We start from the raw sequence: 97,409 nt of genomic DNA on the forward strand, positions 1-97,409 counted from the left end.
AAATAATTGAGATTTATGCTTTAAAAGGTCGAAGGGATTATCCATAAGTGTTTTTGTACCATCTTTATTTATACTAAAAAAGTTTCCTTCTTTGTCTACATAAGTTTTCCCTGAAATTATTGAAGCATCAAGTATGTATATTCCTTCATTAGTTAAGAGTACATGGTCATATTGTACCATTTCTCCTTCACATTCTAAGGTTATATCGTAGAGATATTTCAAATTTTTATTCATTCTTAATATATATTCAGCTACCTCGTAATCACCGTCGATTTTTGCTTTATATTTTTCGTAATCAAACTGAACCCACCTTTTTTTGCTTTCATTTGATAATTTATTAATTAAGTTTTCCATATCTTTTAAGGTTTTTAATCCCTTCTTGATATTATTTAATGCAATAGTATTTTTTTTGGCATTAAATAATAAAGAGGATGTAACTGTAAGATTATTTTTCTGATGATTATTTATATTTTCAGATATTATTTGATCTTCAATAGTTTCTTCAAGTGTAATAATTTTAGGCTCAGTTTTTTTACTCTTATTCTTAAATAAGCCAATAAATCTAACAAGACCGCTAGTTATAAATAAACATATCTTTTTTATAATAGATATAATTTTAGGTAGGATATATCCAATAATACTTAGTGCTATTAAAGCTAAGGGTATATATATAATTAAATAAGTCATTTATATCAACTTCCTTACTTTATCTACATAATATTGAATTTAAAATATCTTAATAATTATGTTAGTTCAATTATACTGCAATATATGAGGCTGTACAATGTAAATTCACCCTTCTTTTCACCCTAATACGCATTTATTTTGCCATAAAGCGCAAAATAAATTTAGTAATATAGAGGGAGGGTGAATTTGATGTTTAAGGTAATTAAAAGAAAAAAGATGATTTTTGTAGCAGTAATAACATTAGTAACATACATAATTAGTACATTTCTTTTTACCTCTCATAATATGGAGGTTGATGCAGTTACTTATTCCTATGGTTCTAGAGGTAGTGTAGTAAGAGAAATACAAACACGACTAAAGCGTTGGGGCTATTATAATGGAAGTGTAGATGGTATATACGGTTACGCAACTCTTGCAGCGGTAAAACAGTTCCAGAAAAAAAATAAATTATCTGTAGATGGCGTAGTTGGAAATAAAACCTTAGCCGCTTTAGGAATAAATACAGGAACAGCTTCCAAATCCACTGCAGCCACTAGCAGTACAAATGATCAAAACGTTTTACTTTTAGCTAGATTAATAAATGGAGAAGCAAGAGGAGAGCCTTATGAAGGTCAGGTAGCAGTAGGAGCTGTAGTTTTAAATCGTACAAGAGATCCTAGATTTCCTAATACTATAGCTGGAGTTATATATCAACCCGGTGCCTTCACTGCAATAGTAGATGGTCAAATACATGCAGAAATTCAACAAAGTTCTATAAATGCTGCTCGAGATGCCTTGAATGGATGGGATCCTAGCGGTGGAGCCTTATATTATTTTAATCCAGCCAAGACAACAAATAAGTGGATTTGGTCTAGACCACTTATTAAAGTAATAGGTAAGCATAGATTTTGTTCCTAATATTAAATGATAATTAATTTAAGAATACTATAATTACATGTTGACAAATGATTTAAAAAGCATATAATGTAAGTATAAATCGCAGTAAAATGCTCGGAAATACATTGAAGAAGGAGAGTAGCATAATTAGACTTTACAGAGAGGGAATAGTTTGGTGGAATATTCCTATTGTTCGGTTATGTGAAGTGCCCTTCGGAGTAGTGGACTGAAATTAAGTAGGGAACACCGGGGTCGCCCGTTATAGCGATAGAGCATAGCGTTACTTAGTAATTTGTGCTCGAAGGAGTGAGATTCTATATCTAATTAGGGTGGAACCGCGGAGTATTCAACTTCGTCTCTAAAAATGAGACGAAGTTTTTTTAATGGAATAGAAAAGGATAGCTTTCTATTTGAAAATCACAAGATTAAGGGGTGATGTTATGTTTAGTGATTTAAAGCAAAATATACAAGCTGTAAAGAAGAACGATCCCGCTGCTAGAAGTAGTTTTGAAATATTAATGCTTTATCCATCAATACATGCTATTATATTTCATAGAATTGCTCATTTTTTATATAAAAAACATTTATTCTTTTTAGCAAGATTAGTTTCTCAAATAAGTAGATTTATAACTGGAATAGAAATTCATCCAGGAGCTAAAATAGGTAAGGGTCTATTTATAGACCATGGAATGGGAGTAGTAATTGGTGAAACAGCAGAAATTGGAGATAATGTTACTATATTTCACGGTGTAACTTTAGGTGGTACAGGCAAGGATAAGGGTAAAAGGCATCCTACCATAGGTAACAACGTAATTATTGGTGCTGGAGCAAAGATTTTAGGTCCAATAAAAATTGGCGATGATGTAAAGATAGGAGCTAATGCGGTAGTTCTTAAGGATGTACCAGCAAATGCTACTGCAGTAGGCATACCGGCTAGAGTAATTTTAAAGAAGCCAAAGAACATTATAGCAATAAGCGACTATCGAGGAAAGGTAAGAACAATATATAATGAAATGATAATTTAGAAGGGGAAATCCCTTCTTTATTTCTTTACAGCTTTTCTAATAGACATTTTTTAGATAAGTAACTATAATAGATTATAGAATTACAACTGAAAGGTGGAATAACCATGATTTCCTCTAGAACTGCAAAATTAATAGGTTACTTACCTAAGGGAATGCTAAAGTATGTATCTAAAAAGGTTGTAGATAGGTATTTGAATAAGTATGCCAATATTAAGATATTAGGTAAAGAGAATATAGAAAATATAAAGGAACCAGTTATATATATAGGAAATCATCTTAGCAATTCTGATGGTTTAGTATTACAAAAGGTTCTTAAAGATAAAAATGTAACTTTTGTAGCAGGGATGAAGTTATCCAATAACCCTTTAACTAATATAGGTATGAGTATAGTTAAAAGCATAAGCATAAAGCCTAACTCTGCGGATAAAGAAGCTATAAATTCTATCATAAAGACAATAAAGTCTGGAGAAAGTATTTTTATTTTCCCTGAAGGTACTAGAAGTCGAACCGGTAGTATGATAGAGGCAAAAAAAGGAGTAGTACTTATTGCTAAGGTTACAAAGGTACCAATTATTCCTGTTGGTATATGGGGAACGGAAAAGTTAATGCCCATAAATAAAGAAGGAGATATGGGAGCAGAGAAATTTTATCATGCAGATGTAAATGTTTCTTTTGGTAAGCCTATTAGCATTCCTGAAAAAAATAAAGATGAAGATAAGCACCAATATAATGATAGAGTTTTGGAGTATTTAATGAAAAGTATTGCTAATTTATTACCTGAGGAATATAGAGGAGTCTATGGAGATAATAAATAGGCTAAAGTATTTTGTTAATATTTTATACATAAAAGTAGGACTGTCCATTAGTGTAAAAACAATAGTAGGACAGTCCTATTTCTTATAAGATAATTTATTTATTGTCACTGTTTTTTTCAGGAAAGATCCTTAATAGTAATTTTATCGTTAAATATATAATAAAAGTTACGATGAAGATTCCTGTCATTCCCATCCCCATAAGTTTTAAGGATTTTAAAAAGTTATCTTGTAGCAATTCAATTCACTCCTTTTTCTAATTGGAAAAATTATAATGCAGGTACTAAGGATAGTACTAATCCTCCTGCAATTACAGAAGCTACCTGTCCTGCTACATTTGCCCCTACTGCAAACATAAGTATGAAATTTTGGTTATCTTCTTTTTGAGCCATCTTTTGAATAACTCTAGCGGACATAGGGAAAGCAGAAATACCAGCAGCACCAATCATTGGATTAATCTTTTCTTTTCTAAATAGATTAATAAATTTAGCGAAAAGTACTCCGCCAATGGTATCAAATACGAAGGCCACTAGACCTAATCCTATTATTATTAAAGTATCTACAGTAACGAAACGTTCTGCTTCCATTGTGCTAGCAATAGTAATACCTATCAATATGGTAATTATATTTACAAGTTCATTTTGTGCTGTAGTAGATAATCTTTCTAAAACACCACATTCTCTAAGTAAATTTCCGAACATTAAGAAACCTATTAAAGCCACAGAATCGGGAGAAATAAGACCGGCTATAATAGTTATTAGTATAGGGAAAAGGATTCTAGTAGTTTTAGATACATCAGAGGCCTTGTATTTCATTCTAATTTGTCTTTCCTTTTTTGTAGTAACCAATTTAATAGCAAAAGGCTGAATTACAGGTACTAATGCCATATAAGAGTATGCAGCCACAGTTATTTGAGGCAAATACTTTGAAGCAAATTTAGTTGCTACGAATATGGATGTAGGACCATCAGCGGCGCCTATTATTCCAATAGAAGCTGCATCTAATATATTGAAACCAAATAGACTTGCTAAAGCTATGGTAAAGAATATACCAAATTGAGCAGCAGCACCAAACAAAAGCATGAATGGATTTTGAAGTAGCGGACCAAAGTCAATCATGGCTCCTATACCTATAAAAATCAGTAAAGGAAAGAGTTCACCATTGGCAATACCTGAATTAAAAAGTATACTTAGAGGTCCATGTTCACCTAAGACACCGGTAAAGGGTATATTTACCAGTATAGCTCCAAAGCCCATAGGCAGTAATAGAGATGGTTCGAAGTCTTTAGCTATAGCCAGGTAAATTAGTAAAGCTCCAATTGCCCACATAACTAGCATTTGCCAGCTTATAGAAGTGATCCCTTTGATCAAAACATCCATTTCTAATCCTCCTTGGTAAATTATCTTGTGTTATATTAATAAATAGTATTTACATAAAAAGTTAAAAATTTAACAATATCTTTTCACAAAAAATACATTTAAATAATATAGGGGAAAATTACAGACTGATTACAGTGACCATAAAAATCCTTAGGAAATCCCCTTTAAAAGACTATATTTCTATTCTATAATAATAGAAAATAGTTGTCAAAATATTAATAAACTTTAGGAGGAAAAATGAGGAGTAAAAAAGTAACTAGAGAAATTCTGGATAGCCTTTATGAGATGTATCCAGATGCCCATTGCGAATTGGAACACGAGAATCCCTTTCAATTGTTAGTGGCTACAGTATTATCCGCCCAGACTACAGATAAAAAGGTTAATCAGGTAACGGGAAGACTATTTAAGAAATTTAAAAGTCCACAGGATTTTGCAGAATTAGATTACAGTGAATTAGAAAAGGAAATTAAAGAAATAGGACTATATAGAAATAAAGCAAAAAATATAATAAATTTAAGTAGAGCATTGATAGAGAATTTTAATTCAGAAGTGCCTAGGACTCACGAAGAATTGATGACATTACCAGGAGTAGGTAGAAAAACTGCAAATGTAGTTTTAAGTAATGCCTATGGAATTCCAGCTTTGGCAGTAGATACTCATGTCTTTAGGGTATCTAATAGAATTGGACTAGCTGAAGCTTCTAACGTGGAAGAAACAGAAAGGCAGCTTACTAAGGCTATACCAAAGGATGAATGGATAAGGGCACATCATACTTTAATTTTCCATGGTAGAAGAATTTGCAAGGCTCAAAACCCTAATTGTGCGCAATGTGCCATTGCGTCTAAATGCAAGGAATATCTTAAAAATAACAAGAAAAAGTAAAGGAAGGATATTTTTTATTAAAGGAAGGAATATTGTAATTCCAATCCAGTTGTCATATTATATAATTATACTTTTAAATTCAATGTGTAATGAGGTGCGTTATGATAAAAGGAATATCAGCTTCCTGGGGATATGCTATAGGTACTGTATTTATAAAGGAAGAACCTAAGCTAAATTTAGATACTAAGTATGCATTAAATCTTGAGTATGAAAAAGAGAAGCTATTAAATGCTATAAACTTATCGAAAGAGCAGATTAGGGAGTTGAGAGAAAAGGTAGCAAAGGAAATTGGAGAAGATGAAGCTCAGGTTTTTGATAGTCATTATATCTTGTTAGAAGATCCAGATTTCCTTGATGCTGTGCAGAAGGAAATGGTGGGACATGGAAAATCTGCTGAAAATGCTGTGAACGATGTGATTAATAGCTACATAGATACAATGTCTATGCTTGAAGATGAATATTTAAAAGAAAGAGTGTCAGATATTAAAGATGTAGGCAGAAGGCTTATAATGAATATTACAGGAAATGTTTCTAAATCCTTTGCTAATATTAAAGAAAATACTGTAATAGTGGCCAGGGATTTAACACCTTCTGATACAGCCCAGCTTGATAAAGAAAATGTTATAGCTTTTTTAACGGAAGTAGGAGGACTTACTTCTCATACTGCTATTATGGCAAGAGCTATGGAAATTCCAGCGGTAGTAGGACTTAATGATATAGTTTATAAGCTACGAAATGGCGATAAGGTTGTTGTAGATGGTGTTGAAGGTGTAGTTATAGTAAATCCTGAAGAAAAGGTTATAGAAAGTTATAGGGAAAAAATAAAAGAGTTTGAAATAGGAAAAAGAAAACTTAAAGAATTAAAAAATAAAGTAATAATAGATTCCAAGGGAAAGCATATAGAAATATCCGCTAATATTGGATCTACAGAAGAAATGGATAAGGTCCTTGAATATGGAGCTGACGGTATAGGATTGTTCAGAACAGAATTTTTATATATGGATAGGGAGTTTATGCCTAGCGAAGAAGAACAGTTTGAAGCTTATAAAAAGGTACTTATAAAAATGGAAAATAAGCCAGTGGTTATAAGAACATTAGATGTAGGTGGAGATAAAAGTTTACCTTATTTAAAAACTCCAGAAGAGATGAATCCTTTTTTAGGATATAGGGCCATAAGACTATGTTTAGATCGTAAAGACCTATTTAAGACCCAACTTAGGGCTCTTTTAAGAGCATCTATTTATGGTAATTTAAAAATCATGTTTCCTATGATAAGCACACCGGATGAGTTTATAAAAGCTAAGGAAGTATTAACGGAATGTATGGATGAGTTAAAGCAGCAAGGAATTGAGTTTAAAGAGAATATTCCATTAGGAATAATGATAGAAGTACCTTCTGCTGCTGTACGAGCAGATGAATTTGCAAAAATGGTGGACTTTTTCAGTATAGGAACCAATGACTTGATACAATATACCTTAGCGGTGGATAGAACCAACGAAAAAATCTCACATTTATATAATACTATGGACTTAGCGGTGTTAAGACTAATAAAGTTTACTATAGATGCTGCTCATAAAGAAGGTAAGTGCTGTGGCATGTGTGGTGAGATGGCTGCAGATGAAAGAGCCATTCCTCTATTGTTAGAATACGGGTTAGATGAATTTTCTATGAATCCCGCATCTATTTTAAGAACTAAACAAATAATTCTTGACCATATTAATTTAATGAAATAATTTTCTCATAGTAAGAGAGAACTAAATTGGAGGTAAAACAATGAAAGTTGGAGTAATAATGGGGGGAATATCGTCTGAAAGAGATATTTCACTAAAGACTGGTAAGGAAATAGTAGATAATTTAAATAAGGATAAGTACGAGGTTGTACCAATTGTAATAGATAAAAAGGAAGACATTTTCTCAAAGGTAAAAGATATAGATTTTGCCTTGCTTGCTTTGCATGGAAAGTTTGGAGAAGATGGTACTGTTCAAGCGGTCCTTCAAACTATGAGTATTCCTTATTCTGGTTGCAACACTTTAACTAGTGCTGTATGTATGGATAAGGATATGACTAAAAAGGTTCTTAAGGCTTCAGGAATTAATACAGCAAAGTGGGTTATGGTTAACAAAGGAGAGGAAATAGATTATGAAGCTATAGAAAGTATTGGATATCCCTTAGTGGTAAAGCCTAACTGTGGAGGTTCTTCTGTAGCTACCGGTATTGTAAAGAATAGGGAAGAATTAACTAATCTCATTAAAGAAGCTTTAAAGTATGATAATGAAGTAATGGTAGAAGAATATATTAAAGGTGAGGAAATAACCTGCTGTATATTGGATGGTCAAGTGTTGCCTACAATAGCTATTAGGCCTAAAAATGAATTTTTTGATTTTACTGCTAAATATTCTGATGGTGGAGCAGATGAAGTAGTAGTTGAGTTAAAGCATGATTTGCAGAAGAAGGTTAATGAATTGGCCTTAGATTGTTGGAGAAGTTTGAAGTGCAGTGTTTATGCTAGAGTAGATATGCTTATTAAAGATGATGAGCCTTATATTTTAGAGCTTAATACTCTTCCGGGGATGACAAAAAATAGTCTATTTCCCAAGAGTGCTGCAGCAGTAGGAATGACTTTCCCAGAATTGCTAGATAAGATAATAGAATTATCCTTAAAAGAAAGAGGGTCTTATAAAATTTAAGACAAAAGTGGTGAACCTATGAAAATTGAGGAACTTGACCATATAGAGTGGAATGCTGAAGCATATGGATCATTTATCAATTTATTACAGTCACTTTCCGATGAAGCTTATGGAAAATTTAATTCTAGGATAATACCAGATATAGGCTTTAGCTATTATGTACGAATGCCTATGCTTAGAAAAATAGCGAGGAAAGTTGAAAAAAATAAGGACTTAGAAAGCTTTTATAATTTTGTTTCTGCAGGTAGTTCTTATGAGGAAAAGTTGCTTCAGGGCATGTTAATGTACAAAGTGAACTTCAAAAGTTTTTCCCATATGATGAGCAGTATAGATTGCTATATAAAGAAAGTTAATAATTGGGCTCTTTGTGATAGCTTTGTTTCTAATATTAGAAAATTAGTTGAAGGAAACAAGGAAGAGTTTCTTTCGGTAATTCCAAAGTATATAAAAAGTACTGAACCTTGGTCTGTAAGGTTTGCATTAGTAACCTTAAACAATTATTATACAGAGGAAGTATATTTAGATTTTATATTTGATTCTATTCAGAACATAGAAAATCATGATTATTATGTTAATATGGGGGTGGCTTGGCTTATAAGCACTTGCTACTTGGTTAATAAGGAAAAAACTAAGATTTTTATTCAGTCTGGTCAATTGGATGATTGGTGTATAAATAAAGCTATTCAAAAGATTGTTGAATCCTTGAGGGTATCCTTAGAGGAGAAAGAGGAGATTAAGAAGTTAAGAAAGAGTAAAAAATAGCAATGATCATTTAAGTAAAAATAATAATGATATGATAGGACATTTTTAGTAGAAATACTGAGAATGTCCTTTTTTAGTTTTAATAAGCTACTAAAAAATATAGAAAAAAGATTAAATAGTTAACTTATGGAATTATGATGGTAATAAGAAATGCAGATGAATGATGGATTTGTGCAATCAGTTTTTTATTTTATGTTATAAAGCTAAAGGAAATTACGGATAATATAAACAAGGTATCATTAATTTAAGTTCTGTGGAAAAGTGCAAAATCATTACATAGGTGGTGACAGAATGAAAAACAGAAGATGGTTACTAGGATTTTTATCACTATTTATTTTGCTTATGGTTACAACTGTAGGGTATATTTATTATTATGTAAGTAAGTGGGAAAATAAAATATATCCTAATAGCTATGTGGAAAATATTGATATTTCAGGATTGTCACTAGAAGAAGCGCAGAACTTATTGTCAAAAAATTACAATAATCTTTCTACTGAAAAAATTATTGCAGTATATGAAAAACAAGAGTATCCTATTTCTTTTAAAGATATGAAAATTAACATAGATGCGCCAAAATGCTTGAATAAAGCTTTTAGTTACGGAAAAGATAAGAATTTTATCAATAAATATATAGAGTTAAAAAGTAAGAAAAAGAAACAGTATAATTTAGAGTTTACCTTTGATGAAGCAGCGGTGAGAGAGTGTATTGAAAATATAAAAAAAGCTGTAGATATAGCTCCCCAGAATGCAAAGATAAAGATTGAAAATGGTACTCCTGTTGTAATAAAGGAAGTAGTTGGAAAAACCGTTGAAAAAGATATCCTTTTCAATGATATTATAGACAAGATAAGTAAATATGGAACTGGAGATAATAAAGTTACCATCACTGTAAAAACAGAGAATCCTACATTAAAGGCTGAAGATTTAAAAGATGTGAACTATAAAGTTTCAAGTGCTACTACGTATTTCTCTACAGAAACAAAAGGAAGGGCATATAATATAGCTTTGGCTGCAAGTAAATTAAATGGTAAAATCGTAATGCCTGGTGAAGAATTTAGCTTCAATAAGGAAACAGGAAAGAGAACCTTAGCTAATGGATTTAAAGGAGCACCGGTTATAGTAAATAGTAGGCTTGTTGACGGAGTGGCTGGAGGAGTTTGTCAAGTTTCTACAACCCTATATAATGCAGTTATTAGGTTAGGTATTAAATCTACAAGTAGAAGGAACCATTCTTTAGTACCGGCCTATATTGAGCCAGGCCTTGATGCTACAGTATCTGAAAGCATAGATTATAAATTTAAAAACACTTCAAAATATCCTTTGTATATTGAAGGTGTAACAGGAAAAGGAAAGATCACTATTAATATATATTCACATAAATCTCTTACAGAAGTACAATATAAGCTTTATTCAGAGATATTAGATGTAGAAGAACCAAAAATATATTACAATACGGTAGATTCCCTACCTAGTGGAACTATTAAAAAGGTTCAAGCACCGGTTACAGGGTATAAAGTAAATGTATATCTTATAGGTTATAAAAATGGGAAGGAAATATCAAGAGAGTTAATATCTAAGGATAATTATGAAAAGGTTGACGGAATTTATAATATAGGTTTGTAAATTACTGAACTTATTTTATATCATATAAACTTGTAATTAGCTTGATGTGGAATAATTAATATTGTCCGTATATGCGGTGCTTATCACAGAAGGAAGTACCGCATATACAGGACATACTAAAATAAGGAATAAAAAAATTGATTCAAAAAGAAGATTAAGTAAAAAATGGACAGGCAGTATTGTGATTACTTGATTATTTTTAATAATTTAAGTATATATACTTTGATCAAATTTATGTTAATGGTTTAAAATGCATAATATGATAAAATAATATAGTAAAAAGAAAAAATATGGTATAATGAAAAATATGCTAATATAATTTGCAACAAAGGAGAGTATTTTATGAAAGATACAAATGTAATTATACAAGAAATCTTATCTAATGTGGAAAAAGTAATAATTGGTAAGAGAGACTCTATTCTAGATATTATGAAAGGAATTATAGCTGGTGGACACATACTAATAGAAGATGTTCCTGGAGTAGGAAAGACCACTTTAGTAAAAGCTTTAGCAAAATCTTTAAATTTATCCTACAGCAGAATACAATTTACACCGGATTTGCTTCCTTCCGATATAACCGGTATATCTATATTCAATCAAAAGGAGATGCAATTTGAGTTTAGAAAGGGGCCCATCTTTGCCAATATAGTATTAGCAGATGAAATTAACAGAACTGCTCCTAAAACTCAATCAGCCTTGCTGGAAGTTATGGAGGAAAATCAGGTATCAGAAAGTGTACATACTTATAAACTAGAACAGCCTTTTTTTGTCCTAGCTACCCAAAATCCAATAGAGTATGAAGGCACCTACACTTTACCAGAGGCTCAGTTAGATAGATTTATGATCAAGGTAACCATTGGCTATCCTGACAAAGATTCAGAGGCTCAAATACTGGATTTATATAAAAACAGAAAACCTTTAGAAGAATTAGAAGCAGTGGCAGGAGCAGAAGATATTATTGCCTTGCAAAAGGCTTGTAGAGAAGTAATGGTAGCTCAAGAAATAAATAGATATATAGCTAATTTAGCAGAAGCTACAAGAACATCTAAGCTATTGAACTTGGGTATGAGTACTAGAGCAGCTCTAGCTCTTCAAAAAATTGCTCAGGCCTCTGCTTTAATTAACGGTAGAAATTATGTTGTTCCAGATGATGTAAAAGACAATGTTGCCTTGGTTCTTGCACATAGATTAACACTTTCTTCAGAAGCTAGAGCAAATAATTTTAACAGCGAGCAAGTAATTGCTAATCTACTTCAACATGTTCATGCACCAAAGGTGAATTAATATGTTTAGGATTAATGTGAGATTTGTAATATTATTATTATTTTCTTTTGCATTAGCTTTTACAGAAGGAGGACCTCTGTTCTATAGGTTTTTTTATTCAGTGGTGGCAATATTGTTACTTTCCATTATAGTAATAGTAATTAATCGTAGAAATTTAAATTTAGATATATTTTTTAATAGTAACAGATATAGCGCTGGAGATTCAGTTAGTTTTAGCATAGTGTTGAAAAATAAGAGTTGGATTCCAGTTCATTATTTGATTGTGAATAATTCTAGCTTAAAAAAACTTAGCCCTAGATACAATGGAGATGTGGTTTATATAGGCGGTAAAAAATCTAAAAAATTAAAATATGAAGTTCGCTTTAGAGTTAGAGGTAAATATGACTTCGGATCTTCAGAGCTTTCGTTTAGGGATACTGCTTCAATTATTAGAAGTAATAAGGTATATAAAAGTAAAGCAGTTATTCAAGTATATCCGAAGATTGTAAGTATTCCTTCAGATTTATTTAAAGGGGTCAATTTATTCAATAATTATAAGGTGAGTAGCTCTGGTATAGAGGATCCTTATGTTATAAAGGATAATAGAAAGTATAGAGAAGGAGATAATCTAAATCGAATCAACTGGAAGATTAGTGCAAAATACAATGAACTCTATGTAAAGAATAATGAAGTATTTGTCGGGGAAGAATTTAATGTATTTTTGGATATGAACAGCACAAATTATCAATATGATCTACAGGGAATTACCGAGGAGAAGTTAATAGATTTTTCTGCATCATTAATTTTTGACTTAATTAAGAAAAAAATAGTTTCAAAACTTTATATTAATGGAGAAAAATCCAAGGTATTTCTAATTAAAGATAATAATGATTTTTCTAAATTAATGGATTATTTTGTAGATAAAAAGAGCGATAGTAATGAATCATTTGTAAATTATTTAAAAGGATGTAAGGCTGAGATTAGAGCATTGAATAATATTGCCTTTATAACTTCTAGAGTGAATGATGAATTATGCGAATTTCTTTTAGAAGTAGAATTAAGGAAAAAAAATTTATTTGTTTTCTGTAATAAGATTGGTAGCGAAGATGAAGAGAATATTATAAAACTTACTAAGTTAGGAATAAAGGTATTTGATATTTCTAAATTCGTATAGATATGAAAACAGCAATTTATCTTGCTATTATTTTTGCTTAGAACAAAAATGTGGTTGCTGGTTATCTATAAAAAGGATGTGATTAAATGGAGTGGTTTAAGCAGCATATAGTAGGTATATTTGTACACTATATAAATATACTTTTTATATTCATTCTTATGACTATCTGCTATCGAATAGATGACTTTAACTATCTTTACATAACTTTGATTTATGTAGCTGTTATCATGCTCTATCTTTTTTTCAATGGAGTCTTAAATACTGCCTTTAAGAAATTTATATTTTTAGCTATTCTTTTTACTGCCTTGGTGATTTTTGCTTTTATCTTTAAAGCATTTATAATGGATTTCTTTTATCAAAAGATTATATATAATATTGGAATAATTAACAATAAATTATATGATGGCCAAGTTACCTTTTTTTATATGTACAGACCTATAATAACTGTTGCATTACCAGCAATATTAATTGTTTTATTCATTTTGTATGAACATAGAGTTACTAATGGCATACTCCTATTATCTTTATCAGAAATGATATTTTTTTGGTATTTGGAATACAAAAGTGAAGTAACAGCTATGATACTTCCCTTTACCATCATTTTTATAGGTACTTATATGCTTAACAATTATAAAAAGAGTGAAGTGCAATTTCAAAAAAAGGGTATATACTCTTCTATTGATGGTAAAAAATTATTTATAAATATTCTTGTATTTACTATTGTTGCAAGTATTATATCTTTACCTTTGCCACAGGAAATAGAAGGTAAAGATAATTTATCTATATTAAAGGCTTTAGATAAAAAGCAACAGGCCTCTAATGGTTTAGTTAATGTAGAATCTGCTACTAAGGGAGTTTTTTCCTTGGGGCAAACCGGTTATTCAAATACAGAGAAAAAATTAGGTGGACCTATACAGTTAAATAAAACTTTAGCTTTTAAAGTTAAAAGTGATAAGAGCTACTATTTAAAAGGTGATGTAAAGGATGAATACACTGGCTTTTCTTGGAGAAACACCATTGAAGATTTGCAAGCTTTTGAATCAAATATTAGTCCTGAAGTAGAAAAAGCTAGGTACAGCAATTATACCTCAAATCTCTTTCCTAGTACGGAGTTAAAGGAGCTTACAATTTATCCTGCTAATTTAAAAACTACATCCTTTATGGTACCCATGTATACAAATTACATTAATTATAGTAAGAAAGGTATAATTGTTGCAGAAGATAGAGCCATATTTATGGCTAATGATACCATAAAAAACGAATATACGGTGCAATTTTATGATGCAGATTTTACGAATTTAAAACAGGATTATTACGGATTATACTATTTTCAGAATGAAAACTATCAAAAATATTTGCAACTACCGGAAGGTATTACTGAAAGAACAGCAGATTTAGTATATAACCTAGTAAAGGATTGTAATACTGTTTCAGAAAAGGTTGAGAAGATAAGAAATTATTTATCTGAAAACTACACTTATACTTTAAATGCTTCCCAATTGCCAGAAGGAAAGGACTTTGTTGATTATTTTTTATTTGAAGATCCAAAGGGATATTGCGTTCATTTTGCCACTGCTTTGACAATTATGTATAGAATAGCAGGTATACCTGCAAGATTTGTAGAAGGCTATAAGATGAATGATGCAACAATAAAAAATGGATTATATAATGTTACTAACGATACCGCCCATGCTTGGGTTGAGTATCTTGTAATGGATGACGTATGGGCAATAAGTGATTGTGCTCCTACAGCCTTTGAAGAAAACTTACGTACACAGGAGCAAGAAAATCAGCAGAATGAAGAAAAACCAGTAACAGATATTAATACACAAACAAAGAAAACAGAAAATATTACAAGTACTATCAACAAGAATAATACTAAAGATGAAAAAAATAATACTATTACCTTAAAGATAGGCTCTAGAATTATATATATTGCCATCACTGTACTAGTCTTAAGCCTTATATTATTAAGAATAGCATTTTCTAATAGCAGAAAAAGAAAAATGTTAAACAGCGAAAGTACAATTCCTTTATACAGCTATGTTTTAAAGAGATTGAAACGCTACAAAATAAAGAAGGATCCGGCCTTAACGGATAAAGAATTTGCTCAGCGGCAAGAAAAAGAATTGCAAGAAATATTGCTTCCGCTAACCGAACAAGTATATGTTGAATTTTACGGCGGTATAAAGAACAAGAAATTCGAAAAAAGCAAGACTTACTATAGTTTTGAGCAATATTTGAAGAAAAAAGAGAATAATCTAAAGTATTTTTTAAAAAAAATTTTTTAGTGTTGTTTTTTTAGCATATGTTTTATACTTATTTGCGTAATACAGGCAGACACATTAGATACAGGTTCTAGTTCCGTTATAACGCTGAAAAATCAATAATTTATATTAGATTAACATTGGAAACTTTAAAAACCCACATAAGATTTTTAGCAGAAATGCTAATTGTCTGATGTGGGATTTTTTTATATAGGAAGGTGAAAATATGATTCATATTAAATCAAAAGGAAAATTAAACTTAATGTAGAATTTTATAAACTTTACATAGATTGAGGTGAATATATGGAAAGTAAGTATAATATGCAAAAAGAAAAATTTATAGCTAAAAACTTTTATGAAAGAGAAGAAGTTCAATATGATGTGTATGAAAGTTTAGAAAGTCATGAACGAGATTTTGAAGAAATAAACGGAATAAGAACATATTATAAGTTGTGTCCTCCACAAATTAATAATTGAAACACTTAAATTGTAAAGCTGATACTATAATTAGTATCGGTTCTTATGTTTGATAATGTAAGAAAATAATTTTATATAAGATAACTTATTGTTTTTTTTACGTTAATAATGTAATATAAGAGTAAATACATCAAAAGTCTTACGTTGGTTTTGCAAAAAAATCTAGCGTGGGATATTGATTACAGGCGGATATGGCGGAACTGGCAGACGCACTAGATTCAGGTTCTAGCGGGAAACCGTGCAGGTTCAAATCCTGTTATCCGCACTGAGAATAAGGCTTTCAGCAAAAATGCAGAAAGTCTTATTTTTTGCCAAAAATAGGATAGATACAAAAAAATGAATTATTTAAATAAAATACTATTCAAACATATAAGCTATATGATAAAATATAAATTATTATAACTACTTATACTTCTTGTATGTTTAAAAAATCGTTTAAAGGAGTAAGGATGTGTCATTAACGTGAGGTTAAGAATAAAGAATAAAATAAGATTCTGTATATCTATGTCCATATTATTTATATTACTTGTATTAGCTTTTAACGGTTGTAAGCGTTTTATTAATAAAATAGTAGCCTCTGAAGTTATAGAATCCAAAAAGACAGTTTCTAACAAGAATAAGACCGGAGAAGGTTCAATTAATATTAGTGATTCTGGTAGTATCTCCTTTGAGGAGAATGATTATTTTAAAAAGTACATAATTAAATTAGTGGACAAGGAGCATTATAAAGGTTATAAAGAGGATAGTAATTGTATTTATTTAGATTTAGTTAATGTAGATAAACATCAGTTAAATTCTAATAGTTTTAAGGAAGTAGATAAAAATATATATTTATCTAAATTAGATGGAAGTACTACTTTGACTGTAAAGAAGGAGTTTTCGGAGAATAATTTTGTTTTTCTTAATCAGCTCACTGATGAGTTATTGGTTTTAGTAAGTAAGAAAGAGAATCCTTTTACCCATACTGTTATAGTAGATGCTGGTCATGGTGGCGGAGATCCAGGAACAGAGGCTTATGATAATAGCTTTTTGGAAAAGGAAGTAACTTTGAAGATAGCACTAGAAATAAGACCCCAATTAATTTTCAATGGTAAGAGAGTAGTAATGACAAGGGATAAAGACTTAGCAGATAATGAATATTTAGCTCTTCAAGAAATTGTTGATATTGCTAATGAAAACAATGGGGATGCCTTTGTTTCAATTCATATTAACTCCTACGATAAAAGTCAAGCATATAATGGTATAAGCGCTTATTATACTAAAACAAATGTTGTGCCTCAGGAAAGCGAGGCTATGGCTAAAAAAATTCAAGAGAAAATTTTAACTTCTGATAATTGGAAGGATAGAGAAGTAAAGTCTGAGAATTTTAAGGTAATAAAATCAGCAAAAATGCCTGCAGTTTTAGTGGAATGTGGATTTGCCAGCAATCCAGAGGATGTTAAAAGACTAAATGATAACAAGGTTTTGAACAATCTTGCCAGAAATATAGCAGCAGGAATAATAGAATATTTAGAAGGTAAATAATAAATTAAAGTCGCCTAAAAAGGGCGGCTTTAATTTATAGAAAGTAAAATTTTAAGTTAAATATTGCGTAGTTATTTTAAAAATTGCTAATATTCTATAATAAGGAGGTATATAAATATGAAATATAAAATGCTTTGTGTGGATATGGATGGTACATTATTAAATAATAAAAAAGAAATTACTGATAGGACTAAGATAGCTTTGAAGAAGGCAGAGGAGGCCGGTGTTAAGGTTGTTATTGCCACTGGAAGGCTATTTACCTCCGCTTATTATTATGCAGATTTAGTAGGATTGAAGACTCCTATAATTTCTGCTAATGGAGCATTTATTAGAGAAAAAGATAAAAACCAAGTTATATATGAAGCTTTATTAGGAAAAGAAAATTGCTATAGAATTTTAAATATAATTAAGTCCTATGGGATAATACCTAACTTTCATACAGCAAACACCATTTTTACTGAAAGGAATAATGCCCATGTTAATAATTATATAAAAATAAATGAAAAGCTTAAAGAAGGTAATAAAATTCAAATTCAGTTTGTAAAGAATTGGAAAGATGTTTTTGAAAAATATCAAAGTAGCATTTTAAAATGTATTGCCATTGATGAGGATTTGGATAAGATTCAAAAAGCAAAAAGGGAACTGGCTGACTGTGATGGCCTAGAAACAGTAAGTTCTTCAAAAGATAATTTTGAAGTGATGTGTCAGGGGGTATCCAAGGGGAGAGCAGTAGAAATGTTAGCAGCTTATTATAATATTCCAAGAGAAGCAGTGATTTGTGTTGGAGATAGCGAAAATGATATATCTATGATAGAATTTGCTGGACTTGGTGTAGCCATGGGAAATGGTGATAAGGAAATAAAGGATTTAGCCCAATATATAACCTTATCCAATGAAGAAGATGGTGTAGCTAAGGTTGTTGAGGAATATATATTATAGAAAAAATCATTGCTTTACTAATTAGCAGTTATGAGGTAATATATGAAGAGTAATAATAATTGTATTATAATGTGAATAATTTGGAATTATTAACAGCAAGGAGGTGTTATGGTTGAATTTAAACATAGTTCTATTTCAACCTGAAATACCGCAGAACACAGGTAATATTGGTAGAACATGCGTCCTAACAGACTCTACTCTTCATTTGATTAAACCTTTAGGGTTTAGTATTGATGATAAGCAGGTAAAAAGGTCAGGGTTAGATTACTGGCCACAACTTAAATTAGAAATACATGAGTCTTATGAAGAGCTTAGACAAAAGTATCCAGATGCTACTTTTTACTTTTCAACTACAAAAGCAACTAAGAGATATACAGAAGTGTCTTTTAAACAAGGAGATTTTATTGTTTTTGGACGTGAATCTTCTGGTTTGCCAGATTATATCCGTGAAAGCAATAAAGAAAATCTCATTAGATTGCCTATGCTTGAAACCAGTACACGTTCATTAAATTTATCAAATTCAGTTGCAATCATGGCTTATGAAGCATTACGACAAATGAATTTTCCAAATATGAAATAGGGGGGAACAAATGGCCAGTATTATTATTACAGATTCAACTTGTGACCTTACATTAGAGTATGTTCAAGAAAATGCTGATATTCTTGATATTTTGGGTATGCCAGTTAATGTAGACGGTTGCGAGTATCTGGACGATTTTGGTAAAACTCTATCACATGATGAATTTTATGCTAAACTAAGATCCGGTGTTATTCCTTCCACTGCGCAAATTAATGTTTTTAGATTCAAGGAAATATTCGAAAAGCATTACAAAGCTGGCAATTCTATAATATATATAGGCTTTTCTTCTGGAATGAGCGGAACTTTCAACAACTCCTTGCTTGCTCGTCAAGAAATATTAGAGGAGTATCCAGATGCGGATATTACTGTTGTAGATTCTTTATCTGCCTCTATCGGTCAAGGAGTATTAATAGTAGAAGCTATTGATTTATTAAGACAGGGGAAATCAAAAGAAGAAATTGTGGAGTGGATAGAGAGTAATAAATTAAGATCTAATCATTGGTTTGCTGTAGATGATCTAAAATATTTGAAAAAGGGTGGTAGAATTTCAGCTACTACAGCAGTAGTAGGAACAGCTCTAAATATAAAACCTATATTAACTGTTGATTATAGCGGTAAATTAGTACCTTACAGTAATGTAAGGGGAAGAAAGAAATCTATGAAGTTTTTAGCTGATAAAGTTCATGAACATATGGAAAATATAGAAGAAAGAACTTTAATTATTGGGCATGGTAACTGTCCAGAAGATGCACAAATGCTTAAAGAATATATACTTGAAGCATGCACACCAAAAAAGATACTGATATCAGAATTATCAGCAACAATAGCTTCTCATGTAGGACCTAATATGATAGCTACTGCATTTGTAGGAAGTCCTAGAGAAGTGAAATAATTAATATTAATTAGGAATCATAAATAATTATAAATTGTTAATTAATGGCTGTATTTAGTTTTATGGACTAGGATGCAGCCTTTCTTAGTAGAAATATATTTCTCATAATGAAAGAACCTTGGATTTACTTTTACTATTGTTTGAAATTTATTTCATTTTTTTTTAAGTGAGTATTTACATTTTAATGAAAAGGTGGTATAATAACTTTAACAACAGCAAAGGCGCTGTAGGTTATAAAACCTGCGGCGCCTTTGCTTTTTTGCTTTATTGCATTGAACGAATGTCAAAATAATACCTTGCTAAGTGTAATTCTAATTTAAAATTACACTGCTAAAGGGGAATTTAGATAAGGGGGACTATGAAATATGTACGGAATAGGTTTACCGTCAGCGCAAGGATTATATGACCCAAGTAATGAAAAGGATAGCTGTGGAGTTGGATTTGTAGCAAATATTAAGGGGGAGAAAAGCCATGGTTTGGTAAAGAAAGCCTTGGAGGTACTTAACAATCTTACCCACAGAGGTGCTGTTGGGTCTGATCCTAAGACAGGAGATGGAGCAGGAATTCTTACGCAGATTCCAGACGAATTTTTCAGAATATGCAGTGAGAGCTTAGGAATTAAGCTTCCGAAGGCACCTAACTATGGTGTAGGTATGGTGTTCCTTCCAAGAGAACCCGCTGCTAGATTACAATGCGAGGGGATTTTTGAAAGAATAATTGAAGAAGAAGGTCAAAAAGTTCTTGGTTGGAGAGATGTTCCAGTAGATAACAGAGTAATTGGAGAAACAGCCAAGGGTACGGAGCCTACCATTAGGCAGGTTTTCGTAGAAAGTACCTGTGGTTCTCAAAGAGAATTTGAGAGAAAGCTTTATATTATTAGAAAAAGAACTGAAAATGAAGTAAATAAGCTTGTTAAAAGAGGATCAGAGTATTTCTATGTTTGTAGCTTATCAAGCAGAACAATTGTTTATAAAGGACTTTTTGTAGCTCAACAAATTAAGAGCTATTATATAGATCTGGATGATATTAATTTTAAAAGTGCTATAGCTGTTGTGCATCAGAGATATAGTACAAATACCTTCCCTACTTGGGGATTGGCTCAACCCTTTAGATTTTTAGCTCACAATGGTGAGATAAATACAATAAAGGGTAATAGAAACTGGATGCATGCCCGGGAAGGTGTTTTAGAGTCAGATGTTCTTGGTAGTGATATTAAAAAGCTTTATCCAATAATAAGTAGGACTGGTAGTGATTCTGAGTCCTTAGATAACATTTTCGAATTGTTAGAATGTGATGGAAGAAGTATGTGTCATGCTATGATGATGCTTGTCCCAGAAGCTTGGAAGCATGATGATAAAATGGAGGATTACAAGAGAGCCTTCTATGAATATCATGGTTCTTTAATTGAACCTTGGGATGGACCGGCTGCCATAGCATTCTCTGACGGTGTACAAGTTGGTGCAACGGTAGACAGAAACGGTTTAAGACCAGCTAGATATGTTGTAACTAAAGATGGATTAGCAATTTTAGCTTCTGAAGCTGGCGTGCTAGATATAAAACCGGAAGAGGTTGAGAGAAAAGGTAAGCTTAAACCAGGCAGGATGTTTCTTATTGATACAAAAGAGGGTAGAATCATTGAAGACGAGGAAATAAAAAAGACAATTTGTACAAGTAAGCCTTATGCAGAAATGATTGCTAAGAATAAGAGTAGACTTGAAGATTATCCAAAGGTTGAGGAGGAGCAAATTACTTGCAGTAATGATTTGAAAGAAAAACAGGGAGCCTTTGGATACACTCTTGAGGATTTAAATATTATTTTATCAACTATGGCAAAGACTGGAGCAGAACCTATAGGCTCCATGGGAAATGATACCCCATTAGCGGTATTATCTAATAAGCCTCAGCTTTTATTTTCATATTTTAAGCAACTTTTTGCACAGGTTACAAACCCTCCAATCGATCCAATAAGAGAAGAACTGGTTATGTCACTAATGAACTACATTGGTTCTCAGGGGAATATATTAAATAAAGAAATTTCTGATAACCCCTTTATAGAAATAGAAAGTCCGGTGCTTAGTGATAGTGACATGGCTAAGATTAAAAACTTCAAAGATAAAAACTTTAAAACTACGGTTATACCTATAACCTTTAAATATGATACTGGCATTGAAGGATTCAAAAAAGCCTTGGATAAGATTACTGAAAGAGCATCCAAACGTATAAAGGAAGGTTACAATATCATTGTTCTTAGTGACAAGAAGGTGGATGCTTATGATGCCGCTATACCTAGTTTATTGGCAGTGGCAGCATTACAGCAGTACTTAATAAGAGAGCAAACTAGGACAAAGGTATCCATAATAGTTGAAACTGGAGAAGCTAGAGAAACAATGCATATTGCTCTTCTATTAGGTTATGGAGCCACTGCAGTTAACCCTTATCTAGCCTTTGAGACTATTGAACAAATGATTAAAGATGGGGACATCCAGGGAGTTACTCCAGAAAAGGCTAAGGAAAATTATATAGAAGCTATAAATCATGGTCTTTTAAAGATATTATCCAAAATGGGTATATGTACAATTCAAAGTTATCACGGTGCTCAAATTTTTGAGGCTGTGGGACTTAATAAAGAATTTATAGATGTTTACTTTGAAGGTACTCCATCTAGAGTAGGTGGTGTAGGTTTAGATGTAATTGCAGAAGAGGTGCTTATAAGACATAGGAATGCTTATAACAATTTAAGAAAGCCTCTTAGAGAATTGGAGACCGGTGGTCATTATGCTTGGAGAAAGGATGGAGAGTTCCACCTATTTAATCCAATGACTATTTCAAAGCTCCAAATTGCAGTAAGACAGGGCAAATATGATGTGTTCAAGCAGTATACAGATCTTGTTAATAATCAATCAGAAAATCTCTGTACTTTAAGATCTCTTTTAAAATTCAAGAAGGGCAATCCTATTCCTATAGATGAGGTTGAACCGGTAAGTGAAATAGTAAAGAGATTTTGTACAGGAGCAATGTCCTTCGGCTCTATTAGTAAGGAAGCTCATGAAACTATAGCAATAGCTATGAATAGGCTAGGAGGAAAGAGCAACTCCGGAGAAGGTGGAGAAGATTTTGCAAGATATATAATTGATGAAAACGGAGATAACAGAAAAAGTGCTATTAAGCAAATAGCTTCAGCTCGATTTGGAGTGACAACGGAATACCTAGTTAATGCTCAAGAGTTGCAGATAAAGATGGCTCAAGGAGCTAAGCCTGGTGAAGGGGGCCAGCTTCCAGGTAGAAAGGTAGATGAGGCTATAGCAAGAGTTAGACATTCCACTCCTGGTATTGACCTTATATCACCACCACCTCATCATGATATTTATTCTATAGAAGACTTAGCACAGCTTATATTCGATCTTAAGAATGTAAACTCCTCAGCAAGAATCAGTGTAAAGTTGGTTTCAGAGGTTGGTGTAGGAACTATAGCAGCAGGTGTTGCTAAGGCCCATGCAGATGTAATTCTAATTAGTGGTTACGATGGTGGTACTGGAGCTTCTCCTATATCTTCCATAAAGCATGCAGGATTACCTTGGGAGCTAGGATTAGCAGAAACTCACCAAGTATTGCTTATGAATAATCTTAGAAGCAGAGTTCGTCTACAAACCGATGGACAGTTGAAAACTGGTCGCGATATAGTAATCGCCACATTGCTTGGTGCTGAAGAATTTGGTTTTGCTACAACAGCCCTTGTAGTTATGGGATGTACAATGCTTAGAAACTGCCATATGAACACCTGTGAAATGGGTATTGCAACTCAAGATCCTGAACTAAGAAAGAAATTCAGAGGAAAACCAGAACATCTCATTAATTTCTTCACTTTCCTTGCCATGGAAGTTAGAGAAATCATGGCGGAGCTTGGCTTTAGAACTATAAATGAGATGGTAGGAAGAGTAGATATGCTTGAAGTAAACAAGGATATCAATCATTGGAAGGCTAAGCAGTTGGATCTTTCAGCAATACTATATAAGCCTGATGTTCCTACTAGAATAAAGCCTTACTGTGTAATGGCACAGGATCATGGATTAGAAGAGTCAATAGACTATAAGTTAATTCAGATTGCAGGACAGGCTCTAGAAAGTAAAACTCCTGTATCAGGGGAATTTGAAATAAAAAATACAAATCGTTCAGTGGGAGCTATGCTTAGCGGTGAGATTGCTAAAAGATATGGTCATGAAGGTCTTCCAGAGGATACTATAACCTTCCAATTTAAAGGTTCAGCAGGACAAAGCTTTGGTGCCTTCGGAGCTAAGGGGCTAACTCTAATTCTTGAAGGAGAAGCTAATGACTATGTAGGCAAAGGCTTGTCTGGTGCTAAGTTAGTGCTTAAGACACCAAAAGAGGCTACCTATGAGCAAGATTTAAATACTATAGCAGGAAACACTATCTTGTATGGAGCTACCAGTGGTAAGGTTTTTGTTAATGGATTTGTTGGTGAAAGATTTGCGGTAAGAAACAGTGGTGCAGAGGCTGTAGTAGAAGGTGTTGGCGATCACTGTTGTGAATATATGACCGGAGGAAGAATAGTTGTCCTTGGAAAAACTGGAAAGAACTTTGCGGCTGGAATGAGCGGTGGTATAGCTTATGTTCTTGATGAAAATGAAGAATTCTCCTATAAGTGCAACATGGAATTTGTTGAAATTGAAGTTCTTCAGGAAGAAGATGATATTAAAGCGGTATATGATATGATAAGCGAGCATTACAAACTCACAGACAGCAAGAAGGCAAAGAGAATTCTAGATCATTGGCAAGAGTATATAGGTAAGTTCAAGAGAATCATTCCAACAGCCTATAAGCAAATTTTAAATGCAAGAAAGGCTGAAAGTGCAGACTTACAAGCTAAGGAAAAGGTAGGTGCTTAATATGGGTAAGGTAACTGGCTTTAAGGAATATAAAAGAGAAGTTTCAGCAAAGCGACCTGTGGAGGAGAGAATAAAGGATCATAAAGAAATTAAAATAATGCTTCCTGCAGACAAGCTTCAGATTCAAGGTGCCAGATGCATGAATTGTGGAACTCCATTCTGTAATTATGGCTGTCCTTTAGGCAACCTTATACCAGATTATAATAACATGGTATATTTGGGACAATGGGAAAAGGCTTATAAAAGATTATCCTTAACCCATCCTTTTCCGGAATTTACCGGAAGGATTTGCCCAGCACTGTGTGAAGGTTCCTGTACTCTTGGGGTAAACAGTGAGCCAGTGTCTATAGAGGATATAGAATTATCTATTATTGAAAAGGCTTATGAAGAAGGCTGGGTTAAACCAGTTGTTCCAAAATTAAGAACTGGCAAAAAAGTTGCGGTAGTAGGTTCTGGCCCCTCCGGACTTGCTGCCGCCTACAAGCTAAACTCCTATGGACATAATGTAACAGTTTTTGAAAAAGAGGATGAAATAGGAGGTTTGTTAAGATACGGAATTCCTGATTTTAAATTAGAAAAGAGATATATTGAACGTAGAATAGAAATTCTAAAGGAAGAGGGAGTAGTTTTTAAAACTAATTGGGAAATAGGAAAAGATTATGGAGCTAATCAGCTTAAGGAAGAATTTGATGCTGTGGTTCTTGCGGGAGGTTGTCAAGTTCCAAGAGATCTTAAGGTGGAAGGTAGAGAACTTGAAGGAGTATATTTTGCAATGGAATACTTGACAGAGCAAAATAGAAAGAATGCAGGAAAGGCAGTTAAATTCAAGGATATTGATGCAAAGGGGAAAGTTGTCGTTGTTATAGGTGGTGGAGATACTGGTTCCGACTGTATTGGAACGGCTAAAAGACAAGGAGCAAAGGAAATTTATCAATATGAAATAATGCCAAAGCCACCAGTAGAGAGAGATGATACCATGCCTTGGCCAGAGTATCCAAGGACCTTAAAGACTTCTACCTCCCATGAAGAGGGCTGTATAAGAGAATGGTGCATCACCACAAAGAAACTTGAAGGAAAGGGCGGTAAGGTTACTAAGCTACATGGAGCTCGAGTACAATGGCAGAAAGATGAGAAGGGCAGATTTACAATGACTGAGATAGAAGGCAGCGAATTTGAGCAAAAAGTAGATTTAGTGCTCATTGCTATGGGATTTACTAATCCAATTTATGAAGGAATGCTTAAAGAACTTGATGTAAAACTTGATGAAAGAGGTAATGTATTAACAGATAATAAGTACATGACCTCCATAGAAGGTGTTTTTGCAGCAGGTGATATGAGAACGGGACAGTCTCTAGTAGTAAAAGCTATTAGTGAAGGGTTAAAGGCTGCAGAAGCTGTAGATGAATATCTTATGAAGTAAATTTATGAAATATTAATTAAATAATGAAGGTTTTGAGAAATGTCAAAAGTTTCTGTAAAAATAACCTTCTAGATATATAAAAAAGGAGTGAAAAGAAATGGCTAAAATTACAATTCCAGAAGGTTATAAGCCTTTGCTTAACCTTTATGAGACTCAAACCGCTATCGGAAAGCTTAAGAGGACTTTTGAAGATAATTTATCAAAGGCTTTGAACCTTAAGAGAGTTTCCGCACCACTATTTGTTGATCCTAAAACTGGATTGAATGACAACCTAAATGGTATCGAACGTCCCGTAAGCTTCGATATTAAAGAGACAGAAACAATAGCAGAGGTTGTTCATTCCCTAGCTAAATGGAAAAGAATGGCTCTTTACACTTATGGCTTTAGCGCCGGCGAGGGACTTTACACAGATATGAATGCAATAAGAAGAGATGAAGAAATGGATGAATTACATTCCGTATATGTAGACCAATGGGATTGGGAAAAGGTTATTAGTAAAGAAAATCGTAACGTTGAATATTTAAAAGAAACTGTGAAATTGATTGTAAATGCTGTATGCGATACTCTTGATGAAGTAAAAAAAGAATTTCCACAGATTCCGGTAATTTTAAGCAGAGAAGTAAGCTTTGTTACTACTCAAGAGCTTGAAGATTTGTATCCTACTGTATCTCCTAAGGAAAGAGAAAATCTATATTTAAAAGAGCATAAAACTGCCTTCATAATGCAAATAGGAGATAAGTTAAAATCAGGTGAAAAGCACGACGGTCGTTCACCAGATTATGATGATTGGCAATTAAATGGAGATATTGTATTTTGGAATGATTTATTAGGAAAAGCCTTTGAGGTTTCATCTATGGGTATCAGAGTTGATGCTAAGTCTCTTGATGAACAATTAACAAAGGCTGGATGTGATGATAGAAGAGAGCTTCCTTTCCATAAGATGCTCCTAAATGGAGAACTTCCATTAACTATGGGTGGTGGAATAGGCCAATCAAGATTATGTATGTTATTGCTAGCTAAAGCTCATATTGGCGAGGTTCAGGCTTCAATTTGGGACAGCCAAACTTATGAATCATGTGAAAAGGCTGGAATAAAACTTTTATAAGCTAAATGTAAATTTAAAAAATTTATATTACACAAAGGCGTGTATCCTACGTGTCCACAGTGGCACCTTGGATATGCGCCTAAATTATTTTTAAGGAGGTATTATTATGAATATTGAAATGGCAATTGATACTTTATGGGTGCTGTTAGCAGCAGTGTTGGTGTTTTTCATGAATCTTGGTTTCGCCTGTGTAGAAGCAGGCTTTGCTAGATCTAAAAACACAGTAAATATTTTATCAAAGAACTTTATAGTTTTTGCAGTTTCTTCTCTTGGATTTCTTTTATTGGGGTGGGGGTTAATGTTTGGAGGAGATAACCCCATTATAGGAACAAAAGGTTTGTTTATACTAGGTGGAGATATTGATGAAAGTGTTTATACACTAGGTGCAAATGTACCATTTTGGGCTAAGTTTTTCTTCCAACTAGTATTCTGTGGAACTGCTGCTACCATTGTATCAGGAGCTGTAGCAGAAAGAATTAAGTATGTATCCTTTATTGTATTCTCTTTCATATTAACACTGGCAATATATCCTGTTGTAGGACATTGGATTTGGGGAGGCGGATTCCTTTCTACCATAGGATTTCAGGATTTTGCAGGATCCACTGTAGTTCATTCCCTTGGAGGATGGGCTGCTTTAGCTGGAGTTATAATATTAGGACCTCGTTTTGGAAAGTATGGTAAAGATGGTAAGATTAACCCTATACCTGGTCACAGCATGCCTTTAGCAACAATAGGATTATTTGTTCTTTGGCTTGGATGGTTTGGTTTCAATCCTGGATCCACAATGACTATGTCAAATCCTGGTGATGTTGCTCATATATTAATGACTACAAATACTGCTGCTTTCGCTGGAGTGTTAACCTCAACTATAGTATCCTGGTTGTATTTGGGAAAACCAGATCTTGGAATGACTATAAATGGATGCTTAGCTGGTTTAGTTGCAATAACAGCAGGTTGTGCTTATGTAGATGTTCTTGCTTCATTAATCATAGGAGCCATTGGTGGTGTTATTGTAGTATTTTCTGTTGTATTTTTCGATAAGATTAAATTAGATGACCCTGTAGGAGCTACATCTGTACACCTTGCTAACGGTATCTTTGGTACTATCTGTGTTGGTTTATTTGCTAAAGAAGGTGTAACTAGCTTATCTACTGTGAGTGGATTGTTTTATGGTGGTGGAGCATCATTGTTAGGAACACAGTTAATAGGAATCTTAGCAGTTGCAGCCTTTGTATTCCCAGCTTCACTTCTTGTATGGTATGTGATTAAGAAGACTATGGGTATTAGAGTAACCCTTAGCGAGGAAATCAGCGGCTTAGATATAGGAGAACATGGTAATAGTGCATATCCTGAATTCTTATCAAGAAAGCCTGCATATTCTGCAATTACTCTTGATGAAACTGCTAAAGTTGATATTGATGAAAGGAGAGTTGTTTAATGAAGCATATTAAAGCAATAATCAAACCAGAAAAGCTTGATGAAGTAAAAGCAGCCTTAAAAAAGGTTGGATGCCAAGGTGTTATGACAACAGAAATTGAAGGTTTTGGACAGCAAGGAGGAATTGAACAACAGTGGATGGGTGAAAAATATGAATTAGATCTTTTACCTAAAACCTCTGTAGATGTGGTAGTAAAGGATAAGGATGTTGATAAAATAGTAAATGCCATCGTTTCTATAGCTAGAACCGGTAGCGATATGGGTGACGGAAAAATCTTTATATATGACGTTGCTAAGGTTATAAGAATTCGTACTGGAGAAGAAGACGATGCAGCATTATAGTGACAAAGCTAAATAGTACCCCTTAAAAAGCTTTGTCACTATATGGACACTGGTGAAGGCGTATTTTTCTTATAATTTAATTAACAAGTGATTGTGTTATAAATAATTATTTAAAATAAATAATTATTTAAAATAAATAATTATTTAAATAATCCCCTTAAGTCCCCCAGACTGCTGACAAAATATATTTGTTAGCAGTCTTTTATATATAGATATCAAACCATTTCAATTATAATATGTTATGTAAGTAATAACAATAAATTTTACTGTATTAATTTTATGGGCAGAAGTAAATCAATATGCCCGTCTATGCCATTTTGTGGCCAGCCCATATGAGAAGAATAAACCCAATTCAAATGCTCCTCCAAGCATCCGCTCATGATTTCATCACCAAGCTCACTATAATTCGCTGAAAATTTATCATTATCTTCCACCCATTTGACCAAAAGCTGCCATTCATGAAAGTCAGGGAATTTAATTGTATGTGCTGCATACAATCCACCATTAAACTGCTTTTTTACAAGGGGAGCAGGCACTTCCATATCCTCAGGAATAGTTACCCATATTTCGTAGCCATAATGTGTTCTATTAGGGGATGGATTTGGATGATTAAATCCAAACATTTTTGAGTCAGGCTTCTTTTCGTATAACTTGCTCTCACGAACAAACTTATCCATCACAGCACCAGCGTTTTCTTCTGGGTTCTCACCGATAAAATGATAGGAAGCTACAGTACAGGGGGGGAGCAGGATCACACGGACATTTTTTAACTTATTTAGGGTCTCATTAGCTTTATTTAACTCACCCATTGATTTTTCCTCCTTAAATTTAATTTTGGAAAGGGTAAGTGGTTCAATGACTTTTATGATATCAGCATCTTCAAGAAGGTTTAGTTTAATGTTTCTTCCAGTGCTTTCCTTCAAGCGCTCTGTAAAAATTCTTAATACATCACGTATGGTATTAAGGGCAGATATTTCATTATTAAGTTCTTTAATATTTTCTTGAAATATTTCTATAATTTTCACATGCTCCGGTTCATTTAGAATTAAAGCAATTTGCTTTAGTGGAATACGTAGCTTCCGTAACATAATGATGTACTGAATACGTCTTACAGCATTTTCATCATAAACCCTATAGGCGTAATCCTCCTTACGTTGACTGGATAATAATCCGATTTGCTCATAATAGCGAAGGGTTCTTGTAGAAACATTAAAGGCCTTTGTTACTTCGCTGATAGTCATTAAGTTCATTGGCTCATCTCCTTCCTATAAACAGAATAATGGACGACACGACGTAAGAGTCAAGGTATTTATAAAAAATTATAGCATGGTTTTACACTATCATAAACAAGCCTATAATTGTTTGCTGTAAGTTTTAATGTTATTGTATAAAAGCTAAGGTGTATTACTAATAGAGGTATAATATTTTTAAAATAATAAGTATAAATTTAATTAAAATATACGTATATTTTATGATTGTATAGTTAAATTTTAACTAGGAAGTCTAAGTTTTAGATTTAGTATATAGGAGGAGTGATAAGTATGAAAAACTTTCATTATTCAATTCCAACAGAAATATTTTTCGGAAAGGGTCAAATCAGTGTACTAGGAGAGCAAATAAAGAAATATGGCTCAAAGGTATTAATAGTGTATGGTGGTGGAAGTATAAAAAGAAATGGAATATATGATAAGGCTGTAAGCATTTTAAAGGAGAATGAAATTAGCTATTGGGAGCTTGCCGGTGTAGAGCCTAATCCAAGAATAGAATCCGTTAGAAAGGGCGCACAAATTTGCAAGGAAAACAACATAGATCTAGTATTGGCCATTGGAGGAGGTAGTTCCATTGACTGTGCAAAAGTAATTGCTGCTGCCCGATATTATGATGGAGATCCTTGGGATTTGGTCCTTGATTCAAATAAGATTACAAAGGTTCTTCCTATAGCTTCAATACTAACCTTAGCGGCTACTGGTTCAGAAATGGATGCTGGTGCAGTAATTACAAACTTAGAATCAAATGAAAAATTAGCAGTAATGCATCATGATATGAATCCTAAGTTTTCAATTTTAGACCCATCATATACCTTTACAGTACCAGCAAATCAAACTGCTGCAGGTACTGCGGATATAATGAGTCATATCTTTGAAGTGTATTTTGAGCATACAAAGGAAGCTTACTTGCAAAATAGGATGGCAGAGGCACTTTTAAAAACCTGTATAAAGTACGGAAAGATAGCAATTGAAGATCCAGAAAATTATGAAGCTAGAGCTAATTTAATGTGGGCCTCTAGTTTAGCCATTAATGGTCTTTTAACTTATGGAAAAGATCCTTGGTGGGCTGTGCATCCAATGGAGCATGAACTTAGTGCTTTTTATGATATAACTCATGGTGTTGGGTTGGCAATCTTGACTCCTCATTGGATGAATTATGTATTAGATGATAGTACCGTAGAGAAATTTGTTGAATATGGTGTGAATGTTTGGGGCATAGATAAGAATCAAGATAGCTATAAAATTGCCAATGAAGCTATAAATAAGACAAGAGAATACTTTATTAGTTTAGGTATACCTTCTACTTTAAGAGAAGTGGGCGTTGAAGAGGATAAATTAGAATTGATGGCTAAGCAAGCAACAAGATGGGGGGATTTAGGAAATTTCAAAACTCTTAACACTAAGGATGTATTAAATATTTATAAGGCTGCTTTTTAGGTTTATAATTAAGGAAGCAATAAAGATTTGAAGGAAAATCTATTATTGCTTCCTCTTATGTTCATTTTAAACTTTTATAAGTAAAATAATAAGTATATAATACCGGTTTTTAATATTTTTTATTATTTCTTATTATTTCTTGAAGAAAAGCAGTCTTCTATAGATTTTTTATTACATAAGCTGCAACTATACTTTAATTCTGAAGTTTTTTTCTTTCTTAAAGCAATGGCCACTGGTTCATAATTTTTGTAATCTCTGTTAAATTATTATTCTCCTCTTCAGTAAACTTAACGCCATATTCTTTTAAATTATCACTAATAGGCTTGCTTCTTACTATAATTCCATAGAGTGTAAGATTGGATTCTAAAATGGTAAGCTTAAAACTATAAATTGCAGTGTCTACAATAGGAAGAGATAAATCTGACCAGAAGCAAAGTCCTCCAGGACCTATGTTTTGAATGCAAACATAAGTTGATCGAGTTGCTACTATTTTTCCTTTAACAGAATAAAGGCTCATAGTTGCGCAAATAGGAACAGAATGTTCAACTCTAAAGAATTGTCTTCTATTAACAACCTTATCCTTTGTTTCAATAGTTTCCATAGTCATCGCATCCCACCTTTGTGAAGTAATACAAAACTGTAAACGTTATTCTGCAACTTATATTATATTACAAAAAATAATAAAATTAAAGGATGAAAAAGGTTAAATTATAAAAAATGTAAATTTGTAGACTTAAGTAAAATATATGGAACTTTAAATAGTTGAAAGTTATTTAGTAGTTTGATTCAAGTCTAATAACAAAAAAATATAAAGTGTATAAAAAAATTTGAAAAAACTATTTAAAAATTAATGGAAGTACTTTATAATAGATTGTGGGACATAAATAAAGTATAGTGGGACCTTAAATGACCAAAGAGGTGTTATCTTTGAAAGAAATTCTGAAGTTGCAAGAAAAGATTGTGCCTGAACTTATTGGACTACTAGAAAAAAGATATAATATATTAAGAACTATATATTATAATCAACCGGTAGGAAGAAGAAGTTTGGCAAACAATCTAAATCTTGGAGAACGAATAGTTAGGACAGAAATTAATTTTTTAAAATCTGCTAACCTAATAGAAGTTAATACTGCTGGTATGATTGTTACATCTGAGGGGGAAGAGGTGCTCACTAAGCTAAAAGGTTTTATACATGAAATCAAAGGTCTATCAGAAATTGAAGAGTTGTTAAGGAAAAAACTTAATATTAAGGCCGTTATTGTAGTTCCGGGGAGTGTAGAAGAAGACATTACTGTGATGGAAGAACTAGGCAGAGTTGCTGCTTCATACATAAAAGGAATAATTAAAAATGATGATATTATTGCACTCACTGGAGGTAGCACAATTAAAGAAGTAATAGATAATATGCCAAAGCTTCAAAATTTACATAATATTTTAGTGGTTCCTGCTAGAGGAGGCATGGGTAAACAAGTTGAGACACAAGCTAACACTTTAGCAGCTAATTTGGCAAATAAGGTTTGTGGAAGTTATAAGCTTTTACATATACCTGACAATATTAGTGATAAGGCTTTGGATACTATGTTAAATGAGAGAGATATAAAAGATATTATATGCCATATAAAGAATACAAATGTCCTTATTTATGGAATAGGGCGTGCAGATGAAATGGCGCGTCGTAGAGGGGTGCCACAGGAAAAGATTACTGAACTCATAAATATGGGAACAGTAGGTGAGGCCTTTGGTTGTTATTTTGATAGGAATGGAAAGGTAGTATATTCTACGCCCACAGTTGGAATAAATAGTAGTGATATTAAAAAAATTAGTCATCCTATAGCCATAGCAGGTGGTAAAAGTAAGGCCGAAGCTATATTGGCTACGGAGAGGAATAATGAAAATGGCGTTCTTATTACTGATGAAGACGCTGCTAAAGAGATAATAAGACTATTAAAAGAAAATTAATCTTATAACTTTATTTAATTTTGCTTAAAATATATTTTTAAATATATATTTTATTTTTAAAGGAGGTACTTTAAATGGTTAAAGTAGGTATTAATGGTTTTGGAAGAATAGGACGTCTTGCTTTTAGAGCGGCCTTAGAAAATCCGGAAGTAGAAGTAAAGGGTATTAACGATCCTTTTATCGATTTGGATTACATGGTTTATATGCTAACTTATGATTCAGTTCATGGAAAATTCACTGGAGAAGTTTCTGTAGATGCTGCTAACAATGCATTAATTGTTAATGGAAAGTCAATAAAGGTATTTGCTGAAACAGATCCTTCAAACATTAACTGGGCTTCCTGCGGAGCAGAGTACATACTTGAATGTACAGGTGTATTCACAACTACAGAAAAGGCTTCAGCTCACTTCAAAGGTGGTGCTAAGAAGGTTGTTATTTCAGCTCCTTCAGCAGATGCTCCAATGTTCGTTATGGGAGTTAACCATACAAAGTATACAAAGGACTTAAAGGTTATTTCTAACGCTTCATGTACTACAAACTGTCTTGCACCTTTAGCTAAGGTTATTCATGAAAACTTTGGTATAGTTGAAGGTTTAATGACAACTGTTCACTCAACAACAGCTACTCAGAAGACAGTTGACGGTCCTTCAAAGAAAGACTGGAGAGGCGGAAGAGCTGCTGCTGCTAACATAATTCCTTCATCAACTGGAGCTGCTAAGGCAGTTGGTAAGGTAATTCCTGAATTAAACGGAAAATTAACTGGTATGTCCTTCAGAGTACCAACAATCGATGTATCCGTTGTTGACTTAACTTGCAGACTTGAAAAGCCAGCTACTTATGAAGAAATTAAGGCTGCTGTTAAGGCTGCTTCAGAAGGCGAATTAAAGGGTATTCTTGGATACACTGAAGATGCAGTTGTTTCAACTGACTTCATCCATGATAAGAGAACTTCTATATTCGATGCAGATGCAGGTATATCCTTAAATCCTAACTTCGTTAAGTTAGTTGCTTGGTATGATAATGAATGGGGTTATTCAAACAAATTAGTTGACTTAACAGTTCATGCTGCTAAGGTTGATGCTGAATAATTGATAAAAATTTTATAAATAATGAAGTAAAGGTCTGGTTTTGTAGTGTTGATGCTGGGCTCCTTTTAGGAGTCCCAGGCGTCTACAGGTGGCTATGAGGCCAGGCTTTTTTAATAAAGATAAGAGGTGAATTAAATGAGTTTTAATAAAAAGACTATTGAAGACATCGAAGTTAAAGGCAAAAGAGTGCTTGTTAGATGTGATTTTAATGTTCCTCTAAAGGATGGCGTTATAACAGATGAAAATAGATTAGTTGGTGCTCTTCCAACAATAAAATACTTAATAGAAAATGGAGCTAAGGTTATTCTTTGCTCACACTTAGGAAAGGCAAAGGGACCAGATCCAAGCTTAACTCTTGCACCAGTAGCTAAGAGACTTTCTGAACTACTAAACAAGGAAGTAGTATTTGCTGCTGATGACACTGTAGTTGGAGAAAATGCTAAAGCAGCTGTTGCAGCTATGAAAGAAGGAGATGTAGTTCTTCTTGAAAACACTAGATTTAGAAAAGAAGAAGGAAAAAATGAAGATGCTTTCTCAAAGGATTTAGCTTCCTTAGCAGATGTATATGTTAACGATGCTTTCGGAACTGCGCACAGAGCACACTGCTCCACAGTAGGTGTAACTAAGTTTGTTGACACTGCTGTATGTGGTTACTTAATTCAAAAGGAATTAAAGTTCTTAGGAGAAGCTGTTAACAATCCAGAAAGACCTTTCGTTGCAATTTTAGGTGGAGCAAAGGTTTCAGACAAAATAAATGTTATCAACAATTTACTTGATAAAGTAGATACAATAATCATCGGTGGAGGAATGGCTTATACCTTCCTAAAGGCTCAAGGATATTCCATAGGAAGCTCCTTAGTAGAAGCTGATAGATTAGATTATGCTTTAGATATGGTTAAGAAGGCTGAAGAAAAGGGAGTTAAGTTCTTACTTCCTGTTGATAACAGAGTGGCAGATAAGTTTGATGCTAACGCAGAAGCTGTTATCACAGAAGATCAAAATGTTCCAGAAGGATATATGGGACTTGATATTGGACCAAAATCAGAAAAATTATTTGCTGATGCAGTAAAAGATGCTAAGACAGTAATTTGGAATGGACCAATGGGTGTTGCTGAATTCAAGAACTTTGCAGCTGGAACTATAGCTGTAGCTAAAGCTATGGCAGATTCCGATGCTACTACTGTTATCGGTGGAGGAGATAGCGCTGCTGCTGTTAACAATCTTGGCTTTGGTGACAAGATGACTCATATATCCACTGGTGGTGGAGCTTCTCTTGAATTCTTAGAAGGTAAAGAATTACCAGGAATAGCTGCTCTAAACGATAAATAAAGGGTAAATTTGGAATGTTAGGGGCTTGGAGCAAGTGCTCTAAGCCCTTTCACAAATAGGAAGTTAACCTTAAAAGGAGGATTATAAAATGAGAACACCAATTATTGCAGGAAACTGGAAGATGCATTATACAGTTGATGAGGCTGTTAAAACCGTAGAAGCATTAAAGCCTTTAGTTAAAGATGCAAAATGTGAAGTAGTAATATGCCCAACTTTTGTTTGCTTAGATGCTGTAAAAAAAGCGGTTGAAGGTACAAACATAAAGGTAGGAGCTCAGAACGTACACTTTGAAGAAAAGGGTGCTTTCACTGGAGAAGTTGCACCAGGAATGTTAGAAGCAATGAAAATTGATTATGTTATCATAGGACATAGCGAAAGAAGACAGTACTTCAACGAAACTGATGAAACAGTTAATAAGAAGTTAAAGGCTTGCTTTGCTCATAACTTAACTCCAATTCTTTGTGTTGGAGAATCTTTAGAAGAAAGAGAAGCTAACATAACTGAAGAGGTTATAGGAAGACAGGTTAAGCTTGATTTAGCAGGATTAACAGGAGAACAGGTTAAGGAACTTGTAATTGCTTATGAACCAATCTGGGCAATTGGAACTGGTAAAACAGCTACTTCTGAGCAAGCTAACGAGACTATAGCATTTATTAGAGCTTGTATTAAGAACCTTTATGGACAGGAAGTTGCAGATGCTATAAGAATACAGTATGGTGGATCTGTTAAACCATCAACTATAAAGGAACAGATGGCTATGTCTGATATAGATGGAGCTTTAGTTGGCGGTGCTAGCTTAGTAGCAGAAGATTTTGCATCAATTGTTAACTTTAATTAATGACCATTGACATCAAAATGTAATATATTGGGAAATTCAGCTTGTTAAGCTGAATTTCTTTCATAATTTTTGGTTTTTATTCTTTAAAAGTGTTAATTCAGTATTTTCAGTTTAAAGGGGGATAAAAGGATGAGTAAGAAACCTGTAATGTTAATGATATTAGATGGTTTTGGAATTAGTGATAAAGAAGATGGAAATTCAATTAAAGCAGCTCATAAACCTAATATTGATAAATTATTCCAACAATATCCTCATGTGCAATTAGGAGCTAGCGGTCTCAATGTTGGTTTGCCAGATGGGCAGATGGGTAATTCAGAAGTTGGCCACTTAAATATAGGAGCTGGAAGAATTATTTATCAAGAACTTACAAGAATAACAAAAGCTATAGAAGATGGAGACTTCTTTGAAAATGAAGTTCTAAATGCTGCAGTAGATAAGGCTATTGAAAATGATGGAGCACTTCATGTTATGGGACTAGTTTCCGATGGAGGAGTTCATTCACACATTGATCATTTAAAAGCCATTTTTAAGTTAGCTAAAAACAAAGGTCTTTCTAAAGTATATTTACATGCCTTTATGGATGGAAGAGACACTCCACCATCTTCAGGAAAGGACTATATAATAGCTGTAGAAAATTATCTAAAAGAACTTGGTAACGGTAAGATTGCAACAGTATCTGGAAGATATTATGCAATGGATAGAGATAATAGATGGGAAAGAATAAAACTAGCTTATGATGCTATGGTTAATGGAAAAGGTGAAAGTGCAAATAGTGCTGTAGAAGCTATGGAAAAGTCCTATAATGACAACAAAACTGACGAATTTGTGCTTCCTACAGTTATCCTAGAAGATGGTAAGCCAATAGCTACTATCAAAAATGGAGATTCTGTAATCTTCTTTAATTTTAGACCGGATAGAGCTAGAGAAATTACTAGAGCTATCAATGATAGAGAATTTGCTGGTTTTGAAAGAGAAACCTTAGATTTATATTTTGTATGCATGACTCAATATGATAAAACTATAGAAAATGTACATGTAGCATATAAACCTCAATCTTATGAAAATACCTTTGGTGAGTATATTAGTAAGTTAGGAAAGAAGCAATTGAGAATAGCAGAAACAGAAAAGTACGCTCATGTAACCTTCTTCTTTAATGGAGGAGTAGAAGCTCCATATCCAGGTGAAGATAGAGCTCTTATTAATTCTCCAAAGGTTGCTACCTATGATTTAAAACCGGAAATGAGCGCTTATGAAGTTACAGATGAAGTAATTAGAAGAATAGATTCAGATCAGTATGATGTAATCATATTGAACTTTGCTAATCCTGATATGGTTGGTCATACTGGTGTATTTGAAGCAGCAAAGGCAGCTATCGAAGCGGTAGATGTTTGCGTTGGTAAAATTGTGGACAAGATGCTTGAGAAAGATGGAACTGTATTTGTAACAGCAGACCATGGAAATGCTGAGCAAATGATTGATTATTCCACAGGTGAACCAATGACTTCTCATACTACTGGTCCAGTACCTTTCATATATGTAGCTAAAGATGCAAAGGAAATGAGAGAAGGCGGAGTTTTAGCAGACATAGCTCCAACAATGCTTCAAGCAATGAATTTGGAAGTTCCTGCTGAAATGACAGGAAAATCCCTTATTAAATAATTTATTTTTATGTAATATAAAAGAGGTGTTCCGCTAACTATTAAGCGGAACACCTCTTAAAGTCTTTAAGTATATAAAGCTAACTTAACATTCTACTCTATAACCGGCCTTTTCTAAATCTGATTTTAGTTGATTTACTACAGATTCATCAACTCTAAGAATCATTTCTCGGATATCTAATTTAGTTTTTGGATTTCTAACTATAAGATTTTGAACATTTGCTCTATTTTTTGCAACGATTTGGCTTACTTTAGCTAATTGTCCAGGAATGTCATGTAAGTAAATAGTAAGTTTGCGTCCATTATTTAAACCCATTATGTTTACCATTTCATCAAAGATTGCTTTGTGTGGAATAATACCTAAAAAGTTATTTTCTTTATCTACTATTGATACAAATTCTGCATCATTTTCTCTTAATGTATTTACTATATGTTCGAAACTACTATCCTCACCTAAAGTAGGAATTGATTCTATTAAAGATTCAACCTTTGCTTCTCTTAATCTTTTTTCAGAATCCACATCTGTAAGGAATAATTCTAAAATTTTATCTTTAAAGATTATACCTAAAAATTTTTTCTTATCTACAACTGGTATAGATTTTATGTTTGTTTCACGCATTTTTTCTAGTGCAGTCTGCAAGCTATCTTGGCTTGAAACGGTGCTTAAATGCTTATGTTTTGTCATTAAAGTATGAATTTTCATATTACCCCTCCATTCAAATAAAATTTTAACCTTTGGAGTGAATGTATTTTATAAAAATATTATAGCATGATATTAAGAAATTTTCACCGTAAAGGGGTGTTTAATATGCAAATTTGTTAGTTTATTAATATAATTTAAATTTTTGTGTATTTTTGATATATAAAAAGGAAAAAAATAATTAGGTATATATTGTATATACTAAATTGATGTAGTATGATATAATTAATAATAATTATTAAAAGAAAATTAGTAAATGCTAAATGGAGGAAAATTATGAGTAAGAGACCAGTTGTGTTAATGATATTAGATGGACTTGGTATAACTGATAAAGTTGATGGAAATGCTGTTATGGCTGCAAAAAAGCCAAATTATGATGAATATATAAAAAAGTATCCTTATACTGAGCTTAATGCTAGTGGCCTAGATGTGGGACTTCCTAAAGGACAAATGGGTAATTCAGAAGTAGGTCATTTAAATATAGGAGCTGGAAGAATTATATATCAAGAGCTTACAAGAATAACAAAGGCTATAGAAGATGGAAAATTTTTTCATAATGAAGCTTTAAACTATGCTGTGGATATGGCGATAAAAAATAATTCCTCATTGCATCTCTTAGGACTTTTATCCGATGGTGGAGTTCACTCCCATATTGATCATGTAAAAGCTTTATTTAAATTGGCAAAGGATAAGGGTTTAAGTAAGGTTTATCTACATGCCTTTATGGATGGTAGAGATACACCACCTACTTCCGGTAAGGATTTTGTAGTAGAGATAGAGGATTATTTAAAGGAAATAAATAATGGTCATATTGCTACCTTATCTGGTAGATACTATGCAATGGATAGAGATAATAGATGGGAAAGAATAAAACTAGCTTATGATGCTATGGTTAATGGAAAAGGTGAAAGTGCAAATAGTGCTGTAGAAGCTATGGAAAAGTCCTATAATGACAACAAAACTGACGAATTTGTGCTTCCCACAGTTATTTTAGATGATGGTAAGCCTACAGCTACTATTAAAAATGGAGATTCTGTAATCTTTTTTAACTTTAGACCAGATAGAGCTAGAGAAATGACTAGAGCATTAAACGATGAGGTCTTTAATGGATTTGAAAGAGAAAGATTGAATTTGAACTTTGTAACTATGACTCAATATGATAAAACTATAGAAAATGTAAAGATAGCTTATTTACCACAGTCTTATAAAAATACTTTAGGAGAGTATGTAAGTGGTTTAGGAAAGAAGCAGCTTAGAATGGCAGAAACAGAAAAATATGCCCACGTTACTTTCTTCTTTAATGGTGGTGTAGAGGCTTCTAATCCTGGGGAAGATAGAGTGATGATACCATCTCCTAAAGTTGCTACTTACGATTTAAAACCGGAAATGAGCGCTTATGAGCTTACTGATGAGCTTATAAAAAGAATAGAATCAGATGTTTATGATTTAATTATTGTAAATTATGCAAATCCTGATATGGTTGGTCATACTGGAGTCTTTGAGGCAGCGGTTAAAGCTGTAGAAACAGTAGATGAATGTATGGGGAGGGTAGTAGAAAAGGTTCTAGCTAAAGGTGGATCAGTTTTTGTAACTGCCGACCATGGTAATGCTGAACAAATGATTGATTATTCTACTGGAAAGCCTATGACAGCTCATACTACAGATCCAGTGCCTTTTATACATGTTTCAGAAAATGCAAAGGGTTTGAGATCTGGTGGTAAATTAAGTGATATTGCGCCTACTCTTTTGGATGAAATGGATATAGAGAAACCAGAAGAAATGACAGGGGTATCTTTAATTGAAAAATAAAATCATCTACTTTAGTAGAATTAATTAAGTTTTATGGATATAATATAAATGTGTCTTTATGTGGGTAAATTTGCTAAGGCACATTTATATATATCTTAATATATATTACAAAATTAAAGGAGGGTTTTACATGAAAAATTATGTAGAAATTGTAGATGTGTATGCTAGACAAATATTGGATTCAAGAGCATTTCCTACAGTTGAAGTTGAGGTTACTCTTGAAGACGGTACAGTAGGTGTAGCTGCAGTGCCTTCAGGAGCATCTACTGGTATTCACGAAGCAGTAGAATTAAGGGATGGAGATAAGTCAAAGTACAACGGCAAAGGTGTATTAAAGGCTGTTGAAAATGTAAACAATATAGTTGCTGAAGAATTGGCAGGAGTTAATGTATTTGACCAAGTTCTTATAGACAAAATTTTAGTTGAATTAGATGGTACAGAAAATAAATCAAAGTTAGGTGCTAATGCAACTTTAGGAGTATCCTTAGCTTGTGCAAAAGCAGCTGCAAATTATTTAGGATTACCATTGTACCAGTACATAGGCGGAGTAAATGCAAAAGTATTGCCAGTACCAATGATGAATATACTCAATGGTGGAAAGCATGCTGACAACAATGTAGATTTACAAGAATTTATGATTATGCCTGCAGGAGCTCCTTCCTTCAGTGAAGCATTAAGAATGTGTGCTGAAGTTTATCATACTTTAAAGGCTTTATTAAAGTCAAAGGGATATGAAACTGGAGTAGGTGACGAAGGTGGCTTTGCTCCTAACCTAAAATCCAACGAAGAAGCTATTCAGGTTATAATTGAAGCTATAAGCAAGGCTGGTTATGAACCAGGAAAGGATATCTATATTGCTCTTGACCCTGCTTCTTCAGAATTCTATGAAGATGGAAAATATAATTTAGCTGGAGAAGGCAAGGTATTAAGCAGAGAAGAAATGGTAGATTTCTATGTGAAATTAGTTGAAAAGTACCCAATAATCTCTATCGAAGATGGTATGGCAGAAGAAGATTGGGAAGGTTGGAAGTTAATTACTGAAAAACTTGGACACAAAGTTCAACTAGTTGGTGATGACCTATTTGTAACTAATACAAAGAGATTGGAAATGGGAATTGAAAGAGGAGTAGCTAACTCCATACTTATTAAGCTAAATCAAATTGGTACATTAACAGAAACTTTAAATGCTATAGAAACAGCTGAAAGAGCTGGATATACTGCAGTTGTATCCCATAGATCCGGTGAAACTGAAGATACAACTATTGCAGATTTAGTTGTAGCAGTAAACGCTGGGCAGATAAAGACTGGTGCTCCTGCTAGAAGCGAAAGAGTTGCAAAATACAATCAGTTATTAAGAATTGAAGAAGAACTTCTTGATGTAGCTGAATATAGAGGAATAAAGGCTTTCTACAATATCAAAAAGAGATAATTAATTTAATGGACTGCTTAGGCGGTCCTTTTTATTAAATAAAATATTTTATTGTAATATAATGTAATGTGTGATAAAATTAATTCATATGGCAAAACAGGGGTTAGGAGGTGCTGTCAAATGTATACATTTTTAGTAGTTATGGATATAATACTTGCATTTGCATTAACAGCAGTTGTACTTTTACAGCCAAGTAAGTCAGATGCATTACAGGGTTTGATGTCAGGTAATAATGAAAGCTTTTTTTCAAAAAATAAGTCAAGAACTAGAGAAGCTATGTTAGCTAAACTTACAGTAGTTTTAGCTATTTTATTTGCTATAGTAACTATAGCCTTGAATTTAGTGACTAAGTAATACATATATAAAAGCTATGCTGACTTTTGCAATTCCTATCTGCAGTAGTCAGCTTTTGTTTTTATTGGTATCCAATTTTTAAGTTTAATTTATTAGTTATTAGAAAAGATAAAAATAAGTTATTGAAATATGAGTTTTTTCTTAATTCTTGAAGATATCCTACGTAAACTTAATTTAAACATCTTCGAAAAAATTGAATCTTTATTAATTTTCCTCCATGTTTAATTTGATAGTTGAGTTGTATGTCTTATATTGTGAATATTTATTTGACTCCTGTTAAAAATAGCATTAGAGAATGGTTAACGTAATATAGAAGATAAGAAGTTATTTATAAGAAGGTAGTATTTTAATTAGTGAGAGGTGTTAATATGAATGTAAGGGAAAAAATTATGGACTTCATGAGGGAAGCGGCTTACAAACCTATGGATTTATATCAATTGTGTCAATTGTTTGGTATTAGTCGTGATGAGATGCAGACCATGAAAAAGATCTTAAAGTCCATGGAAAAAGAAGGTATAATCATAAAAAATAGAGCAGGAAAGTACGGACTTACAGATAGAATGGGATTAATAAAGGGTAAATTTCAAGGACATCAAAAGGGTTATGGTTTTGTAATACCTTACGAAGATAGTCCAGATATATTTATTCCAGCAAATAATGTAAATGGAGCTATGAATGGAGATATTGTCATAGCTAAAATATTGAAGGAAAATGAAGAAAAGAAAAAAGCAGAAGGAGAAATAGTAAGAATACTAGAAAGGGCTAATAAGACCATAGTAGGTGTTTATGAAGATAGCAGAAATTTTGGTTTCGTAGTTGCGGATGATAAAAGAATTTATCACGATATCTTTATACCTAAGGCAGAAAAGAATGGAGCTAAAACTGGGGACGTAGTTATAGTAGAAATCACAATGTGGCCAGAGGCAAGGAGAAATCCGGAAGGTAGGATAGTAGAAATTCTAGGTAAGAAAGGCGAAGCTGGCGTTGATATATTAAGTATAATTAAGAATTATAAATTACCTGAAGAATTCCCTGAAAAGGTTCTAAACTATGCTGAGAGTATACCAGATGAAATTCCAGAATCAGAATATAAGAGAAGACGGGATTTAAGATCCTTAAGAATGATAACTATAGATGGTGAAGATGCTAAGGATTTGGATGATGCCGTATCCATTGAAAAATTAGATAATGGTAATTTTAGATTAGGTGTTCATATAGCAGATGTTTCTCATTATGTTACCGAAAGAAGTCCTTTAGATAAAGAAGCTTTAAAAAGAGGTACTTCTGTTTACTTAATTGATAGAGTTATACCAATGCTTCCTAAAAAGCTTTCCAACGGTATTTGTAGCTTAAATCCAAAGGTGGATCGTTTAGCGCTATCTTGCTTTATGGAAATTGATCACAGGGGTAAAGTGCTTAATCATGAAATAGTGGAAAGTGTAATAAAAACCAGTGAGAGAATGACCTATACAGATGTAACAAAAATTTTGAGAGATAAAGATGAAGAGTTAATAAAAAGATATGATTATCTTGTAGATGACTTTAAGAAAATGGAAGAGCTCTGCAATATTTTAAATAGAAAAAGAATGAATAGAGGAGCTGTGGACTTTGACTTTGCAGAAAGTAAAATTATACTGGATGAAAAAGGAAAGCCTATTGATGTAAAGCCTTATGAAAGAAGCATAGCTAATAGAATTATTGAGGAATTTATGCTTGTGTGTAATGAAACAGTGGCTGAGCATATGTTCTGGGCCAATATTCCTTTTGTTTATAGAGTACATGAGGATCCTAAGGAAGAAAAACTAGAACATTTTTACGAGTTTATCCATAATCTAGGCTATACTGTAAAGCGTACAAAAGAGCTGCATCCTAGAAATCTACAAGAGATTTTAGAAAAGGCAAAGGGTAAAAAGGAAGAAACGGTAGTTAGCACATTACTGTTACGTTCTATGATGCAGGCTAGATATTCACCGGAATCTTTAGGTCACTTCGGCTTAGCTGCTAGGTATTACTGCCATTTTACTTCACCTATTAGACGTTATCCAGATTTAATTATTCATAGGATAATAAAGGAATTTATTAATGGTAAAATAACAGAAGAAAGAATAAAGAAATTAACATCTGCAGTAGAATATGCTTCAATTCAGTCTTCAGAGATGGAAAGAATTGCTCAAGATGCTGAAAGGGAAGTGGATGATTTAAAGAAAGCTGAGTATATGCTTGATAGAATAGGTGAGGAGTTTGAAGGTATAATATCTTCCGTTACTTCCTTTGGATTTTTTGTAGAACTACCAAACACTATAGAAGGCTTGGTACACATAAGCAATCTTCATGACGACTACTATTTCTATGATGAAAAGCATCTCTGCTTAATAGGAGAAAGGACTAAGAAAATGTACCGATTAGGTGATGAAGTTAAAGTAAAGGTAAGTAAGGTAGATATTGATAACAGAGAAATTCATTTTGAGCTTACTGAAAGCGAAGATGAAGAGGAAAATCAAGTTGTAAACTTAGAAGTTCCTAAGGAAAAGCTTGAAAGTCTATCAGAAGGATACCAAATATTGTCGGTGGAGGAATTTGAGAAGGAGTTTGAAGTTATAGAAGATGATTTTAATTTTAAAGAAGATGTAGAAGATGAGGCGGATGAAGAGGTAGAAAGAGTAGAATTAGAAGAAGTAGATGAATATAAAGAAGATTTTTCTCAGTATTTAGATGAATAAAGAACTTTGGCTGGAAAGAAAGGCTCTTTCCAGCTCTATCCTCTATTATATTTTCATTGACAGTGCTGGAGAAAACATATATAATAATAACTTAGCAATGTAATTGTAGAGGTGTTAATTTATGAGTAGTAAAGATAAGGGAACAAAAACCTTGGCAGAAAACAGAAAAGCTCGACATGATTATTTTATAGAAGAAACCTATGAAGCAGGCATAGTTTTAGTAGGTACAGAAGTAAAGTCTATAAGACAAGGAAAAGTTAATTTGAAAGATAGCTATGCAGATATAAGAAATAGTGAAATATTTATAAAAAATATGCATGTTAGTCCTTATGAACAAGGTAATATATTTAATGTAGATCCTTTGAGGGAGAGAAAACTACTATTGCATGCAAGTGAAATAAGAAAACTCATAGGTTACACTGCTCAAAAGGGATATACCCTAGTCCCCCTAGCTCTTTATCTTAAGAACGGAAGAGTTAAGGTTAGTTTAGCTGTGGCTAGAGGTAAAAAGAACTATGATAAGAGAGATTCTATGCTGGAAAGGGCAGCTAAAAGGGATATAGAAAGAGAATTCAAGAATAAAATGAAATATTAGCCTATCTTTCTTAAAAGTCAACAAGTATAAATTTACAAAAAATATTCAAATTAATAATTTTTTAAAATAGTAAGTAATTATATTTACCTATAGGAATATTTTAATAATAAAGAGTTAAATTCACTATTGAATCTTAGTTCAAACTGCAGTATTATAATAATTGTAGTCTTTGACAACTAAATACTTGAGTTTGCGTTAGGGCGTCAGCACTCTGACAAAAGTAGCCCACTAATAATAAGGGGGCGTACTGGTTTCGACGGGGGTAAGACGTGTTTGAGTAGCGAGTCGAAGGTCTCCTGTACCTGCGTTAAAAAAACGGGAATTAAATATAAACGCAAACGAAAATAACAATTTAGCATTAGCAGCTTAGTCTGCATGCCGTCAGCCTAAGAGTACCGCGGCTTAGGATCTGGCGTCGACAGCGGTGAAACGAGCCTGAGTAAGCTTTGCCTCAGGAACGGGATTTATGAAGCTACTGAAGCTTGAACCCTGTCAGTAGGGGGCAAGCAGAGGGAATGTGAAAATACTGACTGCACTCGGAGAAGCTCAGGCATTGCTGCCTTCGGACAGGGGTTCGATTCCCCTCGCCTCCATCTAAGTAAGGATTATCAAGGTTTATAACGCTTTGACGATAAAGATAACAAATAAGGGATACAGAAATAGAATCTGTATCCCTTATTTGTTATCTTTTTATATTTTGATATTTGTGATTAAATTTTACAACTTACTCATCGTTAAATATCTCCATCAGAATATATAGTTTTCATATTATTGAGTAAATGATAGATAGTGGATTAATAATCAAATATAGTATTAAATGGTATATGTTGAAAATCAATATATATTAGTTAAAAATTTAACAAATATATAAGTAATTTCACAATATAATATGTATCATATGTAATAATTTATAGTTTATTCCAGAAAATATAACTAAATATCTATTAAATTAATCACCTAATATGTTAAGTTATTACAAAACAATTAATTAAAATTGATAATATAAATGTAATTAATGTTAATATTAACCTGTAATATTCATATAATATTACATTATAATTACAAAATAGTTGCGAAAAATGTTGGAAAAATCAAAATTAATAAATAAATATCTATTTTATGTCGATATTTGATTGACGATTCAAAATATTTTTGATAAAGTGAAACTACATGTTAAATAGTTAACATAAAGCTCTTTAAATTATGCAAATTTATCTTATGCAAAATAATGTTTGCAGAATTCTGGGAGCTACTAAATATATATAGGAGGAATACATAATGGAAAAGAAACTTGCAAAGCCAGCAACAGTAACCAGTAAAGAAACTAAAAATGAAAAGGTTTCTGCAACTACAGCTAAAGGAAGTAAAAGTGCTCTATTAGAGCATAATGCTGATGAAATGGAGAAAAAAAGAGAAATGGCTAGGAGACAGGCTCAGGAAAAATTGAGATCAAGAACTTTGGCTAAGCAGCAGCAAATTGCTGAACGAATTTCAACTGCAACAGAGCAATTAGTTGTAGGTATGGAAGAAGCTAGTTCTGCTTCCAGAGAGTTGGGGTCAACAATGACTCAGATTGCTTCTGGAGCTATTCAGGCATCTTCTGCTACTGAAGAATCTAGAGCAGCAATCAATCAGATAGATAAAGCGGCAGTTATAGCTGAACAAAGAGCTAAAGAGTCTTTAAATAAAATCAATGAAGCTCAATTTTTAATAAGATCTACAGCAAGAGATACTGAATTGTTAATTGAAGGAATCAAAGAAGCTGCTAATACTAATCTTGAGTCTGTAAAGCTTATTGCAGAACTGGAAAAGCAATCTGATGAAATTGGTGAAATTGTACAAGCTGTAGTGAGGATTGCTGATCAGACAAATTTATTGGCTCTCAATGCGGCAATTGAGGCTGCTAGAGCTGGAGAACATGGAAGGGCTTTGCAGTAGTGGCCGATGAAGTTAGAAATTTGGCAGAGACCTCCGAAAAGTCAGCTAGAAATATAAGAGAACTGGTAAATGAGATACAGGAAAATGTTAAAGTTGTTGTTGTGGATATTCAAAGTTCAGGAAAAGTGGCAAATGAGGAGGTGGAAAAGGCTAAAAAGATCACAGAAGATTTGGAGAAAGTTGAGAAGGATGTTATAGAGGTACAGAGTGGCATAAATGAAATAGTAGAAAATTCAGTGAATGCTGCAAAAGGAGCTACAGAATTTTTAGCTATATCTGAGCAGGTAGCCGCTGCTGCTGAAGAACAGACTAGTGCAGCAGAAGAAATAGAAAAATCTATTGAAGAACAAAATAGGGCTTTTGAAGAATTGAATATAGGCTCATCAGAGCTTTCACAATTAGCAGAGGAACTAAAGGTATCAACGGATACACAAAAATCTTCAGAAATATTAGCTTCAACGGCAGAAGAGCTTTCTGCTAATGTAGAAGAAGCCAATTCTGTTGCAACTGAGGTTATGAGAGCTATTGAGCAAGTTGCTATTGGTGCGGAGGCTCAGGCTAGACTTACTGAAAAAGCTGCAGCTATCAGTGAAAGATTAGCAGCAGGAGCTACTCAGATGAATAAAAGAGCTATTCAGTCCACTGAGAAAGTAGCAGAATTACAAGCTCTACTAAATGAAAATAAAGCTGGAATAGATGCAATGATTGCTGGAATTGGTGCATCAGCAGAGGCAAATACTATAGCTGCTAAGAACATTAAGAACTTAGAGGAAACAACTAGAAAGATAGATAAGATTGTTGATGCTATAGTAAACGTTACAATTCAAACCAATATGCTTGCTGTTAACGGTTCCATTGAAGCAGCTAGAGCAGGAGAATTCGGCAGGGGCTTTTCTGTAGTTGCAGGAGATATAAGAACTTTAGCTAATGAATCCGCTGAAAATACTGATAAAATAAAAGATCTTGTAAGAGGAATTCAAAGTCAAATAGCACGAGTTGCTGCTGATACAGAAGTGGCAAGTAGAACATCTCTCTCAGAAGTAGAGAAGGCCAAAGGAATCACTGATAATTTAATTGTAATTCAGGAAGCTATGATTAATATATTAGAAGGCTCTAAAGAGATTTCAAAAGGGGCAGAAGAGACAATGATTGCTCTTGAGCAGGCCAAGAAGGGTGTGGAACAAATATCATCTGCAGCACAGGAGGCAGCAGCAGCTACTGAAAAAGCTAGTAATGTAGCAACAGCGCAGGCTAGAGGCATGCAGGAACTTGCAGAGGCTATAGAGGAGATATCAGGACTTGCTGATGAATTACAAAATATGTAGGATATGGAGGGAAAGCAATGGCTTCATTAGAAAATAATTTTAGTTTATTAGAAAGACAGTTGGTTACCTTCCATCTTGGAAACGATGAATTTGGCGCAGATATAATGAATGTAAAAGAAATAGTAAGAGTTTCGGAAATTACAAAAGTGTCAAATGCACCTTTTTATGTAGAGGGAGTCTGCAATCTTAGGGGAAATGTACTTCCAATTATCGATGGTAGATTGAGATTTAATATGGAGAAAAAAGACCATGATGAGAATAGCAGAGTGCTTGTAATTGATATAAATGGTAAGGCTACAGGAGTAATAGTGGATAGGGTATCTGAAGTAATAAGGGTTAATTCTAAGGATATTGAGGATACTCCTAGTATAATGAAAAACGATTCTATGGATTATTTAAATGGTGTTATAAAACTTGATAATGGAAATCGACTTATAATGTTACTTGATTTGTTTAAAATTCTGAAAGTTGAAGAAGTTCAAAATATTGATGCTGCCAATGTTGATATTCAAATGGAAAAAACTATCGCCTATGAAGAAAATGAAAAGTTAAATGAAGAGCAACTAGTTTCCTTTATTGTTGATAAAGAAGAATATGCTATAAACATAATGCAAGTAAAGGAAATAATAAGAGTAATAGATATAGTAAAAGTCCCCAATGCTGAAAGTTATATAGAAGGTGTAGCATCTATAAGAGGTAATTTGGTACCTATAGTAAATTTAAGGAAGTACTTGGGCCTTGAAGATGTAGAAGTCACAGATCACACAAGAATACTTATAGTGGATATGGGCAAGGTTACCTGTGGAATTATGGTGGACAAAGTTTCAGAGGTAAAAAGAGTTACGGAAAATGTAATCCAACCTCCACCGGCCATCTTTTATGGTGAGGATGGAGAGCAATTGAAAGGAATAGCTAAATTAGATGGTGGGAAAAGACTTATTATGATTTTAGATCCTACAAAGTTTATAGCATTGGACAAGCTTCAGCAGATTTCAGATATAAGCAATGAAAAAAAAGTAGACGAGGTTTATAAAAGTATTGAAAAACAGTTGTTAGATGAGGAACAGTTGGTAACTTTAAAGTTGGAACGTGAGGAATATGCAATTAAAATAAACTACGTTGAAGAAATAACGAGAATGACTGAAGTTACTAGAATACCTAGAGCACCTTATTTCATAGATGGAATTGTTAACTTAAGGGGAAATGTTATACCTGTTCTTAATCTAAGAAAAATGTTTAGAATGGAGGAAAAAGAAATATCAAATTCTACAAGAATCATTAAGATATTTAATCCTTTTTTTACCACTCGTGCAGAAGATGGAGGTACTGGGTTAGGTTTATCCATTGTCCACGACATAATAAAGGTACACAGAGGAAGTATTGAGGTAAATAGTAATTTAGATGAAGGTACTGATTTTGCACTTATTTTTCCAAAAGGAAGGTGATTACCATGGATCAAAATGAGCTATTAGATATATATTTTGAAGAAACTAGTGATAATTTAGAAGAAGCAGAGGCTTATATTATAGGATTAGAAAAAACATTTTCTATGGATAACTTTAATAGCCTTTTTAGATGTATACATTCAATAAAAGGTAGCTCTGCTGCTGTTAATTTTGATGAACTATCAAGTTTGGCTCATAAATTAGAAGATATTTTAAATTATATCCGTGACGGTAAATTTGAATTTGATAATGAAATATCAAATCTTTGCATTAACTGTATTGATCAGCTTAGAGTGTTATTTCAAATGAGGAGAATTTCACCTGAAAATAAAATAGATAATAAAGAAATAGAGAGATCTTTAAAGCTTCAAGAAGAAATGGATATGTTTCTGCAAACTGTAAAAGAAGAAAAGAATTCTGAAACTGATTTTGAAGAAGATGATCTAATGGAATTTATAGAAAAAGATATCTCCGACTTTTCCAAAACATATTTTATACGATTATTATTTGATGTAGAAAACCCAATGCAGTCAATTACTAGGTTTATGATAGTAAATTCCTTGAATGAAAGTGGTAAGATAGTATATTCTTATCCAAGTGTTAATTTTATGGTTTCCTCCAATTCTGATGAAGTTATACAGGATTATGAATGTGTATATAAAACTAATATTGACTATGATAAGTTGCTTAGCAAAGTAGATATTCCATTTATCAATGGAATAAAGATTACTTATATTGACAATGAAGTATTAAGGAACACAGGAGAGGATATCCAAAAGGAAAAAAGAGATTTATTGGTGGAATTTTTTGATGATTTCATGGATTTGGGAAATTTTATAACAGATACCTGTTGGTGTAATAAGGAAAGAGAAAAAATTGATAAATTGTACATAGAAGCTCAAAAAATTTTAGAACTGGATAGTGATAACAAAGAATTAGTTACAATAATGAATGAGGTAATTGCCTTTATTAATATTCAGGTTTTTATAGTTGAAGGCTCTAATATGATTTCCCTAGATATTATTCCAACTATGATAAAGTTATATCAATGCTTAATAAGCAAACTTTATGATATGTTTAAGAATAAAGTGTTTTTTAAATACCTTCAACTGAAAAAAGACGAAGATAATATAGAAAGATTGGAAATATTAAAAGAAAAGATGGACAGGGATCTTTTTAGATATGTATTGATAGATATAAATGATCTAGAAATAATTGAGAATAATGAATTGAAAAAGTTAATTAATTTAAATAAATTCATGTCAGAAAATGGCATACAAGTAGTTATATTGAATGGAGGCATATATAGGAGGAGAATATATAATATTTTGGAGTCTATAATAGATATTTTAGATATTAAACAGTATTATAATGAAACACATGCCATGTGCGGATTAATCAGTAAATGAAAGAAGGATAACAATCATGCGAGAGTATTATAAAATATTGATTATTGATGATGAAGAGGAAACGCTATCTGCCCTACAAAAAAATCTTGTTTTAGAAGGCTTTAATGTTACTACATGCAATGATTCGGTAAAAGCTATAAAAATGATTAAGGATGAAAAATTTCATATAATCATAACGGATATTGTAATGCCTAAAATGGATGGTTTAGAAGTTTTAAAATTTGCAAGAAGTTATGATGCACTTACACAAGTAATAATGATGACGGTGCACTCAACAATGGAACTTACTATACAGTCTTTGGAGCTAGGAGCAAATGACTATATTTTAAAACCCTTTAAGAGTATAGATTATATAATAGAGATTATAAATTATTCTATTGAAAAGCTAGAGAGATGGAAGCAATCTATACGAGATATTGTGGCTAGGGAAGTATTTTAAGATGAATATTATGTCAAAATAATTTGTAATATTAAATTTTACTGACTTTAGACTAAAAAGTGGAAGTTGTTAAGGAGAATAGATAATGGAAGATATAACGGAGTTTGAAGATGAAGAATTGTTAAAACTATTAAAAAATAATGAAACAGAAATGTTCACATTAGCTGAGATTCATAAAATCATGTTGCAAAATAATATGAAGCATAGAATAAAGGAGATTAGAAACAGGATATATAGGCTACAGTGTGATGGATACTTGGGAAATGAAGTTACAAGTGATGGAATACGGATTTATTACCTGATATTTTATCCAGAATATTAATGTAATTTTTTAGAGAAGGCACAAAATAATTTAGATTCAAGAATATTAATTGATTTTTATCACTTTTATTATTAAGATTACAAGTTAGGGATACTGAATAAAGATTAAATAACCCTAACTTGTAATTTACTTTATTCTGGTATTTTTCTTTACATTTATCAATTAAAAGGAATAAGTAATGATAAACAATAAAGTAAAATTACAATCCATAATTTATTGATAAAAAACAATAAATTAATTATATAAAAATGTAATAATATGGTATAATTTAAAGGATATATTAATTAAAATTTATAAACTAATATTTAATTGTAGATTTTAACTTGTTTTTTAAGGAGAAAATATGAGTAAGTGGGAAAAAGCTATAATAACCGTATTATGTATGATTTATGATGGAAATAAAATATTGCTTCAAGATAGAGTTAAAGAAGATTGGAAAGGTTTAACTTTTCTAGGTGGACATGTAGAAAAGGGAGAATCCTTTGTTCAAGCGGTAATTCGTGAGGTTAAGGAGGAAACTGGCTTAAAAATAATAAATCCACAATTATGTGGAATAAAGCAATTTCAAACGGATGAAGATGAAAGATATATCGTATTATTATTTAAGACTAATAAATTTAAAGGTACATTAATTTCTTCTGAGGAAGGAGAGATGAAATGGATTGATAGGGAATCATTGAAAGACTATAATCTAGTGGATGATTTTATGGATCTACTAAAAGTTTTTGATTCAGGATGTTATAATGAATTTATGTATGAGCGTAATAAAGCGGGGGATGATTGGAGTGTTAGATTATATTATATTAAATTAAATTATAACACTACAGCATATTATTAAGCAAAACATTGAAGGGGGAAAGGCCTTGGAAGAGGTTAAATATTTAACAGAATATTATAGTAATTATGATGAAGGTTCACGCCTTATATCAAAATATGGACAGGTAGAATTTATTACTACTATGAATTGAACGGTTTCACTTTGTTGCAACGGACTTGTTTACTAATCATATGAGAGATACTATAGTTGAGATGGATGAAAAGATGTTTGAAACATACTTGAAGTATCATTTATCTATTTGTGAATGTCCAGATTTGATAGGGATGACACATCATGCTTTGGATATATTTAGAGTAAATTAAAAGTAATAGCATTGAAGTTTTATGTCCAGATGAGATAAGCTGTGTTCATCATTCTTTGAAGTTATAGGAAAGATAGAAATAGAATTTGCAGCTTTTAAAATAATATATCAACTTAGTTCCTAGTATAAAGATATATAAATTGATTTATAGTATATACAAAGATTATTATATCCCTAAAAATATTGATATATGAAAAAAATAAAGCAAATATTCATTAAACATAAAATAATGTACAAAGATCTATTAGGAGATGAGTTGATGAAAAAATTGAATAAAATTGAAGATAAAATGGAGCTTTTGGAAAAAATATATGATCATATAAGAATTATAGATTTTGCAAATAATGAAATATTGGAATTAAAAGAAGGTGAATTAGTTCATACCGATACTCAATGCCATGAATGTTTGAGCAAAGAGGAATGTGAAGAGTGTATCCTTAGAAGGACCTGGCAGGAAGAAGAAACTATAATAGAAATAGAATATGAAGGAGAAAAGATGTTTATGATAACTGCCGTTCCTATTTATATTAAGGAAAAAAAAGTAGTTGTAGAATTAATGAAAGAGACAACTAATGAACTATACCTAAAAGATAGAAAATCCGGAACTAGAATGAAGTTGTTTTCTAAAATTGATCTTATGAATAAATTAGCTGTGATGGATGAATTGACTAATCTATATAACAGAAGATTTATATATGAACAACTTCCTAAGAACTTGTTAGAAGCCTCATCTAATAAAGAACACCTATCTATTATATTCACTGATTTAGACTATTTTAAAGACATCGACGATAAATATGGACATATAGCAGGTGATGAGGTTTTACGAAGGTTTGCTAAAATATTACAGACCAATATTCGAAAAGATAGAGACTGGGTTGCTCGATTTGGAGGAGAGGAATTTATTATAACTCTTCCTAATACTAATTTAGAGGAGGCTCGCTTTATTGCAGAGAAAATTAGAAAGAGTGTTATGGAGGAGGAAATTATAATTGATAACCAAAAGATTCAAATTACGGCGAGTTTTGGAGTCTACACTGTCTGCGATGGTAATAAATGTACCACCGCTAATAGTCTTATCAAGATGGTAGACGAAAAGTTATATAAAGCTAAAATAAGGGGTAGAAATACCGTTGTATAAATAACTGATTTAGTTTATGTAAAAAATTATTGAATTAATATTTTTAATAATTGTATTATATATAAAGACAATTACATACAATTGAACTGTGAAATTAATACAATTTTCAATAATTGATGCTTAGAGGGATGGGTAGGTATGACTAAGAAACAGAAAAAGAAATTTAAGAAAGCTGGCATTATAGGTTCCATTGTTCTTTGTCTTATATTACTTGTATATTTTGTTATGGTAATATTTTTTACTAGACATCTTTTTATAGGAACTGAGATTAATGGTATAGTGGTCTCAGGGAAATCAGTGCAGGAAGTAAATGATATAATGGCAGCAGAACTAAAGAAGTATTCTTTAAATTTAAAACAACGAGGAGATAAAGAAGAACATATAAAAGCTGAGGAAATAGGAATGTATTATAACTGTAATGGGGATTTCAGTCATGTTAAAGATAAACAGAATCCCTTTAAGTGGTTTCTTGCTTTTTTCAAGGCAGAGGACTTAAAAATAACAGAAGAGCTAGCCTATGATAGTGCTAAGCTAGAGGATCAAATAAATAAACTTGCTTGCTTTAATGAAGCTAATATTGTAGAACCTAAAAGTCCAAGCTTTACTTTTCAAAATGGAGAGTTTGTTATTGTAGATGAAGTATATGGTAACAAAATTAATAAGGAAGTATTCAATGATAAGGTAAGTACCGCTATACAAAGTATGAAAAGGGAATTAAATTTAGATGTTGAGAATTGCTATATTAATCCACAATACACTTCTAAATCTCCAGAAGTTTTTAAAGCAAAGGAAACACTTAACAAATATTTATCAGCTAAGATTACATATAATTTTATAGATGGCCAGGAAACTTTAGATAAAAATAAAATAAATAATTGGCTTATAGTAAATGAAGATTTTTCAATATCAGTTGATGAAAATAAGGTAAAAGAGTATGTTAAAGAGCTTGCTAGTAAATACAATACAGTAGGTAAGGTAAAGCAATTTAAAACATCATTAGGAGGAACTATAAATATTGGCGGTGGAGATTATGGTTGGTCAATTAATATTTCAGAAGAATCAAAAGCTTTAATTGCTGCAATTAAAGATGGTCAAACTGTATCAAGGGAGCCCGTATATGGTCAGAAAGGCTTAGTTAAAGCAAGTAATGATATTGGCAATACGTATGTAGAGATAAATTTATCAAAACAGTATTTATGGTATTATAAAGATGGATCCTTAATAACTCATGGTCCCGTTGTTACAGGAAATGTGAGAGCAGGAAATGCGACTCCTAGTGGCATTTACGTATTAAAGTACAAACAAAAAGATGCTATATTAAGAGGTGCAGATTATGCTTCACCAGTTACCTATTGGATGCCCTTTAACGGAGGAATTGGAATACACGATGCTAGCTGGAGAAATACTTTTGGAGGAGAGATATATAAAACCAATGGTTCACATGGATGCATAAATTGTCCCTATAACTTAGCTAAAGAAATTTTTTATAATATTTCCCCAGGAACTCCGGTAATTTGTTATCATTAGAAATATAAACTCGGCAAAAGCCGAGTTTATATTTTTTAGTTCTTATGTAAAATATGCTTTAAAAGAGCTTATATACAGGTATAATAAAAAAGGTTAGATGTAAATTAATAATATGTGAGGATGAAAATAAGCGATAAGTTTAAAAATTTAAAGAAATAAGAAGATATTAATAGCATTATAAGTTTGGTTGTCTTATTATAATAGACTTTTTTTAATTATGTGCTTGATTATGGAAAATAGCTTTGTTATTATAAAATTAAGGTCAAAGAAGGTCAAGTAATTATGGAAGTAGGATTTCTATAATTAGAATAGATATGATTAAATAAATATAAACTTGCAAGAAGAAGGGATGATAATGTGAAATATAAGGATTATTACCAAATTCTTGGTGTTGATAAGAATGCTTCTCAAGATGAGATCAAAAAAGCATATAGAAAACTAGCTAAAAAATACCATCCTGATGCAAATCCAGGTAATAAAGAGGCAGAAGAAAAGTTTAAGGATGTTTCTGAAGCCTATGAAGTGCTAGGAGATGAAGAAAAAAGAAAACAATATGATGCCCTTGGCAGCGGATTCAATTTCCAGGGGGGGTATGATTTTGATCCTTCTCAGTTTGGTTTTGATAATTTTAAGTATGATTTTAGTAGTAGTTCTGGAAATTATAGTGACTTTTTTAATATGTTTTTTGGCGATGGAGGGTTTAATTTTAGAGACTTTTTTGGCGGTGGAAGCAGTGGCTTTAGAAGAACTTCCTATAGTAAGAAAGGTAAAGATATTGAGTCAGAGTTAGAAGTTACTTTGATAGAGGGCTTTAAGGGATTAGAAAAGAAAATTACCTTTAGAAGGCAAAATCAAAATAAAAGTCTTACCTTTAAAATACCTAAGGGAGTTAAAGATGGAGAAAAAATTAGATTAAAAGGACAAGGAGAGCCTGGCATTAATGGTGGAGAAAATGGTGATTTATATCTAACAGTTAAAATGAAAACAGAAACTAATCAAAGCCTTGAAGGACTTGATATAACCACTACTATTGATGTGTTTCCTTGGGAAGCAGCCTTAGGCAGTGAAGCCTCTGTAGAGACTCTAGATGGGAAAATAATATTAAAAGTGCCGGCAGGGGTTCAGACAGACACAAAATTAAGGATTCCTGGAAAAGGATATGTTGATAGACAAGGAATGAGAGGAAACTTATATATAAAAGTAAGAATAGTAAATCCTAAGAATATAAATGAAGAGATGAAAAGGCTATATGAAAGATTAGGAGAGCTAGCAGGAGGTAACAATTAATAGAGAGGAGATGAAAGATTATGAACATAGAAAGAGTTACAGAAAAGGCTCAAAGTGCAATATTATCTGCAAAAGATATTGCGGTAAGAATGGGGCATCAGCAAATAGATGTAGAGCATCTTCACCTAGCTTTGATAACTCAAGAAGATGGGCTTATACCAAAGCTGATTAAATACATGGGACATGATCTTTCCATGTATGCAAAAGATGTAGAGGTCCAGCTTCAAAAGTTACCTAAAGTTTATGGAAATGGAGCCTCTGATTTATACATGTCTAGAAGATTTGAACAGATTCTTAATCAAGGAGAAGATGAGGCAAAAAGGTTTAAAGATGAATATACTAGCGTTGAGCATCTTTATATTGCTTTGTTAAAAGATAGAGATAAATCTCTTCAGGAGATATTTAAAAAGTATGGCATCACCTTAGATAAGTTCATGGTGGCCTTAAGTAAGGTAAGGAGCAATCAGAGAATTACATCTCCCAATCCCGAGGATACCTATGATGTATTAAATAAATATGGACGGGATCTTGTAGAAATGGCAAGACAGGGTAAGATAGATCCGGTTATAGGTAGAGATGCAGAAATAAGACGAGCTATAAGGATTTTATCTAGAAGAACTAAAAACAATCCAGTGCTTATTGGAGAACCGGGAGTAGGTAAAACTGCGGTGGTAGAAGGTCTGGCCCAAAGGATTTTAAAGGGCGATGTGCCTGAAGGGCTGAAAGATAAGACTATTTTTGCCTTGGATATAGGTTCTTTAATAGCAGGAGCTAAATATAGGGGAGAATTTGAAGAAAGGCTTAAGGCAGTACTTAATGAGGTTAATAACTCTAATGGTAGGATTATATTGTTTATAGATGAGCTTCATAACATTGTAGGTGCCGGTAAGGCCGAAGGAGCTATGGATGCAGGTAATTTGCTAAAGCCAATGCTAGCAAGAGGAGAGTTACATTGTATTGGTGCCACAACCTTAGATGAATATAGGACATATATTGAAAAGGATCCGGCCTTAGAGAGGAGATTTCAACCTATCATAGTTGAACAGCCTACGGTAGAAGATACTATATCCATTCTTAGAGGCTTAAAAGAAAGGTTTGAAATTCATCATGGAGTTAGGATAACGGACAATGCAATAATAGCCTGTGCAGTGCTTTCTAATAGATATATTAGCGAAAGGTTTTTGCCAGATAAGGCTATAGATTTAATGGATGAGGCTGCAGCCATGATCAGAACTGAAATTGACAGCATGCCTACAGAGATTGATGAGATATCAAGACGAATTATGCAGCTGGAAATAGAGCGCCAGGCCTTAAAAAAGGAAGAGGATGAAATATCTATAGATAGACTGAAAGATCTGGAAAAAGAAATAAGCTCCTTGAAGGAAGAGGCAAATAGAATGAAGGCTCAATGGGAGTTAGAAAAGAAAAATATCATGAGAGAAAAAGAACTTAAGGCTCAAATTGAAGAGGTAACTAGGGAAATAGAAGAGGCTGAGAGACAGTATGATTTAGAAAAGTTAGCTATATTAAAGCATGGTAAGTTGCCAGAGCTTCAAAAGCAATTGGAGGAAGAAAAGCAAAAGAAAAGGACTAGCGAAAATACCTTGTTAAAGGAAGAGGTTACAGAGGAAGAGATAGCGGAAATAGTATCTCGTTGGACAGGTATACCAATTACAAAGTTAGTAGAGAATGAAAAGGATAAGCTGCTTAATTTAGAGAATATCCTTCATAAGAGGGTTATAGGACAAGATGAGGCGGTAATAGCGGTATCTGATGCGGTGATAAGAGCACGTTCTGGCTTAAAGGACCCAAGAAGACCTGTAGGATCTTTCATATTTTTAGGACCTACTGGGGTAGGAAAAACGGAACTATCAAAGGCCTTATCTGAAGCTTTGTTTGACAGTGAGGATAACATTGTTAGAATAGATATGTCCGAATATATGGAGAAGCATACGGTAGCAAGACTTATAGGAGCGCCTCCTGGATATGTAGGTTATGAGGAAGGAGGACAGCTTACAGAGGCAGTAAGACGAAAACCATACACTGTTATTCTTTTTGATGAAATAGAAAAGGCTCATCCAGAAGTGTTTAATGTACTTTTACAGCTCTTAGATGATGGAAGGCTTACAGACAGTCAAGGTAGAACTGTAGATTTTAAGAACACTGTAGTTATAATGACTTCAAATATAGGTAGTGAATATTTACTTAGAGGAATAAATGATAAGGGTGAAATAGAAGAAAGTGCTAGAGAAGCAGTTATGGCTGACCTTAATAGACATTTTAAACCGGAGTTCTTAAACCGTGTTGATGAAATTGTTCTATTTAAGCCTTTAAGAAAGGAAGAAATAATTAAGATTATTGACCTGGCTTTATCAGATATACAAAGAAGGTTAGATGATAGACGAATAAACTTAAAGGTAACTGAGGGTGCAAAATATTATATGGCAGATAGGGCCTATGATCCAGTGTATGGGGCAAGACCAATAAAGAGATACTTACAGAAGTTTATAGAAACAGAAATAGGAAAAATGATTATTAAAGGCTCTGTAGGTCCGGGGAAGGAAATAAAGATTGATCTTATAGATGGTGAATTAAAAATGACAGTACACTAATAAGCCAGGGCCATAATAGAATATAAAAAGTCTTGTTTTTAGCGTTTCTAAAAACAAGACTTTTTATATTCCAATTTATCTGTTAATTAATCATTGCTCTTTGGAACTTCTAAAATAGCACCCTTGCAGCTTGCAGAAACCATGGAAGAATATCTTGCTAAATAGCCGTTGGTAATTTGTGGTTTTCTAGGTTTCCAATTTGCTCTTCTTCTTTCTAATTCATCATCACTAACTAGTAGATTAATACTATTGTTATTTATGTCAATTTGAATTATATCTCCATCTTCAACTAAGGCAATGGGGCCACCTACAGCAGCTTCTGGACAAACGTGACCAATGGAAGCACCTCTGCTGGCTCCACTGAAACGACCGTCGGTTATTAGAGCAACGGTGCTGTCTAGGCCTCTACCAGCGATGGCGGAAGTAGGATTGAGCATTTCTCTCATACCAGGACCACCTTTAGGTCCTTCATATCTGATTACAACCACATCGCCAGCAACTATTTTACCAGAATTTATTGCATCTAAGGCATCTTCCTCACAGTCGAATACCCTAGCAGGACCTTCATGTTTTAACATTTCTGGCACTACTGCAGAACGTTTTACTACGCAGGAGTCAGGTGCAAGGTTACCCTTAAGAACTGCTATTCCACCGGTTGGGCTATAAGGATTTTCTACCGGTCTAATAATTTCAGGATTTTTGTTAAGGTAACCTTCAATATTTTCTGCCACAGTTTTTCCGGTACAAGTAATTAGATCTGTTTTTAATAAGCCTAATTTATTTATTTCGTTCATAACAGCATAGATGCCACCAGCTTCATTTAAATCTTCCATATAAGCATGACCGGCAGGAGCTAGGTGACATAGATTAGGTGTTTTAGCGCTTATTTCATTAGCAATATCAACATTTAATTCTACTCCAGCTTCATGGGCGATGGCTGGCAAATGTAGCATAGTATTTGTGCTACAACCAAGAGCCATGTCTATAGTTAATGCATTTATAAAGGCATCCTTAGTCATAATGTCTCTAGGACGTATATCTTTTTTAACTAGTTCTACTATTTGCATTCCAGCATGCTTGGCTAATTTAATTCTTTCAGAATAAACAGCAGGAATAGTTCCATTACCCTTTAAGGCCATACCTAAAACTTCTGTTAGGCAGTTCATGCTGTTGGCTGTATACATACCTGAACAGGAACCGCAGGTTGCACAAACTTTATTTTCATATTCTTCCAGTTTTTCGTCGTTGATTTTTCCAGCGTGATAAGCACCTACTGCTTCAAACATACTGGAAAGGCTAGTTTTACGACCATCTACTCTACCTGCCAACATTGGACCACCGCTTACAAAGATGGTAGGAATATTGAGTCTAGCAGCAGCCATCAAGAGACCTGGTACGTTTTTATCGCAGTTTGGAACCATTACCAAACCGTCGAAGGCATGGGCCATAGCCATTGCCTCTGTGGAATCTGCAATCAAGTCTCTTGTAACTAATGAATATTTCATGCCTATATGTCCCATGGCAATACCATCGCATACAGCAATAGCAGGAAATACAACAGGAGTACCGCCAGCCATAGCCACACCTAGTTTTACAGCATCTACAATTTTATCTAAGTTCATATGACCTGGGACAATTTCATTATAGGAACTAACAATTCCTATAAGGGGCTTTTCCATTTCTTCCTTTGTCATACCTAGTGCATTCAATAAGGATCGCTGAGGAGCACTTTTAATTCCTTTTTTTATTGAATCGCTTCTCATAAAATTTTCCACCCTTTCTTATATAATAAAAAGTTTATTTATCAATATAGTTGTCCAACAATATTATAAGTTGTATGATGTCTCTTGTCAATGAAGTGTTGGCAGTATTTTCTATAAGTCTCTTAGTTCTTTTTCAAAGCCTCTCATAGCATGAATTATATGTAGCTTCATTGCGGTCTCTGCCCCCTCAGCATCACGATTAGCTAGAAAGTTCATAATCATTCTATGGTCGTTAATGGTTTCCTCTATCATTGCAGGATTTTCATTGGATAAAATAACACCTTGATATATAGCTTTATAAATTATAGGCATTAACCTATTCATAAATTCGTTGTGGGTGGCTTTAACAATAGATTTATGGAAGGCCTGTTCCACCTCTGTACGATCTTCCTTTTTTAAAATGGTTTCTTCTTCAAGTTTGCCATAGTAAAGAATACGTTCTAGTTCTTTGTCTGTAGCTCTAGTAGCTGCATAATAGGCGATTTTAGGTTCGAATATTAATCTTATCTCATATAAATCTTTAATATTATGTCTTACATTGTTAAGTTCATCTAAACCTAAAGGGTCATTCAAATTTAGATTATTTGATATGAAGGTGCCCTTTCCTCTTTTTATTTCTAAAACATTGTGTGAAGTTAAAATACGGATAGCTTCCCTTAAGGTAGTTCTACTGACCTTAAGTTCTGATGAAAGTTCAATTTCATTGGGAAGCTTATCTCCTGGTAAAAATCTTTTATCTATAGTAATCATGGCTAGTATATCCTCTGCCACACTTTCAGCAAGCAACTTTTCTTTTTTTGGCATGTGTACCTCCTAATAATTACTGGGGATATTGACACTTTTACTTTCATGATCCTCAAGTATTCTTAAAATTACTTTAAGAATACAATATTGAGTAAAATTTTACAAGAACCTTATAAATTGAATTTCCAAAAGGTGACGAAGTATCAATGGTAAAAAGGTTTACATACAATTATAAGAATGCTATAATTCAAATAAAATTATAGCATTAAAGCCTTAATTAATCGAAAGAGTGAATTTGCTTTTCAAGGTTAAAATAAGAATAGAGTAATACTATGATATCAAGGTTACTAGGAGTAGGAGTTATATGAAAAAAATAAAATTAATCGCCACATATATGTACAACTATGCTATTTATATTCTATTATTTTTGATTGCCTTATGCTCTATTGTCCTATATGCGTTAAAGAAAGAGGATATACAACTGCCTGGAGCTAAACCATTATACCATTTTTATTTCATTGGCCAAAATTCAGCAGATCCTTTTTGGAAGGAAGTTATGAGAGGTGTGGAAGAAAGTGCCGAAGATAATAATGTAGTGGTGGAGATTTACGCACCTCGCTTTAATGATCCTACGGAGGAATTAAAATACATAGATATTGCCACTATATCTAAGGTAGATGGAATCATAACTCATGTTACTAATTCAGAAGGATTTACAGATCTTATAAATAAAGCGGTTAGTAAAGATATACCTGTGATAACCTTTGAAAATGATGATGCAAAAAGTAATAGAAATGCCTATATAGGTACAAACAGTTTTATGGTAGGAAAAGAGGCAGCTAGGTTGTTAGCAGAGGCCACTGGTGGAAAGGCAAGGATAGCTATTATTTCTAGTGATGATGGAAGTCAAGGATCTATTGAGCATAATGCTAAGATGTATGGATTTAGTACTACTTTAAAGAATTATCCAGATATGAAAGTTGTAAAAAGTTATAGTTCAAAAATGGGAGTTTTAAGTGCTGAAGAAATCACTCAAAATATAATTGAATCTGATGAAGAAATTAATGCTATATTTACATTAACTTCTGCAGATACTTTGGGATCAGTTCAATTTATTGTAAATAGCAACAAGGTGGGACAAATAGCTGTAGTAGGTTACGGCAATTCTGAGGAAATACTCAGATATATTGATAAAGAAATAATCTATGGAACTATAGCTAGTGATCCGTACAATATGGGGTATGAAAGCATTAAGAGCTTAATTGCTATTAAGTCTGGTGAGATTGTTCCTGAATTCATTGATACGGATATCCAAGTGATAACAAAGAAAAATCTTGATGAGTTTATAATAGGAGAATAGCTTATGAAACATAATATTTTTAAATTTTATGGCATGCGAAAAAAACTTATAATATATTTTCTTATGACCATAGTATTGTTGAGTTTCACCAGTATTTTCTCTTACTATAATGGAAGATCAATATTAAAGAATTCTAATGAAATTACTGAAGATTATATTTTTCTAAATGATTTAAAAACTAACCTTAATCTTATGACCACAGAGCTTGAACAATATCTTACTACAGCTTCATCAGATAATTTGCTTAATTATTACAATTACTATAATAAATTAAAGGAAGAAACAGCTCAAATTTCAACAACTATTGAATATGATTATGATAAATTACTTCTTAAGGATATAAAATTTATGTTGGAAGAGCTTATGTTAGAGAGCGATAAGGCTATAAAAGCAAAAGGGGGAAGAATTAGCAGTAAATATATTGCTCACTTTCAAAGAACACAAGAAATAAGCAATCACATTAAGTTATATGACAATATGCTTTTAGAAAGTAAGCTGAAGATAGGTTCTGAAAGGTATAAAAGTATAAATCAAAGGATGAATATTATAAGTTATGTTAATGTAGTCATAATTATTGCTTCTATTCTTGTAAACCTTTGCATAGCTCTTGTTTCTACTTATAAGCTAATGAAACCTATAACTCAGTTGTCCCAATCTGCAGAAAAGATTGCTGAAGGAGATTTTAATATTGAATTAACTCAAACTCATACCGGAGATGAAACAGATATACTTGCTAGTGCCTTTATAAAAATGGTTAAAAGTATAAAGGAATATATAAATGAATTAAAGGAGCATGTAGAGGTTGAAAAAAGACTTAAAGAGCAGGAAGTACAAAATCTAAAGATGCAAAGTTTATTAAAGGAAGCGGAATTAAAGTTCCTTCAATCTCAAATTAATCCACATTTTCTATTTAATACTTTAAATGCTGCCTCACAACTTGCCATGATAGAAGGGGCAGATAAGTCCTCGGAATTCATTGAAAATATAGCTCAGCTTTTCAGATACAATCTAAAAAGTATAGAGGAGCTTGTTCCATTAAGAGATGAGGTTGAATATGTAAATAATTATATGAATATATTAAAAAAGCGTTTTGGTAGTAGAATTTCTTTCTTTAGCCATATAGATGAAGAAGCTTTAGATGTTAAGATACCTCGAATAACCATACAGCCAATTGTAGAAAATGCATATATACACGGACTGCAAGATTTAGAGCGGGATGGAGTAATTGAGTTAAACATAAGAGCTTGTTTTAAGGATTTAATTATAGAAATTATTGATAATGGAAAGGGGATGGATGAAAACTGCATACAATCAATTATAAACTCAAAACAGGATAATAAAGGGGTAAAAGGTCATATTACTGGAATAGGTTTAAAAAACGTTTTAGAAAGATTGCAAATTTTATTTAATATATCAAATAAACAAGACTTAATAACTATTGACAGTAAGATAGGATATGGAACAAAAGTAACTTTAAGAATACCAAAAGTTATTGAAAGAAGGGAACCGATAAATGTTAAAAATATTGATTGTGGACGATGAATATTTGGTAAGGGATTCTCTAAAAATGATTATTTCAAAAAACATTAAAAATGTTGACTTCATTGACGTAGCAAGTAATGGAAGAGAAGCTATTGAAAAAGCTATTAGTTTTAAACCGGATATTATATTTATGGATATTCATATGCCCGGTATCGATGGTATGGAGGCCATAAGGCAAATAAGAAGCATAAATAAAGATACTTTATTTGTTATTCTTACCGCCTATGAGTTTTTTGATTATGCAAAAGAAGCCTTAAGTTTAGGGGTATCTGAATATTTGCTTAAGCCTATAAGTAAGAATAAGGTAATTGAAACAGTAGAACAATTAAGAAAAATTGTTGATGAAAAAAGAGATACCTTAATGAGAGAAATTCAACTAAAGGAAAGAATGAATAGTATGGTTCCCATGTTAGAAACTCAATTTATTACAAACAAGATTTTTAACATTGACACCCCTTATAAAATAGAATTTTATGAGAATGTCTTTGGCATGAATTTAAGAGAAGGATATGTGATGATACTGCTATATAAAGATAAAAAAGGTACAAAAAAGGAAAGAAATACTAAGCTCACTATAGAAAAACAACGGTTTTATGATATTTTTAGCATGAAACTTAAGTCTTTATGTAGCTCTTTAATAGGAAGCCCTATGCAGGATCGTATTGTGGCATTTATACCTACTACTAATTGGGAGAAGGGCTTTAGTCTCAAGCAAAAAGCAAAAGTAATAGCAGAAAAATTCAATGAAAAGATTGAGCACTTAACAGAACTTAATTATACCATTGGTATTGGTGGTAATTATGATATTGATAATTTTGAAAGGTCCTTCTATGAGGCCTATATTGCTGCCTCTGAACAAAGGGAACAAGCAGTAATTAGTTTTGACACTCTTCCTTATAATGATAATAAAATAGATAATTTTTCTACTCATAAAAATATGATTTTCTCAAATTATATATTAACAGGAAATATTGCAGAAGCTAAAGAAGTATTTGAAGAGATTTATCTTTGGCTCATTAGTGTTTATGGTGATGATATTTATAGAATAAAATCTAAAGTTTTAGATTTACTATTCATTATAGATAAAAATTTACCATATAATATTGAAGAAATATATGAGCTAAAAGATTCACATGTGCTAACAATCTTAAAGACTAATAATAAAGAAGAACTAAGAATTGAATTTTTAAAGTACCTTTCAGACATAGCTTTACATATACGGAATCAAAAGGCCAGTAATACAGATGGAATTATTCCAATGGTATTAGAATATGTGAATAAGAATTATAACAAGGAAATATCATTAAAAGATGTGGCAAACAGTGTAAACTTAAGCTACAATTACTTGAGCAAGATTTTTAAGGATGAAATAGGCAAGAGTTTTATTGATTATCTTACAGAATTGAGGATGGAGAAATCTATGAAACTGTTAAGTAATGGGAACTTAAGTATAAAGGAAATCTGTCAGCAAATTGGATATAATGACCCTAACTATTATTGTAAAGCTTTTAAAAAGCTGACCGGTAAGACTCCTAGTGAATATAGAGCCTTAGTAAGTAAGGCAGGTGAAAATTATGATAAATAAAAAAGCTATTAAAAATTTTATAATTATAGTTTTATTTATTATTTTGTGTGGGTTAGTGTACTTGATTTTTAAAAATATAGGTAAATCTTCAACTTCTAGTGTTGATAAAGATAATATAAGAGAAAAGAATAAAATCAAAATTGGATTTTCTCTTGGTACCTTGAAAGAAGAAAGATGGATCAGAGATAGGGATATTTTAATGGCAAAGGCAAAGGAGATGGGTGCAGAACTTATAGTACAAAATGCCAACAATGATGATCAGGACCAATTAAAGCAAGTGAAATATTTGCTGGATCAGAAAATCGATGTATTAATATTTGTACCTAATGATAACATTAAGTCTGCTAATGCGGTGGAAATGGCAAAGGAACAAGGGGTGCCTGTTATTTCCTATGATAGGTTGGTTTTAAATGCTCCTATAGATCTATACATTTCCTTTGATAATTTTAAGATTGGGGAATTAATGGCCAATGCATTACTTAAGTCAGAAAAACCAAAGAATCTACTAATAATTAATGGGGCAGAAAATGATAATAATACAAAGATGATTAAGGAAGGATATGATAAAGTGTTAGAGCCTTTCTTATCCAGCGGAGAAATAAATATTGTATCGGAGGAATGGTCTGCCAACTGGTTAAAGGAAACTGCCTTTAATATAGTAGATACTAAATTGCAGAAAGGTATTAATATAGATGGGGTCATAGCTGGCAATGATAGTTTGGCACAAGGGGTTATAGAGGCTTTATCTGAACATAGATTAACCAATAAGGTAAAGGTAGTTGGACAGGATGCAGATCTTAGAGCTTGTCAAAGAATTGTAGAGGGGAGTCAGTATGCTACCATATATAAACCTATAGAAAAACTAGCAGAATCAGCAATTGAAATGGCTTTGAAATTAGGTAAAAAAGAGTCTATTAATCTTGATGAAAGTATTTTTAATGGTAAATATACTGTACCCTATTATATCTTAACTCCAATTGCTGTGGATAAAAGCAATATGGAGGACACTATAATTAGGGATGGCTTTCATTTAAGAGAAGAGGTTTATAAGGAATAAATAATATAAATAATATAAATAATAGTTACAGACTGTATAGTTTTAAGGCAGTCTGTATTTTTTTATCGTAAAAAAATACTATTGTTGATTGTGATAAAAGTAAATAGTTAAAAAGTTACGGTAGTTAGGTAAACGTATACAGAGACAAAACGTTTTCAGCATGGGATAATTAAACCATAATAAAGGAGGGAAACAAAATGAAAAAAATATTATCAATACTAACTTTGACTATAATAGTTTTTGGCACAATGTTTTTCGCAGGATGCAAAAAAACAGGACAGGTGGACATTGGGGTAGTTCTTCCTACTAAGGATGAACCTCGATGGGTACAAGATGAGACTAGATTTAAGGAAGCAGTAGAACAAGCAGGGTATTCAGTAGAAATATTATTTAGCCAAGGTAATTCAGCTAGAGAAAAAGAAAATGTAGAAGCTCTAATTGCTAAAGGTATAAAAGTATTAATCATTTGTCCTCAGGACGGTACAGCAGCAGCTGCAGCAGTAGAAGCAGCTAAAAAAGAGGGGATTACAGTAATCGCTTACGACAGATTAATTACTGGTACTGATGCAGTAGATTACTATGTAACCTTTGATAGTATTGCTGTTGGAGAGGCTCAAGCTCAATATCTAGTGGATAAAGCTGGTGACACAAAGAATAATCCTTTATATTTGTATGCTGGTGCTTCTTCAGATAACAATGCATTCTTATTCTTTGAAGGTGCATGGAATGTATTACAACCTAAAATTAAGGATGGTACTTTTGTAATAAAAAATTCTAGTGAAGCAATAGCTTTACAAGATAAAGCAACACTTACTCGTGAGGAGTTAGGGAAAATACTTGGACAAGTAACTACAAACTGGGACTTTAATGAAGCTAAGAATAAGGCAGAAGCTCATTTAACAGCAGCTTCAGCAGCGGATAAAGGTAATGTATTTATTTTAGCTCCTAATGATGGAACAGCTCGTTCAATAGCAGATACCTTTGCAGCAGATACTGCAGTTAAAAGTTATGTAATTACCGGACAAGATGCAGAGAAGGCTTCAATACAGTATATAATTGATGGAAAGCAATCAATGACAGTGTTTAAAGATGTTAGAAATTTAGTGAAGGATGCCATAGATATGGCAAAGGCAGTATTAGAAGGAAAGACTCCAGAAACTACTGGAACTTATAATAATGAAAAAATAGATGTTAAAGCTAAGCAAACAGAAATTCAAGTTGTAGATAAAGAAAACGTTAAATCTGCTTTAATTGATTCTGGATATTATTCAGCATCAGATTTCAAAGGTTTACAATAAGGGTGTAATTTTACTGCTGAATAGTGATAGTTTAACCTATCACTATTCGGTGATAAATAAAGTTTACTATATAGTGTAAAGGTTTTTATAGATTTATCAACTTATTTTAGTAATTAAAGAATTTCCTATTAAGGAGAGATTCAAGATGAATGAATACATTTTAGAAATGAGAAATATTACAAAAACCTTCCCAGGAGTAAAGGCTTTAGATTCAGTAAATCTTAAGGTAAAAAGAGGAGAAATCCATTGTCTCATAGGGGAAAATGGTTCTGGAAAATCAACATTAATGAAAATATTAAGTGGAGTATATCCTTATGGAGAATATTCCGGGGATATAATTTATGACGGTGAAATACAAAAGTTTTCGCGTATTAGCGATAGCGAAAAAGTTGGAATAGCAATAATATATCAGGAGTTAGCTTTAGTTCCTGAAATGACTATATATGAAAATATATACTTAGGCCATGAAATAAAGAAGGGCAAAACAATAGATTGGAATGAGACTATAGTTCAAGCGGAAAAAATGCTGAAAAGAGTAGGCCTTGATATAAATCCATCCATTAAGGTTAAAGATTTAGGGGTAGGAAAACAACAACTTGTTGAAATAGCTAAGGCATTAAGTAAAAATGTTAAGTTACTAATACTGGATGAACCTACAGCAGCTTTAAATGAAATAGAAAGTGAAAATTTACTAAAATTAATAACAGAGCTTAAAAAAGAAGGGGTAACTTCTATATTAATATCTCACAAGTTGAAGGAAGTTACAGCGGTGGCTGATTCAATAACAGTATTAAGAGATGGTAAATTTATTAGCGCTATGGATGCTAAGGAAGGAACTATTTCGGAAAGCACTATAATTAAGCATATGGTTGGTAGAGAAATAGAAGATATATATCCTAAGAGACCTAATAAAAAATTTGGTGAAGTATTTTTCGAAGCAGTTAATTGGAGTGCCTATGATTACAATTTGGGTAGACAAGTCCTTAAAAATGTTAATTTTAAAGTAAGAAAAGGTGAAATAGTAGGCATAGCTGGTTTGATGGGAGCTGGACGTACAGAACTTGCATTAAGTATCTTTGGAAATTCTAAGGATTATAAAGTTGAAGGTGATCTGTATGTGGAAGGGAAAAAAGTAAATTTAAAAAGTGTAAAAGATGCTATAGAAGCTGGTATAGCCTATGTAACAGAAGATAGAAAGGGAAATGGCCTTATATTAATAGATGATATAAAGTCTAATATAAGCTTGGCTAATTTAAAAGCCATTTCAAAAAACGGAGTTATTAATAGTCATGAAGAAATAAATATAGCGAACGATTACAAGAAGTCCTTGAATATTAAGGCACCTAGCATAGAACAGAAAGTAGGAAATTTAAGTGGTGGAAATCAGCAGAAGGTATCTTTAGCAAAATGGATGTTTGCAAAGCCTAATCTTCTAATATTAGATGAACCTACTAGAGGTATTGATGTAGGTGCTAAGTTTGAAATATATACCTTAATGAATAAACTTGTAGCCCAGGGAATGAGCATAATCATGATATCTTCAGAATTACCAGAAGTACTTGGAATGAGCGATAGAATATATGTAATGGCAGACGGAAAGTTGGTTGGAGAACTATCACAAGAGGAGGCAACTCAAGAGAACATAATGGAGTTGGCAACAAATTAATAACCAATAAATAAAAAAAGCTAATCTTTAAGATATATATAGATAGGGGAGATTTAAGATGGAGTTACTTAAAGAAGCTAAACAATTAATAAAACAAAATATACGTGAATATGGAATGTATATTGCCTTAGTATTTATAATGATCATATTTTCAATAACTACCGGTGGACTATTTACTTCATCTAGAAATATTAGTAACTTAATTAACCAAAATGGTTATATAGCAGTACTGACCGTAGGTATGACTTTAGTATTAATAATCTGTAATATAGATTTATCTGTAGGATATGCCGCTGGATTTTTAGGAGCTGTGGCAGCAATACTCTTAACTCAATATAATTTACCTGTATTTGTAGTAGTTCCATTAGTTTTGATTTTAGGAATAATTATTGGATTATGCAACGGAATATTAGTAGGTAAGGTTAAAATACCGGCCTTTGTAGTTACTCTTGCTGGTATGATGATATTTAGAGGAGCCCTACTACTAATTACTGAAGGAACAGGTACTATAATAATTCCTAATAAGACATTTAATGCTATAGGAAATGGCTTTATACCTGATATAGTAAAGGGTAGTGACATTCATATTTTAACTCTTATAATTGGTGGTTTAGCTATACTATTCTATATTTGGAGCCAATTTAAGACAAGAAAAAATAATATTAAGTACAATTTCAAAGTAGTATCTATGAAAATGTTTATACTTAAAGTAACATTTATTTCAATTATCATTGCATACTTAACATGGATCTTAGCTAACTATAATGGACTTTCTTGGACAACAGTTGTAGTTGCTATTGTAGTTGCCATATATCATTTTATTACTAATAAAACTCAGTTGGGAAGACATATATATGCAGTAGGTGGTAACATTGAAGCTGCTAAACTTAGTGGTATTAATGTAAACAAGATAACCTATATAGTATTTGCGTCTATGGGTATGTTAGCTGCTCTTGCTGGAATCCTTTACACCGCTCGTTTGCAATCTGCTACTACTGTTGCTGGTACTGGTTTTGAAATGGATGCTATTGCAGCAGCCTATGTAGGTGGAGTATCTGCCGCTGGAGGAGTTGGAAAAATCACTGGATCCATAATTGGCGCCTTGGTTATAGCATCTATGACAAATGGTATGAACCTAATGGGAGTTGGTATACACTATCAATATATAATTAAGGGTTTGGTACTAGTAGTAGCAGTAGCCTTCGATATTCAAACACGTAAAAAGAGAAAATAACTATATATCCCTCCATGTCATATAATAAGCCTGGATTATTTCAGGCTTATTATTTTTTATATAAAAATATAATATATAGAATTAATAATCTTTTTTATAGGGAAAATAAATATAAATTAAATTATTATAGAAAGGCCGAGGGGATAGAAAATGGAAGGGCAAAGTATAAAAATAATACCTTTAGGTGGACTAGGGGAAATAGGAAAGAATATTACAGCTATTATGTATAAGGATGAAATAATGGTAATCGATTGTGGTGTAGCTTTTCCTGATGAAGAGATGTATGGTGTGGACTTGGTAATTCCAGATATAACATTTTTACTAGAAAATAAGGAAAAAGTAAAGGGCATATTTTTAACTCATGCCCATGAAGATCATATAGGTTCCTTACCTTATATTTTAAAGCAATTAAATGTACCGGTTTATGGAACTAAATTGACCTTAGGAATTGTTAAAACAAAGTTAGAAGAACATAATATGCTTTATGATTGTAAGTTAATAAGTGTTGAAGCCGGTGAAGTGGTAAAGTTATCAAATATCTATGTAGAATTTATAAGGAATACTCATAGCATAGCAGATTCCTGTTCTTTAGCCATTCATACTCCTTTAGGAATAATAATGCATACTGGGGACTTTAAAATAGACTATACCCCTATTGATGGAAAGGTTATGAATTTAGAAAGGATTTCCGCTTTAGGAAGAAAGGGTATTTTATTATTAATGGCGGACAGTACCAATGTGGAAAGAAGAGGTCACAGTATTTCTGAGCGAAGCATAGGAGATACCTTTCAAAAAGTCTTTGCTAGAGCAGAAGGAAGAATTATTGTGGCTACTTTTGCTTCAAACATACACCGAATGCAGCAAATTGTAGATGCTTCTATAAGATATGGTAGAAAGGTTGCCTTTGTAGGTAGGAGTATGGAAAATGTATCTAAGGTAGCCAGAGAATTGGGTTATTTATATATTCCTGAAACTACAGTTATAACTGCAGATGAAATAAATAATTATTCTAAGGAAAAGGTCACCATCATAACTACAGGTAGCCAAGGTGAACCTTTAGCTTCTTTAGCAAGAATAGCCTTTGGTAACCATAGAAAACTGAAAGTTGAAGAAAAGGATTTATACATTGTTTCAGCATCACCAATACCAGGTAATGAAAAGTTCATTTCAAAGGTTATAAATGAACTCTTTAGAAAGGGTGCCGATGTAGTATATGATGATATAGAGGAAGTTCATGTATCCGGTCATGCTTATCAGGAAGAATTAAAATTAATACACACTTTGGCTCATCCTAAGTATTTTTTACCGGTACATGGAGAGTACAGACACTTAAAAAGACATGCAGAATTGGCACAAAGTCTTGGAATGGATAAATCAAATATATTTATTATAGAAACTGGGGATGTGTTAGAGATTTCTGAGAAAGGTGCTATGAAAGCAGGAAGAGTTCCTTCAGGCATAGTTTTAGTAGATGGTATTGGTGTTGGAGATGTAGGAAATATCGTGCTTAGGGATAGAAAGAGCTTAGCTCAAGAAGGTATGTTTACTATTGTAGTTACAATAGAAAGGGAATCCTGCAGTATTATAGCTGGTCCAGATATAATAACTAGAGGTTTTGTATATGCTAAAGAATCAGAAGATTTAATTAGTCAAGCAAAGGAAATAGCTAAAGCTCAATTGGAAAAATGCTTAAGTGAACAGCTTTTAGAGTGGAGTATATTAAAAAATAATGTTAAGAAATCTGTTGAAAAATTATTGTATGAAAAAACAAAAAGAAGACCTACTATTATCCCTATAATTATGGAAATATAAATAGACATATTAGTTGACAATAGACATTAAAATTTCATGTCCGTTGTCAATTAATTTATTATAAGCAAGATTTAAAGGTGTATATCGACATAAAATTCATTTTAGAATCCAAATTATGTTGTTTACTTTAATATAGAAATGTGCAATAATTAAATATTGTTGATATAAATAAAAATATGGCAGAAGAAATAAATTAGATTCACTGGTGAAGGAGGTTTCCGGATGCGGATAGGATTTGATCATAAAAAATACATAGAAGAGCAATCAAAGTATATTCTAGAAAGAGTAAATAATTATGATAAATTATACTTGGAGTTTGGTGGAAAGCTTTTAGGTGATTATCATGCAAAAAGAGTTTTACCTGGGTATTATGAAAATGCAAAAATAGAGTTGCTATCTAAGTTGAAAGAGAAAGTAGAAATAATTGTTTGTGTATATGCAGGAGATATAGAAAGAAATAAAATTCGTGGGGATTTTGGAATTACTTATGATATGGATGTAATGAGATTAATCGATGACTTAAGAAGTTACGATTTAGATGTAAATAGTGTGGTAATTACAAGATATGATAATCAGCCTGCTGCTACCGTTTTTATGAATAAGCTTCTTAGAAGAGGCATAAAGGTATATACTCATAAGAGTATTAAAGGCTACCCTACGGATGTAGATGCTATAGTAAGTGATGAAGGTTATGGTAGTAATCCTTATATTGAAACTACAAAACCAATTGTAGTAGTAACTGCACCGGGACCTGGAAGTGGTAAGTTAGCAACTTGCTTAAATCAGCTTTACCATGAAAATAAGCGTGGCAAGGCTGTAGGCTATTCTAAATTTGAAACCTTTCCTGTATGGAATGTTCCATTAAAACATCCTTTAAATATAGCTTATGAGGCTGCAACGGTAGACCTTAAGGATGTAAATATGATTGACTCCTTTCATTTTGATGCCTATAATGAAGTGGCGGTAAATTACAATAGAGATATAGAAATGTTCCCTGTAATAAAGAGAATTATTGAAAAGATTACTGGAAAAGAATCCGTTTATAAATCTCCTACGGATATGGGAGTTAATAGAGTAGGTTTTGGTATAATTGATGATGAGGTGGTTAAGGAAGCTTCACGTCAGGAGATAATTAGAAGATACTATACAACAGCTTGCGAATATAAAAAGGGTTATATAGATGAGGAAGTATTCCAAAGATCAAAAATTATTATGGAGAGCTTGAATCTGAAAGAGGAAGACCGAAAAGTAGTTATGCCAGCTAGAGAGAGAGCCGCTACTCTGAAGAAAGAAGGAAATAAAAATGAAGTGTGTTCAGCAGTAGCTTTGGAGTTAGAAGATGGTACAATTATTACTGGTAAGGCATCAGATGTTATGTCTGCGGCATCAGCAGTAATTCTTAATGCTATAAAATACTGTGCTAATATTTCTGATAACATTTATTTGTTATCTCCAGTAGTATTGGAACCTATAATTAATTTAAAAACTAAGACTTTAGGAATTAAAAATGCACCTTTAAACTGCGAGGAAATTTTAATTGCTTTAAGTATTAGTGCAGCTACTAACCCAACAGCACAGGTTGCTTTAGAACAATTAGTAAAGCTTAAAGGTTGCCAAGCTCATTCCACTACCATATTAAGCAGAAATGAGGAACAGACCATCAAGTCTCTCGGAATAGATATTACTAGCGACCCAGAGTATCCTTCAGAAAGTTTGTATTATAATAGCTAAAATATAAATGAAAATCATTAAGAACAATAATTTATATAGCAAAAAGGACTCCTATTTTACATAGTGGAGTCCTTTTTATTTATGTTTTGATTAAGTCCTTTCTTAGCAATTTCCTTTTGAACTTTTGCAATTTTTTCCTTATTTAAGCCATACTTTTTCAGACTATTAATTGCCAGTATGAAGAAAATAATAGAACTTATACTTAAAACAAATCCCATTATATACTCATCAGTATGTGAGCTGAAATTAGTAACCAATAGTATATCCAATAAAAAACCAACCAACAATATTGCTACACTTTGTCCAACTTTATAAAGTAAAGTTAAACAACCGTAATAGGTACCTTCAGCTCTAACACCAGTTTCAAGCTCATCTGTATCTATAATGTCTGCAATCATAGACAAGGGTAAGGACATTAAGCCTCCTATACCAAAACCTGCCATTGCTGCGAAAGGTAGAAATACTAAGAAATTACCTTTAATATAATTCTTTAAGATAACTAAAATAATGAAGAGGCAACAGGCTATTATGCAAATTACTAAGGATTGTTTTAAAGCAGGTTTTTTATCTAGTCTTTTTGAGGTAATTGTCCAAAAAGGTTGTGATATCACACTAAAACCTAGTAACACAGCAAGTATAATAGATATTTCACCACTGGTTAATAAAAATACATGGGTGAAAACAGTCATACCTAAACCAGTGAGTAGAGCTGTTACTAAGTTGCTGTACATATAGGGAAAGGCTACTGCTCTAAAGTTTTTATTCTTTAACACTTCTAAAAAAGATTTTAACATCGAGGATACTTTAATTTTATCCGGTCTTTCTTCTATGTGTTCATTTAATATAGGAATATACTTCTTAGTAAAAAAGAAACAAACTAGTGCCAAAAGTAATATTATTAATGATGTATATAAGCCCATTACAGGATAAGAATTAGGATTGTCTTGTCCCATTGGATATTCCACTGTAGGTTTAAAGAATAATGCCAATACTGCTACAGAAGCAAAAGACAAACCTGCAAGGAAAAAGACAGTTTTTATACTCTGTATAGAGGTTCTTTCATTATAATTGGTAGTTAATTCAGCCCCTAAAGCTGTATAAGGAGTAATGTATATGGTAGAAAATGTCTTAATGGCAAAAAGACAAAAGAATAAGGTTAAGATTTTTACCTTATAAGACCAATGGGGAGATATACTCCAGAGCAAAAAATTAGATAAAGATAAACCAATGCTACCAATCAGTAAATATATATGTCTCCTACCCAGTCTTTTTGATCTAGTACAATCAGATATATATCCCATGAGAGGATCTGTAATAGAGTCCCATATAATACCTACACTAGTAGCTATGCCAACCAAACTTCCTGATATATTAAGTATATTTGTGCAATAAAAGACGAGAAAAACAGAAATAACTTGCATAGAAGTACCTGAACTAAAGTTTCCTATACCATAGGTAAACTTATCTAAAATAGGAATCTTTCTATGGCTCTCCTTACAAGATTGATGCAAATTTTTCAAACTAGCACTCCTAACTTGTGAATATTAACCCTTATATCCCATTTTAACATATAAAGATAATGCTGTAAAAGAATTATTTCATCATATAATGTGTAATTAATTTTTGCTTTAGTAGCTTCATTATATGCTTAGCACAAAAATAGACAACTTTTCATACTCTAAATTGAGGAGGGATAATGGTGATTGGCATATTAAGTTCTAACGATATGGAGGAAGAATATTCAAAGATTTTGCATTCTCTTTTTAAAAATTATAAAAGTTCCTATGACGAAGATATAGTTGTTTTTACAACTTTAAATATAAATCTACAAAAAATGGAGGTTGCCGGCACATTAATATCTCAAGATAAATTGCATACTGTACAAGTACCACTGCCTAGTATAATTTTTAACTTTAGTTTGCAGAGGGAATCTTCAGGTATAAAAGTACGGAAGGCATTAGAGGAAATGGAAGGAGTTACTCTTATAAATTATATAAATAAATTTGATCAATGGATGATTATGGATATGATTTCTTCCAATGATAAAGTAAAGAGCTATCTATTGCCTTACTTTATTTATGATAAGGCAAAAAGAGACTATAGGCCGGAGGAAGAGAAAAAGTATATAACTATGCCTTCTAGAGGAGCTAGTTTATCGAGAGTTATTTATGCTGAGCCGGATCCTGATCCAGAGTCTGATATAGTTAGAGGAAGCCAATATTTTAAGAAAGGGCATATCACCGATTATATTGATGCATCTCTTTGTCAAAGAAAATGGTTATTTATAGAAATCCCAGATATTGTATTGCACCATAATCATCCACTAGTTTGTAGAATTTATATGCAAAAGAGCAACTACAATAGATGGGATTTTTTAAAAAGGATTCTATACCCTGATCCAAATATGAAGGTACCAGATAATATAAATCTAAAACATGCAGAAAATGCTGCAAAGGATTTAATTAATGAAATTAATAATTTTTTACCATCTATAGGACATTGTTTTATAGATATGATATTCAGCCAAGAAGGTAAAGCATATTTCCTTCATTTAGGTGGATTAGATCAGTATTTCTTTAAAGTGCTATTAAGGGATGATATATCTAAAAAATTCTATAAGAATATTATTTCACTTTCTCGCTATTATAGGGCTACCTAAGAGGAGGAATAGGATATGTGGATAAGTATGGAAGTAGCTCCCGGTAATAAAGAAGTTATAGTTTTGCCACAAGAGATGGATATAAATATAAATCATGAAGGAAAAGTAATATTCGGTAAAAATTCCTGTAATGCGTTTATTAAGTGTTCTAGTGAATTGGATTTCATAGGTGGAGATAATTATGATAACCCTATGAAAATTATTATATCCAGTAAATTAGTTAATCAATTAATGATACAACCTGAAGTAGTCTATCAAATTAAATTTGAAGGTAGAAAAATAGTTATAGGACCAGTTATAGGACTTTTGTTAGGTCCACATGATTATATGTATAGCCCTGAACACATGAAAAAGTATTCTGATAGATTTGGTATATACAAGGAAATAGGAGGGTTAGTATACGCTTTTTCAGAAAGAACTATTGATTGGAAGAACTCTAGAATATATGGCCTTTATTATAATTGGAAAAATAAAAAGTGGGAATATGGTACTTTTCCAATACCGGCAGCCATATATAGAAGAGATTTTCATTCAAGAAAGGAAACGGTCAAAAAACTTATGGAAGCTACCGGAGGAAAGATGTTTAATTCTTGGCGTTTCGGCAAGTTTTATCTATATAAGCATATAAAAAAGAATAAAAATTTGCTGGAATATCTTCCGGAAACAGAAGTTACTGAGGATTATAGGCAGGTAAAGAGGTTTATAGATAAAGTGGGCAATGTTATATTAAAACCTATTTATCTATCAAGAGGGAGAGGAATATGCATTATAACTAAAAGAGAAGATGGTTATAAGATCACTGATTATAGAAGTAGGCAAGTAGATGAGTTATTTATAGAAAATAGTGAAAAGCTAAAGGATTTCTTTATAGCTAATAAAGATTTATTTGATAATTATTTAATACAAAGATATTTGGAATTGGCTAAAGTGGATGGAGCTCCCTTTGATATTAGAGTAGTAATGCAGAAAAATGTAGAAGAAGAGTGGCAGTGTTCCGGTATTGAGTGTAGAGTTGCGTCAAAGAAGAGTTTGATTACTAATATATCAAGAGGAGGGTATGCCTTGACTCTTGATGAAGCATTAAAAAGATCCTTTGATGTAGCAAAAGAAGAAAGAGAAAAAATGAAAGAAGCTATTTATTATTTATGCATTAATTTATGTAAAAGTCTAGATAGGTTAAATCATCACTTCGCCGAGTTTGGAATAGATATTGCTTTAGATGTAGAAGGTAAGCCCTGGATTATTGAAGCTAATGTGTTTCCAAGTTTTAAGGGTTTTAAAAATATGGACTATGATACCTATCTAGGTATAAGATATACACCAATGTTGTACGCAGCACATTTGGCTGGTTTTAAGACTATTCATAGGTGAGGTGAATAAGATGTATGATAGGGTTAAGATAAATGTACAGCCAGATTCTAAAGCTAATATTACTATAAATAAAGAGCTGGCAGAAAAACTAAATATAGCAAAAAGGAAACGAGGATTTGTGAGTTTTGGAGTAAAAAGGCTTTTTGCAGATATATTAATTTCAGAAGAATTAGCATATGGAGAGATAGTTTTAAGTGAAAAACTAGTAAAAAAATTGCATATACCAACCTATCCAGTTTATGAGGTAAAGGTTAAAAATACAGAAATTATGCTTGGGCCTTGTATTGGCATTTTAGCTTGTCAAAAGAATAAGGATCTTTCTAAAAGAATGCTTAAAGAAATATCACTAAATGCTATAGATTATGGAAGAATTAACGGTGCTATAATAACTTTTTCATTGGACAAGGTGAATAAGGAAAACAACACTATAGAAGGATATTGTTATAATCCTAAAAAGGAAATTTGGGAAAAAGGGATTTTCCCCTATCCGCTATCTATTTATAGAAGATCAAGACTTAGTAAGCAATGGGAAAATCACTTTTTAACTTTTATTGGTGATAGCACCTTTAATAATTATTCTTTTGATAAATGGGAAATGTATGAGTGGTTTTCTAATGAAGGAGAAATAGCAAAGCATATTCCTTATACCAAAATATATGAAAATAAAGAAGATATATTTCAAATGTTAGAGAAATATGAAAGTATCTATGCAAAACCTATAGGTGGTATGAAGGGTTTTGGTGTAATTAAGATTAATAAAGAGGGAGAAAAAATCCGTTTCAGATATAGAAAAGAGGAACTTAATGAAGATATCCTGTTGGAAGAAGGGGAAGATTTAGATAAAAGTATTGATGATTTGATGAAGCCAGGTGAATTTATTATTCAGCAGGGTATTAATCTTATTAATTATGATGGTGGCCAAGTTGATTTTAGATGTGTAATGCAAAAGAATGAAACTAGAAAGTGGCAGTGTAACAGTATAATAACGAGAGTAGGAGCTAAAGAGAGCGTTGTAAGTAATATATCTAGTGGAGGGGCTGCTATGCCTGCAATGGATTTTATTAAAGCGGCAGGCTTAGCTACTTGCCACACAGAAGCTTTTATATTGAAAGAAAAATTAATATCCTTGTGCATGAAGGTATGCGAGGCTTTAGACAAATATGGTTTCAACTTTGGAACTTTAGGTTTGGATTTAGGAGTGGACAATAATAAGGATATATGGCTTATAGAAGTAAATAATAGACGTCCTCATCCAGGTATAGCATTAAGAGCTAGTGATATACAATCCTATTACAATATACTATCAGGGCCCCTCAGATACGCAAAAGCACTAGCGGGATTTGGTAGTAAGGAGGAAGATAAGGATGCTTTATAATATAACTAGGGATAAAAATAGTAAAGATCAATTGATAGTACCAGAAAACTTTATGAAAGGAACTAAGTTTTTTAAAAAAAGTTCCTTTAATATAAAAGCCGCAGGGAAAGTTGCAAAGATAGAATTAATCAAAAGCCAAAAACTAGAAAATAATCAAATACTACTGTCAGGCAATGTTTTGGATCAGTTAATGATTCCAGAGGGGATAGACTATCAAATATTAGTTGAAAAAGACTGCATTAGAATAGGACCAGTTATTGGGTTATTAATGACAAGTACTAAATCTAGAATGAGTAAGGGTACCTTGGCTAAATTAATGAGCTATACTTTGATATATCCTGAAGTTGGTGGTCTATTAGTGGCCTTTTCCACTGATTGTATAGATTTTGAAAATAACACTGTTCAGGGATACTATTATGATAATAATTTTACTGGAAGAGGATTACCTTGGGTATCAGGCACCTTCCCTATACCTGAATCTATATTTTCCAGAACAATGTTATCAAATGATATAATGGATAAATTAAAAGAAGAAACTAATAATCATATCTTTAACTCTCATTTCTTCAATAAGTGGGAATTTTGGAATAAATTAAGTAAAAATAAAGAAGCAGTAGTATATTTACCAGAAACTAAATTATACTCAAACTTTAAAGACGTGGAAGAATTAGTGGAAAAGTATGGAGCAGCTTATATGAAACCTTTAAATGGAACCTTATCAAGAGGATTATATAAGGTTATTAAATTAGAAGAAGGATATGGAATTAAACCAAAGCAGGGAGAAGATATTATTACTTTTTATTCATCGGAAGATGCAGCAGCATATATAAAAGAAGAAGTAGTTAAGAACTATAAGTATATTGTTCAGCAGGCCATTAATCCATTAAGGGTCAAGGGAAGACATTTGGATTTCAGAGTGATAATGCAAAAGAACGAAACTTTAGATTGGCAATGTACTGGTATTATAGCCTTAATAGGTTCAAGAGGAGATATTTGTAGCAACTGGGGAATCACTGCTTATTTTGAAGATGTCTTTTATGAACGATTTAATTTTACTCAGGAGCAGATTTTTAAACTTAAAAGAGAAATTGTAGGTGCATGCAAAACTATTTGTGAGGCACTGGAGTCTCCAAAGGAAAACTATGGAGATCTTGGCCTTGATGTGGTAGTAGACGAAGAATATAATATATGGATCTTAGAAGCTAACAAGCGTCATTATCATACAGTACCTTTATGGATTAATGATGTACAAACCTTCTATCAAACTAAGGCTAATCCTATAAAATACGCCGCAGCTCAAGTAGGTTTTCATGTGTATTAGTTATAAATTTGTCAATGGATAGATATCTCACAGCTCCTGTGAGGTGTCTTTTTTTATGTAAAATAATTTAAATAAAAAGAAATACTTATACACATACTATGCATATAGAAATGGATTATGGATAAGCATGGTAAAAAACAAGGAGGAATAAATATGGCAAAAAAGATTTTATCAGCACTAGTATCTTCAATACTTATAGCTTCATTATGTACCTCTTGTGTTCAAAAAGGTGGTGATACTGGAGATAAGGTCAATAAAGGAACAGAAAGTGTAGAAAAAGTAAAGGTAGGTATGGTTACAGATTCAGGAACCATAGACGATAAGTCTTTTAATCAAGGGAGCTGGGAAGGAATACAGAGATACGAAAAAGAGAAGGGTACTATAGAAGCGCAGTATCTCAAGCCTAATGATGTTCAAGAGACAGACTACATAAATGCTATTGATACTTTGGTAGAGACAGGGAATAAGATAATTGTTACCCCCGGTTATAAGTTTGAAACCGCTGTGAATAAAGCAGCAGATACACATAAGGATGTTTCATTTATCTTATTAGATGGGCAAACCCATGGGGGAGACAATCAGTTTGTAAAACATGATAATGTGGTTTGTGTTTACTTTAATGAACATGAAGCTGGATTTTTAGTAGGTATTGCAGCAGCTTTATCCACTAAAACTGGTAAGCTAGGTTTTATAGGAGGTATGAAAATACCACCAGTAGAGAAATTTTATTATGGATATCAAGCAGGAGTGAATTATGCTAATCAAAAGCTTGGAGCAAAAGCAACTATAACCGATGCTCAATTTCAGGGTTCCTTTGACAATATACCGGCAGGACAGACCTTGGCAGCAGGTATGTATGGTAAAGGGATAGATATAATTTTCCATGCCGCCGGTGGTGTTGGAAATGGTGTTTTCAATGAAGCAAAGGCAAGGGCAGAAAAAGGAGAAAAGGTTTGGGTAATAGGTGTTGATTCAGACCAATATGAACAGGGGTTATTAAAGGATGGAAAGACTTCTGTTACGCTTACTTCTGCTATTAAAAAGGTAGATGTAGCAGCTTATAATTATATAGATGCTAAACTAAATGATAAATTCCCAGGAGGAGAAGTTATTACTCTTACCATAAAGGAAAATGGAGTTGGTATACCAGAGGAAAATCCAAACCTATCTGATGATGTACTATCTAAAATTGATTCCGTTACACAGGAAATAAAAGAAGGAAAGATCATAGTACCTCAAACACAGAAGGAAGTAGATGATTTTCTAAAATAAGATAAAAACCATGGAGGGCAAGACATGGAGTATATTATAGAAATGTTAAACATAAGAAAAGAATTTCATGGAATAGTAGCCAACGATGATATAACTCTTCAAGTGAGACAGGGTGAAATTCATGCCCTTTTAGGAGAAAATGGTGCAGGGAAATCTACACTTATGTCTGTGTTATTTGGTTTATATAAACCAGATAGAGGTATAATAAGGGTTAAGGGCAAGGAAGTAAAAATACCAAATCCTAATGTAGCCAATGATTTAGGTATAGGAATGGTACATCAACACTTTAAATTGGTTCATAACTTTACTGTAACGGAAAATATAATATTAGGTAATGAGAAGCTTAAGGGTCTAAAGATTGATATAGATTATGCAAGGAATCGTATAAAAGAATTATCCAGCAAATATAAATTAGCGGTAGATCCTGATGTGCTCATCGAAGATATATCAGTAGGAATGCAGCAAAGGGTAGAAATATTAAAAATGTTGTATAGAGATTCAGAAATACTTATATTTGATGAGCCTACCGCTGTATTAACCCCTCAAGAAATTGAAGAGTTGATGGGTGTTATGAAAAATATGGCAAAGGAAGGGAAGACTATAATTCTCATCACCCATAAACTTAAGGAAATTAAAGCAGTGGCAGATAGGTGTACTGTAATAAGAAAGGGTAAGTCTATAGCAACCATTGACGTTAAGGATACTACTGAAGAGAAAATGGCTGAATTAATGGTGGGCAGGAAAGTAAATTTTAAAGTTGAAAAAGCGCCAGCAAAGCCAGGAGCAGTAATGTTTAGAATCGAGAATTTAAATGTTATTGGTAGTAGAGGAGTTCAAGCAGTGAAGGAGGTTGAACTATCTGCCAAAGCAGGTGAAATTCTGGGGGTAGCTGGAGTAGATGGAAATGGTCAAACAGAACTTATAGAAGCTATTACCGGATTGAGAAAATCTCAATCCGGAAGAATATTTATCAACAATTTAGATATATCTACTATGCAAATAAGACAAAGAAATGAATCAGGCCTTGGTCATATTCCTGAAGACAGACACAAATATGGATTAATATTAGAATTTACTTTAGAAGATAATATGATCTTGCAAAGTTATTACAGACCACCTTTTTCGAAGGCGGGAGTACTTAAAAGAGATCAAATTCGTTCCTATGCAAGAAGTCTTATAGAGCAATTTGATGTTAGGTCTGCTCATGGACCTTCTACCATTGTGAGAAGTATGTCCGGAGGTAATCAACAAAAGGCTATTATAGCAAGAGAAATAGATAGATCACCACAGGTTTTAATAGTAGCCCAACCTACCAGGGGACTAGATGTAGGTGCCATAGAATATATTCATAAAAGACTAATAGAAGAAAGAGATAAGGGAAAAACCATACTCTTGTTTTCTTTAGATTTAGATGAAATATTAAATCTTTCTGATAGGATTGCAGTAATGTATGAGGGAAGAATAGTAGGAGTGGTAGATGCAGACAAGACAAACGAGAAGGAACTTGGTTTAATGATGGCAGGAGGAGGAAAAGGCTAGAATGGGTAAAAATAAATTTTTAGTTTCTTTACTTGCAGTTATACTAGGTATAGTAACAGGGGCTCTTGTAATGATTATTACTGGGTATGATCCAGTAGAAGCTTATGAGGGACTTTTAAAAGGAGCAGGAATTATAATACAAGTACCATCAAATGCCACCTTAGGAGATATTATATTTAACAAGAGATTAGGAGACACTCTTTTGAATACCACCACTTTAATATTGACAGGTCTTGCTATAGCCTTTGCTTTTAAAACAGGACTTTTCAATATTGGAGTACCAGGGCAAATGTTAATGGGTGGCTTTTTTGGAGTATTTGTTGGAGTAAAGTTTTCATTACCTTTCTTTATACATGCACCTTTAGCGGTATTGGCTGCTATTTTAGGAGGGGCTTTATGGGCGCTCTTACCAGGAATTCTTAAGGCCAAATTTGGAATTAATGAAGTGGTAACTGCAATAATGATGAATTATATTTCTCTTTGGTCTGTTTATTATTTTGTTCAAAGCTTTTTAAAGGGTAATTTTGAGACAGAATCTGCCATTATAAATCCTTCTGCCTCTTTAAGAGTGGACGCCTTAACGGAGTTTTTTCATGGATCAAATGTTAACTTGGGATTGTTTTTAGCTATTGCAACAGCCTTAATAGTTTGGTGGATACTAGATAAAACTACTTTCGGCTATGAGTTAAAAGCAGTAGGTTACAATATACATGCTTCAAAGTATGCAGGTATAAAAGTAAATAAAAATATGATATTATCTATGATGATTTCTGGAGCAATAGCAGGGCTTGCTGGTGCAGTATATTATTTGGGATATACAAATAACATCAAAGTAGGTTCCTTGCCTCAGGCTGGATATGATGGAATAGCAGTGTCCTTATTAGGCTTAAATAATCCCTTTGGTGTATTATTATCAGCCTTTTTTTTCGGTCTAATGAATGCAGGTGGACTATATATGAATGCAGCCACTAAGGTGCCTAATGAGCTTGTGCCAATTATAGTAGCCATAATAGTTTACTTTGCTGCTACCAGTTTAATGTTTGAAAATTGGCTACAGCGTATTAGGAATATTTTTATAAAGAAAGAAGGTGACAAGGGTTGAATGCTTTAGAGATTATAGTTCCTTTAGCTATTACATATACCGTACCACTATTTTTAATAGCTTTAGGTGGCCTTTTTAGTGAACGAAGTGGAGTTATAAACATTGCTCTAGAAGGTTTGTTAGGTATTGGTGCCTTTGCATCAGCCTTTGTTATTTTTGAGTATGAAAGTATATTAGGAGCTTCAACGGTATATGTGTCCTTGATAGCCGCAGCGGTAGCCGGTGGTTTGTGCTCTCTTTTGCATGCCTTTGCAAGTATCAGCATGAAAGCAGATCAGGTAGTAAGCGGTACTGCCATAAACATATTAGTTCCTGCCCTTACTATCTTTTTAGCAAGAAGTATAAATAAGGGCAGTGGAATAATACCGGTGAAAGGGTTAGAATTATGGGATGTACCAATTCTCTCCAAGATACCTATTATAGGTAGCTTATTTTTTCATAACACCTATACTACCACTTTTATATCCATAATTATTGTGATTATAAGCTGGTATGTTTTGTACTATAGACCTTTTGGTCTGAGATTAAGGGCCTGTGGCGAAAACCCTCAAGCAGTGGATTCTGTGGGAATAAGCGTAGTGAAAATGAGGTATATAGGAGTAATTATATCTGGTATATTGTCAGGCTTAGGCGGTGGATTACTGCTTAATACTTTGGTTAAGGAATTTTCTACTTTAATTTTCACTGGACTAGGTTTCTTAGCCTTGGCTGCCTTAATTTTTGGTAAATGGAAACCATGGAGTGTGCTAGGAGCATCAGCTTTTTTTGGTCTTGCTAAAACGGTATCCGATATAGCTCCCTTATTTTCTGGTTTGAATCAGCTGCCATCAATATTTTTAACTACTTTCCCTTATGTAATAACCATAATTGCCTTAGTGTTGTTTTCTAAGAATGCTGTTGGGCCTAAAGCTGCAGGTGAACCTTACGACGTAGGAAAACGATAAATTTCCTATAGCAAGTTTTATGTATACTTTTCACTATAAATATTACTTAAGACTATGTAGGGACTACTGAATAGTACCAACTATTAATTACTGTTCTTAGTCCCTATAAAAGACTTAAATAATTTGTTTAAAAGGAATATTTTATATTAAAACAATATATGATAAAATCTAATTGGTACATATGTATATATAATGAAAGGATTATAAAAATGACCAAATTAGATTTATTAATAAAAGCTATAGGAGAGCATAAAAAACTATTTATTCAAATGCATAATTCCCCAGACCCTGATGCGGTAGCTAGTGCTTTTGCTTTACAGTATCTTTTATTACAAAGAGGTATAGAATCAGAAATATGCTATAAAGGTGAAATCGAGAAATACAATACAAAAAAGATGATTGAATTACTTGGAATCAAGCCTAAGAATATAGTAGATATTCATTATATGAAGGAAGAAGATTTTATAATATTGGTTGATTCACAAAAGGGGAATTCAAATGTTGAAGATTTTATAGGTAATGAAATTGCAGTTATAGATCATCATCCTATCTTTCAAAAGGTTGATTATTACTTTGAAGACATTAGGCCAGAAATAGGTTCATGTTCATCTATTATTGCAAGTTATTTTGTGGAGAATAAAATTCCAATTCCTGAACCGGTTGCCACAGCTTTATTATATGGTATTAAAATGGACACTTTAGACCTAACTAGGGGAGCAAATCCTTTAGATTTGGATATGTTTTATATGCTTTATAAGTTATCGGATGTAGAAAATATTAATAAAATTCAAACTAATTCTTTGCAATTTAAAGAACTAAAAGCTTTTGGTAATGCAATAAAAAATATAAAGATTTATGATAATGTAGGTTTTGCTAATGTGGATGTAGATTGTCCAGATTCCCTATTAGGTACTATATCTGACTTCATAATATCTGTAAAAGAAGTTGACTTTGCAGTAGTTTATTCCACTAGAGAATCCGGTATAAAGTTTTCTGTTAGAAGTGAATTAGATAATTTAGATGCTGGAAAGATAATACATGATGTCTTAATAGAAGTTGGAAATGGGGGCGGACATAAAACAATGGCAGGAGGTTTTCTACCTGCTGCAAATTTACATATTATTGGTGAAATAGACTCTTTTGTAGAGGATAGGTTTTTAGAAAAGATTAGATATGCAATGGAGAAATGTGGTTAGTATCCATAATCCAAAGAAAAGGTTGTGATTTTAGTGATATATACAGTTACTTGTAATCCATCCATTGATTATATTATTCAATTAGATACTTTTAAAGTTGGAGCATTAAATAAAGTAATGGAAGATTTTAAGTTCCCAGGGGGAAAGGGTATAAATGTATCTAGAGTTTTGAATAATCTTGCTGTAAAAACAAAGGCTCTAGGATTCATAGGAGGATTTACAGGTAAATATGTAGTTGATTTTTTAGAAAAAGAAGGGGTTGAAACAGATTTTATAGCTGTTGATGGTGATACAAGGATTAATGTAAAAATTAAGTCTAAGGAAGAAACGGAAATAAATGCTGGAGGGCCAGAAATCAAGGATAAAGATTTATTAGAGCTGATTGAGAAGATCAATGCTTTGCCAGAAGATGCCTTTGTAGTTTTAGCCGGTAATGTACAAAGGAGTCTATCTCAAAATGTATATGCTCAAATAATGAAAAATACATTAAGCAAAAAGTCTTTTATTGTAGATGCGGTTGGACAGGCACTTTTAGAAACTCTACCCCATAAACCTTTTATGATTAAGCCTAATAAGGAAGAATTAGAAGATTTATTTAAGGTGAAAATTAATACTATAGAAGAAGTGGTGTTTTACGGTAAGAGGCTATTAACTTTGGGAGCTGAAAATGTCATTATTTCCTTAGGAAAAGAAGGAGCAGTTTTTCTAAATAAGGAAATTCAATATTATGCTTATGCGCCCTTAGGTAAAGCTGTAAATACTGTTGGAGCAGGAGATTCTTTAATAGCAGGCTTTTTGAGTAAATATGTCCATAGTAGAGACTTATTAGAGTCCTTTAGATATGGTGTAGCTGCAGGCAGTGCTACAGCCTTTTCTGTGGACTTATGTAAGAAGGATCAGGTGGAAAATTTACTTTCAGAAGTTAAAGTTGAGGAGATCAAAATATAATATAAGTAAAGTGTTTAAGGGAACGTGTAGTGTACTACTACATGTTTTTTTATTATGGAAAAACACCATTAGTTAGCAAATATCTTAGTAGTTATTGAAGAGTTGTATAATAGATAACTTTCAATGAAGCTAAATTTTCACACTGGTGGTTTATTATGCATTAAAAGTCACATAATAATACTACAATAAATTTATTGCTTTATGGAAGGGTGAGGAAATGAATAAAAAATATAATATGATGTTCTTTTTCCTTATACTAGTTACCTTCTTTAGTAATGATGTTAAAGTCTTTGCTAATGGAAAACCACCGGCAATAGTGTCTCAAAATGCAATTATTATGGATGGGAATACAGGAAAAATATTATATTCAAAAAACATTAATGGAACTTTTCCTCCTGCATCAACTACAAAGCTTATGACAGCTCTTTTAGCTATAGAGAAATGTAAACTTGATGATTTGGTAGCAATAGGTAAGAATCCTCCACTGGTGGATGGAAGTAAGGCAGGAATAAAGGAAAAGGAACTAGTTACGGTAAAAGATATGCTGTATGGGCTTTTATTTGTTTCTGGTAATGACTGTGCCAATGCATTGGCAGAACATATGGCAGGTTCCGTTGAAAATTTTGCAAAGATGATGAATAAGAGGGCTAAGGAACTAGGTTTGACTAATACCAGTTTTGTCAATCCAAGTGGTTTATATCATCCTAATCAGAAATCCACTGTAAAGGACTTAGCTTTAATAATGAGAGAACTTGTAAAGTATAAAGAATATTTACAAATAGCCACAGATAACAGAGCCTATTACATTACTCCTAAAAATTGCTCTGGAGCAAAGCATCCTATATGTAATCAAAATAAAATGGTATGGAAGGGTGGAAAGTACTATTTTGATGGTATTGAAGGAGGTAAAACAGGATATACTATACAATCTAAGTTTTCTTATGTAGTTAGCGCAAAAAGAAATGGTAAAAGGCTGATAGTTGCTTTACATTCCTCAACTAATAGTCATTATACTGATGCTATAAAGCTTTTAAACTATGGATTTAGCAATTTTAAGTAGTATTTTTTAAATTGGAACTATGTTAAAGTAAAAAATTGAGATAAATGCAGATAATATATTAAATGATAAAGATTATCATTTGAAAAATTATAAAAAAAGGCTTTAGATGGCTTTGACTCAGATAAACTAATAAGGGCATAATAATTAATACTGCATAATAAAAAGCCATAGAAGGGAAGAGAACTTTGGAAGATTTAAAATCAAAGAGCCAAATAAGAAGTTCAAGAAAAAAGGAACATATACATAATTTTTTGCAGAGTGATTTTCAAAGTGATAATTATTTTAAATATATTTTTTTAGAACATAATTCTTTACCGGAAATAGATTTTAATGAGATAGATACTAGTTGTATTTTTTTAGGTAAGAAAATAAATTTTCCTGTAATGATAAATGCTATGACGGGAGGTTTTGATCAGGCTATAGAAATAAATAAAAGTTTAGCTAAAATAGCAAAGCATTTTAATATACCAATGGCGGTAGGATCTCAGGCTATAGCAGTATCAGATAGAAATTATGAAGCCTCTTTTAAGATTGTTAGAGAAGAGTTAAAAGAAGGACTAGTTATTTCAAATATAAATGCCTTCGCCTCTGTGGATCAGGTAGCTAGAGCTATTGAAATGATACAAGGAGATGCTATTCAAATTCATTTGAATCCTGCTCAAGAAATTTGTATGCCGGAGGGTGATAGAAACTTTAAAGGAGTCTTAAAAAATATTGAGAATATTGTTAAAAAAATTGATAAGCCTGTTATTGTAAAGGAAATTGGTTTTGGTATTTCTAGAGAGGTGGCTAAAAAATTGCTAGAAGTAGGGGTTAAGTACATAGATATAGGGGGACGAGGGGGCACAAATTTTATTCAAATTGAAAGTGAAAGAAATGATCAATTTCATTTTGAAGAGTTGTTTCAATGGGGAATTCCAACAGCCCTTAGTCTTTTAGAATGTAGACCTTTAAGTAGAGATCTAAAGATTATATGTACTGGAGGAATGAAAAAGCCAGAAGATATAGTAAAGGCTCTATGTGTTGGGGCGGATATGATAGGAATCAGCGGACCAATTTTAAAGTTACTGCTAGAAGGAGGCTATGAAGCTGTTGAAAATTATATGGAGAATCTTATATATAAATCAAAGGTAATTATGTTTTTGTTAGGTAAAAAGAATTTGGAGGAGTTAAAAGCGGTACCTTATAGGATTAAGGGGGAGCTTAAGGAATTGATATGAATACAGTTATTAGTAAATCAGGGATGGGGATAGCCCATAGTAAGCTGATTCTTGTGGGAGAGCATGCAGTTGTTTATGGTAAACCTGCCATAGCTATACCATTTCCTTTGAAGGTGGAAGCTATTGTTCAACAATATAATGGAAGTATTATCTTTGAATCTCAATTGTACACTGGACCCATTGAAAAAATGCCAGATAATATGGAAGGACTTTTTCAGTGTATTAAGGCAACTTTAAGCTATTTGAATAAACCGCAGAAGTACTTATATATAAAAATTAAATCCCAAATCCCATTAGGTCGTGGCTTAGGTTCTAGTGCTGCAGTGGCTGTTGCCATTGTAAGAGCTCTGTTTTCTTTCTTTGGGAAAAATCCTTCACAGGAGGAGTTGTTTAGTCTTGTCCAAATAGCTGAAAGCTGTACCCATGGAAATCCCAGTGGAATTGATATGGCAATAGTAGCAAGTGAAAATCCAATCTGGTTTCTAAGAGATAAGGAGATAGTCCATATAAAAACTACTAAACCATTATATCTAGTGGTGGGGGATACAGGACGAATTGGAGATACCCGCACCGCCGTTGAAAAAGTGAGACAGCAGTATTTGAGGGATAATGCAAGAGTCAATAAATCCTTAGATAGAATGGAAAGCATTGCTTATCAAGCTAGGGATGCTATTTTAGAAGGAAATATTAGCTTGCTAGGAAAATTATTAGATGCTAATCAAGAGGAGTTAGAAAGTCTAGGTGTTAGTGATAATGATCTGGATAGCTTGATTGATAAAGCAAGAGATTTAGGGGCACTAGGAGCTAAATTAACTGGAGGAGGACTGGGAGGTTGCATGATTGCACTGGCAGATAGCTTTGAAAAAGCTAAAGTTATTGCAGAAGATCTAAAAAACTATGGTGCAGCAAATAGCTGGTATTTTTCTACCGAGGAGGAAAGGCAATGAAGGCTACGGCAAAAGCAAATACTAACATTGCATTAATAAAATATTGGGGAAAAAGAAATGAGAATTTATTTTTGCCTATGAACAGCAGTTTATCCATTACCCTCGATAAGTTTTATACTATAACAACGGTAGAATTTCAGAAAAATCTACATAAGGATCAATTTATATTAAATAATAAGCCTGCTAGCGAAAAGGAGTCTAATAAAGTATTTACTTTTCTTGATAAGATTAGAAAAAGAGCTGGCGTTAACATCCACGCTATAGTTACTTCGGACAATAAGGTGCCAACTGCTGCTGGTTTTGCTTCTTCTGCCTCAGGCTTTGCAGCCTTAGCAGCGGCAAGTGCAAAAGCCCTTCAGCTCAATTTAGATGAAAGAGAACTATCAATACTTGCTCGTCAAGGTTCCGGGTCTGCCTGTCGTTCAATTTATGGAGGATTTGTAGAATGGCAAAAGGGAGAGAGAGAGGATGGAGAGGACTCCTTTGCACTTCAGCTTTTACCTGAAAATCAATGGAAGCTAAGTATTCTTTCTGTTATGGTAAATTCTAAAGAAAAGAAGGTATCCAGTAGGGAAGGTATGAAAAGAACAGTAGAAAGTTCTCCCTTCTATTCTGGATGGCTTCAAACCGTTGAAAGTGATTTAGAAATTGCTAAAAAAGCTATACAGGCACGAGATTTTCAGACCCTTGGTGAAGTAATAGAAGCAAATGCTTTGAAGATGCATGCTACTATGCTAGGGGCAAAACCTCCGATTTTATATTGGGAAAGTGGAACCTTAGAAGTTATAAAACATATTCATGAGCTTAGATCATTAGGAATTAAGGCTTATTTTACCATAGATGCTGGTCCCAATGTGAAGGTTCTTTGTTTGCCGGAGGATGAAGAAAAAGTTTATAAAAAACTGTTAAAATTACCTTCAGTGCAGGAGGTACTGGTTTGTTATCCAGGTACGGGGATTATTTACAGTTAAGGCGGATAAAATTATAAAGTATACTTCTAAATTATGACATATTAATTTTTCTTTAGAAGGAGTTAAGAAAATGAAAAAAATAGATAATGAACTAAAGGATATTAAAGAAGAGGATAATATGGAAAGGAATATTGAGGTATGGGAGGACTTGGTTTATATTAAAGACTTAATTTTGGCCCTTGTGATATGTAGCACAACTGCTCTAGGGGGATACTTTATTGCACCGAAAGGTCAAAGTAAACCACTATTATTTGGTATATCTGGAGCTATAATTGGTTTTGTAATTTGCGCTCTTTTAATCAAACCTAAAAGAATATTAGTAGAAGACAGTAAGGAGAGTTGACATGAGTATTGCTTTAATTTTACAAATGATTTTAGCCGCTTTTGCAGCAACTATTATATATACAATAATTGGGGCCGCACCTGGAGCAGATGAAACTGCTACTATTGCACCGGTAATCTTGGTGTTAGTTTTATCTGGAATGAATGCCATGGTGATTTTATCATTCTTTATTTCTGCTATTGTGGCCTGTAAGTTAATTGATGCGGTGCCTGTGTCTATTGCTGGAATTCCTGCAGGCGTAATGTCCACTCCAATGGTTGAGCATGCCATGTTGCTTAAAAAGAATGGCCTAACAGAAACTAGTATACGAAAAATTGCTTCTGGAGCTATTGTAGGAACCTTGGTTTCAGTACCAGTAAGTTTATTGTTGGCTAGAGTTATAGTTCCTTTTGCATCTTCTATTAAAGATTATGGAAATCTTGTTTTCTTTATTGGAGCTATAATACTAGCTCTTTTGAGTAAAAAGAGATGGGTGGCCTTAGCTTCTATTATCCCCTTTGCTTTACTGATTCAAGGCCTTAGATATTTATATTGGGGTGTTGGTGCTGTAAAAGAAGGAACCAACGTATCCACTTCCTTTTTTTTAGGAATTACTATAGGACCAGTAATACTAACCCTAGTTGAGTTACTGGATAAGGAAAAAAGAGATAAGATGCAAAAATTCGGTAAAAATAGGATTTATCTAAGAAAAGAAGATGAGTTAAAGAAGGTGCCTAATCCTTTTAAGATTTTAACAAAAAAGGAGCTTGCCTATAGCGCTTTAGCTTCACTACTTGGATCAGTAACCTTTCTCTTAAGTCCTGTTGGACTTACAACTTTTTTTGGTGAATTACTGGCTGGAAGAGTAAAGGATCCCGTTGAAAAAGCTTCTCTTGCGGTATCCTGCATGGAAGCCTTAGCCCAAGCAACCTATATTGCAGGTATATTGATTCCTCTTATTGCCTTAGGTATTCCCTTATCCCCTGTGGCAATTGGACCAGGAAACCCATTGTTTAATGCACACCCAGTCTATACCTTAGAAGATAATATGCATCATATATTATCTAACGGGGATATTGCTTGGGCAACTCTTATTGGAGCATCCATCGCATGTATTATTACTTATTTTGTTACAGTAAAGTACTCAAAGCAAATTTGTACATTTGTGTTTAAAAGGATTCCACATGAAGCATTATTAGGGGTATTCTTCAGCTTAGTTCTTTTGCTAGCCTTTGTAGATGGAGGATGGATTAATGTAGCTGGTGTCTTTTTAATTGGCATTGTGGCTGGAACCCTTCATCGTATGGGAGTTAATTATGGGGTTCTATTTATGATTTTATATTCAGCACCTTGGATTTCTAATGTACTGGCGGGTTAATAGTTAAGGGGATGAAGAATATGGCACAGTCAATTTATTGTATAAGGGTACCGGGAAAACTTATGATTGCTGGTGAGTATGCTGTACTAGATCCTAATTATAAGTGTATGGTAGTGGCGGTAGATAGATATATCACAGCCCAAATAAATTTTAATAAGGAAAATAGATTATTCTTGCCTCAATTAGGATTAGAGAATATTTTATGGCAGATAAAAGATGGTCAAGTTGAATTTAGCGTATCAGATCCACAGTTGAACTTTATTGAAAATTCAATTTCTGTAGTTAGCCAATATCTAAAGGAAAAATACATAGAGCTAAGACCTTTTCATTTAAAGATTGAAAGCCAGTTAAGCAATAATGAAAGTGGCAAAAAGTATGGTCTTGGCTCCAGTGCTGCTATAGTAGTGGCAGTGATTTCTGCCATTTTAAGTTTACATAGCAATAAAAGGTACGACCTTGATGAGATTTTTAAACTTTCAGTTATTGCCCATTTAAAAGCTCAAGGAAGTGGATCCGGAGCAGATATTGCTGCTGCGGTATATGGAGGATGGCTTCAATATTCAACCTTTAATGCAGGATGGATACTAGAGCAATTAGAGCAGGGAGCAAAAATTAGTGATTTGACAAATAAACCTTGGCCAAGTTTGATTATTGAAAAATTAACTCCACCAAGGGGCCTTCGACTAGTAGTTGGGTGGACAAAAGAAGAGGCATCCACAAAGATTATGATTGAGAAGATATTCAATTTTCGTAAAAGAGATCCTCATTCTTACAATGAATTTTTAAGGAATAGTCTTTTTTCTGTAGAAGCTTTGATTGAAAGTTTTAAGAGAGATAAGCTTGAAGAAGCAATGAATAGTCTGGCATTAAACCGCAAAGCTTTATTAAAACTTGGAGAAAGTGCTGGAGTTCAAATTGAAACGGAAAAACTAAAAAAGTTATGTTCTATTGCAGATGCCTTTGGCAGTGGTAAGCCATCAGGAGCAGGTGGAGGAGATTGCGGAATTGCTTTTATAAAAAATGAGATGCAAATAGAGAATTTGTATAGGGCTTGGATGGCAAACGATATTATTCCTTTGAAATTAAAAGTATCAAAGCAGGGAGTTACCATAGAGGAAATATGTGAAGATTAGTAAGCTTATATTATTAAACTATCTAATTTAATT

At 32.8% G+C, this 97,409-nt stretch carries 78 protein-coding genes, 1 tRNA gene, 1 other RNA gene, 1 pseudogene and 1 other annotated feature; of the genes and pseudogenes, 72 read left to right on the top strand and 9 right to left on the bottom strand.

Going from position 1 to position 97,409, the window contains the following annotated elements:
* Positions 1 to 687 (bottom strand): nuclease-related domain-containing protein (locus tag N3C_RS04235; RefSeq protein ID WP_143312596.1); only part of this gene is annotated, 687 nt, incomplete at its 3' end.
* A 189-nt stretch (positions 688 to 876) separates the two neighbouring features.
* Here N3C_RS04235 and sleB point away from each other — a divergent pair.
* The 3 genes from sleB to N3C_RS04250 all read left to right on the top strand — a co-directional run bounded on the left by sleB (position 877) and on the right by N3C_RS04250 (position 3,403).
* On the top strand, positions 877 to 1,584 hold the full coding sequence (gene sleB, locus N3C_RS04240) for a spore cortex-lytic enzyme (protein WP_074364822.1): 708 nt from the start codon (positions 877 to 879) through the stop codon (positions 1,582 to 1,584).
* Positions 1,585 to 1,679: 95 nt separating this feature from the next.
* Positions 1,680 to 1,926 (top strand) — a binding site (T-box leader).
* A 77-nt stretch (positions 1,927 to 2,003) separates the two neighbouring features.
* On the top strand, positions 2,004 to 2,588 hold the full coding sequence (gene epsC, locus N3C_RS04245; RefSeq protein ID WP_074364823.1) for a serine O-acetyltransferase EpsC: 585 nt from the start codon (positions 2,004 to 2,006) through the stop codon (positions 2,586 to 2,588).
* A gap of 104 nt (positions 2,589 to 2,692) precedes the next feature.
* Entirely contained in the window at positions 2,693 to 3,403 is a 711-nt protein-coding gene (locus N3C_RS04250; RefSeq protein WP_074364824.1) for a lysophospholipid acyltransferase family protein, read from the top strand.
* 94 nt (positions 3,404 to 3,497) lie between these two features.
* On the opposite strand, the gene N3C_RS15395 is transcribed toward N3C_RS04250, so the two are convergent.
* The gene (locus tag N3C_RS15395) at positions 3,498 to 3,638 is read right to left on the bottom strand and encodes an OadG-related small transporter subunit (RefSeq protein WP_278281012.1); all 141 of its coding nucleotides are present in this window, start codon (positions 3,636 to 3,638) and stop codon (positions 3,498 to 3,500) included.
* A 31-nt stretch (positions 3,639 to 3,669) separates the two neighbouring features.
* Entirely contained in the window at positions 3,670 to 4,779 is a 1,110-nt protein-coding gene (locus N3C_RS04255; protein ID WP_074364825.1) for a sodium ion-translocating decarboxylase subunit beta, read from the bottom strand.
* Positions 4,780 to 5,016: 237 nt separating this feature from the next.
* Here N3C_RS04255 and nth point away from each other — a divergent pair, with 237 nt between their 5' ends.
* The 19 genes from nth (at position 5,017) to N3C_RS14965 (ending at position 29,058) form a co-directional block, all read left to right on the top strand.
* On the top strand, positions 5,017 to 5,661 hold the full coding sequence (nth, locus tag N3C_RS04260) for an endonuclease III (RefSeq protein ID WP_074364826.1): 645 nt from the start codon (positions 5,017 to 5,019) through the stop codon (positions 5,659 to 5,661).
* A 101-nt stretch (positions 5,662 to 5,762) separates the two neighbouring features.
* Complete coding sequence (gene ptsP, locus N3C_RS04265) at positions 5,763 to 7,394, top strand: phosphoenolpyruvate--protein phosphotransferase (RefSeq protein WP_074364827.1); 1,632 nt, start codon at positions 5,763 to 5,765, stop codon at positions 7,392 to 7,394.
* A gap of 40 nt (positions 7,395 to 7,434) precedes the next feature.
* Positions 7,435 to 8,349 carry a D-alanine--D-alanine ligase gene (locus N3C_RS04270; RefSeq protein WP_074364828.1) on the top strand — a complete coding sequence of 305 codons (915 nt, stop codon included), beginning with the start codon at positions 7,435 to 7,437 and terminating at the stop codon, positions 8,347 to 8,349.
* Positions 8,350 to 8,367: 18 nt separating this feature from the next.
* On the top strand, positions 8,368 to 9,111 hold the full coding sequence (locus tag N3C_RS04275) for a DNA alkylation repair protein (protein ID WP_074364829.1): 744 nt from the start codon (positions 8,368 to 8,370) through the stop codon (positions 9,109 to 9,111).
* Between the two features lie 291 nt (positions 9,112 to 9,402).
* Entirely contained in the window at positions 9,403 to 10,734 is a 1,332-nt protein-coding gene (locus tag N3C_RS04280; RefSeq protein WP_074364830.1) for a VanW family protein, read from the top strand.
* Between the two features lie 342 nt (positions 10,735 to 11,076).
* On the top strand, positions 11,077 to 12,018 hold the full coding sequence (locus N3C_RS04285; protein ID WP_074364831.1) for an AAA family ATPase: 942 nt from the start codon (positions 11,077 to 11,079) through the stop codon (positions 12,016 to 12,018).
* 1 nt (position 12,019) lies between these two features.
* Positions 12,020 to 13,171: a DUF58 domain-containing protein gene (locus N3C_RS04290; RefSeq protein WP_074364832.1), complete on the top strand. Its 1,152-nt coding sequence runs from the start codon at positions 12,020 to 12,022 to the stop codon at positions 13,169 to 13,171.
* 86 nt (positions 13,172 to 13,257) lie between these two features.
* On the top strand, positions 13,258 to 15,462 hold the full coding sequence (locus N3C_RS04295) for a transglutaminase domain-containing protein (RefSeq protein ID WP_074364833.1): 2,205 nt from the start codon (positions 13,258 to 13,260) through the stop codon (positions 15,460 to 15,462).
* Between the two features lie 279 nt (positions 15,463 to 15,741).
* A complete protein-coding gene (locus tag N3C_RS14960; RefSeq protein ID WP_178377762.1) occupies positions 15,742 to 15,915 on the top strand; it encodes a hypothetical protein in 174 nt (57 codons plus the stop codon).
* 185 nt (positions 15,916 to 16,100) lie between these two features.
* Positions 16,101 to 16,180, top strand: a tRNA-Leu gene (locus tag N3C_RS04300).
* Positions 16,181 to 16,377: 197 nt separating this feature from the next.
* Positions 16,378 to 17,439, top strand: a complete 1,062-nt coding sequence (locus tag N3C_RS04305) for an N-acetylmuramoyl-L-alanine amidase family protein (protein WP_074364834.1) — start codon at positions 16,378 to 16,380, stop codon at positions 17,437 to 17,439.
* Positions 17,440 to 17,556: 117 nt separating this feature from the next.
* The gene (locus N3C_RS04310; RefSeq protein WP_074364835.1) at positions 17,557 to 18,378 is read left to right on the top strand and encodes a Cof-type HAD-IIB family hydrolase; all 822 of its coding nucleotides are present in this window, start codon (positions 17,557 to 17,559) and stop codon (positions 18,376 to 18,378) included.
* 112 nt (positions 18,379 to 18,490) lie between these two features.
* Positions 18,491 to 18,958, top strand: a complete 468-nt coding sequence (locus N3C_RS04315) for a tRNA (cytidine(34)-2'-O)-methyltransferase (protein WP_074364836.1) — start codon at positions 18,491 to 18,493, stop codon at positions 18,956 to 18,958.
* Positions 18,959 to 18,968: 10 nt separating this feature from the next.
* Positions 18,969 to 19,850, top strand: coding sequence for a DegV family protein (locus N3C_RS04320; protein ID WP_074364837.1), 882 nt, complete (start codon positions 18,969 to 18,971; stop codon positions 19,848 to 19,850).
* Positions 19,851 to 20,215: 365 nt separating this feature from the next.
* On the top strand, positions 20,216 to 24,754 hold the full coding sequence (gene gltB / locus N3C_RS04325; RefSeq protein WP_074364838.1) for a glutamate synthase large subunit: 4,539 nt from the start codon (positions 20,216 to 20,218) through the stop codon (positions 24,752 to 24,754).
* A 1-nt stretch (position 24,755) separates the two neighbouring features.
* On the top strand, positions 24,756 to 26,174 hold the full coding sequence (locus tag N3C_RS04330) for a glutamate synthase subunit beta (RefSeq protein ID WP_074364839.1): 1,419 nt from the start codon (positions 24,756 to 24,758) through the stop codon (positions 26,172 to 26,174).
* Between the two features lie 97 nt (positions 26,175 to 26,271).
* Complete coding sequence (gene asnA / locus N3C_RS04335) at positions 26,272 to 27,279, top strand: aspartate--ammonia ligase (protein ID WP_074364840.1); 1,008 nt, start codon at positions 26,272 to 26,274, stop codon at positions 27,277 to 27,279.
* Positions 27,280 to 27,385: 106 nt separating this feature from the next.
* Complete coding sequence (locus N3C_RS04340; RefSeq protein WP_074364841.1) at positions 27,386 to 28,717, top strand: ammonium transporter; 1,332 nt, start codon at positions 27,386 to 27,388, stop codon at positions 28,715 to 28,717.
* Positions 28,717 to 29,058 (top strand): P-II family nitrogen regulator, encoded by a 342-nt coding sequence (locus N3C_RS14965; RefSeq protein ID WP_074364842.1) that lies wholly within the window; start codon positions 28,717 to 28,719, stop codon positions 29,056 to 29,058. Before N3C_RS04340 ends, N3C_RS14965 begins: the two co-directional genes overlap by 1 nt.
* A gap of 263 nt (positions 29,059 to 29,321) precedes the next feature.
* On the opposite strand, the gene N3C_RS04350 is transcribed toward N3C_RS14965, so the two are convergent.
* Entirely contained in the window at positions 29,322 to 30,308 is a 987-nt protein-coding gene (locus N3C_RS04350; protein WP_074364843.1) for an effector binding domain-containing protein, read from the bottom strand.
* A gap of 291 nt (positions 30,309 to 30,599) precedes the next feature.
* Here N3C_RS04350 and N3C_RS04355 point away from each other — a divergent pair, with 291 nt between their 5' ends.
* Complete coding sequence (locus N3C_RS04355; RefSeq protein ID WP_074364844.1) at positions 30,600 to 31,763, top strand: iron-containing alcohol dehydrogenase; 1,164 nt, start codon at positions 30,600 to 30,602, stop codon at positions 31,761 to 31,763.
* A gap of 217 nt (positions 31,764 to 31,980) precedes the next feature.
* On the opposite strand, the gene N3C_RS04360 is transcribed toward N3C_RS04355, so the two are convergent.
* Positions 31,981 to 32,370: a PilZ domain-containing protein gene (locus tag N3C_RS04360; RefSeq protein ID WP_074364845.1), complete on the bottom strand. Its 390-nt coding sequence runs from the start codon at positions 32,368 to 32,370 to the stop codon at positions 31,981 to 31,983.
* Positions 32,371 to 32,690: 320 nt separating this feature from the next.
* Here N3C_RS04360 and N3C_RS04365 point away from each other — a divergent pair, with 320 nt between their 5' ends.
* From N3C_RS04365 to gpmI (N3C_RS04385), 5 genes are all read left to right on the top strand, one after another.
* Positions 32,691 to 33,722 carry a sugar-binding transcriptional regulator gene (locus N3C_RS04365; RefSeq protein WP_074364846.1) on the top strand — a complete coding sequence of 344 codons (1,032 nt, stop codon included), beginning with the start codon at positions 32,691 to 32,693 and terminating at the stop codon, positions 33,720 to 33,722.
* Between the two features lie 74 nt (positions 33,723 to 33,796).
* The gene (gene gap / locus N3C_RS04370; protein ID WP_074364847.1) at positions 33,797 to 34,810 is read left to right on the top strand and encodes a type I glyceraldehyde-3-phosphate dehydrogenase; all 1,014 of its coding nucleotides are present in this window, start codon (positions 33,797 to 33,799) and stop codon (positions 34,808 to 34,810) included.
* A gap of 135 nt (positions 34,811 to 34,945) precedes the next feature.
* Complete coding sequence (locus N3C_RS04375) at positions 34,946 to 36,139, top strand: phosphoglycerate kinase (protein WP_074364848.1); 1,194 nt, start codon at positions 34,946 to 34,948, stop codon at positions 36,137 to 36,139.
* An 88-nt stretch (positions 36,140 to 36,227) separates the two neighbouring features.
* On the top strand, positions 36,228 to 36,977 hold the full coding sequence (gene tpiA / locus N3C_RS04380) for a triose-phosphate isomerase (protein WP_074364849.1): 750 nt from the start codon (positions 36,228 to 36,230) through the stop codon (positions 36,975 to 36,977).
* A gap of 129 nt (positions 36,978 to 37,106) precedes the next feature.
* Positions 37,107 to 38,636, top strand: coding sequence for a 2,3-bisphosphoglycerate-independent phosphoglycerate mutase (gene gpmI, locus N3C_RS04385; protein ID WP_074364850.1), 1,530 nt, complete (start codon positions 37,107 to 37,109; stop codon positions 38,634 to 38,636).
* A gap of 84 nt (positions 38,637 to 38,720) precedes the next feature.
* Here gpmI (N3C_RS04385) and N3C_RS04390 read toward each other — a convergent pair whose 3' ends face one another.
* Entirely contained in the window at positions 38,721 to 39,338 is a 618-nt protein-coding gene (locus tag N3C_RS04390; RefSeq protein ID WP_074364851.1) for a CBS domain-containing protein, read from the bottom strand.
* A 273-nt stretch (positions 39,339 to 39,611) separates the two neighbouring features.
* Here N3C_RS04390 and gpmI (N3C_RS04395) point away from each other — a divergent pair, with 273 nt between their 5' ends.
* From gpmI (N3C_RS04395) to clpB, 18 genes and pseudogenes are all read left to right on the top strand, one after another.
* Positions 39,612 to 41,144, top strand: coding sequence for a 2,3-bisphosphoglycerate-independent phosphoglycerate mutase (gene gpmI / locus N3C_RS04395; protein WP_074364852.1), 1,533 nt, complete (start codon positions 39,612 to 39,614; stop codon positions 41,142 to 41,144).
* Positions 41,145 to 41,274: 130 nt separating this feature from the next.
* The gene (gene eno, locus N3C_RS04400; RefSeq protein WP_074364853.1) at positions 41,275 to 42,573 is read left to right on the top strand and encodes a phosphopyruvate hydratase; all 1,299 of its coding nucleotides are present in this window, start codon (positions 41,275 to 41,277) and stop codon (positions 42,571 to 42,573) included.
* Between the two features lie 120 nt (positions 42,574 to 42,693).
* Positions 42,694 to 42,927, top strand: coding sequence for a preprotein translocase subunit SecG (secG, locus tag N3C_RS04405; protein ID WP_074364854.1), 234 nt, complete (start codon positions 42,694 to 42,696; stop codon positions 42,925 to 42,927).
* Between the two features lie 368 nt (positions 42,928 to 43,295).
* The gene (gene rnr, locus N3C_RS04410) at positions 43,296 to 45,647 is read left to right on the top strand and encodes a ribonuclease R (protein ID WP_083604410.1); all 2,352 of its coding nucleotides are present in this window, start codon (positions 43,296 to 43,298) and stop codon (positions 45,645 to 45,647) included.
* 121 nt (positions 45,648 to 45,768) lie between these two features.
* The gene (gene smpB / locus N3C_RS04415; RefSeq protein WP_074364855.1) at positions 45,769 to 46,242 is read left to right on the top strand and encodes an SsrA-binding protein SmpB; all 474 of its coding nucleotides are present in this window, start codon (positions 45,769 to 45,771) and stop codon (positions 46,240 to 46,242) included.
* A gap of 238 nt (positions 46,243 to 46,480) precedes the next feature.
* Positions 46,481 to 46,838: a transfer-messenger RNA gene (ssrA, locus tag N3C_RS04420) on the top strand.
* 967 nt (positions 46,839 to 47,805) lie between these two features.
* Positions 47,806 to 48,407, top strand: a pseudogene (locus tag N3C_RS15250) (methyl-accepting chemotaxis protein); the annotation flags it as partial.
* Between the two features lie 474 nt (positions 48,408 to 48,881).
* Entirely contained in the window at positions 48,882 to 49,505 is a 624-nt protein-coding gene (locus N3C_RS15255; protein ID WP_242944040.1) for a methyl-accepting chemotaxis protein, read from the top strand.
* Between the two features lie 17 nt (positions 49,506 to 49,522).
* Positions 49,523 to 50,950, top strand: a complete 1,428-nt coding sequence (locus N3C_RS04430) for a chemotaxis protein CheW (protein WP_074364856.1) — start codon at positions 49,523 to 49,525, stop codon at positions 50,948 to 50,950.
* A 5-nt stretch (positions 50,951 to 50,955) separates the two neighbouring features.
* Positions 50,956 to 52,359 carry an Hpt domain-containing protein gene (locus N3C_RS04435; RefSeq protein ID WP_074364857.1) on the top strand — a complete coding sequence of 468 codons (1,404 nt, stop codon included), beginning with the start codon at positions 50,956 to 50,958 and terminating at the stop codon, positions 52,357 to 52,359.
* A gap of 16 nt (positions 52,360 to 52,375) precedes the next feature.
* Complete coding sequence (locus tag N3C_RS04440) at positions 52,376 to 52,798, top strand: response regulator (RefSeq protein WP_074364858.1); 423 nt, start codon at positions 52,376 to 52,378, stop codon at positions 52,796 to 52,798.
* Between the two features lie 85 nt (positions 52,799 to 52,883).
* A complete protein-coding gene (locus N3C_RS04445; RefSeq protein ID WP_074364859.1) occupies positions 52,884 to 53,120 on the top strand; it encodes a hypothetical protein in 237 nt (78 codons plus the stop codon).
* A gap of 343 nt (positions 53,121 to 53,463) precedes the next feature.
* Positions 53,464 to 53,958: an 8-oxo-dGTP diphosphatase gene (locus tag N3C_RS04450; protein WP_074364860.1), complete on the top strand. Its 495-nt coding sequence runs from the start codon at positions 53,464 to 53,466 to the stop codon at positions 53,956 to 53,958.
* 170 nt (positions 53,959 to 54,128) lie between these two features.
* On the top strand, positions 54,129 to 54,260 hold the full coding sequence (locus tag N3C_RS15400; protein ID WP_278281014.1) for a hypothetical protein: 132 nt from the start codon (positions 54,129 to 54,131) through the stop codon (positions 54,258 to 54,260).
* 258 nt (positions 54,261 to 54,518) lie between these two features.
* Positions 54,519 to 55,400 (top strand): GGDEF domain-containing protein, encoded by an 882-nt coding sequence (locus N3C_RS04455; protein WP_074364861.1) that lies wholly within the window; start codon positions 54,519 to 54,521, stop codon positions 55,398 to 55,400.
* A 138-nt stretch (positions 55,401 to 55,538) separates the two neighbouring features.
* Positions 55,539 to 56,927, top strand: coding sequence for a L,D-transpeptidase family protein (locus N3C_RS04460; RefSeq protein WP_083604412.1), 1,389 nt, complete (start codon positions 55,539 to 55,541; stop codon positions 56,925 to 56,927).
* Positions 56,928 to 57,284: 357 nt separating this feature from the next.
* Complete coding sequence (locus tag N3C_RS04465) at positions 57,285 to 58,214, top strand: DnaJ C-terminal domain-containing protein (RefSeq protein ID WP_074364862.1); 930 nt, start codon at positions 57,285 to 57,287, stop codon at positions 58,212 to 58,214.
* A 20-nt stretch (positions 58,215 to 58,234) separates the two neighbouring features.
* Positions 58,235 to 60,826 carry an ATP-dependent chaperone ClpB gene (gene clpB / locus N3C_RS04470; protein WP_074364863.1) on the top strand — a complete coding sequence of 864 codons (2,592 nt, stop codon included), beginning with the start codon at positions 58,235 to 58,237 and terminating at the stop codon, positions 60,824 to 60,826.
* An 86-nt stretch (positions 60,827 to 60,912) separates the two neighbouring features.
* On the opposite strand, the gene ilvD is transcribed toward clpB, so the two are convergent.
* The gene (gene ilvD / locus N3C_RS04475) at positions 60,913 to 62,589 is read right to left on the bottom strand and encodes a dihydroxy-acid dehydratase (RefSeq protein WP_074364864.1); all 1,677 of its coding nucleotides are present in this window, start codon (positions 62,587 to 62,589) and stop codon (positions 60,913 to 60,915) included.
* A gap of 111 nt (positions 62,590 to 62,700) precedes the next feature.
* On the bottom strand, positions 62,701 to 63,393 hold the full coding sequence (locus N3C_RS04480) for a FadR/GntR family transcriptional regulator (RefSeq protein ID WP_074364865.1): 693 nt from the start codon (positions 63,391 to 63,393) through the stop codon (positions 62,701 to 62,703).
* A gap of 304 nt (positions 63,394 to 63,697) precedes the next feature.
* Between N3C_RS04480 and N3C_RS04485 the strand changes: the two genes are divergently transcribed.
* The 9 genes from N3C_RS04485 (at position 63,698) to N3C_RS04525 (ending at position 76,618) form a co-directional block, all read left to right on the top strand.
* Positions 63,698 to 64,693 (top strand): substrate-binding domain-containing protein, encoded by a 996-nt coding sequence (locus N3C_RS04485; RefSeq protein ID WP_074364866.1) that lies wholly within the window; start codon positions 63,698 to 63,700, stop codon positions 64,691 to 64,693.
* A gap of 3 nt (positions 64,694 to 64,696) precedes the next feature.
* The gene (locus tag N3C_RS04490) at positions 64,697 to 66,235 is read left to right on the top strand and encodes a sensor histidine kinase (protein WP_074364867.1); all 1,539 of its coding nucleotides are present in this window, start codon (positions 64,697 to 64,699) and stop codon (positions 66,233 to 66,235) included.
* Positions 66,207 to 67,820 carry a response regulator gene (locus tag N3C_RS04495; RefSeq protein ID WP_074364868.1) on the top strand — a complete coding sequence of 538 codons (1,614 nt, stop codon included), beginning with the start codon at positions 66,207 to 66,209 and terminating at the stop codon, positions 67,818 to 67,820. Before N3C_RS04490 ends, N3C_RS04495 begins: the two co-directional genes overlap by 29 nt.
* On the top strand, positions 67,810 to 68,877 hold the full coding sequence (locus tag N3C_RS04500; protein ID WP_074364869.1) for a sugar ABC transporter substrate-binding protein: 1,068 nt from the start codon (positions 67,810 to 67,812) through the stop codon (positions 68,875 to 68,877). The genes N3C_RS04495 and N3C_RS04500 overlap by 11 nt, the downstream gene beginning before the upstream one ends.
* Before the next feature lie 197 nt (positions 68,878 to 69,074).
* The gene (locus tag N3C_RS04505; protein WP_074364870.1) at positions 69,075 to 70,175 is read left to right on the top strand and encodes a sugar ABC transporter substrate-binding protein; all 1,101 of its coding nucleotides are present in this window, start codon (positions 69,075 to 69,077) and stop codon (positions 70,173 to 70,175) included.
* 145 nt (positions 70,176 to 70,320) lie between these two features.
* On the top strand, positions 70,321 to 71,841 hold the full coding sequence (locus N3C_RS04510; protein ID WP_074364871.1) for an ATP-binding cassette domain-containing protein: 1,521 nt from the start codon (positions 70,321 to 70,323) through the stop codon (positions 71,839 to 71,841).
* A 58-nt stretch (positions 71,842 to 71,899) separates the two neighbouring features.
* Positions 71,900 to 73,075, top strand: coding sequence for a sugar ABC transporter permease (locus tag N3C_RS04515; RefSeq protein WP_074364872.1), 1,176 nt, complete (start codon positions 71,900 to 71,902; stop codon positions 73,073 to 73,075).
* 150 nt (positions 73,076 to 73,225) lie between these two features.
* Positions 73,226 to 74,887: a ribonuclease J gene (locus N3C_RS04520; protein WP_074364873.1), complete on the top strand. Its 1,662-nt coding sequence runs from the start codon at positions 73,226 to 73,228 to the stop codon at positions 74,885 to 74,887.
* Between the two features lie 222 nt (positions 74,888 to 75,109).
* Positions 75,110 to 76,618, top strand: a complete 1,509-nt coding sequence (locus N3C_RS04525) for a DUF1846 domain-containing protein (protein ID WP_074364874.1) — start codon at positions 75,110 to 75,112, stop codon at positions 76,616 to 76,618.
* A 56-nt stretch (positions 76,619 to 76,674) separates the two neighbouring features.
* On the opposite strand, the gene N3C_RS04530 is transcribed toward N3C_RS04525, so the two are convergent.
* Positions 76,675 to 78,138: an MFS transporter gene (locus N3C_RS04530; protein ID WP_074364875.1), complete on the bottom strand. Its 1,464-nt coding sequence runs from the start codon at positions 78,136 to 78,138 to the stop codon at positions 76,675 to 76,677.
* Between the two features lie 179 nt (positions 78,139 to 78,317).
* On the opposite strand from N3C_RS04530, the gene N3C_RS04535 reads away from it, so the two are divergent.
* The 17 genes from N3C_RS04535 to N3C_RS04615 all read left to right on the top strand — a co-directional run bounded on the left by N3C_RS04535 (position 78,318) and on the right by N3C_RS04615 (position 97,376).
* A complete protein-coding gene (locus N3C_RS04535; RefSeq protein ID WP_143312597.1) occupies positions 78,318 to 79,277 on the top strand; it encodes a hypothetical protein in 960 nt (319 codons plus the stop codon).
* 15 nt (positions 79,278 to 79,292) lie between these two features.
* Positions 79,293 to 80,648 carry a YheC/YheD family endospore coat-associated protein gene (locus N3C_RS04540; protein WP_074364877.1) on the top strand — a complete coding sequence of 452 codons (1,356 nt, stop codon included), beginning with the start codon at positions 79,293 to 79,295 and terminating at the stop codon, positions 80,646 to 80,648.
* A 10-nt stretch (positions 80,649 to 80,658) separates the two neighbouring features.
* On the top strand, positions 80,659 to 82,023 hold the full coding sequence (locus N3C_RS04545) for a YheC/YheD family endospore coat-associated protein (RefSeq protein ID WP_074364878.1): 1,365 nt from the start codon (positions 80,659 to 80,661) through the stop codon (positions 82,021 to 82,023).
* Complete coding sequence (locus N3C_RS04550; RefSeq protein ID WP_074364879.1) at positions 82,013 to 83,344, top strand: YheC/YheD family endospore coat-associated protein; 1,332 nt, start codon at positions 82,013 to 82,015, stop codon at positions 83,342 to 83,344. The genes N3C_RS04545 and N3C_RS04550 overlap by 11 nt, the downstream gene beginning before the upstream one ends.
* 153 nt (positions 83,345 to 83,497) lie before the next feature.
* A complete protein-coding gene (locus tag N3C_RS04555) occupies positions 83,498 to 84,616 on the top strand; it encodes a BMP family lipoprotein (protein ID WP_074364880.1) in 1,119 nt (372 codons plus the stop codon).
* A 24-nt stretch (positions 84,617 to 84,640) separates the two neighbouring features.
* Positions 84,641 to 86,155, top strand: coding sequence for an ABC transporter ATP-binding protein (locus N3C_RS04560; RefSeq protein ID WP_074364881.1), 1,515 nt, complete (start codon positions 84,641 to 84,643; stop codon positions 86,153 to 86,155).
* Between the two features lies 1 nt (position 86,156).
* Positions 86,157 to 87,257 (top strand): ABC transporter permease, encoded by a 1,101-nt coding sequence (locus N3C_RS04565; RefSeq protein WP_074364882.1) that lies wholly within the window; start codon positions 86,157 to 86,159, stop codon positions 87,255 to 87,257.
* On the top strand, positions 87,254 to 88,201 hold the full coding sequence (locus tag N3C_RS04570) for an ABC transporter permease (protein ID WP_074364883.1): 948 nt from the start codon (positions 87,254 to 87,256) through the stop codon (positions 88,199 to 88,201). The genes N3C_RS04565 and N3C_RS04570 overlap by 4 nt, the downstream gene beginning before the upstream one ends.
* Before the next feature lie 209 nt (positions 88,202 to 88,410).
* Positions 88,411 to 89,397, top strand: a complete 987-nt coding sequence (locus tag N3C_RS04575) for a DHH family phosphoesterase (RefSeq protein ID WP_074364884.1) — start codon at positions 88,411 to 88,413, stop codon at positions 89,395 to 89,397.
* A gap of 33 nt (positions 89,398 to 89,430) precedes the next feature.
* Entirely contained in the window at positions 89,431 to 90,345 is a 915-nt protein-coding gene (gene pfkB, locus N3C_RS04580) for a 1-phosphofructokinase (RefSeq protein ID WP_074364885.1), read from the top strand.
* 217 nt (positions 90,346 to 90,562) lie between these two features.
* Entirely contained in the window at positions 90,563 to 91,405 is an 843-nt protein-coding gene (locus N3C_RS04585) for a D-alanyl-D-alanine carboxypeptidase family protein (RefSeq protein WP_074364886.1), read from the top strand.
* A gap of 185 nt (positions 91,406 to 91,590) precedes the next feature.
* Entirely contained in the window at positions 91,591 to 92,625 is a 1,035-nt protein-coding gene (fni, locus tag N3C_RS04590) for a type 2 isopentenyl-diphosphate Delta-isomerase (RefSeq protein WP_207648607.1), read from the top strand.
* Positions 92,622 to 93,572, top strand: coding sequence for a mevalonate kinase (gene mvk, locus N3C_RS04595; RefSeq protein WP_074364887.1), 951 nt, complete (start codon positions 92,622 to 92,624; stop codon positions 93,570 to 93,572). Before fni ends, mvk begins: the two co-directional genes overlap by 4 nt.
* A complete protein-coding gene (gene mvaD / locus N3C_RS04600; protein WP_074364888.1) occupies positions 93,569 to 94,543 on the top strand; it encodes a diphosphomevalonate decarboxylase in 975 nt (324 codons plus the stop codon). The genes mvk and mvaD overlap by 4 nt, the downstream gene beginning before the upstream one ends.
* Positions 94,544 to 94,613: 70 nt before the next feature.
* Positions 94,614 to 94,886 (top strand): Bax inhibitor 1 family protein, encoded by a 273-nt coding sequence (locus N3C_RS04605; RefSeq protein WP_074364889.1) that lies wholly within the window; start codon positions 94,614 to 94,616, stop codon positions 94,884 to 94,886.
* Position 94,887: 1 nt separating this feature from the next.
* The gene (locus tag N3C_RS04610) at positions 94,888 to 96,243 is read left to right on the top strand and encodes a tripartite tricarboxylate transporter permease (RefSeq protein WP_074364890.1); all 1,356 of its coding nucleotides are present in this window, start codon (positions 94,888 to 94,890) and stop codon (positions 96,241 to 96,243) included.
* 20 nt (positions 96,244 to 96,263) lie between these two features.
* On the top strand, positions 96,264 to 97,376 hold the full coding sequence (locus tag N3C_RS04615; RefSeq protein ID WP_074364891.1) for a phosphomevalonate kinase: 1,113 nt from the start codon (positions 96,264 to 96,266) through the stop codon (positions 97,374 to 97,376).
* Positions 97,377 to 97,409 lie beyond the last annotated feature (33 nt).

This window comes from Clostridium sp. N3C, from assembly GCF_900095445.1.
GTDB lineage: Bacteria > Bacillota > Clostridia > Clostridiales > Clostridiaceae > Clostridium_AU.

What these genes read in the sequence shown, in the direction of transcription:
- sleB (WP_074364822.1), top strand. Translation starts at nt 877, where the DNA reads ATGTTTAAGGTAATTAAAAGAAAAAAGATGATTTTTGTAGCAGTAATA.
- epsC (WP_074364823.1), top strand. Translation starts at nt 2,004, where the DNA reads ATGTTTAGTGATTTAAAGCAAAATATACAAGCTGTAAAGAAGAACGAT.
- N3C_RS04250 (WP_074364824.1), top strand. Translation starts at nt 2,693, where the DNA reads ATGATTTCCTCTAGAACTGCAAAATTAATAGGTTACTTACCTAAGGGA.
- N3C_RS04255 (WP_074364825.1), bottom strand. Translation starts at nt 4,779, where the DNA reads ATGGATGTTTTGATCAAAGGGATCACTTCTATAAGCTGGCAAATGCTA.
- nth (WP_074364826.1), top strand. Translation starts at nt 5,017, where the DNA reads ATGAGGAGTAAAAAAGTAACTAGAGAAATTCTGGATAGCCTTTATGAG.
- ptsP (WP_074364827.1), top strand. Translation starts at nt 5,763, where the DNA reads ATGATAAAAGGAATATCAGCTTCCTGGGGATATGCTATAGGTACTGTA.
- N3C_RS04270 (WP_074364828.1), top strand. Translation starts at nt 7,435, where the DNA reads ATGAAAGTTGGAGTAATAATGGGGGGAATATCGTCTGAAAGAGATATT.
- N3C_RS04275 (WP_074364829.1), top strand. Translation starts at nt 8,368, where the DNA reads ATGAAAATTGAGGAACTTGACCATATAGAGTGGAATGCTGAAGCATAT.
- N3C_RS04280 (WP_074364830.1), top strand. Translation starts at nt 9,403, where the DNA reads ATGAAAAACAGAAGATGGTTACTAGGATTTTTATCACTATTTATTTTG.
- N3C_RS04285 (WP_074364831.1), top strand. Translation starts at nt 11,077, where the DNA reads ATGAAAGATACAAATGTAATTATACAAGAAATCTTATCTAATGTGGAA.
- N3C_RS04290 (WP_074364832.1), top strand. Translation starts at nt 12,020, where the DNA reads ATGTTTAGGATTAATGTGAGATTTGTAATATTATTATTATTTTCTTTT.
- N3C_RS04295 (WP_074364833.1), top strand. Translation starts at nt 13,258, where the DNA reads ATGGAGTGGTTTAAGCAGCATATAGTAGGTATATTTGTACACTATATA.
- N3C_RS14960 (WP_178377762.1), top strand. Translation starts at nt 15,742, where the DNA reads ATGGAAAGTAAGTATAATATGCAAAAAGAAAAATTTATAGCTAAAAAC.
- N3C_RS04310 (WP_074364835.1), top strand. Translation starts at nt 17,557, where the DNA reads ATGAAATATAAAATGCTTTGTGTGGATATGGATGGTACATTATTAAAT.
- N3C_RS04320 (WP_074364837.1), top strand. Translation starts at nt 18,969, where the DNA reads ATGGCCAGTATTATTATTACAGATTCAACTTGTGACCTTACATTAGAG.
- gltB (WP_074364838.1), top strand. Translation starts at nt 20,216, where the DNA reads ATGTACGGAATAGGTTTACCGTCAGCGCAAGGATTATATGACCCAAGT.
- N3C_RS04330 (WP_074364839.1), top strand. Translation starts at nt 24,756, where the DNA reads ATGGGTAAGGTAACTGGCTTTAAGGAATATAAAAGAGAAGTTTCAGCA.
- asnA (WP_074364840.1), top strand. Translation starts at nt 26,272, where the DNA reads ATGGCTAAAATTACAATTCCAGAAGGTTATAAGCCTTTGCTTAACCTT.
- N3C_RS04340 (WP_074364841.1), top strand. Translation starts at nt 27,386, where the DNA reads ATGAATATTGAAATGGCAATTGATACTTTATGGGTGCTGTTAGCAGCA.
- N3C_RS14965 (WP_074364842.1), top strand. Translation starts at nt 28,717, where the DNA reads ATGAAGCATATTAAAGCAATAATCAAACCAGAAAAGCTTGATGAAGTA.
- N3C_RS04350 (WP_074364843.1), bottom strand. Translation starts at nt 30,308, where the DNA reads ATGAACTTAATGACTATCAGCGAAGTAACAAAGGCCTTTAATGTTTCT.
- N3C_RS04355 (WP_074364844.1), top strand. Translation starts at nt 30,600, where the DNA reads ATGAAAAACTTTCATTATTCAATTCCAACAGAAATATTTTTCGGAAAG.
- N3C_RS04360 (WP_074364845.1), bottom strand. Translation starts at nt 32,370, where the DNA reads ATGACTATGGAAACTATTGAAACAAAGGATAAGGTTGTTAATAGAAGA.
- gap (WP_074364847.1), top strand. Translation starts at nt 33,797, where the DNA reads ATGGTTAAAGTAGGTATTAATGGTTTTGGAAGAATAGGACGTCTTGCT.
- N3C_RS04375 (WP_074364848.1), top strand. Translation starts at nt 34,946, where the DNA reads ATGAGTTTTAATAAAAAGACTATTGAAGACATCGAAGTTAAAGGCAAA.
- tpiA (WP_074364849.1), top strand. Translation starts at nt 36,228, where the DNA reads ATGAGAACACCAATTATTGCAGGAAACTGGAAGATGCATTATACAGTT.
- gpmI (WP_074364850.1), top strand. Translation starts at nt 37,107, where the DNA reads ATGAGTAAGAAACCTGTAATGTTAATGATATTAGATGGTTTTGGAATT.
- N3C_RS04390 (WP_074364851.1), bottom strand. Translation starts at nt 39,338, where the DNA reads ATGAAAATTCATACTTTAATGACAAAACATAAGCATTTAAGCACCGTT.
- gpmI (WP_074364852.1), top strand. Translation starts at nt 39,612, where the DNA reads ATGAGTAAGAGACCAGTTGTGTTAATGATATTAGATGGACTTGGTATA.
- eno (WP_074364853.1), top strand. Translation starts at nt 41,275, where the DNA reads ATGAAAAATTATGTAGAAATTGTAGATGTGTATGCTAGACAAATATTG.
- secG (WP_074364854.1), top strand. Translation starts at nt 42,694, where the DNA reads ATGTATACATTTTTAGTAGTTATGGATATAATACTTGCATTTGCATTA.
- rnr (WP_083604410.1), top strand. Translation starts at nt 43,296, where the DNA reads ATGAATGTAAGGGAAAAAATTATGGACTTCATGAGGGAAGCGGCTTAC.
- smpB (WP_074364855.1), top strand. Translation starts at nt 45,769, where the DNA reads ATGAGTAGTAAAGATAAGGGAACAAAAACCTTGGCAGAAAACAGAAAA.
- N3C_RS15255 (WP_242944040.1), top strand. Translation starts at nt 48,882, where the DNA reads ATGATTGCTGGAATTGGTGCATCAGCAGAGGCAAATACTATAGCTGCT.
- N3C_RS04430 (WP_074364856.1), top strand. Translation starts at nt 49,523, where the DNA reads ATGGCTTCATTAGAAAATAATTTTAGTTTATTAGAAAGACAGTTGGTT.
- N3C_RS04435 (WP_074364857.1), top strand. Translation starts at nt 50,956, where the DNA reads ATGGATCAAAATGAGCTATTAGATATATATTTTGAAGAAACTAGTGAT.
- N3C_RS04440 (WP_074364858.1), top strand. Translation starts at nt 52,376, where the DNA reads ATGCGAGAGTATTATAAAATATTGATTATTGATGATGAAGAGGAAACG.
- N3C_RS04445 (WP_074364859.1), top strand. Translation starts at nt 52,884, where the DNA reads ATGGAAGATATAACGGAGTTTGAAGATGAAGAATTGTTAAAACTATTA.
- N3C_RS04450 (WP_074364860.1), top strand. Translation starts at nt 53,464, where the DNA reads ATGAGTAAGTGGGAAAAAGCTATAATAACCGTATTATGTATGATTTAT.
- N3C_RS15400 (WP_278281014.1), top strand. Translation starts at nt 54,129, where the DNA reads ATGAGAGATACTATAGTTGAGATGGATGAAAAGATGTTTGAAACATAC.
- N3C_RS04455 (WP_074364861.1), top strand. Translation starts at nt 54,519, where the DNA reads ATGAAAAAATTGAATAAAATTGAAGATAAAATGGAGCTTTTGGAAAAA.
- N3C_RS04460 (WP_083604412.1), top strand. Translation starts at nt 55,539, where the DNA reads ATGACTAAGAAACAGAAAAAGAAATTTAAGAAAGCTGGCATTATAGGT.
- clpB (WP_074364863.1), top strand. Translation starts at nt 58,235, where the DNA reads ATGAACATAGAAAGAGTTACAGAAAAGGCTCAAAGTGCAATATTATCT.
- ilvD (WP_074364864.1), bottom strand. Translation starts at nt 62,589, where the DNA reads ATGAGAAGCGATTCAATAAAAAAAGGAATTAAAAGTGCTCCTCAGCGA.
- N3C_RS04480 (WP_074364865.1), bottom strand. Translation starts at nt 63,393, where the DNA reads ATGCCAAAAAAAGAAAAGTTGCTTGCTGAAAGTGTGGCAGAGGATATA.
- N3C_RS04485 (WP_074364866.1), top strand. Translation starts at nt 63,698, where the DNA reads ATGAAAAAAATAAAATTAATCGCCACATATATGTACAACTATGCTATT.
- N3C_RS04490 (WP_074364867.1), top strand. Translation starts at nt 64,697, where the DNA reads ATGAAACATAATATTTTTAAATTTTATGGCATGCGAAAAAAACTTATA.
- N3C_RS04495 (WP_074364868.1), top strand. Translation starts at nt 66,207, where the DNA reads ATGTTAAAAATATTGATTGTGGACGATGAATATTTGGTAAGGGATTCT.
- N3C_RS04500 (WP_074364869.1), top strand. Translation starts at nt 67,810, where the DNA reads ATGATAAATAAAAAAGCTATTAAAAATTTTATAATTATAGTTTTATTT.
- N3C_RS04505 (WP_074364870.1), top strand. Translation starts at nt 69,075, where the DNA reads ATGAAAAAAATATTATCAATACTAACTTTGACTATAATAGTTTTTGGC.
- N3C_RS04510 (WP_074364871.1), top strand. Translation starts at nt 70,321, where the DNA reads ATGAATGAATACATTTTAGAAATGAGAAATATTACAAAAACCTTCCCA.
- N3C_RS04515 (WP_074364872.1), top strand. Translation starts at nt 71,900, where the DNA reads ATGGAGTTACTTAAAGAAGCTAAACAATTAATAAAACAAAATATACGT.
- N3C_RS04520 (WP_074364873.1), top strand. Translation starts at nt 73,226, where the DNA reads ATGGAAGGGCAAAGTATAAAAATAATACCTTTAGGTGGACTAGGGGAA.
- N3C_RS04525 (WP_074364874.1), top strand. Translation starts at nt 75,110, where the DNA reads ATGCGGATAGGATTTGATCATAAAAAATACATAGAAGAGCAATCAAAG.
- N3C_RS04540 (WP_074364877.1), top strand. Translation starts at nt 79,293, where the DNA reads ATGTGGATAAGTATGGAAGTAGCTCCCGGTAATAAAGAAGTTATAGTT.
- N3C_RS04545 (WP_074364878.1), top strand. Translation starts at nt 80,659, where the DNA reads ATGTATGATAGGGTTAAGATAAATGTACAGCCAGATTCTAAAGCTAAT.
- N3C_RS04550 (WP_074364879.1), top strand. Translation starts at nt 82,013, where the DNA reads ATGCTTTATAATATAACTAGGGATAAAAATAGTAAAGATCAATTGATA.
- N3C_RS04555 (WP_074364880.1), top strand. Translation starts at nt 83,498, where the DNA reads ATGGCAAAAAAGATTTTATCAGCACTAGTATCTTCAATACTTATAGCT.
- N3C_RS04560 (WP_074364881.1), top strand. Translation starts at nt 84,641, where the DNA reads ATGGAGTATATTATAGAAATGTTAAACATAAGAAAAGAATTTCATGGA.
- N3C_RS04565 (WP_074364882.1), top strand. Translation starts at nt 86,157, where the DNA reads ATGGGTAAAAATAAATTTTTAGTTTCTTTACTTGCAGTTATACTAGGT.
- N3C_RS04575 (WP_074364884.1), top strand. Translation starts at nt 88,411, where the DNA reads ATGACCAAATTAGATTTATTAATAAAAGCTATAGGAGAGCATAAAAAA.
- N3C_RS04585 (WP_074364886.1), top strand. Translation starts at nt 90,563, where the DNA reads ATGAATAAAAAATATAATATGATGTTCTTTTTCCTTATACTAGTTACC.
- mvk (WP_074364887.1), top strand. Translation starts at nt 92,622, where the DNA reads ATGAATACAGTTATTAGTAAATCAGGGATGGGGATAGCCCATAGTAAG.
- mvaD (WP_074364888.1), top strand. Translation starts at nt 93,569, where the DNA reads ATGAAGGCTACGGCAAAAGCAAATACTAACATTGCATTAATAAAATAT.
- N3C_RS04605 (WP_074364889.1), top strand. Translation starts at nt 94,614, where the DNA reads ATGAAAAAAATAGATAATGAACTAAAGGATATTAAAGAAGAGGATAAT.
- N3C_RS04610 (WP_074364890.1), top strand. Translation starts at nt 94,888, where the DNA reads ATGAGTATTGCTTTAATTTTACAAATGATTTTAGCCGCTTTTGCAGCA.
- N3C_RS04615 (WP_074364891.1), top strand. Translation starts at nt 96,264, where the DNA reads ATGGCACAGTCAATTTATTGTATAAGGGTACCGGGAAAACTTATGATT.